Here is a 115,343-nt window from a genome sequence, read left to right as displayed (position 1 = left end):
GATGAAGATGGAAACGCACATCGCGGCGGAGCGTGACTGCGAGATCGCGGCCGTGCACGTGAAGGTCGGCGAGCGGGTCGCGGCGAAGGATCTGCTGATCGAGTTGAAAGACCCGACGCAATGAGTCCTGGCGTGAGCGGTTGTCCGTGCTGACCGTGGCGGGGATCGTGGCGGGAACGCCACCCGCCCGGGCGGCGGGCGAACTGTCCGGGGACGGCTGCCTGCACATCATTACCCGTTGACGCGCAGGCAGCCGGCTTGCCGCCGGGTCGGTACGCCGCGTCGTTCCTCCCCTTGCCGGTGACGATTGCCACCCCCGGGCTCGCGCCGAGCCGCGTCGACATTCCGTGGGATTGGCGGGCAGGGTGGTTGCGGCTTCGGCGAATGCCCGCGCGTGTCATTTCACCGCGGCGCGGAATGAATCGGTCGCTCGAGTGTTGTCGATAGATCGGCCACGACTTCATTCCGGGAACCCAATGCGCTCTTTGACCGAACTGCTGGATGCATCCGTCACCGCGTGGCACGCGTCGATCGACGCGTTCTGTCGCTTGCAGGACGTCGGTTTCGTGGTACGCGGCGCGCATGGAACCCAGGCGATCTACAGTGGTGCGCCCGTGGCCGTGCTGAACGCGGTCATCAGCATGGCGCGCGAGCCGGATGTCGACGAGATCCGGCGTTTTTCCGAATCGTTCAGCGCGTGCGAATTGCCATGGAGCATCCAGACCCGCGATGGGCGCGCGCAAGCCGACGAGATTCGGCGGATCGCAGGCGATCATGGGCTGACGCAGTGTGTCGCGTTGCCGTTCATGACGAAGCGGCTGGAGCGAGTCGACGCGCCGGCCAAGCTCGATGGGCGCGTGGTCGTGCGGCGCGTGACGGCAGCGGACAGCGAACGATACAACGGCGCGCTTGCCGCCGGCTATGAGGCGCCGGAACGCGTATTTCGACGACTGAGCGCGCCAGCGGTCCTGGAGGCCGACGGCATGATGGGTTTCATGGTGGAATTCGACGGAATGCCGGTCGCGACGTCGTTCGGGGTCGTGCGCAACGATCAGGTCGGCGTATTCAATGTGTCGACGCTACCCGCATACCGGCGACGCGGTTACGCGCGGGCCGCGACTCGGGCGGTGCTGGATGCCGCGTCCGCGAAAGGCGCGCATACCGCGTTTCTGCATTGCACGCCGGCAGGGCGCCACGTGTACGAGTCGATGGGTTTCACCACGGGCGAGGCGTGGCAGGTCTACGTCGGTCGCTGAGCGACGCGGGCGCACGAACTGGTGAATCGCTCGCGGTCTCCGGACGGTGCCCGGCAGCGGGCGTTGCATGGCGCTCATTCCATCGCTGACGTTCAAAGCGATTTGGCCTTCGTCTCCGGCAACAGCAGCACCGCCAGCAGCACCACGCCATAGGCCGCGCCGGAAAAGATCGCGATGGCCAGCGCCAGGCCGAGCGAATGGCTCAGCATCCCGACGAGGCTCGGGAACAGCGCGCCGATTCCGCGACCGAAGTTGTAGGTGAAGCTTTGCGCGTTGGCGCGGAAATTCGACGGATACAGCTCCGTCAGGTATGCGCCGACCCCGCTGAAGATGCCGCAGGAAGAAAAACCCAGCGGGAAGCCCAGCCACAGCATCTGTGCGTTCGACAGCGGAAGCGTCAGGTACAGGCATACCGACACGAGGGACAGCACCGAAAACAGCATGAAGTTGCGTCGGCGTCCCCACCAGTCGGAAAGGTACGCGCCGACGACATATCCGCAAAACGACCCGACGATGATCACGAACAGATAAGCGCTGGTGTCGAGCACGGACAGGTGCCGCTCGATCTTGAGGAAGGCCGGCAGCCAGGTGGACATCGCATAGAAGCCGCCCTGGATGCCGGTGCACAGCAGCGCGGCCAGCACCGTGCGTCGCACCTGCGAACGCGAGAAGATGGCCCACACCGACGGCTGGCCCGCGCCTTGTCGTCGGGCGGCGTCCGCCTGCACGAATACGTCCGGTTCCGGCACGTGCTTGCGTATGTACAGCACGAGCAGGGCGGGCGCGATGCCCACCCAGAACAGGCTGCGCCAGGCCAGCGACTCGGGCAGCACGGAAAACGCAATGCTGTAGAGAATCGCCGCGCAGCCCCAACCGATGGCCCAGCCGCTCTGCACCAGGCCGACCACCTTGCCGCGATGGGCGGGCGCGACGATCTCGCCGATCAGCACGGCACCCACGGCCCATTCGCCGCCGAAACCGAGCCCTTGCAGCGCGCGCAGCACGAAGATCTGCTCGAAGTTCTGCGCGAAGCCGATCGCCAGCGTGCAGACCGAGAACCACAGGATGGTCCCTTGCAAGACCTTGACCCGTCCGTACCGATCCGCCAGGATGCCGGCCATCCAGCCGCCCGCCGACGAGAAAATCAGCGTCACGGTGCTCAGCAGGCCGGCCTTGCCGCGATCGAGGCCCCACAAGTCGATCAGCGAAGCCAGCACGAAGCTGAACACCATGAAATCGAACGCATCGGTCGCCCAGCCGGCGAACGACGCCTTGAACGCGCGCTTTCCGGCGGGATCGAGTTCCCCGTACCAGGACGGGCGGGATACGGCGGCTAGCGAGCCTTGCTCGGCGTTTCTGGTTGGCGTCATCGTGTTTTCAGCGGGTGGAAACGGCCTTATCGAGGCCCTGACGGCTGGTTGCGGGTCGCGAGCGCCAGACGGACGACATCCGGCGTGGCGGGGGCTTCGCGGATGCGCGCGCCGGTCGCGTGATGGATCGCGTTCAGGATGGCCGCGGCCGTGGGAACCAGCGCCGGCTCGCCGATGCCTTTCGCTCCGTACGGGCCGATGGCCGTCGGCGCCTCGATGAAGATCGACTGCACGTCGGGCATGTCATGCACCGTCGGAATCACGTAGTCATGCAGATTGTTGTATCGCCCGGGGTGATACTTCTCCATCAGCGCCATGCCGATACCCTGCGCCACTGCGCCTTCGACCTGTCCTTCGAGCAGCGTCGGATTGACCATCCTGCCGACGTCGTGCGCGGCCACGACCTTGAGCACCCGGACACGCCCGCTCTCGCAGTCCACCGCGACTTCGGCCATCTGCGCGCCGAACGCGTAGGTTGCGTAAGGCGTGCCTTGCCCCGACGCATCGAGCGACGTGGTCGGCGGATCGAAGCTTTCTTCGGCCGCGACGACATAGCCGTGTGCATCGACCGGCAGCGTCCGCAGCGCCAGCGGATTGCCGTCGACGGCAATGCCGCGCGCATCGGACGAAATCCGCGCATCGGGCGCCGCGCCTGCGAGTGCGAGCAGCCGGTGGCGCAGCGTCGTTCCGGCCAGGAAGGCCGCTCGACCGGTGATGAACGTCTGGCGCGAAGCCGACGTGCGGCCGCAATCCGGCGACAGCGCGGTGTCCGGAACGACGAATTGCAGTCGATCGACCGGTACGCCCAGCGCATCGGCCGCGATTTGCGGAATGACGGTGTTCGCGCCCTGGCCGGCGTCCACCGCACCCTGGTGCAGGACGATCGACCCGTCGGGCCGGATGCCGAAGCGGACGGTCGACGGGTTCGGCAAGGCGGTGTTGCCGCAACCATAGAAGAACGCTGCCAGGCCGACGCCATGGCGAATGTGGCCCGGCGACGCTGCATTCAGCGTCGCGATCCGGGCATGCGCGTCACGCCACGCGGGGCGCAGCGCATCGAGGCACGCGACGAGGCCCACGCTGTCGTCGAGGACCTGCCCGGTCGGCAGCGTGTCTCCGGGCCGCAGCGCGTTCATCGCGCGGAACTCGAGCGGATCGATGCCGGCCGTGAGCGCCAGCTCGTCGATCAGCTGTTCCTGCGACATCGTCGTCTGCGGTACGCCGAAGCCGCGGAATGCGCCCGCGGACGTGACGTGCGTATGAATCGCCCGTGCCCGCGCCGTGTAGTGCGGGATCACGTACGGGCCGCCGGCATGCACCGGTACCCGATTCGCGACGGCCGTGCCCCAGGACGCGAACGCGCCGGTATTGAAGTCGCCTTCGAACGTCACCGCACGGAGTCGGCCATCGGCATCGGCGGCCATGCTGGACGTCATGCGGCCGGGATGGCGCTTGGTCGACGTGGCCATCGATTCCTCGCGCGACAACGCCATCGCGACGGGCCGGTCGAGATGCCAGGCCGCGATCGCGAGCAGCGGCTGGACCGTCATGTCGAGCTTGCCGCCGAAACCGCCGCCGACCGCGGTCGCCACGACGCGCACCTGCTCCGGCGGGACGGCGAGAATGCGTGCGAGATCGCCGCGATGCGGATGCGGCGCCTGCGTCGACGAATGGATTTCGATGACGTTGCCCACGCGTCGCGCCCAGCCGGCCTCGGGCTCGAGGTACGCATGCTCGACGAAACTGGATTCGAACGTTGCGCTGACGACGTGACGGGCGTCCTGCGTCGCGCGTTCCGGGTCGCCGCGGCGCACCAGGCCCTCGATCAGCAGGTTGCCGGGACGATCGGCGTGCAGTTGCGGACTGTCGTCCAGCACGGCATCGGCGATCGCGAGAACCGGCTTCAGCGGTTCCCACTGCACCGGAAAACGGTCCAGGTCGAGCGCCGCGATGGCGACGCGCTCGCCGACCACCAGCGCGACGGCCTCGAGATGGTGGCGCGTTTCCGTCTCCGGAAGGACGGGCTGGTCGGCGTAAGGCGTCGCGACGCCATGCAGATTCATGCCGGGCACGTCGGTGTGGGTGAGGACGCGGTGCACGCCCGGATGGGCGTCGACAAACGCCGTGAGGTCGCCGAACACGAAGCGCGCGCGGTGATGCGGGCAACGGACCGCGCGCATGAACAGGCTGTCGGCCGGATAGTCGTCGGCGCCGAAGCGCTGGCTGCCGTCGACCTTTTCCGGGCCGTCGAGGCGCGTCAGCGGGACGCCGACGGACGGCCCTTCGGACGGGGCACGCGTCTGGCATCGCGCGGCGGCGCCGCATCCCACCTCGGTCACGGCGTCGACGATCTTCTGGTAACCCGTGCAGCGGCACAGCACGCCGTCGATGGCGGCCCGCGCACTGGCGCGGTCGGTCACCTGGCCGGCGTCGATTGCCGCCGCCGCTGCGGTGAGCATGCCGGGTGTGCAGAAGCCGCATTGCACCGCCTGATGTGCGAGAAGCGCCTGCTGCAGGCGGCTGCCGCATCGGGTGGCCTCGGCGAGGCCTTCGACGGTGACGACACGGCGCCCTGCGACCTGTCCGACCGGAATCAGGCACGCGTAGCGCGCGTCGCCGTCGACGATCACCGTGCAGCTGCCGCAATCGCCCTGGCGGCAGCCTTCCTTGGTGCCGAACTGGCGCAGGTCCGCGCGCAGATGGTCGACGAGCCGCTGCGAATGGTCTGCCGGCAGGCTCCGCCGCGTGCCGTTGAGTTCGAACCAGTCGGGCTCCGGCGAAACCGGGGCGCTGCCGCCCGCGTTCATCTCGCGAACGTCGGCAAGCGGGTCAGCCAGTGGATGCGCCATGGGCGTTCTCCTGGATGCAGCATGTGAAAGCGCGCGTGATCGCCAGCCGCGCGAGATGAATGCGATGCAACGCGGTCGCCCGGCAGTCGTCAACCGGAGACAGCTCCGCAAGAGGTGCCGCTGCGATCACGCCCGCCAGTTCCCCGCACCGCTTGCCCGCCAGTGCCGCCTCGAGCACGCGCATCCGGCGCGCAACGCCGGAGGCGCCGCCGACGGCAACGGCGGCCGCCTCCAGCGTACCGTCCGCGCGCAGGCGCAGCCGCGCGGCGGCCGAAACGACGGCGAGCGCCGCGCCGTCGCGATTCGTGCATTTGACGAACGACGTACGCTCGTGCGCGCGAGGTTGCTCGAACCGCACGGCAACCAGCAGTTCGTCCGGATGCAGCGCGGTCTGGCGGCTGCCCGGCAGGAACTCGGCCAACGGCAGGCGGCGCACGCCCCGCACGCTCGCCAGCTCGACGCACGCGTCGAGCGCCAGCAGCGCGGGGATGCCGTCCGCCACCGGAGAAGCATGGCACACGTTTCCGCCGATCGTACCCTGGACGCGAATCTGCCGGGGGCCGACGGTAGCGGCCGCCGCCGTGAGCGCCGCGGGCAGCCATGCCGTCCGGGCGATGGTTTCCCAGGTGCTCGCCGCACCGATACGGGTGAGCCCGCCGCACTGCTCGATGCAGCGCAACGCATCGACACGGCTGATATCCACCCATGCCGACCGGGCGGGCACGAGCCCGATATCGGCAAAGGCATCGGTGGCCCCGCACACGATGCGCGGCCGCGGCTGCGCCGCAAGCGCGAAGAGCACTTCCTCGATGGTGTTGGCGCGAAGATAGTTCATCGCAAGGGTGTCAGCATCTTCATGGTTGGACGAGTCGACATCGGCACCGGCACACGCTCAATCGTCGGTCGACGCATCCTTGCGGACAACCCGCAGCACGCTGTCGATCACGAACGCCTCCCAACGGCGCACGGCGTCCGGCGCATTCAGCTCCTCGCCGAGGAACGCGGACAACGTGTGGCGGTTCGACGTATAAAAATACGCAGCCGAGATGATCAGCAGGAAAACGTCGCGCGCATTCAGGTTCTTGCGAAACAGCCCTTGCTCGACGCCGTTTTCGAGGATCTTCGCGATGATCTGCACCGCATGCGACGAGTATTCGCCCCGGCGCTCGAGCCTGGACAGGTGCTTGCCCTTGTGCAGGTTCTCCGTGTTGAGCAGCGTGATGAAATCGGGATTGCGCCAATAGTAGTCCAGCTTGAAGCGAATCACGGATTTGAGCGCTTCCACGGGATTCGAGGGATCGGGCGCCATCTTGACTTCCGCCTCGTCCATTCGTCGATAGATGCCTTCGAGCACCGCGACGAACAGGCCCTCCTTGCTCCCGTAGTAGTAGTAGATCATCCGGTCATAGGACTTCGCCAGCCTGGAAATTCTCTCCACGCTGCCGCCGTCGTAGCCGTAGCGCGCGAAGACCTTAGTCGCCGCGCGCAGGATCTTGTCGCGGGTTTCCTGTGCCGCTGCCTCCCGGACACCGGTTCCACGCACAGCCTTGCCTTTTGCTGCTTGAGCCATACCGTTCCTATGGCGGCCGACAACCTGGCCATGCCGCCTGAAAAAACTTGCAAGAGCGGCCTTCCTCGACTTTCGTACAGGGAACGCTACATGAATTTAAGATTCTACGGAACTCTTCACAGGTCCGCAACAAAACAAAAATTATTCGTATATTCAATGGCTTGCATTTGACTTTCTTGGCCGGGTGGTCGGCGGAAAGCACGACTGTCCGATAGCTTCGTATTTTTATTTCGAGAAAGTGCTGCTACCATTCGTTTGTGGAGTACTCACTACATGAAATGTTGATTTCAGGTTGGCGGAAGCCGAGACCCGGTAAGCAGGAGATAGACGAATGAGCAACGAACTCGACGATTCCTGCAGCACTTTCGCTGCGCGAACTACCTGGAAGTCGCTGTCCGACACGAGCGGCCCTGAAATGACCGCGGTCTTCGAGGAACTGATGTCCCAATCGCAGCTCGCACTGGACATGCAGGTGTTGCGCCAGGTTTCCCATGCGATGGCGAACGAGGTGGCGCCCGCGACGCGCGTCCGGAAATTGCTCGAGGCCGCGATACAGGGTACGGCGGCGACGTGGGGCGTGATTGCCGTCATCCGCGCAGACGGCTGGGAGGGGGCCGCCGATGCGGCGGCGGCGAATGCGCCGCACGTGGAGCGGCTGCCGGTCGACCGGTTGCCGGTCCCGATCATTGCCGCCGCCATGCACCTGCGTAACGGACTGGTGCTGCGCGATGCGTGCGCCGCCGACCATTGGCGGACCGACGATTATGTGCGCCGTCGCAAGCCCCGCTCGGTGATGTGCGTGCCGATACGCTGCAATGGCGCATTGATGGGCGCGCTGTATCTGGAACACGGAGACTTGCCAGGTATTTTCACGTCGGCGAATGCCGCGTTGGTCGAGATCATCGCGCTGCATGCAGGGTTCGTTCTGGAGAACCGGCGTCTTCACGACGCGCTTGCCGCTCAGGACGCACGCCTGGGCGGCATCGCGGCAAGGATCGGCGACACGCCTTCCGACGTGGATCGCGCCGATCGGCTGAAGGCCTACGGCGAGCTGGCGGCTTCGATCGTGCATGAAGTCGCTCAACCGATCACGGCAATCGACACTTCCGCGCGCGCGGGGCTGAAGTGGCTCGAGCGCAGCGCGCCGAACATCGACGCCGCGCGCGAGATGTTCGCCCACATCTGCGCGTGCGCCGCGCGCGCGCGGACCATCGTCAGCGCGCTGCGCGCGAACGCACGGCACGAGGCTCACGCCTTCGCGACGTTCGATCTTGCCGATGCGCTTTCCGAGGCGTGCGAGATCATGGCAAGCACGCTGGATGCGATGAAGGTGCGCTTGCGCGTCGACGGACTCCCGTCCCCGATGCCGATGCGCGGCGAACGCGTTCAGCTGCAGCAGGCCGTCATCGGCCTGCTGATGAACGGCGCGGAATCGATGCTGAGCACACCGGAAGAGCGCCGCGTACTCGTGCTGGCGTGCGAATCCGCTCAGGATCTCTTGCGCATCCGGATCGACGATAGTGGCGACGGCATCGATCCGCGGTTCGCGCAACGCATCTTCGAACCGTTGTTCACCACCAAGCCGCATGGCATGGGCATGGGCCTTTCCATCTGCCAGTCCATCGTGGCTGCGCACCATGGTCAACTGGCGCTGACGCCGCGCGCGGAAGGCGGCACTCGCGCGATGGTGACGCTCCCGCGTGGTCCGGTTGACGGCACGCCGGCCGTACATCAGGCGGCATGACGCGCCGCGACGCGTGCCGCCATGGCCGAAGCCTATACGAACGTATGCGGCCATCCATCCTGACGGGTCATGCGGCTAGCTGCAGATGCTATGGATGCCGTTGACGCTGCGCCGTATTCTGGTTCCACCGGTACACGAAGCGCATCGGCAACGACTCGGGCGACAGGTGATCGAGTCGGCTTCGCGATGTCGCAACGATGCGGACGACCGGAACATGCGTGCCAATCGATACCAGAAACCCAAGGAACCCATCATGACATTTCGACAAATCGTCGTAAATGGCGGCCTGGCGGCCGTCCTGATCGCTTGCCTGCAGTTGCAGGCATTTGCCGACGAACCTGCCAATGCGACGGACACGGATGCCGCGGTGGCATCCACCCAGACGAAAAAGGCCACGCGCGCGGCCAATCGCACATTCTCGCGGTCGATTCAGAAAACGCTGTCTCGAACGAAGGGGCTGGAAGGGAAGGCGATTACGGTGTTCGGCAATGCCGCGACAGGACGGGTGACGCTGGCCGGCCAGGTGGAAACCGAAGACGAAGACCACCTGGCAGTCGAGTCGGCCAGGAAGATCCGCGGCGTCAAATCGGTGAGCAGCAAGCTGATGCTGCGTGAGAAGGGCGGAGCCTGAGCGAGGGCGGGCGCATTGCCGGGCCGGATGACAGGGTATCGGCGATTCGTGCGTCCGCTTTCACATGACCGATCCGATTGATTGGGAGAAGAGGTGATGGTGATGCTGCCTGAAGCGGACATCGTGGCTCGCACGTTGATCAATGTCCTCGATCCTTCGCAAGAACAACGCAGCGTTTGTTTGCGAGCGCAGCGGACACGATACAAGGCGCGACGCCTCGGGTTGTGTCAATGGGATGAGGGCGATGCGCATGCGCGGACCGAGCCGCCTTTCAGAATAGCCGTGATGGAACGCCTTTCGTTGTCCATGATCAGTGTTTCATGGAGCGATTCGTGTTCAGGGCGGTATGCCGAGCAAATCTGGTGCAGGAGCCGCGCGCGCGTCCCGTCGACATGTGCGTTGACGGGGCGTGCGATACGACGCGGTGATCCGGTGTTTCGTCCGCGCGCGAGCGATGTCTGTCTGCCCGCGAACCAGCAGCGGATGATTCTTGCCGCGACCGTTCAACCGTGCATCGACGCGGCCGATGCGCTTTAGACCGGGCGTCGAAAGCGGGTGAATCGCGGACGCGCGCCATGGAGCGTCGTCCGCGTGCATCCATGCGTGCCGACGCTAAGCCGATGGGGTCGTGACGACAACGAGCGTCGCACCATGAAGGCGCTCGGTCAGATGGACGTGAACGGGCGGCTCGCGCCACCAGCGAGCGAGCCCGGTGGGCGCACGATATCCGACGACGATCATGTCCGCGCGGATTGTCGTCGCATGCGAGGCGATAGCGTCGACCGCGCGTCCGAACCGCAGGTAGCCGCGTGCGGCGACGCCGTCGTCCGTCAGTTTGCCGACCGCCCGTTGAAGATCGCCATGTGCGAATTCCGCCAGACGCTCATGGGCGAGTTCGCTGAGCAGTCCGGCCGACCGTGCGTTGGCGGTTACGTTGTCGACGATGGCGACGACGTCGACCGTGGCCGACAAGGCGTGAGAAAGCGACGCACACCGTGCGAGTGCGGCGTTTGCTTCGTTGGTCCCGTCATAGACGAGCAGCAATCTGGACAGCGATGACATCTTCGGCGTTGGGTGCGGGAATGAAGTCGCCCGTGACGGGCAACGGTGCAAGCGGTCGGCGGTCGGCCACACGCGCAGAAGCGGATGCGACTGCTTCCACTGAACACGCGACGGCCGTCATTTATTCCGGTGCGATCCCGGTGCGCCAGCGATCGCATCGCGGCCGGTTCGCATCGGCAGGCCCGCGCCGTCGCGCGTCGATGTCAGGTCCGCGCATCGATGCAGGTTCCCGTCTCCGTTCGCGATTCGCCGGAACCGTCGATCACCAGCCGAATCGCTTTGCGAGCACGGGATATCCGGCTCATGATGGTGCCGAGGGGTACGTCGAGCGTATCGGCTGCCTGCCGATAGCTGAGCCCATCGACGCTCACGAGCAGCAAGGCGGTGCGCTGGGATTCCGGCAGTCGCTCGATGGCGTCGATGATTTGCCGGATGGCCAGCCCGGTTTCGGGCGCGGAGCCGGGATCGGAGACCGTTTCCAGCAATGCGTCGCTCAGTTCGAGCACGAGCGGGTTGCGATGATTGCGTTGCCGCAATTCGTTGAGCCATATCGACTGGATGATCGAGAACATCCAGCTCGCCGTCGACGTATCGGCGCGCAACTGATGAGCCCGCTCGAGTGCGCGAATGCATGCTCGCTGGACGAGCTCATCGGCATCGTATCGATTCCCGGAAATTCGCAGCGCAAACGACCGCAGGCGCGGCAGGATATCGGGAAGCCTCGTTGCAAGGTCGGTTCGCTCCATGACGGCTCGAGTCCGGCATGGGATCCCCGCTGTACGTCGCGCGGCGCGTCGATGGCCAGTGCGGTCCTGGGGAATCCCGGGGAAAAGAATGTCCAGATGCGGCGGCCGGAAAGAGGGGGGGCGTGAATCGAGCCGGCCGTGCCGCATCTCCGGAAACGATGGCGCTTCAATGGCCGGAATAGAGTTTCCTGAGCGCGTCGAGCTCGCCGCTCTGCCGCGCGCGGGCGAGTTCCTGTCGCACTTCGGTGCGGGTCTTTCCCATCGGCATCGCCGCGGCCGGCGCCCATTGGGCCGTGGTCGCGGCATCTTGATTCCCCGTCGTCGAATCGACGGGAGCCGCTGCATAGGCGGAGGCCGTTGCAGCAAATGCGACGAGCGCGAAGGTGATCCTTGATGTCTTCATGTCGTAATCCGGAAGGTAGATTGATCGAACGGTCCGCACGGTATCTGGCGAAGGCGGGAGCCGGGGTGTGCCGGCCGCGTCGCGATTGTCGTCAGAATCCGTCGTGTGTGTATTGGGCGCCGCGAAGGTATCCCGCATGTGTCCGGGGCGCGGCATTTTGCAATGTCGTGTATCCATCCGGATGCCGGATACATCCGGATACGAAAGCGCCGGTCATGACGGGACGCGCGTTCGCTTCGGCGCCTCGCATGCCCTCGCGGGCGAGCATCGTCGCGAGCGCATGGCGCGCGTGTCTCGCTGTCGAACCGGCTCGATTCGAACAGCGGCAACGAACGTCGCAAGCGTCGCTCGATCTGCGTGATGCGTGATGCGTGATGCGTGATGCGTGATGCGCGGCGCGGCGCGCGGTGTTGCATTGACGATTTCGTGCTGGAATAATCTGCGGGTTCGCGTGTTATCAGTAGTGCCCGGAACAAGGATGCGGCGACCGGTGAGGTGCGACACCGAACGAGCGAAATCGAGGGAGCCCCGCGACACGCGTCGCGGCCGCGTGTTCGATCGAACGAATACCGCCCGGCATCCCGCTCCGGCACGTTGCACGGGTGCCGCATGTCGCGCTCCACGCCGCCGTGCCAGCGGCGTTCGAGTTGATGACGCCACCGTTTCCTTACTGCATTCGCATGATCGAACTTTCGACACGCCGCTTTATCGAATTGAGCCCCGGCCCGCCACGGCTGCACCGTGCGATCGACGACAACGCGCCGCCCGTCCTGATCGCCGGGCGCGGCGTCGCGGCACCGTCCGCCGTCGCCGCGCTGCAACGCGAATATGGGCTGCGCTCGGCACTGCATGAACGCTGGTCGGCCGTTCCACAAGCCATCGTGTCGCACGATGGCGGTGCCATGCTCGTCCTTGCCGATCCGGGTGGGGTGCCGCTCTCCGTCGGCGATGTGCCACAGCAGCAGCGTGTGTCCGTGTTTCTGCGGCGTGCGATTTCGCTCGCGACCGCGCTGGGCGAGATGCATGCGGCCGGTATCGTGCATCGCGCGCTTGCGCCGCATCGCTTTCTCGTGGATGACGATGATCGCGCGTTTCTGACGGGCTTCGGCTATGCCATTGGCCCCGGCCCGACCGACCCGTTGCGCGACGCCGAACTCGATTGGGACGACACGGATTTCGTCTATGCGGCGCCCGAGCTCGGCACGCGCATGAACCTGCGCGTCGACGCGCGGGCCGATCTTTATTCGCTCGGATGCATTCTCTATGAGCAGTTGACCGGTGTGCCGCCGTTCGATGCGACCGATGCCGCCGGACTCGTGCATGCGCACGCCACGCATTCGGCGCGCCCCCCTCACGAACTCGTCCCGCACGTACCCGAGCAGATTTCGCGGATCGTCGCGAAGCTGCTCGAAAAGGCGCCCGAGCAGCGTTACGGCACGGCCGCGGGGCTCGTCGCCGATCTGCAGCGATGCGAGCAGTGCCTTCGCCGTGACGGTCTCGTTCCGAAGTTCGCGCTCGATGTCCAGGCGGCACTGCAGCGTCTGCAGCAAGCCGATCACGTGGTGGGCCGCGAACAGGAGATCGACGCGTTGCTCGCGCAGTACCGTGCCGTCGCCGCCGCTGGCGAGGCGCGCGTCGCATGGGTTTCCGGCCACTCGGGCATCGGCAAGTCGACGCTGCTTCTGGAGGCCGTCGCGCGAATCCGGCACGACGGGGCGCTGCTCGTGGCCACCAGCAAGGGCGAGGAAGGGCGCCGCGGCACGCCGTATGCGATGCTTGCCCAGGCGCTGGAGCCGTTGCTGCAGTTCGTGCTGGGTTGCGCGGACGACGAATTCGACAGGTGGCGCGCGCGAATCGGAACGGCAGTGGCGCCTGTCGGACGCACGCTCGCGAGATTCCTGCCGGCGCTCTCGGCGGTGCTCGGCCCGCAGGCGGTCGCGCCGGAGCAATCCGAACTGGCGCCCGGGCTGGAGCGCGAGCGCGTGCTGCAGGCGATCGCCCGGCTGATCGCGTGTTTCGCGGCACCGGAGCGCCCGCTCGCGCTGCTGCTCGACGATCTGCAATGGGCCGATGTCGGCACGATACAGGTGCTGGAGCGCCTGGTGCAGCAACACCGCGACACGGCGTTGCTGCTCGTCGGCGCATATCGCCAGAACGAGGTCGATGCGGGCCACCCGTTGCGGGCCGGCCCGCTGGCCGACATGCCCGATGCATTGACGGTGGAACTCGGGCCGCTGAACGAGCGGGCGACGACCGAACTGATTGCCCACGCGCTGCATCAGAATGCCGATGCGCTTCGCCCGTTGTCCGACCTGATCGGACGGAGAACCGGCCGCAATCCGTTCTTCGTGCATCACCTGCTGCGCCTGCTGGCCGACGAAGGCATGCTCGATTACGATGCGGGCGCCGGCCTGTGGCGCTGGAACATGGCGCGCATTGCCGCGCATCGCGGCGGTGATGACGTCGCGATGATGCTGGCGCGGCAGTTCGAGCTGCTGCCGGACGCCGCACGATTCATGTTGCGGCTGCTCGCCTGCATCGGCCAGCGTGCGTCGACGCGCCTGCTCGCCGCGGCGGCCGGGCTGACCGAGCCCGATGCCATCGAGGGGCTGCAGGCGGCGCTCGATGCCGGCAGTCTCCAGCGCGATGGCGACGACTGGACGTTCTGGCACGATCGCATTCGCGAGGCGGCGTATGCGTCGATCCCGGAGAGCGAACGGGCGCCGCTGCATCATGCAATCGCCTGCCGCTTGCTGGCGGCGGACGATGCCTGCGCCGACGCCTTCGTGCTGGCCGCGCAGGCGAACCTCGCAAGCGCGGTCGTCGACGCGCGCGCGCAGCGCCGCGCGTTCGCGCGCGTGAATCTGGATGCCGGGCGGCAAGCCAGGGCTGCCACCGCGCATCATTCCGCGCTCGGCTTTTTTCGCGCAGCGGTCGATTTCCTCGGCGAACGGGACACCAGCGACGACGGGCTCGAGGCGCGCATGCTGTGCGGCGAGGCCGAGTTCATGACCGGTGCGCTCGAAGCCGCCGAAGCGCGCCTGGCCGAGCTGGAGCGCGTGGCCGGCGACGGCACGTTCGGCGCGGACCTCACGCGCCTGCGCGCGGCGTTGTACACGGCGCTCGGGCGCTTCGATCTGGCTCTCGGTGCCGGCCTTGCGTTCCTGAAGCGATCAGGCATCGATATTCCGCCCCATCCGGACAGCGCGGACGTGCATCGCGAATACCTTCGCCTGCGCAGCTGGCTGGATCGCAACGGGATCGACGCGCTGCGTGACCTGCCGATCATCGCCGATCCGCTGCAGCGCGCGATTGTCGACATCTTCGCGGACCTGATCCCGCCGGCCCTCTATTCCGATCAGGATCTGGTCGACATGATTCTGCTGCGCGCGGTGAATCTGGCGATCGAGCACGGCCATTCCGATGCATCGGCCGACGTCTACGTCTGCATGAACCAGATCTTCGGCGCACGTTACGGTGATTACGCCGCGTCGCTGGCATTTGGCGAGCTCGCGCTGCATCTGGTCGACGAGCGTGGACTCGACCGGTATCGCGGCCGCGTATACATGGCGCACGGCACGATCGTGGTGCCGTGGGTGTTGCCGGCGCGCTCGGCCCGCGGGTATATCTCGCGGGCATTCGAGATCACGGTCGAGTGCTGCGATCATACTTTCGCGCTCTATTGCAAGCGCAACGAGGCTACCGGCATGCTGTTCGCCGGCGAATTTCTCGGTGACGTACGCGACACGGTGGCGCACGGGCTTGCGATCGCGCGCGATGCGAATTTCCAGCTCGTGATCGATGCACTGCTCGCGCAGCAGATGCTGCTGAGGCGTTTACAGGAAGGCGAGACCGACGAGCGCGACGCGTTGCCGCCGACGGAGGGCAGGCCGGCGAACCTGGTCGATCTCGCCTACTGGGTCTACAGGCTGCAGGCGGCACTGTTGTTCGGCGATCTGCCGGATGCGCTTGACGCGCGTCAGCGCGCCGAATCATGCGAGCACGCGGCTCGCTCGTTCGCCGAGCGGGCCGACTTGCCGTTCTACGGCGCGCTCGCACTGCTTGCGCTGCCCCGCCGCGATTCGTCCCAGGAGGCCGCGCTGCAGCGCCATGTCGAGCAACTCGACGTCTGGGCGCGGGCCTGCCCGGCGAACTTCGTCGCGCGACGCGAGCTGGTGCGCGCCGAGCAAGCGTGCGCGAACGGCCGGCCGCAGGATGCAGCGGACGCTTATGCGCGTGCCGTGACGCACGCGGGTACGCATGGCTTTACGCAGGTCGAGGCGCTGGCAGCCGAGTGCGCGGCGCGATTCCATGCAGGTCGCGACAATATTGCAGCGCATGCGTATTTGCGCCATGCGCAGAGCGCATGGCAGCGTTGGGGGGCGCTGGCGAAGGTGCGGCAGTTGCAGGCCGCGCATCCCGATGTATTCGATGCCGGAGCCGGCAATCACGCCGGTAGTCGTATGCACGCACTGGACGTCAACGCGGTGCTGCGCGTGTCGAACGCGCTGGCGACCGACATCGTGCCGGCGCGTCTGGTGGAAACGCTGTTGCGCACGACGCTGGAAAGCGCCGGGGCCGAGCATGGCGCGCTCGCGGTGCTGCGCGAAGGCGTCTGGCATGTACCGGCGCGCGCGGACGTGATCGACGGTACGATCGTCGTCACGCAAGAGGCCGTGTCGTTGACGGCAGGCGTGCTTCCCGTCTCTGTCGTGCAGGCGGTCGCCCGGACGCAGGAAGGGGTGGTGATCGACGATGCGTCGGAGTCGCCGGTTCACGTGCAGGATGCTTATGTTCGCCGCCGGCGCCCGCGTTCGGTGATGTGCGTACCGCTGATGCGTTATGCGACGCTCGTCGGCGTGCTGTATATGGAAAACAATCTGGCGGCGCGGATGTTTACCGCGGCCAAGGCGGCCCTGGTGGAGGTGATCGCGTCACAGGCCGCATTCGCGCTCGAGAATGCGCGGCTCTATGAGGAGCTGGTCGAGCAGAACCGTCAGCGCGCGCATGCCGAGGAACAGTTGCGTGCCGCACTGGCCGGCCTCGAGCGCGCCAGCCGCCTGACAGCGATGGGCGAGCTCGTCGCGTCGATCGTCCATGAGATCGGACAGCCGATTGCCGCCGTCGACACGTCGGCCAGCGCCGCGTTGCGTTGGCTGAGCCGGGAACCGCCGGACGTCGGCGAAGCGCGGGCGATGCTCGCGCACATCAACCGCAGCGCGGCGCGGGCCAAGAGCATCATCCAGGCGCTGCGCGCGAAGGCACGCAAGGCCGCGCCGCAGTTCGCGACGATCGATCTCACCGAGGCCGTTCGCGAGGCCGCGGCGCTCGTCGCGCGGCAGCTCGACACGCTGGACGTGGTGCTGGAGCTGCGCAGTGAGGATGATGCCGTCTACGTATACGGCGACCGGATCCAGCTCCAGCAGGTCGTGATCAACCTGTTGACGAACGGGGCCGAATCGATGGCCGGGCTCGAGACGGCGCGTCGTCTTTCGCTTGCCTGCGAAGTGCATGGCGTTGACAGTGTCCGCGTGACCGTGGAGGATGCGGGCAGCGGCATTGCACCCGACATCGCGGACCGGCTGCTCGAACCGCTTTTTACGACCAAGGAGAACGGGATGGGCATGGGCCTCGCCATCTCGCATTCGATCGTGGACGCGCACGGCGGCACGTTGACGCTGTCGCCGCGCGAGGGTGCCGGTACGCGAGCAACCGTCATGCTGCCGCGCGTCGATCCATGATGCGTCGTCCGTCGGCGCGACGCGCGGCGCGCGGCGAGGGCACGGACAGGTTCCTCGAGTTGTGTTTGAGCCGCTATGCGGCCGCTCCTGAAAATTCATCAGCGAATATTGATGCCGGAAACCAGAATGCCCCACGCAACGCCTGCATCCGCGGATCGGAACAGCCGCGTCGTCTACGTCGTCGATGACGACGAATTCGTTCGTGCCGCGCTGATCAGCCTGCTGCGATCGATTGACCTGGACGTTCGTGCCTTTGCGTCGACGGATGAGTTTCTCGCGGCGCCGAAGGGCGCGGGACCGTCGTGTCTCGTCCTGGACGTCAGGCTGCGCGGACAGAGCGGAATCGCGTTTCAGACGTCGCTGGCGGAGAGCGGCGGTCCGCAGATGCCGATCATCTTCATCACGGCGCACGGCGATATCGCGATGACGGTGAAGGCGATGAAAGCCGGCGCGATGGATTTCCTGACGAAACCGTTCCGCGACCAGGACATGATCGATGCGGTGATTGCGGCGCTCGACCGCGATGCGAAACGGCTGCGGGACGATCACTTGCTGCTCGATCTGCGCGCGTGCTGGGAATCGCTCACGCCGCGCGAATGCGAGGTGCTGCAACACGTCGCGACAGGCCTGATGAACAAGCAAGTCGCGAGCAACATGGGAATCGCGGAGATCACGGCCAAGATTCATCGCAGCCAGGCGATGCGAAAAATGAACTGCCGGTCGGTCGCTGAACTGGTGCGCAAGATGACTGCGCTCGGCATCACGGTGCCGTCGCGCTAGCGGCGGCCCGGGCGCGGACAACCCTCCGCGCTGATGCATCGCGCGCCGAGCCGGATACCCTGCATCGATGCGGCGAGCGTCATCCCGACCTGCGGCATCGCGCGCCCGGGGCACGGACCGCCGCGCCCGCTTCGGAAAGCGCGAGCGCCGCTCGTTTACCCGGATCTTTCGTCAAACGGCTCATGCACGAATGCCGACGCCACCCATACGTAGGTATGATGACGATGCCGCGGCGTGACGGTATGCTGGCAACTTGGGTAACAGTGCTCGGGACGGGCCGGTCCGTCCCCCTCGCCATAAGCAGGGATGCCTTTTTCACTCTCAGCCTCCGATCTTGTCTCCATTGTCGACGACGATCCGTTCGTACGCGCCGCCGCGGGAAGTTTCGTGCGTTCGTTGGGCGGGGAGGCGCATGAATTCGCGTCCGGGCCGGCATTCCTGGCTTCGGACGTGGTGCCGCGAACGGGTTGCCTGATCTGCGACATCCAGATGCCCGAGATGGATGGCCTCGAAGTACTGGCCCGGATAGAAGCACGCGGCCTGCGCATTCCTACCGTACTGGTCACGGCGTTCGTCACCACCCGCGCGTCCGAGCGAGCGCGATCCAGCACCGCGCTTTGTCTTCTCGAGAAGCCGATCGACGCACAGGAGCTCGAAGGCTGGCTTGCACGTGCGCTCGGATACGGCTGATCGCCGGTCTGCGCCGCAACGGCAACCTAAACCTTCGTAGGGGGTGGATGGCCGCTCGTTTGATGGTGCGAACCCCCGCACACATGTTTTCATCTTCCCTGTACCGTCCGCCGCGACGGCCACAGGAGAACGAAGATGGCCAACATCCCTACCTTGTCGTGCGAAGCCTGGTTCGAGTCCCGGCTTACGCGCCATATACGCAACCTCGGCCGCGCCTGCCGCGCACATGTGCGCGAACTCGTCGCGTGTCCGGCCCGGCTTTTCGTCGTGGCGGGCGTGCTGTTCGTCGCGGCGGCGTTGTACGACGCTCGCGACCTGCTCGCCAGTGCGTTGCTTCCCGCCGTCGGTGGCGATCGGCTGATTGCCGGCGTGGCGGGCGCGGCGCTTGCGCTGGTGGCGGCGGTACTGTGGCTGCGTGTGCTGCGATTGAACGCGGCAATCCGGCAACTCGCCGCGGCAGTCGAGGACCATGGGCTGGAAGCGCTGCCCCGTTCACTGGTCGAGCGCGGCGCGCCGCCGATCGCGAGACTGGCAGGCGCGATCAACGACGCGCATCACCAGCACGCGGAACGCGTCACGGAACTGCTGCACGTGCTCGCGGCTTATGCGCATGATCTGCGCACGCCGCTGACGCGCGTGATGCTGCGTAGCGGAATGCTGGAAGATCGCACGTTGCGCGACGCGATGGAGCGCGACCTTGTCGAGATGGGAGAACTGATCGAGGCAAGCCTTGCCTGCGCACGGCTTCAATGCAGCGTGGCGGAGCCGCCGCGTTGCGTCGACGTGGACGAGTTGCTCGGCTCGCTGGTCGACAACTATCGCGATGCAGGTCTTGCCGTCGCGCTGGACGGGCGAGTGGACTGCCCGCTCGTGACATTTCCGCATGCACTGCGGCGCGTGCTCGTCAACCTGATCGACAATGCACTGCGTTACGGGCGCGATGTCCGCCTGTGCGTTCGCGTCGATGCCAGGCGCGTGATGCTTGCCGTGGTGGATTCAGGGCCGGGTATCGTGCCGGCGGAGATGGAAGCGGTATTCACGCCGTGGTATCGGGCACCACAGACATCGGCGCGTGCGCCGGGATCCGGATTGGGGCTGGCGATCGCGCGGCGGCTGACGCAGGCGATGCAGGGGGAACTGCAGTTGAACAATCGCAGCACCGGAGGCCTCGAAGCGCGCGTGACATTGCCGCTCGCTGCCGCATGACGTCACGGAGGCGATGTCGGCGACGCGGCGTAACGACATTGCCTCGCATTCCGTGTTCCGAACCGTGCTGGCGGCCGGTTCGTTGGGCCGCGTTTCGCTAGACGCGCTCGTCGGTGAGTTCGTCGGCGAACTCCTGCCGGCATTCACTCACATGGAGCCGATAGCCTTTTGCGTAGACCGACTGGATCGACCATTCCATGCCGATCGATCGCAGGCTCGCACGCAGTCGACTGACATACATGTCGACCGACCGGCTCGTGGCCCCGCCGTCCCAGCCCCACACCACGGAATGCAGATCCTGCCGTTGGACGACGGTTCCCAGATGCGATGCAAGGTGCCACAGGAGTTCGAACTCCTTGGTTCCGAGCGCGTGCGCAATGCCGTCCGCGACGACGCTGAGGTTCGTGCGGTCGAGCAAATGGCGCCCGACGATCATCTGCCTGCTTTCATTTGCCGAAGCGCGAGAACGGCGCAAGAGCGCGCGGATCCGCGCGAGCAGCACCCTGCGGTCGAATGGCTTGACGAGGAAATCGTCAGCGCCGGTGTCGAGAATCCGGACGATGTCCTCCTCATTCGAATGGATCGTCTGGAAAATGACCGGCACCGACGGGCTCGCGCGTCCACGGACCCACGCCAATAACCTGTCGCCGCCGATGCCGGGCAGATCCCAGTCGAAGATCATCAGGTCGGCCCAGTGATCCGACAGGTAATTGCGCGCGTCGAGACCGTTGCCGAAGGCGCTCACATGGTAGCCCTCCGTCTTCAGCCACGACGCCAGCAGCGACCGCTGGATCACGTCGTCTTCCACGAGAACGATTCTGACTTGCTTGCCCATCATGACTCTCTCTTGACTAGCGCAGCCGCTGGCGGCCGCGCTTCCTCCATTCCAGGCTGCGCGAAAGCAGCCTGGTCAGCTGTGTGGGGGCACACGTGCCGCCAATCGCCGGGCTCAAGCTCCGTCGCCTCGAAACCGGCGCCTCGACACCCGTCTCGCTCGCGCACATAAGGGAGAACAATCGTCCTGATGCAAAAATTCCATTGCTCGCGTGTCGCTCGCCGAGAATCCCGGTCGATACGCGTGATGTCGTCCAGGAATCCTACAACAGGATCCCGTTACGAAAATTTGCCCATGTCGCCGCCAATGTATCCGGTTCTTTCTGAAACTCGAGGGGATACAGTGCGATACAAAAATGTGCGCTGGATCGCAAGCGGCCATTCAATTCCGGCGCCGACGCGCACGGAAATGAAATTGCTTGATGCGTGGGTGGCCGGTCGATAAATATTCAAAAGAAAATACAATGCCGCGCTTTATCTTTATCGAAATTGCGCTTCCGGCCCATATGCACGGTCGATCAGGCATTGCGCTGCGTCCGCCGGGTGCCGGTAGCCGCAAACGATGTGCATCCGCGACTCAATGATCGGGTAACGGAAGTGCGCCGTTGGGCAGTGCCGGGTTCCTGGGCAGCCTGGTGACATCGCCCGCCTGCGGATCGAAGCCGGCGGGCATCACGGTGCGATCGGGCGGCGTCGCGGCGTGCGTCGACGGGACGGGCATCGCGGTCGGCCGCGGGGATGGCGACCGATACATCAGGTACGTGGCACGGTAGGGGACGTTCAAGGTCGAGCGCTCGAGAATGCATGGCCGGTCGGGCGGCAAGCCGCCTTGGGTGTCCACCCGCAGGATCAGCCCGGTGCGCGCGAACCGGGTTTCGAAAACCTCGTCGCCCGCGTTGAACCGCGTGATGAGGCGGGCCCATGGCAAGCTGTCCGGGCTCACCGTCGTCAGCGCGTCCGGACGGCTCACGACGTAGCTGCCGTCGTAACCCGAAAAATATCCGCCCGGCAACGCGGTGCCGACGCTTGCTCCGGTCGAATCGACGAGCGTCGACTGAACGCCGCGATACGTCCAGCGCAATCCGTTGTCGTTGCGATCGCATCGATACAGTACGTCGCCGGTGGTCGTCAGGATGTCTTCCAGCACTTCTTGTGGCGGCACCCTCAGTGCGTCGGGCAGGTCGTCGTTCGCCGGGGGAAGCGGCGGGGCGGCACACGCGCCGATCATGACAATCACGGCCGACAGTCCACCCCATCCGAGCATTCGCAACATCGGGCAGCGCGGCGCCACGTCGCTTTCCGGAAACAGCGGACGTAACGGGCGCATGACTTCCGTTTGCCGAATGGTCGCTCTATTACGAACCATGACGATTGCCTCGCGACAGGGTGGATGAAGAGCGTAAATCATATTCGACGGGAAATTCGCGGCACGCCCGGACATGCCGAATAACCGTGGACGGTTCGCTTGCCGGCAATGGGCTTCGGATTCCATGCAAGCGTCGTCGCGATATTCGCCGCACCGGCTTCCGGCTTCCGGATTCGCTGCTCGATACGTCCTGGAAATCAGCGTGCGTCGGCAAAGCATCCAGCCTGCCGACCAACGCTCGAGCCTTCACCATGAGCAAGACAGGTGACGATTACCGCGCCGCGCCGTTTCCGAACACGACCTGGTTCCCTTGCTGCCGGTCGTAACGAAGCACGTCCTCGAAGGCTTTGTCAGATGCGTGGTAGAGCATGTCGCGAGTCCCGCTGGAGAACGACTCGATAAAGTCCAGGTAGCGCCCGACGAATCGGTTCGGATCGACCGTGGATCCGTGAATCCCCATGTCGATGCGCGTGTTCCCCGGTCTGGACTTCAGCAAGTTCATCTCCCACATGACCTCGTTCAAGGAGTGACCGCCGTCATAGGCGACGAACATGAATGCACCCAGCACGGCGGCCGGCCTGTCGATTCTCGCCCCCTTTTCACGATTGACATAGTCGACGAATTTGCAGGCAAACCCGGCGGATCCCGACGGGCCGGAGCCATAGGGTGCGCCTGCGGCGAGCTGGGTCTGGATCGCAGCTGACGGGGCACCCAGGTTCGGCCGGTTCTTCAACGCGGGGCGAGAACTGAAGGTGTTGATATAGGGCGCGCTGGTCAGGCCCGGCTGGTGCGCCAGGTGCAAGCCCGTGCCGAGTCCGTAAACGTCACGCCGCTTCAGAATGGCACGCGCGGCGTCCCGCGTGGCGAAGTCCTGATCGTCCTGCGGGGAGTTGTCCCACTTGACGTAGTGATTCGCATGCTTGCGCAGGGCACGAGAAAGCTTGACGGTCGTGTAGTACACGCTCACGCAGCCTTCGCCGGTATTGATCTCTTGCGACAGGTAATTGAGCAATGCCTCGCCGCGCTTGCGACTGCCTTCGGCATTGCACAACGCTTCGATCGCCGGTACGTTAGGCATCCAAAAGCGCCTGTCGTCTCTCATCAACCTGCGGAGATGGTCAACGGAATCGTCGAAGTTCGGGCTCGCCTCTCTCTTTAGCTTCCGCATGATCGAGGCCATTTGATGCCGCACGCCGTTGGCCGCCTTCACCGCATCCGCAGGCGGATTTTGAACCAGCCTGTTGACAAACGAAGTCTCCCATTGGCGCATCATGTCGTTCTCGTAGAGCAACGCGAGAGGCACCGGGCCTTTGCGGGCGAGTGCGTCCAGTTCGAAGCTCAAGTGGTTCGCGAGAGGAGACAATTCCGGCAATTTCTTGCGTCTGCACTCCGTTGCTTTCCGAGCGAAATAGGCACTCGCGCGATCGGGCGAGAAATGATGATCGAGCCAGTTGCGGCGCACCTCGCATTCGAGCGATTTCAGCCTTCGCAGGCGATTGGATCCCTCCGGAAACTGTTTCATTGTCTGGCGCAGGGCGACCATCCAGTCGACGACAAAGTCGACCGGCGCGCGCGGTGCGTCGCGCCGACCTCGCGTCGTCGGCACCGCCGCCATGGCGACACGATGCATGCGCTCCGACAATCCTCGCAGCACACGCTTCACACCGGCGGGACCGAAGTCGCGGATTCCATCCACTTCCTTGATGCTGAGTTCGATGGCCTCGTGAGCGCTGGTGATGGCGGTGGCGGGGCGATTGCCGACTTGGTTGCCGTGCCATTCGAGGAAAGGACGAAGAACCGGATCTCCAGCGGGGATCTGCCGTATCAGGTGCTTGATCGCGGCCCGCGCGTTTTCGCTCGTCATGCCTCGCTGAAAGACACGAACCCGCACCCAATCCATCGTTATCGTGCCATCGCCGGGATTGAACGAAGCAACCAGATTCGTCCCGGGGCCGCCGTCATGGGTCAGGAACGGCATGGCATCGCTGAGAGAGGCCGACGGCCCGAAAACAACGCTACCGTTCAGGTTTCGCCGCACGGCCGGGATGTCGACGCGGTCTTTTCGCAGCAGGCCGGGGACGCGCGGCACCTCGACCGGCTGTCGACGGTTATCGGCTCGCGACATCGAGGCCGAGCGACGTCGGCCCGTTCCTTCCACGCCGCCGAAACCGTTGGCTGTCGCAAACGGCTGGGCTGGATAGGGGTAGCGCGCGCCCTGCATCATCAATGGAGGATAGGGGGCCTGGAACGCAGGCGGGAATGCGCGTGGAGGCGGCGGGGCGACAAAATGTGCTCCGTAGGGAGACGATGGTGCCCCTGGCGGCATTCGCGTTGGATTCGACACGCTGTGGGACCGTCCTCGCGCAGGCAAGTTGGCAAGCGGCGCGGGCACTGTGCCGACGTAGTGCGCCCCCGACGCCAAAGGCCGCGGATCCGAGGGAATGGGCTGTGTAGTCTGCCAGGGCGCACGAGACCAGGCGCGAACGGGATCCATGGTGGCGGTACCTCGAGTTTGTTGGTCATCCTGATGTTTACCGGCCGGGCACGCGTTGGTCGCTGGCGCTCGCGAACGGATGAAGCGCCTTGCGAAGCGGCGATGTACGACCCGTGTTCGACGGAGGCAGTTTCGCCATTGCCGCGTTCTCGAGCAGCTGCCGCAGGATGGCTGCAAGAAGCGTCTCGGGCCAGTCCGGCAATCGTCTGCCGGATTTCATTCCCCGACGCTCGGGAGCGGCGCAGGAGCGCACGGATCCATGCAGGCAGCACCCGTCGATCGAATGGCTTGACGAGACGATGGCCGGCACCGATGTCCGGAATCCGGACGATGTCCTCGTCGTTCGAACGGATCGTCTGGAAGATGACCGGTACCGACGGGCTCGCCTGTCCACGGACCCGCGTCAACGTGGGCGTGGACGATTCGTTTGCCGGCAATGCGCGTCGGATTCGCTCGCCGGTGCGTCGCTTCGGAAAGCCGCAGATTGCTTTGTCATGCAGGACGGACGATGCGATTCCAGGGCGATCGAAGCCGAATGAGAAAGACCGCCGGTTTCAGGGATCGCATCTCACTCGTCGATGGTTTTACGTTAGACACCCATGAAAGTATCGAATATCAGGCTGCGTTGTCTCGTGCTGGTTTGCAGTGCAGGCACGGTGCAGGTCGCGCACGCCGACTGCTTCGACGATGCCGCTGCGTACCAGCACGTCAATCCGCTCATCCTGCGCGCGATCGCCTGGCAGGAGTCGCGCAACCGCGCCAATGCGACGCACGTGAACGCAAACGGGTCGGTCGACTACGGGCTGATGCAGATCAATTCGATTCATCTTTCGCCGCTTGCGCGCTTCGGGATCGGGCGAGAGGCACTCATGTCCCCGTGCAAGAGCGTGCATGTCGCGGCCTGGCTGTTGCGCCGCCAGGTGGACAAGTACGGCAACACCTGGGCCGCGGTCGGTGCGTACCATTCGGCGACGCCGTCCCTGCGCGACGGATATGCGCGGCAGATAAGCGGCATCCTGAGGCGCTGGAAGATGCTCCCCGATGATCGGTCGGGTGTTCGCGTCTCCCGGCAACCCTCGGCCCCTCCGATCGACGCGGCGATCCCCGAGCCGCAGCAACCGGCGACCGCGTCACGTCGCCAGAACGATCCACCTCGACGCGTTGCCGATGCGCGCTCGGAACTCGAACTGCTTGCCATGCAGGCGGATCTCGAACTGGGCCAGACGCGCAGATAGCGGAGCGCGCGGGGCGAGGGCATCGCGCGCCGGGCAGGAATGCTCGCCCGGATGATGCCTTCCTTCAGGCTGCCGGCATCGGCTGCCGGCCGGAATGCGCTCGCGGCCGGTGCTGCTTACCGGCGAATCGTGGCCCGCTCGATCGAGGCCGGCACGATCGCGCCGAGTGCAGTGATGCCGAGCCCCAGATAGTGATTCCAGTTCGCCTGTTCGCCCAGCGCCAACGCCGTGAAGGCAAGACTGAAAACGGCGCGAAAGGCTTCCTGGACGTTCCTGATCGTATAGGCCGACGGCGTACCGTGTGCCGGCGCCTGCGGAGACTGGCCGGCTTCCCCGTTTGCCATTTCGGAGAAGGTGGTCGACAGCTGAAGCAGCGGAAATTCGCCGAGCAGAAACCGGACGGCGCGCAGCCAGTTCTTGGCCCATGCCCGATACGGGTTGTTGTCGTTTTCCAGTCCAATCTTCAGGAAACGCACGAGACGTCCGTCGCCCGGTTTGGCGCCGCCGAGGAACTGGCCGAGATTGGCAAACGCCTGCAGCACGGAAGACGTGACACCGAAGATCGCGGCGCGGTGCCGGATGTCCGAGAGCCACGCATTGTGTACGGACGGGCCGATCGCGCCAAGCACGGATCCGATCGTGCTCAACAGCGCCATGGAGGCAAAAAACGCCGTTCTTTTCGGCGTGGATCCTGCACGCATGTCACCGAGTGTGCGTTCGATCTCCCCGGCATGCGCGAGCGCCGCGTCGATCCTCTGCAGACGTGCGTCATCGTCGGAGAGCTCACCGCGGAACCGCCGAACGGCGGTCCCGATTGCCGCGAGGTCATGTTCGAACCGGGCGACCTGCGTGTCGTGGTCGACGGCGGCCGGCGCGGGAGCGCTGCCGGCCGGCAGCGGATCATCGTCATGACGGAAGATCGCATCGTGCAGTTTCGCGACGGACACGCATGCATGTTGCAGGTCGGCTCTCATCGAGTCGACAATCCGGGCCGGTACCGTGTCAAGCCATGCATTCAGAGACGAATCGGGTGCGCCGCTGGCTGGCACGGAAGAGATGCCCTGCTCCGGATCAGCCGCGGATCGTTCGACTCGACGGATTTCTCCCTGGTCTGCTTGTTCCGGATTCGATCGCAACATGCCGATAGCGATCGGGACAAACGTTTCTTCGAGCGGCTGCGCCGACTTGGCCCGCTGTCTTTCGAAAACGGGACGCATCATGCGGATGATCAGGCCGTTCAATGCGCCTGCCTGAAAAGCCGCGCCGACCGCGGTCAGCGCGAATCCGGCAACCTGATGGGCAGGAGGGGCTTCCTGCCCGGTGGCCTTGCCCGTGACGAAGAGGACGAGGAGTGCGAGCACCTGATCGAGCGATTGGGCAAACGCCTGCAATGAGTTGATTCGACCGCCGGCGTCCTTGAATCGCCGTTGCGCATCCGTGGCAAGCGGATATTCCGTCATCGCGGCGACGAGCAGCGCGATCACCGATCGTTGCGCCACCAGTGCGGTCATTTTTCCGACGTCGTCGAACGCAACGTGGTTGTGCGGAATGATCCCGGGCAGCAAATACCATGCGGCATTCTTGGCCGCAATCGCGCCGGCCATTTCCGCGAGCGCGATACGGCGTTGCTTCGCGCCGGATCGTGATGGAGCACCGGTGTCGGTCCTCGTCGAGTCGATCCCGGGATCCGGCCGCAGGTCGCCCACCAGGGATTCGAGCAATGCGTTCACCGGCCTGGCGGTCACGATGAAGCGCTCGACGTCGTCGATCTTTCGAATGTTCTCGTCCGTCACGCAGGGATGGTCCGATCCGGCCAGTGCATCGCGGACCTTGCGGTGGAAATCGAGGGCATTACTCAGCGATGTCGCGAGTTGACGATTCAGCTTTTGCAGTCCGTTGAGCATTACCCGCGCTTCCTGCACGCTGATTGACGCAGGAGAGCGGGGCCGAACCGCTCGAAGCTCAATGCCGTCCGCTGCGGCGCTGGTTGCTCCGTGAGCGGTGGCGCTCGACGACGTTCTGCTGCGGGACGGCTGCGCCCGGCTTCTCGGGCGACTCGCCAACGGCTCGGCTGCCGCGACGTCGCGGGCTCGTCCCGGGGCGCGTAGCGCAAGCAGCTGGGACGGAATTTCCGTTGCCGGCCGGGCTGTTTCCGCCGACGGCCGGGGCGCGCCGGCATCCGCCGAACGCGTGGAATCCGTTGCCGGGATCGATTCGCCGGTATCGGCCAGGCTCGTGGTTCGCATGAATGTCTGATGGGTTTGGCGGCGTTGAATGCACCGCGAGCGCGCAATATCGTTGGCGCGATGACGCACCGTCAAAGTGGAGCGTCGAACTTTCTCACGGCGCCGAATCTCGCCCTGCCTGCCAGGCGAAATATCGAAGCGTCTTGCGAACAGGGAAAGTCCGTCGGGTGACGCATCAGGTCAAAGCGCGAATGCGATGTGCCGCCGATCGTTTCGCGATCCCGATCCCGGGTTCGCAACGGCGACTGCGCGCGGGACGTGTCGAGCACCACAATCGGCCGATGTTTTTCTTGTATCGGTCAAAGGTAATCCATGAGCAACGTCTCGCCGGTGGGCTATCCGGATCTCACTCCTGCGCGATCGAGTGACGACGCACCGACCGTGTCGCCTACGCCCGCTCGGTCTCCCAGACCGTCGTCCTTCGAGGGGCTTGCGCCGGCGCCGGCTCGTGCGTCTGCGTCCGCATCGCGACGCGTCGCCATTCATGGGGGCTTGACGGCAGGGGAGCTCGAAGCACCGAAAGTCGATAAAGTCACGGATAGCGAGTTCGAGTTCATTCAGATGTACATCAACAGTTGCCGCGCTGCGCTGGGCAAGTACTTGACCGCGGATCGGAGCGGCAACCGTCTTGTCGATCATGCCGGGCCGGTGCTCGTGTCGTTGGGCAGGGCGAGGAACGCGGTGCAGATCGTGAGGGGGGGAGGATCCCGGCTCGGCAAGCGGATACTCGCCGAGTCGAAACAGGCCAGGGTCGATGCGTCGAACCAAGCCACGGACAGCCCTGGCAGGCCGGGGTTATCTACCTCGCGCGAGCATAGTCTGCTGAGACGGTTCAACCACGAACTGGGGGTCTTCCGCGACGGCTGCGGGAGTGTGCTCGAAGCCGTCGGGAAGATGATGGACGTGCATCGCTCGCTGGCGCTCCATATCGAAGCGCGCGACGGCACGGCGACTTTTCGCGCAACCCGGTCCGATCTGAATCGCCTTGCAAGCATCGCGACCGGCCTCGACGAGAACATGGCAAGCATACGTGCCGCATTCGACAGGCTGTTCGAATACATGGGCCGAGACATGCCGGCGTTGCGTAACGCGACGATCGGCGGGCGCGCCGTCAACCTTGAAGCGAGCTGGAAGGCGACGCTCCGGGACGCGGTGGCGGCCCATGTGTCCGATCTGTTGGTCACTCAGGGGTTCGTGAATGCGGTACACGAAGTGCCACTGCAGGCGTCATTCGTGGAGCTCGAAGGCAATTTCGGCGGGCTTTGGGATGAGATGCGCGATGCGGCCGGGCCCGGCGAGCGGTATCGGATGATGAATGAAGAGGAAGTGAGGAAACAGGAAGCGTTGCTGTCGCGCCTGAAGCATGTCGGCGGCCAGTACGACAACTTCTCCCGGCGCATGGATGACGGGCTTCGATGGATCGACGCGCTGCGCGGCAAGCCGGGCGTCAACGATATTTTCGTGCTTGTTGAACGCTGCCGCCTGCTCGACATGAGCATACGCGTCGATATCCTGGCGATAGGCTCCTTCGAGCACGCCCGCAACCTCCGCAGTTCATTCGATCTGAACTCCGGCACGCATGATCCAGCGGCGCTCGACGCGTTCAACGAAGTGTCGCGGAACATGGGAAAGCGCGTTGCCGAATTGCATTACAACGTAACCCATTGCATCGCCAAGTTTCCGAATGGAGAGAAGAAGGTCTATCTCGACCCTGAGGATGCACTACGCCAGCCGGTGCTCGACGCCGTTGCGCATCACTGCGACGACATTGAAACGGATCTGGCGTGGCTGCGCAACGGCGCACAGGACCCGAAAACGGGGCTCGTCAATGTTGCCGGCGTCGAGGGCGCGTTTGATCGGCTGCAGGGAGCGGTGTCGCGAATACGACGCGATTTGCAATGGAATATCGCCATCGCCGCAGAGATGAAGGCGCTGATCGATACGCCGGCATCCGGCCGCTCACCGATGTGCGTTGCTCCTTTGGACCCTGCCCATGAGAAGGTGAGCCAGTACGTGAACAAGCACCTGAAGGGGCTGGAGATGCCGGCCGCCGAGAAGATGGCGGTTCCGGACATCGACTGGGGCGACGCGCCGAAGCCGCAACTTGCCACCACAACCGTCCGCTCCGGATTGACGCGTCGGCAACGCATGGCGCGCGCCGAGATGGCGCAAAACCAGCGGACCAGGCAGGAGGCAGATGAACGCAGGATCGAGGAGCAGCGTCGCAAAGCGACGGAGTCACTCGCCGCGGCGTGCGCTGAGCCGTTTCACGTGGATGACGTGCGTCAACATGCCGACGCGCTGGCGGCGCAAGCGCGAACGGAAGAGCAGGCGAACGGCCTGCATCTGCTGAGCGGTAGCGGCGTTTACGGCAAATTCATGCGTGCGGTAAATGCACTCGACGCCGGACGTCGGCATGCGCTGGGTCGGATCGCGACGATCGACCGGTTGGTCGCTGAGCTCATCGATCTGGAACCCGGCAAGCAGGCGATCGACAATGCGAAGAACAGTGCGTTACCCGCGCGCGAGGCGCTGAGCGAGCACGCAGGACGACTGTCGAAAGAGATGGAAGCGCTGCGTCACGAGGCCGCCGTCCAGCAGAAGCGCCGTGTCCTGAAACAGTTCGCGCAGAACCCGACGCGCGAAAGTTTCCTCTGGCTCCAGAAGCACGACGGTCTCAGCCTCGTCTCGGCGCGCAAGACGGTCGACAGGCTGAAACTGTCAAGTATCGCGCCGAACGGCGTGAGCCGTTCGCATGACGACTTCTTCGATGAGTACGTCATCGAGTTGAGGGACCAACAGGCAATCACTTATCTCGTTCCAGGGACGGGCGAGCAGCGCACCGAGAACGTCACGACCGTGCCGCTTCACGTGCACTATCGCTCGGCCGATGCAACACGTCCGGAAGCATGCCATTTCAAGAACGCGGCGCAGCGCACGTTTGGCGGTTCTGGCGTGTACCGGTCCGACGACAGTGTTGCGCTCATGGCGGGAATCCTGGCGTCCGTCAGCGCCATGGCGCGCGGCCTGTAAGGCCCGCGAGCCGAGCGCCGGCGTTTCGCCGGATACATTTCGATACGTCGGCGACATACGCCAGATACATGGCGGAAGTCCAATGAAGCACCCGGGCAAGACATCCCGCCGACGCGTCCGAGCGTGTTCGAACCCTGTCCATCCACGCTGCAGGAGACCGATCGATGACCGCACTGTCCGAAGACAATATCGTGGTTCGGGTCCTGCTGAACGTTCTCGACCCGTCCGCCGAGCAGCTCGAGGCGTGCGCGAAGAAGCCTTCCGTGAAGCACGCAAGGCGTCGCGCGAGCGCGGCGTCGCGCGCGGCCGGTGATCATCGCCGACCGGCAAGGCGGCCCGCCAACCTCGTGATCGTGAGGCGGATTTCATCGAGCGCAATCAGCATCTCGTGGAGCGACCCGTGCCTGGGCAGGTCCACCGAGCAGATCTGGTGCAGAGCCTTGGCCAACGGTGCGGCAGTCTGCGCGCTGACGGGGCGTCACATCAACCGCGGCGATCCGGTGTTCCGTCCTCATGCCAGCGAGTCATATGTTCCGCCGAGTCGGGACCTGATGATTCTGGCGGCGACGATAGGGCAGCGTCAGGAGTTGTAATTCCCAGGGCCCCCGAGCGTCTTCCGCATGACGGGCAAATCAGGGCGACGATACGAATGGAGTCGACATGAGCGTGAAAATTCTGGCAATCAACGGCAGCAGCCGGCGTGATTCCTTGAATCAGAAGCTGCTGAAGATCGCCGCGCGCGGTGCAGCGGAAGCAGGCGGGGAGGTCACCTTTGTCCGCCTCGCGGACTTCGGACTGCCGTTGTACGATGGCGATCTGGAGGCCGACGAAGGCATCCCCGGCGGCGCGCGCGACCTGCAGAACCTGCTTGCCGGCCATCAGGCGCTGCTGGTCGCGACGCCGGAATACAACGGCGGCTACACGGCGCTGCTGAAGAATGCGATCGACTGGATCAGCCGGCCGCGTGACGATGGTTCGTCGGGTGTGGCGCTGTTCGCCGGAAAGGCGGCGGCACTGATCTCCGCGTCGCCCGGCCAACTGGGCGGCCTTCGGTCCCAGACCGGAATGCGGGCCGTGCTGGATAAGCTGGGGATGATCGTCGTCCCGCAGACCTTTTCGCTGGGATCCGCACACGAGGCGTTCGACGGGGACGATCAACTGAAAGACCGCCAGGCCGCACGGCTCGTCGCCGAGGTCGGCGCGTCGCTGTTCAGGTCTGCATCGCGCTTGTCCTAGTCGAGAAAAGCCGCACGTTCGAGGTGTGAGGCTGCGGCATTGCGTCCGCGGTCGTCCATCGCGCCCGTCCTTTTCGGGGCGGCGCGGTGCCGCCGGGGCCGCGCGCAACCCTGCGCGTGCGGCCCGCTGCCGCGCGTATACGAACGTATGCGGCGCGTCATCGGAACGGTTCGTTTCGTTGCCGGCCGATTGCAGCGATCATGTCGCGACTGGCCCCTGACCTTTTCGCGCCGGGCCTTGATCCGACCAGCATTCAGAAACAACGGGAGGCATGATGGCCTATTCACGCACGATGTCTCCGCGCGTCGCGTCGTTCGTGCTGCTCGGCGCGCTGCTGACTGCATGCGGATACGGCGCGACGTTCCTGCTGTCGATGCATTTTCGTTCGGCAGGGGGCGACGACGTCGATACCGGCGTCGCGCTGGCCGAAGCCATGGTCGGTGCGCTGATTGGCCTGCCGCTGGTCGCCTGGCTTGCCCGCTGGATCGGGACTGCGCGTACCACCGCGCTGGCCGCGCTCGTGGTCGGCGCGGGCGTCGCAGGCTTCGCGCTGATCGGGCGCACCGGCTCGTTGAGCATCGTGCCCGGGTTGCTGGTTGGCGTCGGTTGGGGCGGGTTCTACCTCGCGGCGCCGATGATGCTCGCCGAGCGGACGACCGATACCGAACGCGAGCGCTGGTTCTTGCGGTTCGGATCGTTCCAGATGGCCGGCGTCGGCGGCGGGCCGGCATTCGCGGCGCTCGCGATACGCAACTGGCACTGGACGACCGGTACGGTGTTCTGCACCGTCGGCGGGCTGTGCGCGATGGCCGCGGTGATGCTGGAATGCTTCGGCCGCCTGTCGCCGGCGTCCGCGCCCGTCGCGCCGCCGGCACGGGAACGGTGGATCCGCGAAATGAGGGCGATCGCGCGCACGCACGCGATCTATCCGATCGCCATCATCGCGCTCGGCTCGAGCGTGTTCTCGGGGCTGATGACGTTCCAGATGTCGATGGCACAGGAAACGGGCGTGAAGGCCGGGACGTTTTTCGGTCTTTATTCGGCCACGGTGGTCGTCATACGCTGGCTGCTCAGTGCGCTCGTGATCCGGATGCGCGTCAATGCCACCACGCAGATCCTGCTCGGCTTCATGATACTGAGCGTCGCGGTGACGTTCGCGGTGCCGCACAACGCGATGCTTCATTCGGCCAGTGCCGTGCTGCTCGGCACCGGGTATGGCCTCATCTATCCGATTGTCCAGGCGCAAGCCGTCAACAGCGCCGATACGCGGCACCGGCGCGCGGTGCTCACGTGGTTCGTCGCATCGTATTTCGTCGGCGTGTTCGGTTTCCCCGCACTCGGCGGCCTGGTGCTGGTCAGCATGGGCAGGACGATGCTGCTGACGCTCATCGCCGCATGCGGGCTGGCGGCGCTGCTTCTCTCCGTCGTCGAGAACCGGAAGCGGGTGTCGCTGGCGGTGTCCTGAATGCACGACAGCGGCCCGGCGTCACGCGAACGCGCGCCGGGCCGCCGCTGCTCAGCCGACGGCTTCCTCGAGAATCACGCGCACTTCGCCAAGCAGTCCCGGTATTGCGCAATGGCTCGTATGCGCGAGACGCAGGATGCCGTCGATCGTGCATACGCCGATGACCTGATCGTCGGCGAAGCCCGACGTCACGAAGGGGCCCCATAGCGCGTCGAGCGACACGCCGTCGTATGTGGCGGAGATGGGCTGATTGCCGAGATTCGACAGCAGGACGTCGAATGCCAGCACGTTCGACAGGAATCCGGCCGCGTGGTCAACGCTCGGCCGAGCCGACATCGCGGTATCGAGCGCCTTCAGCTCCGCTGCCACGCTCTCACGCGTTTGCGACGGCGCGAGATCCTGTTTGATCTTGCGGGCGGCAGTCCATAAGTCGATACCGCGCGGGTGATCGTCGATCGTGATGGTCTGGGTGATGTACACGCCGTTGGCGACGCCGGCCTCGCCGGCAAGATCGCGTATGTCGATCGGTGTCACGGTTCTCAACGCGCGCGTGGCCCACTCGCTCGACAGGCGACGTCCCGCCTCATGAACGGCCGCGGCGATGGCGCCGTGCACGGTGGTTTGCTCTTGCCGGGCGCGAGCGACGAGCCGGCGCGTGGATTCGGCGGAAAGCGCAACGGCATCGATACGCGGCAGGTCCGCCGTGTCCGCACGAAACTGCTTGGGCGCCGGTGCAGGACGTGGAGCCGGCAAGACGGCCGCGTCGTTCAGGTCGGCATCGAGCAGCGTCTCCAGCGACTGCACCAACGGCAACGGCGCCGCCGAGTGGCCCGCCAGGATGCGCAACAGCTCGTCGATCAGGTACGCGGAGCCCATGCCGTCGAGCACGGAATGATGCGCGGCCAGAATCAGCGTCGATGCGCATTCGCGTTGCAATAGCGTCGCGCGCAACAGCGGTGCGGTCGACCAGTCGAAGCGCGTCGCGATTTCGCGGGCCGTTTCGGCCTGCCACGACGTTGCGCCGTGCTCGATCACGCGCAGCGGCACCACGGCGTCGGGCACGGATTGGAAGGCTGAATTCCTCTGCGCGTCGGTGGCGATACAGGTCGACAGCAGCGGATGGCGCCGCTGGAGTGCCTGAAAAGCCGCGTGCCATGCGTCCGGCGTAAAACGCCGGTCGATCTCCGCGACCATCGCGAAATGCGTCGGCCGATTCTGGTCCAGCAACCAGAACAGATGTTCCGTGCTGCCGAGCGCCCGCACGTGCGTCCGTGCGGACACCTGAAGATCCTCGATTTCCTGCTGGTCGTTTTGCACCGTGTCACTCCGGAAGGGTTGTCTGCATCGACAGAACACCCGAGCACGGAGCGTTATTCCACCGCGTTCGGATGTCCCGGCATGTCGGACGGCTGCTTCCCGTCCTCGGGGCTGTAGGTCACGTAGAGCTTGGTATAGCCGGGCGTATCGAAATGTCCGGTCCATCCCTTCGGAAGCGTGACGGCTTCGCCGGTTCCCACGACCATCACCGAACCGTCGGACGACGTCAGCTTCACGCTGCCCGACAGGAAGTACAGGAACTCGTTGTACGGCAACCCTTGCGGACCCGCGATTTCCTCGCGAGAAGGACCGGATCGATAGACGCCGGTCTGGTAGGCCGTGTCGGTGGAGGTGAACGTCACGACGTCCGCGCTGCGCTCGCCGTGCGCCTCTTTCTTCACCGCGTCGGCGCGCGCGAATATCGCACCGGCCAGGTCGGACTTCGACGCCTTGATCGGCTTGATCGTCTCCGCGCACGCGGCGCTCGAGATCGCGACGCCGGTGAACACCAGCGTGGCGAGTGCGTATCTGTACATCGGCTTTCTCTCCTTGGGTTTGACGCGGCGCCGACGCAAAAGGGCGGGCCTGCCGCTGCAGCGTCATTCTGTCGGAAAAACGCGCGCCATTTCAGGAATTGTCCGAGACGGAGCGGCGGATTTGTTTCTCAATGTGTACGAGGCCGGAATGGATACATGGCATTGCAATAGCCCGGTGTCGAGACACATGCCAGATACGTGGTGTCGATCTAATGCATCTCGACGACGGCATCCGTTCTCCATTCGTTCAACACCGTTCAATCCGATACCGATCATGAGCCAGGAAACCAAAGTTCTGTATACCGGCAAGACCCGCACCACCGGCGGGCGCGATGGCGCTGCCCGCAGCGCCGATGGCCGCCTCGACGTGAATCTCTCCGGTCCCGGCTCGGCCGCGCCCGGCACGAATCCCGAGCAGTTGCTGGCCGCGGGCTGGTCGGCATGCTTCATCGGCGCGATGGGCCTGGCCGCGCAACGGCTGAAGGTTGCGCTGCCGCGCGACACGCATGTCGATGCGGAAATCGATCTGGCCGTGGCCGACGGCGCGTACTTCCTGCAGGCGCGACTGAACGTCAGCGTGCCGGGCGTCGACGCCGACGTCGCGCAAGCGCTGGTCGACGCGGCACACCAGACGTGCCCGTATTCGAAGGCGACGCGCGGCAACATCGACGTGGTCGTCACCCTGATCTGACGCACCCGGCGCGCGACGCCGCTCGCATGCCCGGCATGGCCGGCGTCGCGCGTCTTTTTCAGCGAGCACGCCCGGGCCAGGACAATCATGCGTCAATCCACTGATGCCGGAAAGGCAGTCGCAGCCGTCGCGCTGTTGATACTCTCGATTGCATTGCGGCCGCCCATCGTTTCGATCGGGCCGGTGCTCGACTCGATCCAGCGGAGCTTCGGCCTGAGCTACACCCAGGCGTCCCTGCTGACCGCGATTCCGGACATCTGCATGGGCGTTTTCGCGCTCGCCGCACCGGGCGTGGCGCGCAGGCTGGGGACGGACAACGCGGTCGTGGCCGCGCTGGCGCTGCTGTGCGTCGCGTTGATCGCTCGCGCGCTGGCCGGCTCGGCAGGCGTGCTGCTGTCGTGCACCGTGCTGACCGGGATCGGCATCGCAATCTCGGGCTCGCTGATCGGCGGCTGGGTGAAGCAGCATTTTGCGCGCGACGCGACGTTCTTCATGGGCATATACAGCGCGGGGCTCAGCGTCGGCGCCACGGTTGCGGCGAGCGCGTCGGGCTACATCGCGCAGCATGTCGGCGGCTGGCGCGTGGCCGTCGCGTCGTGGAGCGTGCTGTGCGTCACGGCGATCCTGAGCTGGCGCGGTCTGGCCCGGCGCTTCCAGGAGGCGAAGGCCGTCGAAGCGCAACCTCCGCGGGCGGTCGGCCTTCCGTGGCGCAACCTTCACGCGTGGCGGGTCGCGGCTTACTTCGGCGCCAGCCAGTTCATCGTGTACGCATGCTTTGCGTGGCTCGCGTCGTCGGTCGCGGAACTGCATGTCGACACGCTCTCGCCCGGTCTCGTATTGGGGCTCTTCACCTGCGTGTTCGCGCTCAGCAGTTTCGGAATGGGCATGAAGGCCGGCCGCGCTACCGATCGGCGCGGCTGGCTCGGCCTCGCGTCGGCCATCACGGCAGCGGGCCTCGGCGGACTGGCGTTAGCGCCGACGGCCTGGCCGGTGTCGTGCATCGTCCTGATCGCGATCGGCCAGGGCATGGGCTTCACGCTCGCGATGACCTTGCCGCTCGACAACACGCCCACGCCGGCCGCGGCCAACGCGTGGAGCGTATTCATGCTTTTCATCGGCTATCTGATCGCCGCGCTGGGACCACTCGCGTTCGGCTACCTGCGCGACCGGACCGATGGTTACTTCGCGTCCTATTTCATGCTGTTTCTGGTTGCCGTCGGCATCACGCTGATGGTGCCGCTGCTGCGACCTGCTTCCGCGGCGCAAGACGAACCCGTTGCGGCGGCATCCGAAGCGCCGTGACGTCACGCGGTCATCGCGAGCCCGCCTGATACGCCCCCGGCGTTCGACGCCATCGACAACCCTGTAGCGACTCTCCGGAAGGTGCAATGACCGCATTGACGTGGTGTGCGATTTTTCTTGCCGCGCTGACGGCGATCTCGAGGATGCCTCGCCGGCTGACGCTGATCCTGATCGCATTCGGCTATGCACTCGCGTTCGCGTCGCGGCAGTTGCAGCCGATCGTGCTCGTGCCGATCGCGCTTCTGGTCGGCACCGGCGTGCTGCTGCAGCGGAATCCGCCGTTCGTCGGCAAGGTCCTGTGCAACGTCGTCTTCTGCGTCATTGCGATCGGTCTGTTTCAGCATTGGCTGCCGGGCTTCGACAACCTCAGGGTGATTCACGCGGTGCGCCTGACGCCGGACGCGGCACCCTACACGATGTATCTCAACCTCGACAAGCCGCTGGTCGCGTTCTGGCTGGTGCTTGCATACCCGTGGGTTCAGTCGCGCAAGTCGATGTCGACGCTGGCGATTTCGGCGGTCATCGCGTGCGCGGCGATATCGGCGATCTGTTTCTCGATCGCCTGGTGGGGTGGGGCGATTGCGTGGGCGCCGAAGTGGCCGCATTTCGCATGGCTGTGGGTGCTCGACAACTTCCTGCTGGTCGCGTTCGCGGAAGAAGCGTTTTTCCGCGGCTATATCCAGGCAGGCGCGGCGCGGTTGATGAGCGCGCAACCGAATGACGGCTGGCTGGCGCTTCTGGCAGGCGCCGTGCTGTTCGGCCTTGCTCATTATCAGGGCGGCGCGCTGCTGGTTCTTCTGGCCGGCCTGTCCGGCATCGGATACGGGCTCGCCTATCGCGCCGGCGGACTGCAATCGGCAATGCTCGCGCACTTCGGCGTCAATCTGGTGCAGTTCGGCCTGCTGACCTATCCATTCATCGCCCGGGCCTGAACGAACGCGCTCCCTGGCCGAGAGAACGCGTTATCAGGCAGTTCGGCTGACACGCGACGACAGATGGAATATCTGCGCCGTCCAGCTGTTTACGTGGACTGGAGCGGTGTTGCTTGCTTAATTTCGCCTAAACCCATGGATACACGTCAGATACTGCAGTTCGTCAACGTCGGCTTGATTGCATCACGGGGGGATCGACGTAGATGACCGCAGCCGAACTGTCCGCGATGCTTCCCGCGATGCTTCCGCGTCTGTGGGCATTCGCGCTACGAATTTCGGGCGATCGGCATGACGCCGAGGATCTCGTGCAGTGCGCGTGCCTTCGTGCGCTCGAACGCGCGCATCAATTGCGTCCGGGCACCGCGCCGCTCAGCTGGATGTTCTCGATCGTGCAATCCACCTGGCTCAACGAACTCCGCGCACGCAGCGTGCGGCGGCGCTCGGGCATGGACTGGGACGACGACCTGCTCGAAACCGTCTCCGATCCCTCCGCGCCGACACTGGAACAGCAGGCGCTGGATGCACAGATCGTCAGGGCGGTGCAGCAGTTGCCCGAGGCGCAGCGCGTGGTCATGTTGCTGGTCGGCGTGGAGGGCTTCAGCTACAGCGAAGCGGCCGAGGCGCTCGACGTACCCATCGGTACGATCATGAGCCGGCTTTCGCGTGCCCGCCAGGCGATCGGTGCCCTGTTCAGCGATCGAAAGGAGCGACCGGTGAAAAGCGTAGCGAACAGTGAGGATCAGGGGGCATGAAAATGGACGACATCCTGCTCATGGCATACGTGGATGGAGAACTCACGTCGCACCAGCGCGAGGAAGTCGACCGGGCGATCGGAACGTCGGCCGAGATCGCCAGGCGGGTCGCCCTGTTCGAAGCATCGGCGTTGCCCTATCAGCAGGCGTTCCAGCGTCAGGAATGGCCGCCGGTGCCGCCGGGCCTGGCACGCAGGATCACCGAAATCGCGCAGGCGTACGCCGCGCCTTCGGCGCTGTCCGCGGTCGGCGACAGTCGTCGCGCGAATGCGCCGGCGTCGCGGCCCGACGTGCGCGGGCCGTCGTCCGCGCCGGTTCGCTCGCGCGTTCGCACGATGGTGCCGTGGCTCGCGGTCGCGTTCGTCGCGGGGGCGTTTTGCAGCGGCGTGATACTGCGCTTCGCGCCGGGCGCGGCTCAACGCGATTCCGCGCCGCAGGGCGCAGCGGTGACCGCGCAGACGCAGATGTCCCCGTGGATCATGGCAGCCGTGAACTATCAGCGGCTCTATACGCGCGACACCGTTGCGTCCGATGCGTCGAATCTCGCCGCCGCCGCGCACACGGTGGAGAACATTCGCCGGGACGACGGGCTGCGGATACGGATTCCGGACCTGCGCTCGGTCGGGCTGACGTTCAAGCGCATCCAGCGCCTGAATTTCAACCAGAAACCGCTGGTGCAGATCGTCTACCTGCCCGAGAAGGGATTGCCCGTTGCGCTGTGCGTGATGAAGGACGAAAGGCCCGACACCGTGCCGACCCGGCAGCAGGGCGGCAACATGGAGGTCGTGACCTGGCGCCGTGCCAGGATGACCTATGCGCTGATCGCCGCGCCCGGGGACACAGACCTCGGCGCGATCGGCAAGCGGATCGCCGAAAATGGCATGGAGGAAGTGCTCGGTCAGCTGCAGCAGGCCGGCCAGGCGATCGCGAGCTGAAGGTTCCCGGCGGCATGGCCGCCGGGCCGCGACGCCACACGGGCGTCGCAGCCGGCAGGCAGGCGCGCTATGCGTCGCGGCGTTCACCAGGCGTCGGTGCGATCAACCGTTCCAGGCTCGCGCCCATTTGTGCCGCCTGTTCCTGAAGCTCCGCGATGGCGATGCTTGCATCCTTGATTCCACGCCGACTCGCGATGGCATTGCGGGCCCATTCGAGCGGCGCGCCCACGCCCCGGATCGTCTGCTCGCCGAAACGCATCGCGCCATCGTCGGGATTGGCATCGCGTCGTTGATTCTTGATGTTGGTCACCATCCCCTGGGTCGATGCCGCGACGAGCCCGATGATCGCGCTCGCCAGCACAAGGACGAACTGAACGGGGAGCGCGAGATGATCGCCTCCCTTCAGTGCCGCGGAGACGACGCGCCCGCCCGCCAGCGCGCCCGCGCTTCCCAGCACGCCGAGCGTAAAGGTCTGGCCGATGCGTTGAGAGACTTGCGACGTGAACTCGAGCGGTTTCGTGAGCTTGGCGACCGCTTGTTCCCATGCAAACCCGTGGGCGCCGTTCAGCGCATCCCGGAGCAGGGCCAGCGTGTCGTCGTGCAGGTTGTCCGTCACGGTCAGGCGGCGCAGATTGGCGACATCACGTTCGTAGGCGGCGATCGTTTCGTCGAGTTCACGTGTGCGGGGGGAGCGCCCCTCCTCCAGTTCTTCGGGGGTGGCCCGGCGCGCCGGAGGTTCACTCCCGCGTGCGTGCCTCAGCGTCGAGAGTCGTGTCTCGAGGCTGTCGGCCACGCGCTGTACGATGTTTGCCTCCGCCGACACGACCAGGTTCCGGCATTTCTCGATGCTGAGATCGGCCGCCACGATGGTCCCGTTTCGATGCAGGACATCCGCTTTTCCGTCTGCGAAGAAATCGGCGTGCAGCATGTCGAGTTTGTGCTCGAACCGCAGTCCGTTGACCTCGTCCTGGGCGGCGGCGAAGTGCTGCCCGATCAGCGCGAGCACGGCGACGAGCACCGAGACGCCCGTTACGCCGTACGGTGAAAGCTTGTGCGAAGCGACGGTGCCGTTGACGGATTCGGAAGTCGTGGACGCGTATTTTCTGAGGAACGGCGCGAGAAAGCCGCTGCCGGAGCGGATGGTTCGGGGAAGAATCTGCCGGATGGTCGATTCGATCTGGCGTGCATGCGCACCGTCCAGCGCATGCATCTGGCCGGCGAGCGTGCAGAGTGTGATCAGCCGCTCCAGGTGCGCCTGGCACTGCGTCGTGAGTTCGCGCTTCTCGTCGTTCGACAGCGTGCACGTGTCGATCCTGGCGGGATCGATCAGTCCGCTCGCGCTGACGAGGTTGTGGCGCCGGAAGAGTGCGACGACGGCGGCTTCGCTGTCCCGCACCGCGGCGATGCTGTCATCGATCCTGCGCTTGATCTGCGGCTGCGTCGTGCTGGCGTTGACGGTGGTCTTGTCCAGCTTGATTTCAGGATGCTTCAGGCGCCTGTGATAGTCCACCGAGCCGATCACGAGCGATTGCAATGGCGCGGTGATGAGCGGCTGGAAAGCGACCAGCAGAAGACTGGCGATCACCGAATTCCATGGGCTGCTCTCGTGCGTGAACGCCAGCGGCATCGCGACGTAGCTGACGATGTTGAAGATCGTACTGCTGGAAGGGATCTTCAATCCGGCATGGTATGCGGCGTTTCTCATTCCAAGAACCTCGTTCGGGTCGAGGCCCAATGCCTGGTGAAATTTCTGGAGCGTTGCGTCGGAAATGTGGCGGACGAGGTCCCGGTGACTGGGTGACGCGCCATGCGCACCCTGATGCTGCGCAGAGAATCGAACCGTCCGCAGGATCTCCGCGAGCGCGTCCAGATTGATCGGTCGATTTTTCTGCAGGTCGAGCGCCTTTTGCAACTGCGGCAGATCGACCGGCATCGTCTCGCGAGCATGCGCGGTTTCGGGGCCGGCTGTCTCGTCGATGCCGTCGTTGCCGATGCGCGACGTCGACGCGACCTCGCCCGATGTGCGCGCCGCATGGGCATGGCCGGATGCATGGTGCGCGTCGGGCACGGGCGAAGCGGGCACGCTCGTTCGCCGGCCCGACCTTTGCGATGGCGTCGGCGAGGACGCGCGGTTCGACAGCCCCGCGAGGGGCGTGGCGACCCGCGAGCCTGTCGGTGAACCGTTGGCGGACCGGGCGCCTGGGTCGGCGTGTGCCTCCGGGGGCGATGCTCGATGATCGAGCTCGATTGAAGAATGGGCGGGCGATATGGCGGTCATGGTCAGGTTGAATCACTTCGGTTTGCGAATCGACTGTGCGAGAAAGTCGAGCCGATCGTATTGAGCGAATGTGACACCAGAGAAAAACCGTGCAGAAGTCGTGTTCGACGATCCGAACTGCGTGTGCGTGGCGATTGCGCGGGCGGTATCGATCCGGATGCGGAGTATCTGCCCGGCGACCCGGACATCGAGGCGCTTCGCATGTGGGCCGCGTTTTTCGCAACCCTGTGTGCGCCGTTCGTCGAGATGGGCAACGATACGGCATGCGTTGCGCAGGGCCGGCGATCCGCTCGCGGCAGGGGCGCCGACCGGGCTTCGCAGCGGCCGGCGATCCGCGTGAGCTGCCGTCATTTGCAGGCTCGCTGGAGCCGTTTCCCTTTCCTCGCATCCGCCATTCGCAAAGATGACTTCGATCCCTTCGACTCCCCCTCACGTCGCCGATCCGGATACACCACGCCCGAGTGCGCCTGCGGGATCGGAGGTCGGGCGGCCTCGGTCCCGTTCGCTTGAGATCGGACCGACGGTGCTTGGCGAGCTTTCGCCTGTCAGGCGCACGCAGCGCGAGCCGACTCCCGCGAGTCGACCGTCAATCGAGCATGACCGGCAAGATCGTCCTGCCGCGGATGTCCCGCCGCGCGACGACCGGGGCGACAGTACGTCGACCATGGACGCCGGCGCTTCCGTTCGAAGCGGCTCGCCCGCAGACATCTGGCGGAAGCTGGATTTCGCGTCCCTGTTGAAGCTTCCCGGCACGCACGACGACAACGGCTTTCTCGGCCGGGTCCGCAATCCGGAGACGGGCGCCGGCAGTCTTCCCGATCTCCTGTCCCGGTTGCGGGGCATCGAGGATACGATCAACGGCGCCGGATTCCCGGCCGCATTGAGCCGCACGCTGAAGGCGCAGGTGGAGTTGACGCGACGGTCGCTGCAGGAAATCGAAACCGACAAGCACCCGGCCAAACGCGCGGCGATGGCGCTCTTGCCGAATCTGATCCTGGGCGCCGCGGCGCTCGCGATTCCACTGAAGTCGAATCCGCGGCAGCAATTGTTCGCGTCGGAGCTGGTGGCGCTCACGTCCAAGGCCGTGCTCGAAGGGATCGGCATGGCGCGCACGCCGACCACCGGCATCGGTCTCGTGAAGGAGCGCGTGATGGCGCGCAACTACGCGAATACGCTTCAGGCGCTGGAGTTCGTGTTGCCGACATTCGTCAAGCCGTCCGAGCATCTGAACCGGAAGACGTGGGTCGACCTGCTCGCGACCGTGGTGAGTACCACGGGGCTGTTCGCGGGATTCATGGGAACGGACATCAAGAATCAGATCGACAAGCACTTCAGAGGGGGCGTCGATCCCGCGTTGACGAAACTCGGCGCGACGCTCGGCACCGGACAACACCGCACGCTTGCCGGCATGAATGACGACGCGAAGGCGCTCCATCGAGCGGCGCTCGACATGCGCGACGCGTCTGTCGTCGGGGGCGCAAGTCAGGTGAGTCCGCACCTCGGCAAGCAGATCCAGCTCGTGTTGCGCGCGTGCGGCAGGTTGGCGGAGATGACGTCGCATACGCTGGGCGAAGGCGGCCGAACCGCCGGGGCCGGAGGCGAACCACACGATACGCGCGCGAATCCGGACCGCAATGCCAAGATCGCGTTGGCGCTCTTCACGGCTGCCGTGACGGCGACCACCGCGCTCCTCACCTTTCCCGATACGATCGGCGTGGTCGATCTCGCATCGGATGCGTTGTTTACGTCGATCCTGATGACGGTACTCGCAAAGAATCCCGACGTGAGCCGCCACGACGCGCTGGAGGAGTTCAAGACGTTCGCCGGACTGAGCGTGGTGCTGCTCGTGGTGCTGGCCGGGAACAAGCTGGGGCACGACTTCATCGATCACGGGGATCGCGGTCTGGCGGTGGGCGCGTCGGTACTCGCGTTGCTGAACGCCACCGTGCCGGGACTCGTCGGCGAGCAGGCCGCGAAAGCCGTGGAACTCGCGCTTGCCCGATCGTCATCGATGCATGTCGCGGACCTGGTTGCACCGCTGCGCGGAATCGGAGCGCTGCTGCATCGGACCGTGTCTGTCAATGCCGGCCGCGCGATGCCGGCGGGCGAAGGCAGCACCGACACGCACCATGAGATGACGCCGCACACGCGGCTCACCCGCGCGCCGTCGGGGCGCGAGACGGGTGCCGGCCCGGAGGACGCGAGGACGGCCCCGCTTCAGGGCGATCGCGAGCTCAGCTAGCATCGCGCCCCGGCGCGACCGTCGTGCATCGGGCCGGAATGTAACAGATTGTCAAACAATAAATCCCCGCCGTGCGCGAGAGGTGAGAATCGGGTCACCGATTCACGGACGACTGCAATTGCTCGTGCAGCTCGATACGCTGATATGCCACGCGGAGCGCGTCGCGAGCCGAGATCGCATTTTTCGCGACGAGCTGCGCGAGGTGATCGTTGAGCGAGCGCGACATGTTGTCTTCCTTGCGTCGGAGGAAGTCCGCGAGCAATCCCATCTTCGCCGGATCGACGAGCAATGCGCTGATCTGCTGATTGTGGTTGAACAGGAGTTCGCTCGCCAGCACGAACTGACTGCCGTCTTCGGTCGGAATCAGGCATTGGCAGATCACGCCGATCAGCGAGCCGGCGAGCGATGCGGCGTAGCGTTCGCGTTGCTCCGGCGGGAAGAAGGACAGCAGGCGCGTCAGCGTATTGAGCGCGCTGCTGGTATGCATCGTCGCGAACACGAGGTGACCGGATTCGCCGGCTTGCAGGACGGCTTCGGCCGTCTCGCTATCGCGGATCTCGCCGACCATGATCACGTCGGGCCGCTGCCGCATCGCTTCGCGCATGCCGGTCGAGAAGCTCGGTGTGTCGGTGGGAACTTCGCGCTGCGAAATGATGGCCTGATTGCTTTCGAGTCCGTATTCGATCGGCTGCTCGATCGTGACGATATGACAGCTGCGCGTGCGGTTCAGATGGTCGAGCAGCGACGCGATGGTCGTGGTCTTGCCCGAGCCGGTGGGGCCCGTGATCAACACGATTCCCCTGGTGCTGTCGAGCATGGTGCGGATATAGGCCGGCAGGCCGAGCCTGTCGAGCGGCAGCGGTTCGAGCGGCAGGCGGCGGATCGAAATGACGGTCTTGCGACCGGACGACGTGCGAAACACGTGGCAACGAAGCCGGCAGCGTGTGAGCACGAACGGCCGGTCGAGCGCGCCGTGCGCAAGACGCGTGTCCCATTGTTCGTCGATCGACGCGAGCAGCGGCGCCATCTCGTCGATCAGCACCGGGCCGCCGGGCGCCTCTTCCCAGCCGCGCGGCGTCTTGATCATGATCGGACGATCCTGTTCGATGTGGAGGTCCGTGAATACGTGGTCCTCGTCCACGAGACGAAGAATTTCGGCAATCAGGTCGCGCAGCTCGTTGGGAAGCGATGTCATGGGAGCGTTGGGTCGGCAAGTAACGAGGGTGTCATCGTGTCAGCCCGCCGGCCGGATGTCCAGTGTCATGCCGATTGCGGGCGCAGGGTCAGGCAAGCGGCGGCGCATGCGTATGCGCGTCGCCATCGTGATGAGGTCAGGAACGGAATGCGCACGATCGTTGCTCGTACGGTGTTGCTGTCGGCGCTCGGCGCCGCGTGGTCGTCTTGTGCATGCGCGGCGAACGTCGCGGGGCCCGACGCAGGCGACGCGCCATGGCCGGCCGCGTCCGCGTCGGCCGGGACGGCGCCGGACGCACGGGCGGACCTGTCGCCGCCGCCGGCGACCGGCCCGGATGCCGCGCACGCACGGCAACCCGAATGGGCGACGCGGCGAACGTGGCGGATCGAACTGTCGGATCGCACGATGCGTTCCGCACTCGCGCGGTGGGCGCAGACGGTCGGCTGGCAGCTCGTCTGGGAAGCGCCGGGGGATTTCGGCATCGACGCGGAGGCGAGCGTGACGGGCACGTTCGACGATGCGCTGCGATCGGTCGTTGGTGCGCTCGCGCACTCCAACGCGCCGATCCAGGCCATTCTCTATCGCGGCAACAAGGTTCTCAGGATCGTTTCCAAAGGAGCGGGTTGATGCGGGGTTCGGTGCCCGCATGCGCGTTCGTCACGGTCCTTCTGGCCGGCTGTACGGGGCTTTCGCAACATCCCGCGAACGCGATCGATCGCGATCATGCCCGGACGCAGCGCGTGCTGGCCGAGACGCGCGATGGTCGTGCGCAGGTCGCGGAGTCGTCGGACGGCGTGATCGTCAGCGGCGGGATCTGGCTGTCCGGGTCGCCGATGCGACTGGCGCGCGAAGGCGCGTTGCCGGCCGTGTTCTCGCAACCGGCGACCTTCGATCGCGAGGTCGGCTCGTTGCGCGAATTCGCGGAGCACGTGTCGCGCCTTTCGCACATCGCGACCCGGGTCGCGCCCGACGCGGCGGCCGGTACGGGCGCGGGTGTGGGCACGAGCAACGGGACGGCGACCGTCACCTCGAGTGACACGGCGAACACTGCCGTCAACTCGCAGCTGTCCGTGTTCAACAGCCTGCGTGCGTCGATCCAGGCGATGCTGTCGCACTACGGCCAAGTCGTGTCGTCGCCGGCGACGGGCTCGATCACCGTCGCGGATACGCCGGACGTGTTGCGGAAAACGGTAGTACAGCCACACCGCGTAGCGGATGATGTCCGGCGGAAGCCGGCAGCCCTTGAACGAAACTGGCGTTTCGGCCAATGGCAGAACGGTGACGGAAGATTTCTTCACGCCTCATGATATCCGCCTACCTCTGCAACAACCTGACAGTACCGGAAAGGCTCACCGCGCAACCAGTTGTGGCAATGCTGGATTCAGCGCTGCACATTCGCGACGAACCATGCCTGTCCTCGACGGACCTCCTGCACATTAGATTCGGGCGAGCGTCCGTCCGTGGAGTTAGGGTCGCGCAATTCCGTGAAGCCTTCGTCGACCGAGGCCAGCAGGAAATTCAGTAGGTACTTGCCGAAGACACGGAAATTCCCGTCGCTGAAGGGATGCAGATGCTCGCACCGATGGTAGAGGGTGGTGATAGCCAAGATACGTTCATCCGCGGTGCGTGCTTCCACGATATTCCGCTGGTAATGCTGGACGAACGCACTCAACGCTGACTGCAGGTGATTGAGTTCCGTTTTGTGGCGGGTGAACAGGAGTTCGCCGATTCCCGAGGGCGACGATACCAACCTGTGCAAGACAGCCAATTCCTGCTCTCGAGGCACGGGTACGGGAGTCGAGTCCTCGTCGCAACGGAAGATAGTGTTTCCTGGATTCCCCGGAACCATGACCAGCTGACTTGCCCCGCTGCTGATGGTCGAGCCGATATGGAACCGATCGCGCAGCATGCGCGCGGTGTCTAGCATCGCGGCTCGTCCGTCGGCATCATAGTTCGCTCCGAATCGGACTCTTTCGGGCGTCATCGGGCCTGCCCGGCCAGCAGCCGCCATCTTCAATATCAGCTCGGGCGAGAAGGCCGCGCGTTGATCGATCATCCGACCCGTGAATAGCCAGCCTTGCGCCACTTGATGTGCGTATCCCGGGTTATGGTCGAACATGAACGCCAGCAAGGGGTGGGGCCGAATGCCATGGCGTTCGATCATCTCGACTTTCAGTGGGTCGATGATCAGGCGCCACCGCTGTTCCGGTTTGGTCGCGCGCAGGCATTGGCTACCTTCGAATTCATTGAAGAGCGTCGTCATGGTCGCCTTGGTATTTAGCCTGGACGTGCCTCCTGCCATGTCAGTGACTTCACCGAACCTGCGCAGTGGGCCCAGCGAATTCCGGAAGAGCGATTCCAGGACCTCGTCACCTGGTACGGTCGCGATGGACGATCCATCGAATCGTCCGCCGAAGCTGTCCTTGTAAATCTGATCAAAGAACAGGGCGAGGGACAGGTGGGTCTCGTGAAGATCATCAGTATCTCGCGCGAGCTTGTCACATACAGTGGGATCGAGCTCGTCGAGCTTGTCTCGGAGGGATTCGCTGAAGTCATGCGCGTCAGGATGGCGAAACAATCCAGGCGTCCGGTTCGCTTCGCCTGCAGGATGAGCGGTGCGACCCGGCGCGGCGAATACCGAGCAATCCACGACAGGGACGTTGTTCCGTCTGTGGCTTGCCGCAGCGCGGGTTCCTTGTTGTGATGCGGCCGTCTGCTCCGGGTTCCGCTGGGGCAGGCCTTGCAAGACAGATGGTGCGCGATCCTTATGGAATTGCTGAATGTCTTCCAATTGGTAAGAGGCCCGGCCGGGACGTCTCTGGTTCACCTGGATAATCGTTGACGCTGCATCGTACTGGCAATCAAGAAAATAGCCGGCAATACTCGCCGCGTTAGGCGATAGGGGGCGGGGAGGCATGGTTGCTCCTGTAAACCAACTGGTTGCGGGTTTTGAGTAAATCTCGATGGTTGTTGCCTATCGAAGGTGACGATGCTGCATGAAGTGCTGGACGAGGCAAGAGGTGCGGTGCGAAGCGAGGGTTTGCAACGCGAAGTGATTCGTGTCGATCTGCTGTAGAAATCCTCGACAGAAGTGAGTGTTAGTGTTTCGCAGCGAGTTTCCCAATATGAACGGGAGGTTGGCGATGAAACGCAAACAGTGCTCGGTGGAACAGATCGTGGCGGCGCTCAAGCAGGCTGAGCTGGGCATGCAGGTGGCGGACTTGATCCGACAGTTGGGGATTTCCGAGCAGACGTATTACCGCTGGAAGAAGCAGTACACGGGCCTGGAATCGAACCAGGTCATCTTCGGCAGCTACGCAACCTTTGACTCCTGACCACCGGCCAGCATGATTGGTGTGGTCAACTTCGCATGGCGCCACACAATTGCGGACCCGGCACGATGATGACTCGCCTCGTCGCATAGCGTAGGAGCAGTTCCCCTACTCTCAAATTTCCGCCGCGCCATGGACAATTCATCGATATTGCCGACCAATTGCATGCACGACTCTCGCTTGTCCGCTGATCCGGCAGATGAGGGCAGTTCGTCAATGTCGGCCAAACGCTCGACGTCACTTGCCCGGATTCCCGGTCTGGAATCGTTCTCGAATCGTACGGCACCCAACTTACGCGGCAGTGGGAACCCCACTGCCACCTCGCGACAGGCATCACCCAATGACACTCCGGCCGTCGACGACGTAACCGCAGAAGACCGCGAAGCTCGCAAACAGGGCATTCGGCAACTGCTCGAAGGTTATTTCGAGCCTCATATTACGACGGGCGAAGAGACGAACCGCGGGGACTTCGAGAGGTTGATCAATGACCGCGCGTCGCAGTTGGTGGACATGGGCGAGTCAAGGGAGTCGATTGAGGCGACGTTCTCGAAGGCCGCGAAGCTCGATATCGCGTCCGAAGCCGGACGCGGCTTCATCGGCTCGCTTCCGTTTGGTGTGATGTCGCGCGTGCTGGATACCCAACCGTCGCTTGGCAATACGATCGTGGCGGGGCTCAATATGTTGCCAGGCATCAGGAACAGCCCCGATGTTTTCAAGGGTGGCGTCGCCGCAGGTCTCGCATCGGGTGTCGCGGATCACATCGGCTCGCAGGCGCTCGGACCGGCGATGGCCGATAATCAGTGGCTCTCCTCATCCTCGGACGCGCTTGAAGACCCGATGAAGAAGGCGAAGGAGGCGGCGCAGCCAGGCATCGCGCGCACGGTTGCGGAGAACGCGGTCGCGATCCAGACATTCTCGGTGCGCAACGTGCTGCGCGGCATCGTCGGCCCGACGATTACGGCAGCACATCGCACAGCGGCCGCGGTACAGACGGACTCGTGGATGGCAGCCGTCGGCTCGCCGTTCGCCGGCGCGGGCTTCAACCTGGCCAACCGGTACTTCGCGGAGCAGGGCCATCGCATCGGCCCGGAATATCTACTGGGACGTACCGACTGGAAAGAGCAGTACATCGCGCTCAAGGCGGCGACTTGGAAAGGTGCGGTGGCCAACGGTGCCGGCCGGGTGGCGAAGGCCGGCGTCAATCTCGTGAACGCTACCCTCAGCGCGCCGCGCTCGCTGCTGACGGCGACCAGTCTAACGACAAACGTCGGCGCGCTCGGCGCCGGCCTGGGTGCCGTCAGTATGGCCACGACAAGTGCGGGTGCGCTCGCGAAGAAGACAGGCGCGAACGAAGCGGGAGTGATTGCCGCCGAACACGCTGCACGTACGCTATCGTCGGCTGCAGTGTTCCCGTTGTGGACCACGGCGGCGATCGTCACCGACCCGGTTGTGCATGCCGCACGCAGCAACGCAGACGCGGTGGGTGATCTCGTGCAGGAGCGCGTGTCGAAGGGGGGGCTTAAGGGTCTTGAAGTGGCCGGACAGGGCGTGCGGACGGGCATGGATTACGCGGCGCCGAGACTCAGGAATGCGGGCGATGCCGTCATCCGGACCGGTCTCGAGAGGATCGAACGCGCGAGCGCCGCGGTGAGTTCCGGGGTGAGCAGGGCCGCGGACGGTGTGACGAATGCGCTGGGTCAGGCGGTGACCGACATGCGCAGACGAGCCGGCAATCCAAGCGCACAGAGCGGCGGCCAGGACGTGCCCGGCACGAATCCGCAGGACGTCCCGCTGCGCGGATCAACGTCTTGAATCTCAGGTCACTTTGATCGAGTATCGCGTCGGAATGTAACAGATTGTCAAACAATAAATTCCGAATGCCCGTCAAAGGCGAGAATCGCGTCACCAATATCACGGATGACTGCAATTGCTCATGTAGCTTGAGACGCTGAAATGCGGCGCGTAGCGCGTCACGAACGGAGATGGCGCCCTTCGCGACGCGCGGCTGGATTCACCGGCCTGCAAAACGGCTTCGGCCGTTGCGCCATCGCGGCGTCAGCACGAACGGCCGGTCACGCGCGCCATGTGGAAGACGTTCATCCCATTGTTCGTCGATCCGTTGCGTGGTCGTCTTGCGCATTCCTGAGGCAAACGGACCGCAATCGCTGACTGTGCCCACGTCACGCATGACGGAGTCGGGCGCGGTCGAAGCGAGCCGCGCAACGCATGTCGACGATGCATCCGAACGGCAGGCGAACACGAAGCGGGCGGTACGACCGAATACAGCATCGGACGGACAAGCCGAAGGGCTGTCGTCGTGGGCAACTGAAGCGAGTGCGCCGCACGGCCCGCCACCTGAACCGGCGGAACAGCGGAACAGCAGATCTGGCGGACCACACGATGCGTTCCGCACTCGCGCGGTGGGCGCAGGCGGTCGGCTGGCAACTCGTCTGGGAAGCGCCGGGGGATTTCGGCATCGACGCGGAGGCGAGCGTGACGGGCACGTTCGACGATGCGCTGCGGTCGGTCGTTGGCGCGCTCGCGCACTCCAACGCACCGATCCAGGCCATTCTCTATCGCGGCAACAAGGTTCTTCGGATCGTTTCAAAAGGAGCGGGTTGATGCGGGGTTCGGTGCTCACATGCGCGTTCGTCGCGGTTCTTCTGGCCGGCTGTACGGGTCTTTCGCAACATCTCGCGAACGCGATCGATCGCGATCATGCCCGGACGCAGCGCGTGCTGGCCGATACGCGCGATGGTCGTGCGCAGGTCGCGGAGTCGTCGGACGGCGTGATCGTCAGCGACGGGATCTGGCTGTCCGGGTCGCCGATGCGACTGGCACGCGAAGGCGCGTTGCCGGCCGTGTTCTCGCAACCGGCGACCTTCGATCGCGAGGTCGGCTCGTTGCGCGAATTCGCGGAGCACGTGTCGCGCCTTTCGCACATCGCGACCCGGGTCGCGCCCGACGCGGCGGCCGGCACGCATGCCGCACCCGCGGCCGCGCCGTCCGTGCCGGTGATCGGCGCCGCGCCGCCGCCGCTGCCGACCGTGCCGGGCCTGTCGGGCCTGTCGGGCGAAATGGGCGCGCGCCCGGCGGCGGTATCGCAGCGCACGCGCATCGTGTATCGCGATGGCGATCTGCGCGGCTTGCTCGATACGGCGGCGGCGCGCTTCGGTATCTCGTGGAAATACGCGGGCGGCGCGATCGAGTTTTTCTTCACCGACACCCGGACGTTCCAGGTCAGCGCGATTCCGGGCGACGCCACCGTCAATGCGAACGTCGTGAGCGGTGCAAGCAGCGACGGGTCGGGTGGGCAGGCGGGCGGTTATGGGCCGGCGGGAACGGCCGCGGCCGGCACGGGAGCGGGGGCGGGCACGGGCAACGGGACGGCGACCGTCACATCGAACAACACCGCGAACACGGTCGTCAACTCGCAGCTGTCCGTATTCAACAGCCTGCGTGCGTCGATCCAGGCGATGCTGTCGCAGTACGGCCACGTCGTGTCGTCGCCGGCGACGGGCTCGATCACCGTCACCGATACGCCGGACGTGCTGGATCGCGTCGCCGCCTTCATGGAAGCCCAGAATGCGGCGCTGTCGAAGCAGGTGCTGATCAACGTCACGGTGCTGTCCGTCGCGCAGTCCGCGCAGGACAGCTACGGGATCAACTGGACGGCGGTCTACCAGGCGCTCGGGACGGCCTTCACGATCACCAGCGTCTTCCCCACCACGGCCACCAACCCGGTGTCGCTCGCCGCGCAGGTGATCACGCCGAACAGCCGCGCGGCAGGCACGCAGGCGATCATCTCGGCGCTCTCGAGCCAGGGCAGGGTGCGTCGCAAGACGTCCGCGTCGATCACGACGCTGAACAATCAGCCGGTGCCGTTGCAGGTGGCCACGCAGCAGGGCTATCTCGCCTCGGTGTCGACGACCAACACCGCGAATGTCGGCTCGTCCACGGCACTGGTGCCCGGCACCGTCACGACCGGATTCAACATGACGCTGTTGCCGCACATCCTCGAGAACAGCACGGTGCTGCTGCAGTTCTACACGAACATCTCGTCGCTGATCCAGATCAGGACGGTGCCGGCGGGCAACGGCCAGTCGATTCAGGTGCCCGAGGTCGACACGCGCAATTTCCTGCAACGCGTGTCGATGAAATCGGGCGAGACGCTGATCCTGAGCGGCTATGAAGGCGTCAACGACGACCTCGCGCAACGGGGCGTCGGCGCGCCGCAGAACTATCTGCTGGGCGGCGGCTTCGACGGCTCGCGGCAGCGCGAAGCGATCGTGATCCTGATCACGCCGGTCGCGATGAACGGATCCTGAGCGGTGTCGCGCACACGGGAACGGGCAATGGCTACGCAAATCGTCCAGATCGGCCGGCAGCGCTTCGTATGCGGGCTGTTCTGGCAGTCGCTGTCGCGCCGCAGCGAACTGCGCAAGGAGGGCCTCGAGCTCGCGAGGAAGCTCAACTTCGAGTTGATGGTGCTGCGCATCGATCGCGGCGTGGCGGCCGCCGGATTCGCGAATGCGCACGAAGGCGTGCAGGCCGGCGTCGCGTCGCTCGGCGTCATCGTGTCGAGAACGATCGCGCTGCAGGGCGCGTTCTATGACGGGCGCCAGCAAAGCGCACCCAACTGGCTCGGCGCATTTCGTTTGCCGGATGGTCGCTGGGCATACTTCGCGGTGCGTGACGGCTCGTTTCTTCCGAACGGCGACTGGGTCGGCAGCCGCGACGAGGTCGTCGAGCGCCTGACGTCCGACTATTCGCTCGGCGGATGGAACGTCGTGATCGGCGACGACGAAATCGACGCGATGGGGTTTCACAACGTCTACCCGCGCCGCATCGAGGATCTCCTCGGCAAGCGTCGCGGCGAGCGCGTGCATGTGCCAGGCTGGGCCCGCCTGCGGCCCGTTGCGCATCGCGTGTCGCTGCGCGCACTGGGCCTCGCGGCGGCCGTGCTTGCGTGCGCCGGCGCCGCCGTATACGGCTGGCTCGTGCACCGGCAACACGTACTCGAAACGGAGCGTGCGCGCGCGTTCGCGGCCGAGCGCGCCCGTCTCGAGCGGGCTCGCGCGCAGGCGACCGACGCGGCCGCGCCGGCTCGTCCGTGGGCCGCCGTGCCGGCGCCGTCGCAATTCGCGCGCACCTGTCTCGATCACTTCACCGAACTGGCGCCGGGCGGTTGGGATCTCGAGCGCTTCGTGTGCCAGGCCGGCAGCGTCACCTACCTGTGGTCGCGCAACGGCTCGACGGTCGCGCTGTTGCTGGCCGCCGAACCGCTGGCCCATATCGACGGCACGGGCGAACACGCGTCGCTCGTGCAGACCGTGCCGATGCCCGCCGTGGCAGGCGACGACACGTTGCTGACCCGCCCGGAGATCGACGCGCGGCTGATCGCGCGGTTTCAGCAATTCGACCTGCCGGTCTCGCTCGCGGCGCTTCCCGACGAGTCGCCGGGCACGCTTTCGACGTTCGCGAAGCCCGACTGGCCGCGGCGTTCGTGGCATGCGTCGCGGTTGCAGGTGAACCTCGGTGTGATGCCGCCCGTCGTGCTCGCCCGCTATCTCGACGAACCCGGCGTTCGGCTCGACAAATTGACTTATCAGGCGGGCGCTTGGTCCGCGCAAGGAACCCTCTATGCCCGGTGACTTCAGGATCCTGCTCGGTGCCGCGGCATTTGCCGGGTGCCTCGCGCATGCGGCCGGCTGTCGCGCGGCCGCGAATGCGCCGCCACCGGTGCAGCCGCCGGGGCCGCCGGTGCACGAGGTGCCCGCGTCCGACCGGCGCACCGCCGACGAACTGATCCGCCTGCAGGAGCAGACCATGCTGCTGAAAGCCGAACTCCGGAAGCTCGAAGCGCAGGCCCAGGTCGCCGAGCGTGTCGCGGCGTTGTCCCGCATCGGCAGCAACGGCCGGTTCCGGACGGGCGACGACGGCGGCGCCGACGTGCCGCGCGTGATCGCGATCGAAGGGCTGGGACGAAATCTGTCGGCCACGCTGCAAGGCGCGGACGGCCAGCAGTTCGATGCCCGCGCCGGCGACATCCTGTCCGACGGGCTGCAGATCGTGTCCGTCAATGCCGGCGAAGTGGTCGGCCGCAGGCGCGGCCACGTGCTGCATTTGCGGACCGGCACGGCAGCGGGACCGTCGGCCGGCCCGTTGCCGCCGGTAATCGGCGCGTCGGGTGCGCCGGGCGTGCCGGGCCTGCCGCCCGGCAATCCGGCACTGTCGAGGGAGTGACGCGATGCCAGCCACGCACATCGGAGCCGCGGCCGGCGCGGGTGACGCGCCGGTCCCTCGCCACGTCCGCGCCGCCTGTCCGTTGTCCGACGACGGGCCGTGGGCGGCGAGCGTCGAGGAGCGCAAGCTGCTGTGCCTGCTGGACGACGGACGCCTCCTCGTCGCCGAGGGCCACGAGATGAGTCCGTTCGTGCTGTCGTACCGCGCGCGTCTCGACCGCCTGAACTTCGCATATCGCCCTCACGCGGTCGGTCTCGACGAAGTGCGCCGTGCGTACGAAGGCATGCGCCGCGACGGCACGGCCGAACGTCTGGACCATACCGCGATGCAGGTGGTCGCGAAGGAGCTGATCGCGCACGCCTGTCGCGAACGTGCTTCGGACATTCATATTCGCGTCAAGCAGTTCAGCACCGAGATCCTGTTTCGCATTCACAACGAACTGGTGCGCGTCAGCGAACAGACCCGCGAGCACGGCACGCGGCTGCTCGCGACGTTGTATTCGGCGATGGCGAGCGTGTCGGACAACACGTACAAGCCCGGCGAGCGACAGGACGCGAGCATCGGCGAGCGCGACAAGCTGCCGGAGCAGCTGTTCGGCGTGCGGATCGCGACGGCGCCGACCAGCACCGGCAGCATCATGGTGCTGCGCCTGCTGTACAACGATGCCGGCGAATCGGCCGACCTCGAGCGGCTCGGCTTTACCGCGCTGCAAGCCGGACAGATCCTCGCACTGAGCCGCCTGCCGCACGGCCTGACCGTCTTCAGCGGACCGACCGGATCCGGCAAATCGACGACGCTGCAGCGCGTGCTCGCCGGCCTGATCGGCGAGAACAACGGCAGCACGCACGTGATCACGGTGGAGGATCCGGTCGAATACCCGATCAGCGGCGCGGTGCAGACGCCCGTCGTGAACGCGCCGACCGAGGAGTCGCGCGCGCTCGCGTTTGCCGCCGCGATCGCCAATGCGATGCGTCTCGATCCGGACACGATCATGATCGGCGAGGTCCGCGATCGCGCGTCGGCGCAAGGCATGCTGCGCGCGTCGATGACCGGTCATCAGGTATGGACCACGGTGCATGCGAGCGGTGCGCTCGCGATCGTCGATCGTCTCGTCGATCTCGGCCTGCCGCTGCGCATGGTGACCGACGAAACGCTGGTGACCGGGCTGGTCAGCCAGCGCCTCGTCAAGGTCACGTGTCCGCATTGCCGCGTGCGGTTTCGCGACAGCGAGGCCGCGCGCGATGCGGCGCTTGCCGCGCGCGTGCTGCGTGCGACAGGGAGCGCATACGACCAGGTCTGCGTCCAGGGCGCCGGCTGCGTGCAGTGCGCGGGGCGCGGCACCGTCGGCCGCACCGTGGTTGCCGAGGTGGTCTGGACCGACGCGCATTTCTTCGCGCTGCTGCGCGATGGCGACAAGTCCGGCGCAACCGATTACTGGCTGAGACAGCTGGGCGGTCAGACGCTCGTCGACCATGCGCTGACCAAGGTCGCGGCGGGCGTGGTCGATCCGCGGGTGGCCGAGCGCGTGGTCGGTCCGCTCGTGCCGCGCCTGGAACCGGCACGGCTGCATGCGGCGGCCGTCGGAGGGAACCATGCGCGTTGACCTGAATCGTCATTGGGCGCGCCTGCAGGCGGGACCGGACGCGCGCCTCAGGGTGTACCGGAAGATCGAGAAGATGTTGTCGAACGGGCTGCCGCTGCTCAAGGTTCTGGAGGAGCTCGAACTGCGTGCCGCGCACGAAGGGCGCAAGCCGAACGAACCGGGCGCGATCATGCTCGGCGAATGGCGCAAGGCGGTGCAGAACGGCGGCACGCTGGCGGAAGGCATGGAGGGCTGGGTGCCGCAGGCGGAGCAGCTGGTCGTGATGGCCGGCGAGCAGTCCGGCCGCGTCGAAGCCGCGCTGCGTTCGCTCGTCGCGATCGTCGTGTCGCAGCGCCGCATCCGCGCCGCGATTGCGGGCGGCATCGCGTATCCCGTCGCACTGTTCGGCATCACGCTCGTCTATCTGTACCTGTTCGGCGCTCACGTGATTCCGCAATTCGCCGCGATCGTTCCGCCGCAGCGATGGCATGGTCCCGCGCACCTGTTGTATCTGCTGTCGAGTTTCACCACGCAGTGGCTGGGCTACGGTATCGCGGGCCTCATGGCCTGCATCGCATTGCTGATCCATTCGATGCCGCGCTGGTCGGGCCGGCTGCGTACCGCGCTCGACCGCTATCCGCCTTATTCCGTCTATCGGCTGATGGTCGGCATCAGCTTCCTGACGGCGTTCGCCTCGTTGCAGGCGGCGGGCCTCACCGTCGAGAAATCCCTGACGCGCCTCGCGTCGCTTGCGAAACCGTGGCTGCGCGAACGCATCGACGACACGCTGTTCGGCGTCAAATCCGGCCTGAACGTCGGCGAGGCGATGAAGCACACCGGCTATCGCTTTCCGTCCGCCGAGATCGTCGACGACCTGTGCGTCTATGCGGAGTACAAGGGCTTCGCCGAAGCATTGAAGACGATCGCGGACGAATGGATGGAAGCCGGTGTGGAGCGGATCGCCGCGCAGATGCGGGTGTTGAACGGCGCCGCGATCGTGTTGCTGGCGCTGTTGCTGGGTGTGCTGATCACCGGCTTTTTCGGCATTCAGCAGGAGATCGCCGCGATGACGAGATCGCTGCACTGAAGCTTGTTTCACTACGATGCGAGGACGATATGAACACATTCACGGGCTTGAACACGACGGTCGCGCCGCGCGCGCGCGCCGGGCGCTCGCGCGCATCGCAGCGCGGCGCGTCGCTGCTGGAGGCGATTTCGTACCTCGGGGTCGCGGCGATCGTGGTGATCGGTGCGATCGCGCTGCTGAACGGCGCATTCAACAGCGCCAGCACCAATGCGGTGAACGAGCAGGTGAGCGCGATCCAGAGCGGCGTCAAGAAGCTCTACATGGGGCAACCCGGCGGATATGGCAATCTCGGCAACGCGGTGCTGGCGAGCGCGGGCGTCTTTCCGTCGACGCTGACGCCGTCCGGCGACCAGAACACCGTGACGAATACCTGGAACGGCGCGGTGGCCGTCAGCGGCGCGGGCAGTACCTTCACGATCACCTACGACAACGTGCCGCGCAGCGTCTGCGTGAATGCCGTCACCGCGGGCGGCAACTGGGTATCGATCGCCATCAACGGCAAGACCGAAAGCGCGATGCCCGTGTCGCCCGATCTCGCGGCCACGGATTGCAACTCGGATACCGCCAATACGATCGTCTGGACGTCGACCTGACCGATGGCCGGCACATGTTCACGCAGCGCCGATGGTGGCCCGACGTCCTGGATGGATCGCTCGGGCGCGGCTCGCGGTCACCCCGTGGACGCGGCCGGTTCGCCCGGTTCGAGGCGCGGTGGCATCGGGCTGGTGACGCTTGCATGCGCAACAGGAGGACGACGAACGTGATGGCGATCTGGGTCGCGCTCGTTTGCGGCGTGCTCGGCGGCATGTACGCGCTGATCGATGCCGAGTACCAGCCGACGACGATGTCGGTATCCGGCTTCGCGCTGGCGCAGAGCATGAGCGCGTACCGCGACGCGGTGATGCGCTACGCGCTCGACCATCCGGGATTCGAAGGCAGCGTGACCGACGCGGCGTTGCGGCCGCTGCTGGCGCCGCAGACCATCGATCCGTTGTGGCGCAACTACGTGGCGCCGAATGCGGACGCGCCGGGCAGCCTCGTCGTGGTCTACGCGACGGCGGCGAGCGCGACCGCCGCGGTGACCGCGATCGAGCGCTTGTCGCGCGGTTCCGCGCTGGCCGGCGTCACGCTCGACGGGATGGTGATGTCGCGCGGCAACCCGGCGGTGCCGCTGCCTGCCGCGTTGTCCCGGGCCGTGCCCAACGGCATGCCGGTGTGGATGGCGCAGGCCTGGTGACCATGACTTCGTACGACATGAAGCACGCGGCGAATCGACAACGCGGGTTCACGATCATCGAATTGCTGGCGACGCTCGCGATCGTGTCGGCGGTCACCGCCGGCATCGTCGCGATGATCGGAACGTCGCTGGAGGATGCGCGCGGCCAGCAGACGGCGCACTATCAGTCGCAGCTTGCGCAGGCCGCCGCGCAGCTCATCGAGCAGAATGCGGTCGCGCTGGCGGCTGCCGCGACGCCCGGAAAGCCCGTGGTGATCAAGCTGCGCGGCGCCCCCTATCAGCTGGCGACCTTTCTGCCCGACGGGGTGGGGGAGCAGAACGCATACGGACAAACGCCGTGCCTGATGGTCTATGCATCGGCCGGCGGAAAGCTGCAGGGCCTGCTCGTCACCGAAGGCGGCACGCCGGTTCCCGATGCGCAACTGGGCTATATCGCGGCGAACGCGGGGCCGGGCGGCGGGTCCATTCCGGCCGCCAACAACGGCGCGGGCGCGGCAATCGGCGCGTATGGTAGCTGGCGCATCGCCGTGCCGAATCCCGCCAACGCGGCGTGTTCGCCGACGAAGACCGGCACCGGCCATCTCGCCAGCGAGATCTTTCCCGACACCGGAAGCGGACAGACGGCGGACTTTCTTTATCGCGTCGGCGTGCCCGGCAATCCCGCGGCGAATGCGATGCAGGTGCCGATCGTGCTCGCGCAACAGATCGATTACGGGCCGTGCACGGCCGCCGCGGGTGCGATCGCCGCCGACGCCGGCAGCAACGTCGTGACCTGTCGCAACGGGCAATGGGTGCCCGTCGGTTCACGGCACTGGCGCGATCCCGTCGCGTCCGCGAGCGACCTCGGCGATACGTCGAAGGTGCCCGATCCGCAGATCGGCGACGTCGCGATGACGACCAACACGGGGCGTGCGTACACGTTCAACGGCACCGCATGGCAGGCGCTGGCGGTCGACGAGCAGGGCAATCTCGATCTCGGCAACCAGCAGGCCCAGGGCAATGCCTGTACGCCGAATACGGCGAATACGACACCCGTCACCACGGACGCCCAGGGGCGCGTGCTCTCCTGTCAGAACGGCATCTGGCAAACGCAATCCGAAATCCTGCCGGGCACCACCGTGACGGAATGCCAGATCATGATGGCATCGCCCGGTGCGACCGACTATGCGAACTGCGCCGGCACGCCGTCGGCCAATTATTACGCGCCGCCGTTCTCGTTCAATGCCGCCAACGGCACGTTCACCTACACGCGGATCATTCCGGTCCGGTTGACGAAATCCGGAATCGTTTCGGTATCCTCATGGGCGCATCTGAACGACGGCCTGTGCGGCAACCCGCGCGGCGCACGCGCGCAGGTATCGCAGGACGTCGACGTGCTCGATGCGTCGAATCGTTCCGTCGCGCATACCGAAGCGCAGGGGCCGACGCTGGTGGACGATTCGGGCGGCATCAGCACGACGCTGAACCAGGCGTTGCCGGCCGGCGATTACCAGGTTGCGATCCTGACCAACTGGGCAACCTACAACGCGCTGTCGACGCCATGGACGAGTTCCTACTGCGGCGAACAGAACCAGACGATTCCGAACACGCCGGTCGTCGGAGGATGGACCGTGAACACCTATTACTGAATACGTGTGCCGCGAATTTCCATCCATGGATCGGAACATGAGCGGCGACGATGCCGATCGCGCGTTGACGCTGTCCAGCCCGCCGCCAATCATATCGTCAGAGTGATGCCACCCCTTACGACGCCGACCATGAAACGATTTCTCCACGTCATGCTGTTCGCCCTTTCGACGCTGGCCGCCTTTGCGGCATCGGCCGCGCCGGTACATTGGCAGACCGCGCAGATCGACTACTCCGCCGACGCGAAGGACATCAAGGAGGTCCTGCGCGATTTCTCCGCGAGCCAGAACATTCCCGCCGATATCTCGAAGGACATCACGGGCAGCGTGACCGGCAAGTTCCACATGACGCCGCAGCGCTTCCTCGACACGCTGGCGTCGTCGTTCGGCTTCGTCTGGTATTTCGACGGCCAGGTGCTCGACATCGTGTTGCCGGAGGAGATGAAGAGCACGCTCGTCAAGCTCGATCACGCGGGCACGGCCGAGCTGCGCGACACGCTCGCGGCGATGCAGGTCGCGGACGCGCGCTTCAGGATCACCTACGACGACGCGCACGGCGCGGCGATCGTCAACGGTCCGCCGAACTACGTGAAGCTCGTGTCCGACGTCGCGGCACGGCTGGATTCGCGCACCTCGCATCGCGCCGGCACCGTCGTGCGCGTGTTCCGTCTCAAGCATGCATGGTCGATGGACCGCTCGTTCAATGCGGACGGCGCGTCCTACACGTTGCCGGGCGTGTCGACGGTCCTGAACAACATCTATCATCCGAACCAGGGCGCGGTGACGTCGCCCGCGGATCCGACCCGCAACGCCACGAACGTGTCGAACGTGCAACGCCCGAACGCGCTGAACGACGTGTCGGGCGGCGGCGCCGGGCAGGCGTTGATGCCGCCGCTGCCGGGCGGCGTGCAGGCGGGTGCCTACAACGGCGCGGCCGGCGGCAACGGCAACGCGGCGGGGTTGCTGGCGGGCCTGACCGGCCGGCCGTCGCCGCAGCTCGCCGGTGCTGCCGGCAAGGGCGCATTGCCCGCGATCGGCGGGATCGGCCAGAAGGACGAGGAGCTGCCGGTGATCCAGGCGGATCAGCGCACCAATTCCGTGCTGATCCGCGATACGCCCGATCGCATGTATCAGTATCCCGACCTGATTTCGCTGCTCGACGTGAAGCCGCGGCTGGTCGAGATCGAGGCGCACATCTTCGAGGTCGACGAAGGCGCGCTCGCGCAACTCGGCGTGAACTGGACCGCGCACAACAGCCATGTCGATCTCCAGACCGGCAACGGGCTCGGCACGCAGAACACCTACAACGGCACGCTCGCGCCGAACTTCGGCAATACGACGCTGGCCGGCGGCGTGTCGGCGGCGGCCGCGCCTGCCGGCGCGGTGCTGACGACCGTGATCGGCAACGCGGGCCGCTATCTGCTGGCCAACGTCTCGGCGCTCGAAGCCGACAAGAAGGCCAGGATCGAGGCGAGCCCGAAAGTCGCGACGCTCGACAACATCGAGGCCGACATGAACAACGAGACGCAGTTCTTCGTGCGCGTGTCCGGATACACGTCGGCCAGCCTGTTCAGCGTGTCGACCGGCGTGTCGCTGCGCGTGCTGCCGATGGTGGTCGAGGAGAACGGCCGCCGGCAGATCAAGCTCGATGTCGCGATCCAGGACGGCCAGCTGAGCGGTCAGTCGGTCGACAACATTCCGGTGATCACCAGCAGCAACATCAACACGTCCGCGTTCGTCAACGAAGGCGAGGCGCTGCTCGTGGCCGGCTACAAGACCGACAGTCGCACGCGCGGTCGCACCGGCGTGCCGCTGCTGTCGAAGATCCCGCTCATCGGCGGCCTGTTCCGCTATACCGATCGCGACGACAGTCACATGGAACGACTGTTCCTGCTGACGCCGCGGATCATCGACCTGTGAAGCGGGCGCGGCGCATGAACCCGACGAGCACGACATGACGGCACCTTCGCATCCTCGCGCGGCGGTTGACACGGACCAGCGCGGCATCGCCGGCGACGAACTCGCGGCGCTGCTGGACAGCCAGCCGTGGGGAACGATCGCCGTCGATGACGAGCGCCGCGTGCTGTTCGCGAGCACCGGCGCGGCGCGCCTGCTGCAACGGGAGATCGTTGTCGGCGCGTCGCTCGATGCGCTGCTGCGGGCATGCGGGATCGCCGACGTCGCGGAGCCGGCGCAGACCGAGGACGCGAACCCGTCGGAGGACGCGGGCGGCCAGGGTGTGGAATTCCAGGTCGGCGACACCTGGATCTGGCTGGCGCGCAATCAGGCCAGCGGCGGCGGACGGATTGCGACGACCTTCGTCCTGGTGGACGTCACCGGGATGCGCCGCACGCTCGACCAGCGCATGGAGTCGCTGCGCTTCATGTCGCACGATCTGCGTTCGCCGCAGAACTCGATTCTCGCGATGACCCAGCTCCACGAGACCGATCCCGCCGCGTTCGACGCGTGCGGCGGGATGGCGCGGATCGGCGAGCTGGCCCGCTATGCGTTGTCGCTGGGCGATCAATTCATCTTCACGTCGGTGGAAAGCGGATTGCAGCGGCGCGACCTCGCGCGCTTCGACTTGTGCGAAACCGTTCGCAGCGTGATCGCGCAACAGGATGTCGCGGCCGTCTATCGCGGCGTGCCGTTGCAGCTGTGGATGGTGGAAGACGCGCGTATCTGGATGACCGGCGTGCGCACCTTCGTCGCGCGCGCGCTGCAAAACCTCGTGGACAACGCGATCCGGGCTTCCACGCCGGGCAATTCCGTGACCGTGTCGGTGAATGCGGAGGACGGTTTCGCGGTCGTCACGGTCAGCGACGCGGCGGGCGGCTTGCCGGGAATCGCCGCGCGGCGCGTGATGAGCGACTTCGACGCGCTGGCGGATCGCTCGTCGTCGGGCTCGGGGCTGGGTCTGAAGCTGACCTCCAGGATCGTGAAGCTGCATGGCGGCACGCTGCTGGCCCGCGCCAACCCGCGCGCCGGGACGGATTTCGTCATGCGTCTGCCGTGCCTGTCCGCGCGACGCAATAGCGGCCCGCTTCCCGGCGGGTTGTCGACCGGCAGCGGCCCGACCGCGCTCGAGCGCGCGGACGCGCTCGCATACGCCGCGGCGCAGGCCGGCTCGCGAGAGGACCGTCGCGCTCAGGAGCCGCCCGCGCGCCTCGAGCATGGCGATGTTGACTGACATGGTCCGCTTGCGGGAATGCGTGCGTCGATGGCGTGGCGAGTTTCGACCGTCATGGACCGCGTTCCTTCTGCGTGTCGCGCGAGCGGGCGCGGTCGCGGCGACCGGCGCGCTGCTCTGCGTGTCGCTGCCCGGCACGCCGGCCTACGCGGGAAGCGGGGCGGCCGGCCCGTCTCGATCGGGATGTGCACGCCAGCCGCGACCCGCATGGCATCTCGCCCGGTTTCACTACGAGACGCCGGGGGCGAGCGTCGCCGATGCGCTGAGCGCGCTGTCCGACGCGACCGGCGTGCCGATTGTCGTCGACGGCGGCGTGTCGGGCCGCCTGGACGGGCGTTTCGATGCGTCGCCGCAGGACTTCGTCGAACGGCTCGCGCGCAACCATGAACTGGACACGTACTTCGACGGCACCGTGCTGTACGTCAGCCCGCTGGGCGCGCGGCGCACGCTGACGCTGCGCCTGAACTTCGCGAGGCCCGCCGTGCTGCGCGCGTTGCTCGCGAAGAGCGGGGCGGCCAGCCCGTGCTTTCCGCTCGTCAACGGGGCGAGCGGCACGATCCTGACGGTCACGGGCCCGCCCCCGTACCTCGAGCGCGTCGAGCGCGCCGCGCGGCAGGTCGACGGCAGCGCGAGACGGCGCGTGACGACGGCGGTGCGTGCCGTCGCGCTGCGGGTCGGCACGGCCGCCGATCGTGTCACCGTGGTCGATGGCCGGCAAATCACGGTGGAAGGGGTGGCGGCGCGCGCGCGATCGCAACTGGCGCCGGCCGATGCCGCCGCGCTTGGCGCGGTCGAATACGAGGCACCGCTGCCCGTGGTGAGCGCCGATGCACGCACGAACACCGTGCTCGTGCGCGATCGACCCGAGCGGCTCGCGCGTGACCTGCGTGTGCTCGCCAGGCTGGACGTGCGTCCGAAGCCGATTGTCGTCGACACGTTGATGGCCGATGTCGCGGCGCTCGATCTGGCGCGTCTGCCGCTCGGGAAATCGCTCAGTGCGATCGGCATCGCGTCGAACAGTACCGCCATGCTCGTGGCCGACGGCGACGCGCTGCGGCGCGGCATCGGCCAGTTGAGCGCCGGGCAGCGCGCGCGCATCGAACTGGATCAGGCGCTCGCGACCTACGACGGCGCGGCCGTTGCGTTCCGCGAGCGCGCCGGTACGCCGTTCGTGGCGGCAAACGCGGCGCCCACGCACGATGATTCGTTGCGCGCCGCGCGAGCGGCGGCGGATCTGTTGCTCGTCGTCGTGCCGTCGTCGGGCGTGAATGCCGCGCGCCGTGAAACGACGCTTGCCGTCGAATGGCGGGTGCGCGACGACGTTCAGGCAGCCCGGGTGACGCTGGCCCCCACGCAAGGCATCGTCATGCTCGAGCCGACGGACGCGCAGCGCACACGGATCGTGCTGCTGGTGCCGCGGCAGGTCGATCCGCATTAGGCCGTCGACGACACAGACGCGTGGGTCGAACGGCAGATCCAGCATCCGGCGCGCACGGGCTACCGACGCACCGCGCATCGGTGGACCGGCTGTTCGGCGCCGTATCGGCTTCGCCGCGTTCGTTCGATGCATGTCCGAAGCGCGGTGCTTCGATGACCGTCGCATCGACAGCATGTCTTCCGTCGTGCGCAATCCGGGCTTGCAAAGCGGGATGTCAACCTCGCCGCACAGCCTATGCGTCGGTCATCTTCGAGAAGCAGGCGCGGGGCTTCGGCGGCATGGCCGCGTCCGCCTCGTTGGCGTCAAACGCACGATTTCGCGTATTGAGCCGCGGCATCGCGTCGAACGTACCGTCCATTCACCACATTCTCCATCATTGCAGCCATTACGCATTCTGCGTTGCGATCGATCTACAACCCGCATCCAGTCGAGGATATCGTCAAGTGAACACTCATCCGACCAACACCACCTCCTACACGCTGGAAAATTGGAATGGCGATGTGCCCGAGCAAAGGCAAGGCCAGCCGGTCGTTCGCAGTCGCCCATCCCAGCATGCCGATTTCGATAATTTGTCGGCGAGGCCGCCAGCCACGAAGGGCAGCGAGCGTTCAGCAGACCAGCCGAAGGTCAATCCCGCTGCAATGTATGTATCGCATCCCGAAGGATACCGCGACCCTGGCCCGTCTACCCGAAACACGCTTCATCTGACGTTGCCACCCGAGGAAATTGCTCGTCTGAGCGCCGGAAATTCGCTCTACAAAGCGACGAGATCAAATGGTGCTGCAATGCATATACAGTATCCGGAGGGATACCGCGACCCTGGCCCGTCTACTCGAAACACACTTCATCTGACGTTGCCGCCTGAGGAAATTGCACGCCTGAGGACCCGAAATTCGTAAACGCGAATTTATCCGCACGTAACGAGTCCGATTTTGAAAAGCGTCGTGTCGGCGTCCCGATCTGATGCTTGCGGACGCAACCACGGTCGCACTGCGCGAAACCTGCGCCGATCGGACTCGCGCCGCCGGCGACCGAATGCCGGCATGATCTCGTCCGATTGATCCGATGTTCATTGGAAGTCGTTATGCCTATCACCCCGTACGACGCCTCATCCGTCAACGCTTCGCCTTCGCTTTCGCCGCTCGAGCCACTGCTTCCAGGTCCATCTGCCGCCCATGCGGGGATATTGCAAGGTTCGCGACGGACAGGCGGCGATAGTCACGGCCCGCTGTCGGGACTGACCTCGCGTGACAGCGCTTCGAGACTCCAGGAGGCGCGCCTGGCACCCCTTCTCGAGCGGATCGTCGCCCCCCGGCCGGGGATGTCAGCTCCGTACGTGCCAGTCTCACACCCAACGCCGTCGCGCAGGGCAGTCGAGCTCTTTCAAGAGAAATTTCAGGCAACGGTGCTCGAGCAGCCCGGAAGCGTCAAGGCAAGCCGGGAAGATCTGGGTATTGCCTGGCATCAGCTCGCGATCGTCGACATCGGCGGAGAAGGACAGAAGACGGAGCAAGGTTCCAAATCGTTGAAGAGCGGCAACATGCATGCGATCAACGTCAACGCGCAATCGGTCGCGTCTCCCGGCAAATTTTTTTTGCAGACCGACCCATCAGCGCCACCGGTGGCGCAAAGAGAATACGCGATTCCGAATCTCGTCAGACCTGCGAATCATTGGCCCGGGCCGAATGACGAGGCTGACGGGTTTTTGCCATTCGAAGACGGTTTCTCGAGTCTGACGATGACAGAAGGTGCGCCGGTATTCGATTACCACGTCAGGGAATTTGCACGGGTAACTGCCCCGAACGGCTGGATGATATTAGCGGTCGACGATAGCTTCGCTGGCCGGATCGATCGTCTGGCGCAAGCCCACAACGGAGGGACCGTATGGAAGTTTCCTCCCAGAGACGGCGCGATGCACCGTTACGTCATTCCGCCGCGCACGGCGCTTGATCACCGCGAAGTGGCGAGCCAGTACAAGGCAATGTGGCGGGACGCGAACGCGCACGATGTATTCGATGTGGCGCAGACGATCGTGTTGCATCGAGTGAGCGGCCTCTCGCTCGACGAAGCGAGGAAGGCGGCCCCCGGCCTGCGCGACATCAATGGCGTAATCGATCTCTCGTTGGCGTCGCGGCCTTCCTGGCGGCACGACGAGCTTTGATGTGTAGACGTACTCATGGGTCGGCATGAGTGACCGGACGCGGCACGGCCGTAAGGAGCGTGAGTCCGGACGCGACGGGCTGCCGGCTCGATCCACCTGCGAGCGGGACCGATTGCATCATGCGCGTGCCGCACCTGCCGCGCGTGTTGTCTTGCCAGTCAGCTTCGCGGTGCGGCGGCTTCGCGCTCGAGCCGCAAGCCAGCCTCGATACGCGGTGCATATCTCATCACGACCGACCAGTTGGTTCGAAGGCTGCCGAACATCTTATCGAAGCAAGCCGTTGGATGACGTGATGTCGCGCGGATGCCGGTTCATTTCAAGGGCCGACGGGGCTCATCCGCGCTGCCGATGTCAAACGGTTCGTCGGTCATCGGTGTCGGCTCGGGCGTGCCCCCCGGTTCGGCAACGATCGGCCCCAGCCAACTGCGCGGCAGGGCGGAAGGGCGACGGCTTTCCTGAGGAGATGAATCGGACACGTTACCGTGCGCAGGGAGCGGGATTGAACCGCGCCGGACTGGAGGAAACACAAACGCGCTGTCGGGAAGCGGGGTGAGTGACGGGTGGCGAAACATGGACGGATTGCCGCTGGCGGGTGCAAGCGAGGGACGGCCAGACGTGGACGGCATGCCTCCGTTAGGCGCTAGCGAGGAACGGCGAGACATAGCCGGATTGCTGCCGTTAAGTGCCAGCGAGGAGCGGCGAGACATGGGCGGACTGCTGGCAAGGCTCGAAATTGACGGACGTCGAGAGTCGCCGTCGGCCGAAGCCCAGTCGCTTTTGGGCGTGATACCCCGATCTTTGTAAAACCTGGCCAGTTGCTCTTCGGAATCGATGATCTGCCACGTGCCCCGATCACACATCGCGACCGGAAGCGATGACGTTGCCACGCGATCGTTGATTGGCTGGTCTCGCTCGCGGTTTTTCATGTGGGCCACGTAGTTGTATTGTGAACCGTGCTGCACGACGTGTCGCGCCTGATCGTCATAAGGACGCTCGCGATCGATCGCCCCGATTGCACAATTGAGCGCCTGCAGGACTGACGTGTCTTGTCCCTCGCCATGGGGGCCACGGTGGCCGCCCAGATTCAGCGAATCGTGGATGTCGTAGTCGCCGGTGTAGAGGGCTACCTGATATTTTGGCAGCTGAAAAAGCGGCTCGAGACTCTCACCCAGTTTGTCGTCGTTCAAGGGGAAGACCGTCCGCCCATTGTCTAAAGACTGCAGACTCACGTCCGACGCACCCAGCCTCGACAGATCCACGTAAAGACCGTTCAGCCGACGCGGCTCGGTCCCGTAATGGCCGACGAGTCCGGCTATGCCATGCGCCTGCATCTCGGAGAAACGGCGCTTGCCTTCTTCGTCTCCATATACGTCCATCATTGACCGCTCCTTGATGGATTTTTCCAGGATGCCATGTGGCTTCGGGAGCGCGCCGGCTTTCAACCACTTCAACGTCTCGGGCCCCGCGGGCCTGAAGCTGACGGCGATATTCATGATGCGTGCCGCCTCGGTAATCGCGCGCAGATGATCGGGAAGCACGTAAGTTTTCGTGATCTCCGTTTCTACGTCCATCAGCTTGCGGTCCTTTCTGGCTAGCACAGCCGTTTGAATCGTTTGCGCTTTCGATTCCGTCAGTGTGGCGGACTGTCGCCGCCCGATGGATGTGGTCGAAGCCCGTCGATTGGGGGTAACAGCCGAGTGGACCGCGCTCCCTTCCCGCGGGCGCAAGGCCGACAGAGGACCTGCCTGCAAGGGGCTGACCGCCGGGTTGTCGCGATTCACCGGGTCGGTCGGAGCATTCGCCGGGGCAAACGGGTTGGAAAAAAAAATAGGTTCGATATTCGTATTCGACATGGTGTGAAACGCGAACGTGAGTGAACAGGCTTCGATAATGGGTCGTCCGCGGTGTTGAAGATGACCAGCAAACTAAGGTTTCGCGCGAAATGCGAAGCGCGTTGGGTTCGCGACGACCGTCCTCGGCGAATATGCGCGAGAAGCCGTGATGCGAGCGACAGGCTCCCCGCCGATACGATACAAACCGATACACGCCAGACAAACGCCCGATACATCGTCACTTTCTAATTTCCCCAAGGACGGCCGACGGCCGTCCGCACGACGCGCGCTCCCCGAACCCGAGGCGGGAACGCGCGACCGACGAATCGAAGGTACACAAGGTGTGGGGGAAATCGGACATGTCAGAGAAATCGGTTCCGCGTGAAATTGCTCACGCGAACGGTGCACCGGTCAGCGACAACGTCAACATCCAGACGGCCGGCCCGCGTGGCCCCGCGCTGCTGCAGGACGTCTGGCTGCTTGAAAAGCTCGCGCACTTCGATCGCGAGGTCATCCCGGAGCGCCGCATGCACGCGAAGGGCGCCGGCGCATACGGAACCTTCACCGCGACGCACGACATTTCGCGCTACACGAAGGCGAAACTCTTCTCCGAAATCGGCAAGCAGACCCCGATGTTCGTGCGCTTCTCGACGGTGGCGGGCGAGCGCGGCGCGGCCGATGCGGAGCGCGACATCCGCGGCTTCGCGCTGAAGTTCTACACCGAGGAAGGGAACTGGGATCTGGTCGGCAACAATACGCCGGTGTTCTTCTTCCGCGATCCGCTGCGTTTTCCCGATCTCAATCATGCCGTCAAGCGCGACCCGCGCACGGGGATGCGCAGCGCGGAAAACAACTGGGATTTCTGGTCGCTGCTGCCCGAGGCGCTGCACCAGGTGACGATCGTCATGAGCGAGCGCGGCATTCCGCGCTCGTACCGTCACATGCACGGCTTCGGCAGTCACACCTACAGCATGATCAACGCGGCGAACGAACGGACCTGGGTGAAGTTCCACTACCGCTCGCAACAGGGCATCGAGAACCTGACCGACGCGCAGGCCGAGGCACTGATCGCCCGGGATCGCGAAACCCATCAACGCGACCTGTTCGACAGCATCGAGGGCGGCAATTTCCCGCGCTGGACGCTGTATATCCAGGTGATGACCGACGCGCAGGCGAAAGCATGCCGGTTCAACCCGTTCGATCTGACCAAGGTATGGCCGAAGGCCGAGTTTCCGCTGATCGAAGTCGGCGAATTCGAGCTTGATCGCAATCCCGACAATTTCTTCGCCGAGACGGAGCAGGCCGCGTTCTCGCCCGCCAACGTCGTGCCGGGCATCGGCTATTCGCCGGACCGGATGTTGCAGGCGCGCCTGTTTTCCTATGGCGATGCGCAGCGATATCGGCTCGGCGTCAACTTCGGTCACATCCCGGTGAATGCGCCGAAGTGCCCGTTTCACAGCTATCACCGCGACGGGGCGATGCGCACCGACGGCAATCTCGGCGGCGCGCCTTCGTACTGGCCCAACAGCAAGGGTGACTGGTCGGACCGGCCGCAGCACAATGAACCGCCGCTCGAACTCGAAGGGGCGGCGGCGCATTGGGATCATCGCGCCGATGACGACCATTACCAGCAGCCGGGCGATCTGTTCCGGCTGATGGATGCACGGCAGCGCCAGAGCCTGTTCGATACCACCGCGCGGCAGATTGCCGGCGTGTCGGAGGAGATTCGGCAGCGTCATATCGACAACTGCTCGCGGGCCGATCCCGCCTATGGCGCGGGGATCGCCGCGGCGCTCGCGCGGCTCGCCGCCGAACGGGAATAGCGGACGGCGGCGGCCTGCGGGACGGCGCTCGCGTGAGCCCGCGATCGAGCAGGACGATTGCCTGCCGCGTCGAGCGCGTGGCCGCCGCATACCGCGACGTCCTCCAGCGTCGTCATCGGACCGGGCGCTCGACGCCGAGCTGCGCATAGCCGTGAAAGGCGCCCAGTTGAATGCGTCGCGCGTCGTCTTTCACCAGCTGCATGTCGGGTACGTGCCGCAGCAGGCCGCGCAGGATCGACTCGAGCTGCATGCGTGCGAGCGCGACACCCATGCAGCCGTGCGGCCCCGCGCCGAAGGTGAGGCTGCGCCCGGTGGTGCGATGAAGGTCGACCGTGTCGGGATCGACGAACTCGGCCGGATCGCGGTTGGCGGAACCGACCAGCAGGATGACCTGGTCGCCACGCCGGATCCGGCAGCCGCCGAGTTCGGTATCGGCCTGCGCGTAGCGGAACAGTGCCTGCACCGCGGGATCGTAGCGCAGGAGTTCGCGAACCGCGCGCGGCACCATGCCGGCATCGTCCCGCAGCGATTGCCACTGCGCGCGCGACTGGAGCACGGCGGCGACGCTGTTGCCGATCGACAGAAGCGTCGTACCGTATCCGGCGATGAACAGAAACAGGACGTTCATCGCGATCTCGCGCCGGCTGACTGCGCCGCGCCGTTCGAGCGCGAGGAAGGCGGCAAGCGGGTGTGTCGCGTCGCGGCTGTCGTGGCACGCGTCGATACAGGTGTCGATGTCGCGCAGGAAGCTTTCCGTGCTCGCCATGGCTTGCCGGTGCTCCGCTTCGCTCAGCCGCATGAAGCTGATCAGTTGCCAGGCGCCCTGGGACGCGCGGCGGTAGGCGTCGGCGGCCGCTTCCGGAAAACCGAGCAGAAAGCAGACCGTTCGCACGGGCAGCTCGCGTGCGACTTCCGCGACCAGATCGAAGCGTGCCCGGCGACGCAGCGGTGCCAGCAGGCCGTCCACCTGCGCGTCGATATAGTGCTGCACGGCGGTCAGGCGCGCCTTCGAGAACATCGGCGCCAGCAGGCGTCTGAGGCGCTCGTGATCGCTGCCGTCGGCGAACACGACCGTTTCGGCGAACCCGAGCGGGTCGGCGTGCGGGTTTGCCGACTCGGGCGGGCGGCATGCGAACGCACGCTCGCCGAGCACGTCGAGCACGTGCCGGTGCGACGAGACGAGCCAGACGCCGCTCGCATCCCGATACACGGGCGCGGTTTGCCGCAGCCGCGCATAGGCGGGATACGGATCGCCGTCGCCGGTGCCCAGAATCGAAGGCAGTAGGCTGGCTGCGTCGCGATGCGGGCGCGCGATCAGGTCGGTCATGGGCGTGCCGGTCGAGGATGCGTTCATTCGTCGGCAAACGCCGCGCGCAACACGTCGACCGCGTCGCGATGGGCTTCGAGTGCTTCCGGAACGAGCGTTCCCATCGAGAAGAAGCCGTGGATCATGCCCGGGTACACGCGCAGCACCGCCGTGTTGCCGTGGGACGCCAGCCGGTCGGCGTAACTGTCGTGCTCGTCGCGCAGCGGGTCGAACTCCGCCGAGGCGATCCAGGCCGGCGCAAGGCCGCGCCAGTCCGCGGGCGCGTTGCGCACGCCGTCGAGCGGCGCGAAACGCCAGTCGTCGCGGTCATCGGGCGAGCCGAGATACTGGTCGCGAAGCCAGCGTATGAGATCGAGCGACAGAAAATACCCGTCGCCGTAGCGTCGATGGGCATCCGTGTCCATCGCGGCCGCCAGCGCGGGATAGATCAGCAGCTGCTGCGCGAGTGCGATGCCCGCATCGCGGGCCTCGACGGCGCAGATCGCCGCCAGCGTGCCGCCGGCGCTTTCTCCGCCGACCGCGAGCCGCGCCGGATCGATCGCGAAGGTGATCGCGGCGCGCTTCAGCCAGTGAAGCGCATCCACCGCGTCTTCGACCGCGCAGGGAAACTTGTGCTCGGGTGCGAGCCGGTATCCGGCGGACACGACGACGCACCGCGCTTCGTCGGCGAGCATGCGGCATACGGCGTCCGCCGTATCCGGCCCGCCGACGACGTAGCCGCCCGAGTGGAAATAGAGCAACGCGGGCAGGAGCGCGCCAAGGCTGGGCTCGGCCGGATAGTAGATCCGCGCGGGAAGCTGCCGGTTGCCGCGCGCGTCGAACCGGACGTCTTCCACACGATGAACCGGACGCGGCCGGATGTCGCCGAGCCGCGTGTAGTAGTCGAACCACTGGCGCGCGGTCGGCACGTCGAAATCGCTGAGACGCCGGGTGCCCGTCGCGCTGCGGCGTGCCAGAAATTGCCGGATGCTCGCGGGTGCGCACGCGAGGGCGGCGGCGTCGGGCTCGATGATGGTCATGACAGAACCTCGCAAGAACTCGTCAGTGGGGTTGACGCGCGGCGCCGCTCGAACCGCGGCGTTGCGCGCGCTGCGTGCCGTGTCGCCGGCGACCTTGCCCGCGCGGGCGCGACAGGACGGGCGGACATTCAGGCGCGCAGCCAGAAGTAGTCTCCGGCGACGATGCCTTCGAACATCTCGTCGCTGGATTCGATGATGTTGCTGCGCCAGTAGCGCCCGTGTTCCGCGTAGTGCGACAACAGATCGGCGACGACCTGGCCGTCGACGTCGTGTTCCAGCGGCAGACGCACGATCAGGACGATGCCGCCCGTGTCGGTGTCGATGCCGAGCTGCGCCTGGTCCTGCGCGTAGATCACGAGGTTCGCTTCCAGCATCAGCCGGAACACGACGAGCGTGCGTCCCGCGGTGACGGTGCCGTAGTGGAAGTTGACGTACATCGCCTGCGGATCGTTTTCGAAATGATCCAGCTGCACCTCGAATCCCTCGACCTCGATCGTGCGGGTATGCAGCACGTGATCGGCGTCGGGCAGGCCGACGACACTGCACACGTCGCGAACGACCTCGGCGTAAAGTTCGATGCTCATGCCGGATATTCGATGTCAGGCCGATCGCCCAGACGGGAATCGATGACGCTGAAGCGGCCAGCGCCGCGCCGGCGGCGCTGGCCGAGTCGGTCGTCAGCCCTTCTTCGCCGCGTTTTCAACGTCGTCCGCGGCGGATTTGGCGATGTTCAAGACCGACATGACGAGTGACATCATCACCTGCGTCATGGCCATCTGAATCATCGCCGGAATCAGCGCACCCGCGGCGCCGGATGCCGCACCGGTTGCAGCGCCGGCCATCGGTCCAAAAGACATGGTAGAACTCCTTTCTATCGAGAAACGATCAAGATTGTGCGGACAGTGCCGATTTGCCTTCCGCTTCGTTGCCGGCATGCACCGGCGGCTTCCTGCCTGCTGCTTTCCTGCTCCCTGCTTGCTACATTCTTTCCGGGGCCGGCCCCGGACCGTTGCGGTCGCGACGCGTCGTTCAGTGGAGCGACGCCTGACCGTCGTCCGGAAGCTCGCGCAATTGCTGCACGATGCCGCGCGCGGCGACCATGCCGCGATAGACTTTCTGGAGGGCGGCGCGATCCCGCGCGTCGTCGCACGCCCGGGTCGCTTCGCTGACGTGTTCCGCGCAGGCCTTGAACGCGTTCTCGATGCGCGCGGCGCCGTCGGGCGATTCGAGGGTGCGCTGCAGTTGCTTGAGATCGTCGCGTACGGCTTCGAGGTCCTGATACATGGTGTGACTCCTGTGATGTGACTGACGTGGGCGAGACGGGGGGCGAAATCAGCGGTTCGCTGCGCGTATCGGCGTGACCGACTCGCGCAGGACGTTCGCGCTCGCGTCGAGATCGGGCGGCGCGCCCGGAAACACGTGCTTGACGCCATCCGGGGTTTGAACGTAACGGGTGTCGCCGACGGCCAGCATCGACGTGTAGACCATCGACGGAATCGCCGGAGGCGCTTCCGTCACGTCGATATCGATGCGTCTGACGTTGCCGTCGAGATCGGCACGCAGGCGGTTCAGGCCGTCGCGGAACTGCGTGAGCGACGGCACCGCACCGTTGATCGAGAAGATGCCGCCGCCGGCGTACGACACGCGCAACCCGTCGATGCCGAGCGAATCCTGGATGCTCGCGACATCGGACTGTGCGACGTCGTACGCACGTGCCACGTCGCCGCCGAGACGGGCCAGCAGCGTGCGCACGGCGACGTCGTCGGCCGAGGTCGGCACGACGCCGTCGACGACGACCGTGGCGCCATGGTCCTGCGCATGCAGGTCGGCCATCTTCGCGTCGCGCAGCGCGGCGTTGATCTGCTGGGCGAGCGCGGCGGCGGAGCGCGGCCCCGTTGCGCCGGGCGACGGCGGCCACAGGCGTGCGTAGACGAGCGTCGCGCCCGCCGTCAGGAACGCGACGAGCATCGCGCCCGCACTGATCACGCGTACCGCTCGGCGCGCGGGATTCGGCACGACCGGTCCGGACGCCGTCCGCCGCGACGCGGCCGTGGCTGCGTCGCCGTTGTACATGCTCGCAAGCAGCTGGATGTCGGGCGGCCACGCGGCATCTTCGTTGCCGAAGCACAGCACCGTCACGCCGAACGGAAACGGCACGAAGTCCGGAATCAGCACCACGACCGGGCCGGCATCCGGCGCATCGGCATCGTTCGCGGAAGCCGGCGTTTCCGGCATGCGTTGCGAGCGGACGATACCTGCGTCGTCGATGTCGATGACGATTTCCGCGTCGTCCCAATCGGTAATGCAGATGTCGGTGTCGTCGTCCTTGCCGATCCGGTATCGGCCCGGCGTGAGCCGTGCCTGGATGCCTGCATGCGTGCCGGTCAGGATGCGCAGGATTTTCATGCCGATGGGGTCCGGTTCGTTGAGCGTTGAAATCGAATGGCGTGGTGTCGAGCAAGCCTGACGTCAGTCTAGACATGCCGCCGGGCGCCGGCGGCGTGCGCGCGAAGTCATTGCGGCGGGCCCGAAGTGCTGCCGGGAACGCGGGGCGCCGGCGTGCGCAGCATCACCTCCACGTGACGCATCGAGCGATCCGCGAGCGTGCCGCTGAGCGGGCGCCGCGCGCTCAGCACCATGAGCGGCAGCAAGGCATTGAAGCTCGCCTGCCGATCGCCCGGTCGCGCGGCGGACCGGGCGTCGCGCAAGCGCGCCTGCGAGTCGATCAGGTCCTGGCGCACGCTCGCGAGGTTGTCGTCGAACGAACCGCCGAGAAAGTTCGCGTCGCGTCGCGTGCGCAACAGATCGAGCGTGGTCGAAAGCGCCATCCGTGAAGGCTGCGCGGTCTTGCCCTGACGCAGCGCTTCGCCGATCGAGAAGAAGCGGTCGGTCCAGGCGACCCGCATCGCGTCGTCGCGCAACAGCGGCAGATCGAGTGCCGCGGCATCCGGCGCGTGCACGGCCGTTTGCGTGGCGTCCGACACGGGGTCGGTGCCGCCCGACGCATGCGCATCGCTCACGGCACCCCGACGCCGGACGGTAAACGTGTCGAGCGTCTTCGCCGCGCGCGGTGGCGGGCCCGAGCGCCCGTCGCGCTGTCGCTGACGTCGCTGCTGCTGCTGTTGCTGCTGTTGCTGTTCACGGTTTTGCTGTTGCCGGCGCTCCTTCTCACGACCTTGCTGTTGCTTTCCTTGCTGATGGCCGTTGCCGTCCCGGCCGCGCTTGCCGTCCGAATCCCGGTGCAACGCGGCGACCCGCCGGTGCGTGACGCCCGACGCGCTCATGCGCGCCAGCAGGTGCCGGGCCTTGGCGGCGTCGTGCACGCTCGTCGTGCGCGTGCCGTGACGAAAGGTGCTGTGCCGGTACTGCCGTGCCTTGCGACGCGCGTGATGGACGTGCAGCGCATGCTGCGCGTCGTCGATGCGCGTCTGCTCGTCGAGCGCGGCCGGATTCGGGCGCGACGGGATCCGGGAGACACTCACGACGGCACCGCCGTGGTCATCAGCTGCGTGGCGAAACGCAGGATCGCGGCGCCGCCCCATGCACCGGTCAGCGCCAGCACGGCCAGCACCGCCACCAGCTTGAAGCAGTGGGAAATCGACTGATCCTGCAGCGACGTGATCGCCTGCACGAACGAGATCAGCAAGCCTGCCAGCGCCGACACGGCGATCGTCGGCAACGACACGTAGAGGCAGAGCAACATGCCCTGGGTGGTCAGGCCAATCAGGTCGTCGGTATTCATCGGCGCCGCCTTATCGGTAGGTGAGGATCAAGCCGTGGATCAGCGTCGACCATCCGCTCATCGCGACGAACAGCAGCAGCTTGAAAGGGATGGCGATATTGGTCGGCTGAAGCTGGTTCATGCCCATCGCGAGCAGGATGTTGGCAATGACCAGGTCGACCACGATGAAGGCGATGTACAGCAGGAAGCCGATCTTGAATGCGTCGGCCAGCTCGGACAGCGTGAACGCCGGCGCGAGCACGATCAGGTCGTCCTCGCGCAGCTGGTTGGCCATTGCCTGCGGCCAGACGACATGCGCGGAACGCAGGAAGAACAGCTTCTCGCGCTCGCGTGCATGTTGCTTGAGGAACGCGCGAAACGGTTCGCGTGCGGCACCGAACGCCTGAATCATCGCCTGGGACGGTTCGGGCGAAACCTGTTCATGGCTGAGCGTCTGCATCGCGCTCATGCCGATCGGGGCCATCACGTAGAGCGACACCAGGATCGCGATGCCGTTCAAGACCATGTTGGGCGGCACCTGCTGCACGCCGAGCGCGTTGCGCAACAGACCGAGCACCACGACGATCTTCGCGTACGAAGTCACGACCATCGCGACGAAGGGCACCAGGCTGATCGCCAGCACGGCGATCAGCAAGCCGGTGAAATCACTGAACTGAGTCATGACCGTTCGCCATGTGAACGATGCGCACGCCGAGATGTTCGCCGACGGTCACGAGCTCGCCGATGCCGATCACCTGGCCGTAGGCGAGCAGCCGCACGCGCGCGTCGCGCACCGTGCCGGGGAGCTCCAGCACGTACCCGGCGCGCAGGGCCGACAGCTGAACGAGCGGCAGCGTGATGGTCTCGATTTCGAAGCGAACGGGTAGCTCCAGATCGTCGATCGACGCGGCGACGGGCAGATCGCCTCCGTCGAGCGAGGTTTCGGTGCGGGAATTTTCCTGGGTCATTTGAGGGTCCGTGTTGATGACAAGTCGTGAGCCGTCGAGCGTCGCGCGAACGTGAAACCTGCGCGCGCCGGGGGCGCCGAGATACACGTCCACGTGGTCCGCCTGCTGCGGCATGTCGAGCAGCGTGTGCAGCGACGCAGGCGCGATGCGCAGGACGACGTCGCCGGGGCGCAGTCCGTTTAACGTTTGCACGTTCAGCGTCCGCTCGCCGATGCCGAGCGATGCCGGTATCCCGATCCGGCTGATGCAGCTGGCGAACGGCACGCGCTGCGGCGCGATGCGCCGTTCCATCGTGTCGATCCATGCGGGGGCGATCCGGTCGAGCACGCATTCGAAACGGTGGCCGTCGAGCGTGAAGCGCAGCGCGAGCGCCGCGCGGACGGCGGGGGCCGTGCGCAGCTCCGTCACGTGCGCATCGGCGAGACCGACCGTTTTCAATGCATCGAGCAACGGCTCGGAGACGATCGCGGCGACGGCATTCCTGAGCGACGCGGCGAGCGTGGCGTCCTCGGACATCATCGAGCCGGTCGCGATGCTCGCGAGTGCCGGATAACAGGCGAGATCGATCGCGATCGCGGCGGCGGTGCCGTTGGACTGCAGCTCGAGCGAGCCGGGCATCTGCCAGTTCGAGGGCGCGGCTTCGGTGATGTCCCAATCCTGCAGGTCGAACTCATGTGCGAGCAGCGCGGCGATCCGGGCATCGCACAACAGCCGGCGCAGGCGGGCCGTGTGCGGATCGAATTGCGGCAACACGCCAACCGAATCGGCGAGGCTTTTGACCATTGAATCTGGCTGAGGCATTTTGTTTCCGGTTCTGTTGTTTCGCGGCGCGGGATTTCCGTTGCGATGCGCTTCGGTCTTCCACGTCGCGCAGCGGATCATCGGGTTTCGATCGCGACTTCCCGCGGCATCCTCAAATGCCCGAGGAGCGATACAAGGCGCTGCTTCAATGTCTCTTCGTGGCGGCAGATTAACGCCCGGACCGGCTCGGACGACGTGTCGAAACGAAGCACGAGGTCGAAATGCGAAAGCGTCAGACGCAACGTGCATTCCGGCAGCAGCGACGGGTCGATGCGCATGTGGATCGACCAGTTGCCGTGCGCGGCCACGGCCTCGTCGGTGCAGAAGTCCGCGACCCTGTCGGCGAGGAAATGCATCAGTCCGGCGACGCGCGCCTGTTGCCGGGACAGCGCCGTGAGGAACGGCGCCGTCAGTTCGCCGAGACGACGCTCGCGCAGGGCGTCGGCGTGCGCGTCGCCCGGTGACGGCGGCGCGCCGTCGTGCCGCGCGGCGTCGTCGACGTCGCGCGCTTGCGGATCGTCCGGCGTGTCGCGGGTCGGCTGCGCCGGCAGGTCGCGCGGCGTGCGCGCGGTCCGGCCCGCCCGGCATTCGCTGCGCAGCCGCGCCCGGCGAACCAGCGCGGCATAGTCGATGCCGGCGCGCTGCCCGCTCGATGCGGGCCGGCGCGCCGGCGTCTCGTCGGCGTCGAGCACGGGAATGATGCGCGGGTTGACGATCGGATGGGTCACCGCGCCTCCGTCACAGCGTGACCCGTCCGAGCGGGCGCAGTTCGATGTGTTCGGCCAGTTCCTGATAGGAGTAGACCGGCAGCCACGCGAGGCGTGTGCTGATCATGCGGCGCACGTAGCGGCGGATGTCCATCGACGTGACGAGCGCGATGCCGTCGCGTGGCAGCTCGCCCGCGTATTCGGCGATGCGCGTGCAGAGCTGCTGGACCTGGTCGGGCGAGAGCGCGAGGAAGTTCCCGGTCGGCGTCTGCTTGATCGACTGGCGGATGAACTGTTCGACGTCGTTGCCGAACAGCACCGCGTCGAGCGCCGGCGCGCCGCGACTCGCGCGGTACGCGATGTAGCGGGAGAGGTCGCCGCGGACGTATTCGACCAGCATCAGCATGTCCTTTTCCTTCGGTCCCCACACGACCAGGCTTTCCATGATGCCGCGCGCGTTGCGGATCGACAGCTGCTCTTCGAGCAGGCGGCGCAGGACGTCGGCGATGCGTTGCAGCGGCAGCGCCTTCTGGACTTCGGCGACGAGGCCCGGATAGTCGACGCCGAGCTGGTCCAGCACCCATTGGGTTTCCTGGATGCCGACGAAGAGATGCGCGTGCGTGCGCAGCAAATCGATGGTCTCGTTGGCCACGATTTCCTCGGTGCGCCAGATCGCCGTGTTCGACGGCACGTCGCGTTCGGCGATCCAGTGGCTTTCCGCTCGCCCGCCGGCCGGCCCCGCCGTTTCGCAGCGCGACGCGAGCGCGGGATCCGCGGGCGCCTGCGCGAGCATGACCTTGCCGGCCGGCATCTGCACGCGAGCGTAGGGCACGTCCTGCAACAGGATTTCATACGCATGCGAGGCAAGCGCGTCGCTGGTCCACATCGTGATGCCGGGGAACGGCAGGCCGATTTCCTCCTGCAGGCGCGCGCGCCGCGCTTCGAATGCGAGGTTGAGTGCGGCCGGCGACAACTGGGCGACCAGGTCGGGCGCGAGCCGCACGCCGATCGCGCTTGCGAATTGGGGGGCGCGCGTCAGAATGGTCGGCGCATCGCCTTTTGCTCCCGCGCGCTGCAGCGCGGCGACTTTCTCGCCCTTCTGTTCGTGGTGCGCGCCGTTGCGATGGATCCGGTAACCGCTGAACGCGAGGATGGCCGACAGCAGCAGGAAGAGCGCCCACGGGAATCCGGGCACCGCCGCGAAGCCGAGCAGGAGCACGCTGGCGAACCACATCGCATGGGCGTTGCCGGCCATCTGGCGAATCAGTTCGTCGCCGAGCGAGCGGCCGCCGCCCTCCGAGGTTTCGTCGGACACCCGCGTGATCATGATGCCGGCCGCGACCGAGATCAGCAGCGATGCGATCTGCGACACCATCGCATCGCCGACGGACAGGATCGAAAAGCGGTTGGCGGCGTCGGCGGCGGTCATCGAGTGATAGGCCACGCCCACCGCGATGCCGGCGACCATGTTGACGAGCGTGATGATGAGGCCCGCGATCGCGTCGCCCTTCACGAACTTCATCGCGCCATCCATGCCGCCGTAGAGCTGGCTTTCGACCGCGAGTCGCGCGCGTTTGCGGCGCGCCTCCTCGGGCGTCAGCAGGTTCGCCCGCAGATCCGCGTCGATGCTCATCTGTTTGCCGGGCAACGCGTCGAGCGTGAAGCGCGCCCCGACTTCGGCCACGCGCTCGGAGCCCTTCGCGATGACGATGAACTGAACCGTCGTGATGATCACGAACACGACCAGCCCCACGATGAGGTTGCCGCCGACGACCAGTTCGCCGAAGCTGTCGATGATGTGCCCGGCGTCGGCATGCAGCAGGATCGACTTGGTCGACGCGATGTTGAGCGACAGCCGGAACAGCGTCGTGAACAGCAACGCCGACGGAAACGACGAGAGCGACGTGATGGTCGGCACGTACATCGTCACCATCAACAGCGTCACGCTCAGGCAGATGTTGATGGAGAGCAGCACGTCGATGATGTCGGGGGGCAGCGGCAGGATCATCAGCGAGATGATCGCGACGATCAGCGCGGCGATGCCGATTTCGCCGCTGGCGGGAAGTTTGAGCGACTTCAGCATGAAGGACCTCCGTGGCAGGATCAGGAACGGGTGCCGGACGATGTGCCGGCATCCGGCGGGTGCGTGGCGCCCACGGAGCCGATCCAGCGAAGAATGGCCGCGACCACCTCGAACAGCTCCTCGGGAATCGCGTGATTCACGCCGACGCGATGCAGCGTGCGCGCGAGCGGCGGATTCGCGACGATCGGCACGCCGTACATGCTGGCGAGCCGGCGCAGTTCGCCGGCCTCGGCGTCGACGCCGCTCGCGACGATGACGGGCAGCGGATGTTCGGCGGGCGCGTAACGCAGCGCGACCGCATAGTGGGTCGGATTGACGACCATCACGTTCGCGCTCGCGACGGCGGCCGGGCGCGGGTCGCCGTTGATCATCTGCTTCGCGAGCTTGCGGCGCTCGTGCTTGATCTTCGGATCGCCGTCCTGGTTCTTGTGCTCGCGCTTGACCTCGTCCTTGGTCATGCGCTGCGAGAGCAGGAACAGGATGTGCTGAAGCTTCCAGTCCGCGATACCGATCACGAGATAGGTCACGCACGCGACCGACAGCACGGTCAGGAGCGCCGACCACAACACGGCCGACAGCCGGTAGAGCGGCTCGTAGAAGGCCGCGGCGGCGAGCGGCAGGAGGCCGGCGATGGTCTTCCACAGAATCGCGACGAGCACGACGGCCTTGAGCGTCATCTTCATCAGGTCGATCAGCGAACGCTTCGAGAAGATCCGCTTGATGCCGGCCGCCGGGCTGATCGAATCGAGCTTCGGCATCACCGGCTCCAGCGACACCTTGAGACCCACCTGCATCGCGGAAGCCAGCGCGGTGGCCAGCATGCCGAGCGCGGCAAGCGGTACGCAGATCGACACGCAGAGGCCGAACACGTGAAACAGCGTGGAGTCGAGCGCTTGCGGCGAGCGATCGGTCGCGGTGAAGTCGAGCGCCGCGTGAATGGCCTCGCGCAGCGAATCGAACAGCCAGAAGCCCGCGGTGTGAAACGCGACGAGCATGGCCAGCAGCAACGCGGCGCCGACCAGATCGGTGCTTTTCGACACCGTCCCCTTGGCGCGCGCGTCTTTCAGGCGCTTGGCGGTCGGCTTTTCCGTCTTGTTGCTCATCGTCGCTCGGATTCGTGCTGCCCGTTCAGGCAATGGCACGCACGATAGTCGCCGCCGCGCGGTGAGCGACCCGCGAAAGCGAAGCCGCGCCGGCTGCCGCGAAGCGGGGCGCCGAATGCATGACGCGACGAGGCATGCGCGGCTTCATCCGCGCACGCGCGGCAGCAGCGCCGGCATGCATGCCGGCGACACCCCGCTTCGCATGCGCTCCGATCACTTCGCCTCGGGCACCGGGCACGCCCCGACACGTTTGCTACTTTTGTCTCCATCGGCCGCGGCCGCGATCCAGACCGCTCACTCACCGGAACACCAACATGAACCAGATACATGAATACCAGACATGCACGCACGAGCTGTTCGGTGCGCTCGTCGAGATCGTCAGGATGTCGGTCGTCGACCAGTTCCCGACCACGCGCGTCGACGTCGACGACGTCGAGCATCTGCTCGAGGCGCTGCACGTGATGCGCCCGAATCTGCCGGAACTCCACCTGTTCGATGGCTTCGTGCACGTCGTGCGCGGCAACTGGCGGGAGGCGGCCGATATCTTCCGCGCGCTCGTCGACCAGTCGGTGGGTTTGCCCGGCAGCAAGGCGATGCTGATCTACTGCCTCAGTTCGAGCGGCGACGACGACTGGCGCATCGTCGCGAACCAGCTGCTCGACGACGACGGCGTGACGCCGCAAGCGCGCATGCTCGTCCACGCGGTCATGGCACGCAACGATGTCGAGCTGGCGGGCGAGCACGCGCTCGCCACCGGCGAATTCGTCGAACCCGAATCGCTGAAGCAGCTGCGCGCGGAATCGGTGGCGGGTGACGCGGGAAACGGCGCAACCGATACGGCCCGGAGCGAGCCGCCGATGTTCGACGGCCAGTATCTGCGTCTTTGATGAACCGGACGGGAGAATGCGATGAATCAGGCTTTATCGTCGTTGTCGATCGACATGATGCGGATGCAACCGACTTCGGTCGCGCAGCAGCCGGACGTTCACGTTGCGCCGGTTCCGGCGCATGTTGCAGACAGCTTCGAGGCGATGATGCAGCGGGGCGTGATGGGGCCGTCGTCGGGCACCGGCGACAGCGCCGGCACGATGATCTCGGAACTCGTGCGCGGCGAGGACGCGGCGTTCCAGTACGTGTCGAACGACATGCTGTACATGATCCACAACGTCGATGCGATGTCGCCCGGGGAACTGACGGCATCGGCGATCCAGCTGCAGATCGAGGCCGCGAGCCTGCAGGTCGACATGCAGATGAAGATGAGTGTGGTCACGTCCTCGAAGGACGCGATCGAAACCTTGATGAAGAATCAATGACATGAACCTGGGTGCCGAACCGAAACGCCGGTCGATGCGTGGCGCCGCGCTGTGCGCGATGCTGGTCCTGTCGATGTCACTTGCCGGATGCGAGAAGGAGTTGTACGGCAATCTTTCCGAACGCGATTGCAACGAGATCGTCGCGACGCTCATGCAGGCCGGAATCGGGGCGCGCAAGGTGAGCTCGGACGGCGGCAAGACCTGGAGCGCAAAGGTGGAAGAGAGCGACATCGTGCACGCGATGGACGTGCTGCGCGAGCATGGCCTGCCGTCGCGGCGTTACGACGATCTCGGCGCGCTGTTCAAGAAGGACGGCCTCGTGTCGACACCGATCGAGGAGCGCGTGCGATTCATTTACGGGGTGTCGCAGGAGTTGTCCGACACGCTGTCGCGGATCGATGGCGTCGTGATCGCGCGCGTGCATATCGTGCTGCCGGACAACGATCCGCTGTCGAGCAAGGTCAAGCCGTCGTCCGCGTCGGTCTTCATCAAGTATCGGCCGGACGCCAACCTCGCGACGCTCACGCCGCAGATCAAGAACCTGGTCGTGCACAGCGTCGAGGGATTGTCATACGAGCAGGTGAGCGTCACGTCGGTGCCCGCCGATCCGATGGAGGCGGTCGCCGTCGACAAGACGTCGGGCAACCTGGCGGTGATCGCGCTCGCCGCAGGCCTGTTCGTGACGGGCGGGGCGGTGCTCGTCGTGACGAAGCGGCGCAGCGGGTCGGCTGCCGAGGCCGGGCAGGGCGCGACCGGCGCGACCGACGCGGGCCGCGAGGCGCCTGCGAAGGCGGGGCCGCTCTCCGCGATCGGCGCGCTGCTCAGGCAAGCCATGCCGGGCAGGACGTCGCGTTGATGCGGCGGGCGCCATGCCACTTTCCCCGCGGGATCAGACCATGCGCGACATCGAACGTTACGGCAGCGTCGCGGCGACGCTCGCGGCGCGGCTGACTGGTTACGAGCGCAATCGCGACACTGTGTTTGCCTGGATGGACCAGGGCTGGCTGCACGATGCGCTGGCGGTGCTGGGCGACGCCAGCGGCGTATCGAGTCCGCACACGTCACGGATCGCGCATGCATGGCTCGCGGCGGCCGGGTGCCCGCCGCCACCGCTCGCTGCGTTTCGCTGCGAGACCGCCGCGATCGCGGCGTTGCCGATCGAGGACGCGCTGTGCGCGATGTGCTTGCGCGCGTTGCATTTTCGCCGCGCGGAATTGCGCTACTGGGTCGATCGGGACAGCCGCGAGCAGATCGCCGGCTGGCTTGGGCGCGGCGGGTTCGCCGCATTGCGATGGTTGATCGAAGTCGGCAATCCGCCCGTCATCGATCGACTGATGCGCGATCACGGCATGGTGCCGCTCGACGCGCTCGACATGCCGATGCTGGCGTGGGAAGGGTTCAGCCTGTTCGCGCACGCCGGCTTGTGCGATGCATCGTCGCCGCTTGCGTTGCTGCGCTTTGCGTGGCGCAGGGATGCGCAGCCGCCGGCCTGGCTGAGCGCATGCGACGCAGCCGGGAACCGCGACGACGCGATGCAGGTTGTTGCCCGCCTTCCGGACTTCTATCAGGAGCAGACATGGTCATCTGGTTGAGAAATGCACATGACGAAGGCGCTGCCGAGCCGGCGCTGCAGGCGGTCGGCCTGGACGGCGACATCGTGCGGCGCGAAGCATTCGCGCAGCTGGTCGAGCTCGACGACGGTCATGCCATGCTGCGCGACCGGCGGCGCGACGTGCTGGCGATCGCGCGTGACGAGGCCGCGCGGATCGTCGCGGCGGCGCGGGCCGAGGCGGACACGATCCGCGCCGGCGCGCAGGACGAATTCGATACCGGCCAGCGGCGCGGTTATGAAGCCGGTCGTCAGGACGCGCTCGCGCACTGGTACCGGGAGACGGCCGAATCGCTCGCGCGGCGGCGCGATCTCGAGATGTCGCTGCGCCGTCGCATGGCTGACATCGTCGTACTGGCCGTCGAGAATATCGTCGCGAGCGAGCGGCCGGAGGCGCTCTTCGCGCGTGCGGCCGACTCCGTCGATCGCATCGTCGACGCAAGCTGCCACTTGCGCGTGCGCGTCCATCCGGACCAGCACGCGCTCGCGGCCGCCGCATTCGAACGGGCGGCGGCCGGATGGCAAGAGCGCGGCCGGCCCGTGCCCATCACCGTGATCGCCGATCGCGCGCTGACGCCCGGCGCCTGCGTATGCGAAACCGACATCGGCCTGATCGACGCGAGCCTCGGCGCGCAGATCGATGCGGTGCGTCTCGCGGTGACGCGCGCGTTGCAGCGCACGGAGGACGCCGGCGACCGGCCGCACGAGGCCGCCGCCGCGGAGCATACCGATGCCGATGCCGAGGCCGGGTCCGACGTCGTTGCCGGCGACCGGATGCGCGACGATTCGTCGTTCGACCTGCGCGAACTGCAGCCAGATACCGAACGGGAGTTCGCATGAAGCCGGACGGCGCGTACGCGGCGTTCGCGCAAGACGCCGCCGAATGCGCGCGGCTGCATACGTTCGCCGATTCGCTCGCGCAGGAACTGGGCCAGGGCGCGGCGCGGCCGAGCGGCAAGGTGCTCGAGGCGATCGGCACGCTGATCCGGGTCGGCGGCATCGACGTGCGGCTCGGCGAGCTGTGCGAGTTGCGGACCCCGCGCGGCACGTTGATGCAGCTTGCGGAAGTGGTGGGCTTCGCACGCGATACGGTGCTGCTGTCGCCGTTCGGGCAGCTTGCGGACCTGTCGCGCGAGACGCGGGTCGTCGCGCTGCGCCGCCCGCTCGAGGTGCCGGTGGGCGACGCGCTGCTCGGTCGCGTGATCGACAGCCTCGGGGCGCCGCTCGATCACCGCGGGCCGATCGATGCGAAGGCGTTCCGGCCGATCTACGCGCCCCCGCCCAATGCGATGAGCCGGCCGCTGATCGAGCGTCCGCTTGCCACCGGCGTGCGCGCGGTCGACGGCATGATGACGCTCGGGGAAGGGCAGCGCATGGGCATTTTCGCGCCGGCCGGCGTCGGCAAGAGCACGCTGATGGGGATGTTCGCGCGCGGCACCGACTGCGACGTGAACGTGATCGCATTGATCGGCGAGCGCGGGCGCGAGGTGCGCGAGTTCGTCGAGCAGATTCTCGGCACGGCCGGCATGGCCCGTTCGATCGTCGTCTGCGCGACGTCGGACCGATCGTCGATAGAACGCGTCAAGGCCGCCTACGCGGCCACTGCGATAGCGGAGCATTTCCGCGACGCGGGCAAGCGCGTGCTGCTGATGATGGACTCGCTGACCCGGTTCGCACGCGCGCAGCGCGAGATCGGCCTGGCCGCCGGCGAACCGCCGGCACGTCGCGGCTTCCCGCCGTCGATCTTCGCCGAATTGCCGCGTCTGCTGGAGCGCGCGGGCCTGTCGGAGCGCGGCTCGATCACGGCGCTTTACACGGTGCTGGCCGAAGACGAATCGGCCAGCGACCCGATCGCCGAGGAGGTGCGCGGCATTCTGGATGGACACATGGTGCTGTCGCGGGACATCGCCGCGCGCAACCAGTATCCGGCGATCGACGTCGGTGCCAGCCTGTCGCGCGTGATGCCGCAGGTGACCGAGCCGGCGCATCGCGAGGCGGCGGGGCACGTGCGCAGCCTGATGGCGAAATACCGGGACATCGAAACGCTGCTGCAACTCGGCGAGTATCGCGAAGGCGGCGATCCGCTGGCCGACGAGGCCGTGCGCAAGCGCGATGCGATCCACGCGTTCCTGTGCCAGCGGACCGACGAACCGAGTCGCCAGGCGGACACGCTGGCGGCGCTCCGGACACTGTATCTGGACTGATGCGGCCGACGGCCGGCAATCGAAGGGAGCACGGACCATGCAGGATCGGAGCAGCAGGGCCTTTCGCGTCGTGGTGCGGCGTCTCGAGCGCGTCGACGCGAGCCTGCGCGAAACACTGGGCGAACGGATCGACCTGCTCGACGACGCCCGGGCGCGCCTGGACGAGCATCAAGATGCCATGGCGCGCGCGCGCGGCGAACTGGCGCGTCAGGACGAACGGATCGAGGGCCTGGTCGGCGGCGGCCGGCCCGTGCGCATCGACGACTTGCTCGGATGGCAGGCGCAGCGTTCGCGTCATGCCGCGGAGCTTGATTCGATGCGGACGGTACTGAACGCGTTGCACGACGAGATTGCGGGAATCGACGACGAGATCGCGCGAACGCGCGGCGAGATCGTCCGGAACGACGCCCGCATCGCACTGTGCAGGAAACGTCTTGCCGCGCTGCAGGCACAAGCCCAGCTGTACCTGGACGACATGGCGGACGAAGAAACCGAAGAGGGCGTGGTGGCGCGCATGCTGGCGCGGCGCCGCGCGCAACCCGATGCGCCCACCCGGAGATCGCGATGAACGTATTCGAGAGCGGCATTCCGCAGTTCGGCGGCGTGCTGATGCAGTTCTTCACGCTGGTCGGGCTGTGCGGCGTCCGCCTGCTGGTCATCATGATCGTCTTTCCGCCGACGTCCGACCAGGTTCTGCAAGGGACCACACGCAATGCGATCGTGATGCTCTGGGGCGCGTACATCGCCTTCGGCCAGCAGGCGCTGATGCCCGCGCTGAGCGGCTGGCATCTCGTGCTGCTCGGCGCGAAGGAAGCGCTGATCGGGCTCGTGATGGCGTTCGTCGCATCGCCCGTGTTCTGGGTCGCGGAATCGGTCGGCACCTACATCGACGACCTGACCGGCTACAACAACGTGCAGATGTCGAACCCGAGCCAGGGACAGCAAAGCTCGTTGATGGCGACGCTGATGAGCCAGTGCGCGTCCGTCGCGTTCTGGACGCTCGGCGGGATGACCTTGCTGCTCGGCGCGCTGTTCGAGTCGTACCGGCTGTGGCCGCTCGACAGCATGACGCCCGTGCCCGCCGCGCTGGTGCAGCTGTTCGTGATGCAGCAGACGGATTCGCTGATGGAAACGGTCGCGAAGGTCGCGGCGCCGGCGTTGCTGCTGTTGCTGCTCGTCGACGTGGGCCTCAATCTCGTCAGCAAGACCGCGCAGAAGCTCGATCTCGTGTCGCTCGCGCAGCCGGTCAAGGGCGGGCTCGCGGTGCTCGCGATCGCGCTGCTGATCGGCACGTTCATCGGCGAGGTGCGCGATCAGGTGGCGCTCGTGCACATCGGCGAGCAGATTCGGGCGCTGGCGACGTCTGACGGGCGGCATTGACGGAAGCGGGAGCGTTCCGGCCGGCCAGGGCCGGCACGCGTCGGGCGCTTCGGCCGGCCGACCGCTAGAACGCGCCGGCGACGCGCGCGGCGCCCAGGCCCGTTCCCACGAGTACCGACGCGATCCGCACGGCGGAGTCGATCTGATGCCGGATGATCGCCTTCTTCCGGCTGCGATCGCTTTCCACCGCGTTCGCGATGCGGATGTGGAGATCCGCCATGTTGCGGACAAACAGCGGTTTGCTGTGACGCCCCTGAACGAACAGGCGAATGTATTCTTCCGCCATGTGTTCGAATTGCGGCACCACGTTCTGCATGTAACCGCTGCCTTTCCCGCTGTAGGGCAGCCGGGTCATGGTCAGCTCATTGTCGCGGGATTCGACCATTTTCTCGATCTCGCTGAGGGCCGCGGCCGTGGTCGCCTTGAGGTCGATCGACCGTTGCTCGAACGACTGCCATTTGCCGGTCACGCCGTTGTACGCGACAACGGCCTTCGCGCGTGCCGCGGTGTCGTCGGCGGACGCGCCGTGCGGTTTGATCGTGACCTCGCCGTAGAGCTGGTTGGTATTGGAAGACCATTCGAAGTTCGTCCAGTAGTCTCCTTGTTTCCCGGCCACCTCGATGATGTAGGTGGTGGCGCCCGTTCCGGATGCCGAGTGCAACCCCAAATCGCGGATTTCCTTGATCCTGGCGTGCTTCCATTCGTCGACGGCCGTCGCCTGGTCCGGAGCGTGTGTCGTCTTGACAGCCTCGTAGTGCGCAGGGAATGCAGGCAGTCCGGCAGAAGGTGCGGGTCGCGTCGAGGGCGCCTCGATCACGCGGTAGAGCGCTGCGTTGCGGGACGGATCGGCCGACGGAAGCGGCTTGACTTGCGTGACGCCGTTGCCCGTCAGCAAGGCTGCCGTGCCGACATCGGCGGCATGCTCATCCAGGAAGGCAGCGGCGGCGCTCGCCGCCAGTGTCCAGGCAGATCGTGTGCCGGCGGCGGGGATGCCCGCGCTCGCAACTTGCGCATAGGCGAGCTGTCGTGCCCGGGTGATGGCCGGTTCGCCGGGTTCGGTACCCCAACCGTCCGTCAGCAGATGCGCTGCAACCAGTGAATCCTGATCGCTGGCGCCGGCCAGCGCGGCAAGATGCGCGGTCGTGGCCGAGTGGCGGGCCATGGCCTGATTGCCGTCCGCGCGGAACGTCTCGCATGCCGCTTGCGCCGCGATCATGGCGGCGCCCTGCCGGGTCGGCGCGGCGTTGCGCGCATCGGTCAGGGCCCGCAGGATGACGTCGCGACGCCGCCACTGCTGGTCGTCGTCGTCGACGAGCGAGACCTGGCGGGTGGCGTTGAGATGGCTTTTCAGGACTTTGTCGTAGGCTTCCTGCACCTTCTGAAGATCGATACGCTCCCGGACGAGACGCTTCTCGTACGCGACACGCAGACGATCCTGGTCCTCCCCCGAAGCAGCGGACGTGTGCCGGCCCGCAAGCGAAAACGGCATCCAGGTCGGGCGGGACGTGCGATGTTCCGGCGGTTGCTCGGCCAGCACGGTTGCAACGCTTTCCTGCGCGCGAGCGAGGGCGGCCTCCGCTTGTCGGAGGGCTGCTTCGGTTCGGCTCGCGTCCTCTCGCAGCGACCGGATCGCGCGTTGTGCTGCGTCATCCGCGGCCGCGACGATGTGTGCGGCCGACGTCTTTTCGATGAACAGTCCCCGAGCGGCCGTGTTGATGGCCGTGAGGTCCGGCCCCAGTGCGCGTCGGTCGATGGCCTCGACGGTCTCACGCATGCCCGCGAGATTCCGGGTTGCGTCGTCGTACGCCTGCGTGATCGCACGAAGTCGTCGGACCGTCGCATGATCCTGGCCGGGGGAGTGCATCGATTCGGCGGTGCGCACGACGGCCTGCGCGACGCGCGCTGCCGTGGCCGGGTCGTACCCGGCCCTGCGTATCAAGCCGGCGCTTGCACCGGCCGCGGCGTAGCCGGCCGGGCCGTCCGCGCCCAGGTCGGTCCGGGCATGCAACGCGAGCTGCTCGGCGAGCGCGATCGCTTCTTGCGCGGGCATGCCGGCGCGGAACGCGTGAATCGCGGCGGCCTTCACGGGCTCGAGGCCGGTCGAGCCGCCCCATCGGTGTTCGAGCTGCGCGACGATCGCCGTTTCGAACGGATCGGCGCAGACGGCAGGGCTGGCAAGCTGAATCGTCTCGCCCGCGCTCAGATCGGCGGTCAGCAGGCAATGCCGATCTTCGGCCGGATTGGCGCCGACGACCCGCTCGATCACGACCGGCGCGGATGGGCCGTCGATGGCGGGTGCGGTCATCAGCCTGGCCCGGCAGAACTCGCGTGTCCCGATCCGCACGATGCCGGATGACGATGGCGGATGATTCAGTGCGTCGAAGGCGTCCGCGGCGAGCCAGTTGGCCGAAGCCTTGGCGGGCTCCTGGCCGGACACGACCCATTCGCCGTTGGACATCGTGAAGAGCTCGATCGTCGTATCGAGCGAGAGATCCGTGGAGACAGGATGAAACCCGCTAAATGTTCCGGACTTACTGGTTTCGCCGGCACGCTCGGCGATCACCCGGACGCGATCCGTGTTTCCTTCGGCAGACCGAAGCGTCATCGTCCGAATGACAAAATGTCGGTTGCCGACGGTGATCGTCGGCGCTTCGTCGTTCCCCTGACCGTTCCTGATCTTCGGTCGCAACATGGTGAAGTCGACGCAATCGGCCACGGCACGCTTCACCGATGACAGGCCAACCCGTTCGGCGATTCGGCTCGACAGTCCGGCGATCGTGCGCATCGCATTGGGAGATCGATCGACCTTGGCGGGCTGCCTGAGTTCGGAAGCCGTACCCGAGCGCGGTGCCGACGCGATATGCGCGCCATCGGCAGGCGGAACGGGCGACGAAGCCTCGCGGTGGTTTGGCCGCAGACCTGCCAGGCACACGGAGAACCCGACGCGTGCCGGGCTGGACGCGGATCCGGACGCGCGCGGCGCTGCGTCGGCGGCCGGGTCGTCGATCGCGGTATACGGATCGGCTTGTATGGGCGAGAGCGTTCTCATGTGCGATCGGATGTTCGACGAACGGGCTGGCGGGCATGGCGCGCGTGAGGCGTGCGGGATACCGGATGATGTTCATGATTCGGTGCGCTCCTGACCGGCCGGGACCGGTGCATGCCGCAACGCAAGCCGATGCGCGATGCGCGGCGCGGTATCGTGCGCGCCGCGGGTGATGGCGAACAGCAGCGCGTCGCCTGCGACGAGGTTGCGATTGGGGCGGGGCTCCCAGTTCGTCAGCCGGCCCTCGAGGGTAAATCCGAGCCGGGACATCGTGCTGGCCGCGTTGCCTTCGGGTGCGCAATAGGCATGGATGCGGCATAGCTGCGGCTGCGCCAGCAGCCAGTCGACCAGCCGCAACAACGCGGCCAGTCCGGCACGCCGTCGACGATGGCCGTCGCGGCGGCTCGTGACGACGCCGATCTCGGCGCGCGGCGGCGTGGGCGCGAGATCGATCGCGGCGACGAGGCGGCCGCTGCGCCGGTCCTCCAGCGCCCAGGTGAAGCGCGTCCTGCTGGCCCAGCCGAGGCGGCAATGCCGGATGAACGTGCGCGTCTGCGCGACGCTGCGATGTGTTGGAAACGGCAGCCATTCCGTCACGACAGGGTCGCCGAGCAACGCTTCGAACAGTGCGTCGGCATCGTCGTCGACGAACGGCCGTAGCCGCAATTCGTCGGTTTCGATGATCGTCGGCGGACAAAAGGCAGGCATCGGCGCTCCCTCCTTCAGCGGGCGAGTGTCTCGGACGGCGTTTCCTTGAACATCTTCCGATAGCCGTTCAGGAGTGTGGAGCGATGTTGCACGCCCCAGCGGTTGGCCACCTGCAGCACGCTCGGGGCGTGCGTGTCGTCCGCCATCAGTTCGTCGCGAATGTGTTCCATCCGCCGGCGGCGAATCAGCTCGCTCGGCGTGATGCCGAGATGGGCCTTGAACGCGAGTTGCAGCGCGCGTTCGGTGACGCCGATGTGCGTGGCGACCTCGCGCACGGACAGGTCCGGGCGGTCGAGGCATTCGATCAGGTAGCGGTACGCGCGGCGATACTTTCCCGGCAACCGCGCGCTGATGTCGTCAGCGACAGGTTGTGCGCGCTCGGCGGACACGGACGACAGCAGCGAACCGTCCTCGCGCACGTGCTTGATCGAGAGCAGCGCATACCGGCCATACAGCTGCGAATAGTCCTGCAGACGCCCCTGCTGCTGACGAACCTTCGATTGGCAATAGAGGTACTCGAGATACCAGCGCGCATGCTGGTTGCCGGGCATCGATGCGTCGTTGAACATGCGCAGCATCGTTTCGGCGATCCGGGTCGCCTTGCCCGCCAGCGCGGCGAGCGCGACTTCCAGGCGCAGCGCGCGATGGTAGTCGTGCAGGCCGGCCCCGACGCTCCAGCGCAGATACACGTCGATCCGCTCCAGAACCGCCTCGCTACCGCGCGAGAGCGCCTGCAACTGCTGAAGATAGTCGGCGCGCTGCGCGAGCACGGCGATCATCGGCGTCTGTTCGTCGGACAACGCGGGCATGCCGCCGACATCGTTCACCGCCGGCTCGAGGATGACCGAGTGCCAGTAGATGTGGTCGGCGATCGGCTCGCAGGCGCGCAGGTGGTATTGCGCGAGCAGATCCCGGCGCAATGCATCCACCAGTCGGCGCCAACGCTTGTCTGTCGCGGCGACGGCAAGCTCCGACATCATGTCGAGGCGCGCGCGCGCGCCGTCGAGGCGGCCGAGATGGAACAGCACGAGCGTCGCGCCGACGTGGCTTTCGAGACGTTGCGCCGGCGACGCTTCGTCGTCGTCGGCAATGCGCTTGAAGCACATCAATGCGGTGCCGAACCGGTTCCGGAACAGCGCCTGCCAGGCTGCATTGCGGCTCAGTACCGCCCGGATCGCGATGCGCTCGCCATTCAGCGCCTTCTGCACGCGACGATAGGTTTCTTCCGCGTCTTCATGGCGCCCCAGAACGAGCTGGACGTCCGCATACGCCTGCAATGCTTCGAAGTCCGGTGCGCCCGAGGGCCGTTCCGCGTCGGCGCGATTGGCGGCGATGTTCGCCGCGTCGAGGAACTGGCCTGCGAACATCTTGGTACAGAACGCCGACGACGTATCTGCCGACGACAAGGCCGATGCGATAGCGAAATAGAGAGTGGACGGCATGGCGTGCTCCTGTCGGATAAGCGGTTGAGGTGCGATCGGGTGACAGTCGTTTGTCGAGTACATCGTTGCACCCGGGGTCCGGGTGTTCGGCGATCTTTGACGTTCTGTTACCGTTGGCACGCCGCTTCGGCGCCGCGAACGCGCACGGCAGGCGGCCGTGGCGCCGCGGAGCGACGCGCGAACCGTTACGCATCCGGGATGCCTGGTGCAGGCTTACTTCCTCGAAAGCTCCTCGAGCTTGTGTGCGGCCTTAACCATGATTTGCAGGACGGCGTTGACCGTCGACAGGATGAAGTCGGCGAACTGGCCTGCCATATTCGTGAATTGCGGTGCCCGCCGCAGCATCTGATGCCGATCCGCCGGTCGCCGGGTCGGCGCGACCTCGGAGGGGGGAGACGTCGTCTGCAGCAGGGGCTCGAATGGCGCATTCGGATAATGCGCATGAAACCCGGGCGGCGGGCCCGGCGGTGGATCGTAGCGATGAGCGCCATTGGATTCGGACCACTGCGGCGGTGGTCCCGGCGGCGGATCGTAGCGCTGCTGCGGCGGTTGCCCCGACGGATTTGCGTGGAGCTGATGCGGGGGTGGGCCAGGCGGCGGGGCGTACCGCTTTACGGTTTCCCCGGTCGGTTCGTTCGTTCCCGCCGGATCGGGCGTGGTCGGTGCCGATTTCGCTTGGCTGTCGATATGAGCCGACGTCGGGCGGGAACCCGGGGGCGAGGACAAACGAAAAGCGCCGAGCTCGGACGGGTGCGCCAACCTGGGTTGCGGCTGGGCGATCGGACGCGGGTCGTCGGTTGGCGTCGATGAGCCGGACGAACCCGCTCTGGTTGCCTGCAACCGGCGTACGGATACCGAGCTCGGTGAACGGGAGCTAGCCGTTCGTGTACGTTGAAGTCCCGTCAGCATCGGCGAAGACGACAACGATCGCGACGACGGGCGCGACGATGCGCTGTCGGCATGGCCCGCGGAATCCGGTCCGACATGGTCTCCGACGGGTAGGACGTCGCGTGTCGAAGGCGACGGGCTATGGATTTGTGCCACGTGATTCTCCCTGCACAGGAATGGGACGGCGTGAGCCGGTGTCGCGGTTATAACCCCGTGTGGCCGCTCGTCGCGCGGGCGGGACGAAGTCTCGCGGTGTCACGCGAACGGCACGCCATCGAATCGCGCCGAGGGCACGTCGCGTCTTCGTGCCCGCGAAGCGACAGGCGTCGATCCGAAACGCGCGGCACGTTGCGGCAATGGCGCGATGGACCTCGATCATGGCCGTGGGTACTTTTCATCCGGCACGGCGGCCGTGCACGGTGCGCGTCTTGCCCGTGCTCGCCGCCGGGGCGTGGATCGGGCTGCGCGAACGTTGTGCGGCCCATGCCGACCATTCGACCCATGGGATCCGACATGACTCGTCGACATTTCCAGCCGCCGCGGCGACGGACACGCGGCGGCCGTTGCGGCGTCGCGCGCGGTATGGCTGTCGCCGCCGTGCTGCTCTGTTGCCTGAACCCGTGCGCGTTCGCGGATTGCTTCGATGCGGCGGCGAACTATCAGGGCGTCAGTGCCTACGTGTTGCGTGCGATCGCATGGGTCGAATCGCACGGCAACCCGGCGGCCGAACATCGCAACGCAAACGGCTCGATCGATATCGGGGAACTGCAGATCAACTCGATTCATCTGCGCGAGCTGGCCGGCTTCGGCATCGATGCGCAGTCGCTGCGCGACGAGTGCGTGAACATCTACGTGGCCGCCTGGCATCTGAAGAAGCAGATGCTGAAGCATGGCAACACCTGGGAAGCCGTCGGCGCCTACCACTCCGAGACGCCGAAGCTGCGCGATGCCTATGTTCGCCGGATTCGACAGACGCTGACGCGATGGGGTACCGGGCCGGCGCAGTTCGAACCGTGAGCCGGCGACGGCGCGCGGACGCTTGCGGCGGCATGCGCCGCGCTTCGCTTCACGACAAGAGGACCGAAATCATGACATTCATTCGAAATGCCTGGCATATCGCGGCATGGCGTCACGAGCTGTCGACGGGGAAGGGGCTCGGGCGCACGCTGCTGGGTGAACCCGTGATGCTGTTCCGCGACGCGCAGCACGGTGCGCGCGCACTGTCGGACCGTTGCCCGCACCGCTTCGCGCCGCTTCACAAGGGCGACGTCCGCGACGGGACGGTGGGCTGCCCCTATCATGGCCTGCGCTTCGACGGCACGGGCCGGTGCACGCACAATCCGCACGGCGACGGCCGCATTCCGGCTGCCGCGCACGTGCGCAGCTTTCCGGTGATCGAACGCCATGGCGCGGTCTGGATCTGGATGGGCGACGCGGCGCTGGCCGACGCGGGCGCCTCGTTGCCGGACTTCTCGTTCATCGATCCCGAGGACAACGAGGTGAGCACCGGTTATCTAACCACGCGCGCGCACTATCAATTGAGCGCGGACAACCTGCTCGACCTCAGCCATTTCCAATACCTGCATCCGGGCACGCTCGGCAGCGATGCGATCGCGCGCGATCCCGGCCGCGTCGAGCAGAGCGGCGACACCGTGCGCGCGTCGCGGCGAACGCAAGCGGAACGGCTGCCGGCATTCGTGGCGCGTGCCTTCGGCGTGCCCGACGGCGTGCGCGCGGATCGCCATCTGGAAGTACGGTGGGATCCACCCGGGCTGCTCGCGATCGACGTCGGGGTTTGCCTGACCGGCGCGAAGCACGGGCGCGTGTCGCGCTCCGCCCATCTGCTGACGCCCGAGACGGACGCGAGCACGCATTATTTCTTTGCGTTCGGGTTGCCGAAGGCGCTCGGCCCCGCGGCGCGCGCGCTGGTCGATTACGCGGTCGCGGGGCTGATGGTGCCGTTTCGCGACGAAGATCTCCCGATGCTGGAGGCACAGCAGGCCGCGTTGGCCGGAACGGATTTCTGGGCACGGCGGCCGGTGTTGCTGCCGACCGACGCGGGGGCGATTCGCGCCCGGCGGATCGTCGAGCGCCGAATCGCCGAAGAGGCGCGTCGCGACGGTGAATGAGAGGTCGGCCCTTGCGGGCGCGCGGCCGGCGTGGTGACGATCCGGCCTGAAACGCGCCGGTTCCACGGTGCCCGATTGCCCCGAAGACACGCTCGCGCGCACTGCACGCGAGCGCCATGCATCGTCAGTTGAACTGGCCCAGCCATTGCCCGCCGATGCTCATCGGGCTGATCCACGGGCTCATGATGTTCTGGGCCGAATGACTCTCGGTCGGATCGAGCGCGACGCTGAGCGGATTCTTGAACGCGCCGCCGAACGAGAAGACCTGCGATGCGATATATTCGCGGCCGGCCTTCTTCGGATCGGAGGAATCGCCGTCGAGTGCGCCGCCCGTCTGGTTCGCGATCGCGTAAGCGCCTGCCGATGTGCCGTTGTGGCCTTTCGACGTGAAATCGTACTCGTGCGCGGCGGGCCCTTTCGTCAGCAGGGCAGAGGCCTGTTCCTTCGTGATGTCGCCCCGGTTGATCGCCATCTGCAGCTGATTGATGACCTGCTTCTTCTGCTTCGGATCGTTCGCGCTCTTGTCGAATTGCTTGGCGGCATCCGGGTTCTTCTTTTCCCAGTCCTTGAGCGCAGACTGGTACTGCGGGTTGTTTTCACCCGGCGTCATCGCGTTCTTCATGTCCTCGGTGAATTGCTTGGTGTATTTCTTGACGTTGTCGTCAATGAACTTCCGCGCGTCGTCTCCGTACGTGTTGGCGTTGTTCGTGATGGATTTGTTCCAGTCCCCGACGTTCGGAGGATTGGTGGCATTGGGCATTTCGACGGACATGGCATTCTCACTGGAGTTGAAAAGGTGCGAACCTGCCTTGTTTCAGGCGGATGTACGCATCGACAATCTAGCCAAGATCGCCGTGATTCGATAAACCGTTGCGAAGCGGGTGAGTTCCATGCGAACACCGGGCAGCTTCCGATTCGGGCGCGGTTTCGCCGTGGCGCAGGCGGTTCGTAACAGAATGTGGAATTCGCAATCCTGCGCACCGCGCGTCGTTAGACTGGCGGCAAGCTTTGGGAGACGACGATGAACACCTGGGTGGTTGGCGCGGTCGCGATTTGCATGCTGGGCTTTTGCGCATTGGCCCGGTCGATGATGATCCATTGGCGTGAGACCCGGATGCTTTCGCGTCTCTATCCGGATGAACAGGCCACGAGATCTCGGCGTATTCCGGCGGTGCGCTCCCCGCGCTGACCGTCGTTCCACCGGCGTGGTGGCGGCATCGGCTGGATGCCTGTCCGCCTGCCGCGTTTTCCAGGTTCGCGTCTCCGGACGTTCGCGCATCGATATCCCGTTTCGTCTCTCCGACGCGAGGCCGACGGCAGTGCACGTAGCATCCGCACCATCCATTCGGTTCTTCCATCAAGGGACATTCGCCATGTCATCGTCGGTTCATTCTGCCTCGTCAATCCCCGCCGCGAGTTTCGTTCGGGAAGAGGCCGTGTCGTCCGGACCGTCGTCCGCGCCTCATGCACAGCACTCCATGGAAAGAAGCTCGGACATTGCATCATCGCCGCTGTCCAGGCTGCCGTCGCGCAGCGCGCGGACGTCCATGCCGACCGCCTCAGGAGGCCAAAACACGTCGCGCGTAACGAGTCGCTCGAGGTCGACGCGACGGCTTGGTCCTTCCGATGCCACGAGCGTGCGCAGTGTCGAACGGTCGATCGAAATGACCAGCCTCTCTCGCACGACCTCTCTCGCTCGTTCTCATTCGAGCACCGAATCGAGCGACGACGAGATCACGCTCAAGATGCCACCGCCTTGCGGCGGCCCGCTGACGCTCGGTGAAGACGGAAACCTGCGCTGCGATCACGACCAGGGCGTGCAGGCCATGCTCGAGTTCATCGACAGCCTGGATTCCTCTGCCGTCAGGGGCGCGGAGCTCTCGCACGACGCGCGGATCCACGTCGAATGGGACGGGAACCTGATGGAGAAGATGGACGCATTCATGAAACTCGCAGGCGGCAACTTGCTGTTGGCCACCGATCTGTTGCGCGATGCCATTGCGAAAGGGGAGCACGCATTCACGCCAGAGGCTCGCGTGCCGGGGACGACCCAGCATCCGACCGAATTCCTGCGCGACATCGGCCTGCGCATTCATGTGACGCCGGATACCACCGGCGTCGCCTCGCGCCTGCAAGCGGTGCTGACGGAGCAGTCCGACGATCCGGTCAGGAAGGCGCGGATCGCCAAATTCCGCGGTGATTTCGGTGCCATGTCGCTGCTGTCGCTTGCGACCAACAAGGATTTCAAGAAGGAATTGCTATATGGCCTCGCCGCCAGCCTGGCCGGAACCGGTGCGATCGGCGCGGCCTTCGATTACGGCATCTGGAACAGCGTCAAGAATGCCATGGGGCCCGATAACGCAGCCAAATACGGCCCCTACATCGATTCGGTGACGCCGCTGTTCGCCGAAACGTTCGATTCGGCGGTCATCGCGCGGTTGCTGGTGGCGATGAAGGGCGGCGAATTCATGCCGAAGAACTTCAACGAGTTGCTGGACAACCTCAAGGACGCGGGCTATTCCGGCTCGGTCGCGGCGATCGGTTCGATTCCTAACAATGTCGTACGCGACATGGCCAAAGCGGCGAGAGACAGCGGCTGGCATGGTTTGGCCGTCAGTCTGCTGGTGGTGAAACAGCTTACCAACCTTCTCGCGACGTGGACGTCCGGCGCGATGGTTCCGCTGGATGCAATGAAGGACCACGCGAAACTGGTCGACGCCAAGATCGGCTTGATGCGTGACGGGACGATTCCGCAGCCGACCGCGGGCGATGTAAGCAAGCACGTTCGCGATGAGGCGTTCAACACCTTGCGCGCGGCCCGTGGAACCGGATCGTCGATCCGTTCGATGGCGATCGGCGGCGAAATTGCGGCAACGCTTGGTCTGACGTTGTCCGTGCTCGAGCACTACGGCGTCATCCCGAGCTCGGTGGAGCAGCTGATTACGCTGATATACTCGACGCCGACCGAAGTCATCAGCATGCTGTCCACGATGGCGATCGAAAAGTGGGTGGGCGCCGAGGCGGACCAGACGGCCGCCCGGATCACCACCGACAGCGCCAAGCAAAGCGGCATGCTCGGCCAGATTGCACGATCGGACAGCACGTCCCTTGCCGATCTCGACCGGATCGCGCGGCCCGATGGCGAGCGCAATGCGCAACTGGGTTATGTCGTGACGTTGGGGCTCGGCGGCGTGATGGGGTTGGTGGAAAAGGGAGCCGGCGTTGGCGGGCAATATATGCGCATGCTCGCAAGCGGCATGCAGGCATTGTCGGGCGCGGCACACGAGGGGGCGCGCAGGCCGATCGAGCGAGGCGCCGCATGGACAGCCGAGATGATTGCCGGAACATTTGCCCCGGTTCTAACCCCGCTCGGGGAGGCCATGCGCGCGGGGACCGTCGCAGCCGGAACCTACGCGCTCAGGCCGGCTGCCAACGGCGTCGCGATGGCCTTCGATGGGCTTGCACGCGGACCCGAAGCGGTCGCCAACCTCACGCGCTTGAGGAATCGACATCCAGACGCGCGGCCTGGCGACGATATGGTTTGACGCATTTCGAGCCGGTCGCGGGCGCGGTGTACACGTTGCGGCTGCGCTGTTGGCGAAGGCGACGATATATGCGATCTCTCGCGATATGCTGAATGTGTTTGTTCATCTCGGCGACAAACGGGACGCAGGAAAGACCGCGCTGAACCGAAACGCCGCGCTGGTGACGAACACGTTGGCTGCGCTCGCCATCAGGTTCATGCTCCCGGCTTTCGTCGGTACGGCGAGTGCGTCGCCGCGGCGGCAAATGCCACACACGATATCGAGGCCGGGGGCCCGGATCGGCCGTCTGACGCGAAGCGACGTGACGCGCGCAAGCGCTTGCCTGTCCCGGTTGACGGCAGGCGCGCGCCGATTGCGACGCGCGGCGATCGCGGCACGTCACGATCTCGCCGCAGCCTTCGCTTCCAGCATCTTCACGAGCAGATGGAGCGTCTGATTGACCGGCGTGTCGATGCGTGCGGCCACACCGCGCTGCACGATCGCGCCGTTCAGATGGTCGATTTCGCCGGGTTTGCCGCGTGCCAGATCCTGCGCCGTCGACGAATACTGGCCCGGCGGAATCGTCGCTTCGATCTGCGCGACGATTTCCGCCGGCTGGTCGGCGAAACGGACGCCTTCGGCCGCGGCGACGGCGATGCATTCGGCGACGACCGCGCACATCGTTGCGCGCAATGCATCGCGATGCGACATCTCGCCCAGCGGCAGATGCACGATCGCGGAAATCGCGTTGTATGCGCAGTTGAGAATGAGCTTGCGCCAGAGTGCCGCGCGCACATCGTCGGCTATCCGCGTGGGAACGTTCGCCGCGCGCAGCACCTGCGCGAGCCGTTCGCTGGACGGCGACGCTTCGATCGCGAGATCGCCGCGGCCATGATGCAGCAGATGCCCGGGGCCGGCCATCTCGCTCGCCACATAGACGGCCGCGCAAATGACCGGCCGGGATAGCTCGGCACGCAACAGGGCCACGTTGTCGACGCCATTTTGCAGACTGACCACGATGGCTTCCGGCGCCAGTACATCGCGCAACCCGCGCGCGGCTTCGGCGGTATCGCCCGATTTCACGCATACGAAGACCACGTCGGCCGACCCGGCCGCGTCGATAGCGGTCGAAGCATTGGCGCGCACGCGCTTGTCGAACGCGCGCGTCTGAATGCGCAATCCGTGGTCGCGGATCGCGTCGACATGCGACGGACGGCCAATGAACACGACATCGTGGCCGTGCAGGGCGAGCATGCCGCCGAAGTAGCAGCCGACCGCGCCGGCGCCCAGGACTGCAAACCGCATGATATCTCCGAGGGAATCGATGAACCCGTCACGTGCGAACGAGCTGCAACGGGGAGACAGGCACGCCGGCCCGTCTACCTGCGTCCAACACGCGAGCCCGCTGGTTTATTCCCGCCATCACCGTGATGCCGACAAACCGATGCGTGATGGAATGATCCGAATCCGTCGCGTGTTGTGGGAGGTGGCACGTCGTCGGATCGGCATGCCGTCCCGAAACCCAACCTCTTCCAGGAATGAATTCATTGAACGCGTCTCCGATTCCGCTTGCGCCGCACCGTCCGCTGACAGGCGGCGACCACCGGACGCTGGTGCTCGCCGCGCTGGGTGGCGCACTCGAGTTTTACGACTTCGTGATTTACGTGTTCTTCGCGACGGTCATCGGGCAACTGTTCTTCCCGCAATCGATTCCAGACTGGTTGCGCCAGGTGCAGACCTTCGGCGTTTTTGCGGCAGGCTATCTCGCGCGGCCTCTCGGCGGCGTGATCATGGCGCATTTCGGCGATCTCGTCGGCCGCAAGCGCATGTTCACGATGAGCGTCATGCTGATGGCCCTGCCCACGCTGACGATGGGGCTGTTGCCGACCTACGAGTCCCTTGGCGTCGCCGCACCCGTGCTGCTCCTGCTGTGCCGCGTGCTGCAAGGTGCAGCCGTGGGCGGCGAGGTGCCCGGCGCGTGGGTGTTCGTGTCCGAGCATGTGCCGCCGCGGCATGTCGGCTACGCCTGCGGTCTGCTGACGGGCGGCCTCACCCTTGGCATCCTGCTCGGCTCGCTGATCGCGGCAGCGATCAATCAACACTACTCGCATGCTGCCATCAGCGCTTATGCGTGGCGGATTCCCTTCGTGGTCGGCGGCCTGTTCGGGATCCTCTCCGCAGTGCTGCGACGCTGGCTCGATGAAACGCCCGTGTTCGTCGAAATGAAGTGCAGCCGGGCGCTGGCCGGCGAGGTGCCGTTGAAGGCGGTGTTGCGCGATCACGGCAGGGCAGTGCTGGTTTCCATGATGCTCACGTGGACGCTGACCGCCGCGATCGTCGTCGTGATCCTGATGACGCCGACGCTCGTCGCCAAGCGTTTTCATCTCGAACCCGCACTCGCGCTGCAGGCCAATTCGGCTGCCACGCTCTGCCTGACCATCGGATGTATCGTTGCCGGATCGGTGGCCGGACGCATCGGCACCGCCCGCACGATCTTCGGTGGCTGCCTGCTGCTCGGCGCATCGTATTTTTTCATGATGACGCAGCTCGCCGTCGATCCGTCGTTGCTGCTGCCGCTCTACGCGGTATCCGGTTTCTTCGTCGGGGCGGTGGCGGCGATCCCGGTCGCCATGGTCAAGGCGTTTCCGCCGATCGTGCGTTTCTCGGGGATCTCATTCTCGTATAACGTCGCGTATGCGCTGTTCGGCGGCATGACGCCGGTGTTCGTCTCCGTGATGCTCAAATCGAACCCGCAGGCGGCCGAGATTTATGTGGGCGCACTGTGCATCGCGGGTGCACTGGCGGGTTTCGCGTTGCGCCCCGCGCGCTAGCCAGCGGCCGATACGGATGGCGATCCGGCCGCGGGTCATGCGCCTCTGTAGCTGGGCCGCACGTGTGCGCGAGCCGCGTCGCTGGTGCCGGCGTCCGCGCGGCGCGGTTTCGATCGAACGCGGATCGGGACGCTCGCCGTGCAGATGGCAACCTCGGCGAAGCAATGTTTCGTGATGCGAACCACGTAGATCCGGCGCCGCGGTTTGTGTTGTATCGGCAGGCGTGCGTGCTTACCTTTCGTATGGACCGATTCAATACCCTTTCATGGACGGGGCGCGGTCGGCGTGAAAATCTTCACTTCGGGGGCGTCGATGTCAAGGATCTGCAGGGCATTGTTGCCGGTCTGGGAGGCCGTGCACGAGGCGCAAGCCCTCGTGCGTACCGGCAAGGCCCCCCATGCGATGCAGCGCGCGGTCGGTGTGCTCGCCGGTCTCGCTGAACAACCGCTTCGCATGGCCACCGGTTCCATTCCGCGGCAGCGCAGCCCATTGTCCGCGCCAATTCGGCGCCCGCAGGGTTCGGGTACGGCGGTATCCGCGATCGCCGCGGTTCCGATTCGACGGCATCAGGCCGAAGCCGCCGCCGCGAGTCCGATGCTTGCGACCGCAGGACCGGCGTCGCCACCTGCCCTGATGCCGCCATCCCGCGATTCCGTCCTCGCACAGCTGCACACCGACCAGTCGCGGCCGCCGGTTCGCGCGCAGCGGCCGTTGTCGGCCGCGTTATCGCACGCAGTGCCTTCGCGAACCTTTACCGATTTGCGGCCACCCGCCACGCGCGCGGAAGAGCAGGCACAACTGCGCGCCGCGCTGGAGCAAAGCCGCACGGAAGCCTTTCTCAAGGACCTGCCTGCCGCCGACGCGCATTTCGACGCCGGCGCGGCGGCCGACGGCGCGCGCATCACCCGTTGGGACGATTTGCCCGCCGACATGCGGCGACTCTATTCGGGCGAGCTCGAGTACTACCAGGAGGCAGTCTCGACACGCATGACCTCACCTCACATCGAACGGGCGCTGAGGCGGGCAGGGATGCACGCCGTACCGAATGACGGCATCACGGACGGCGGCATCAACAACTGCTTTCTGATTTCGGTGCTGCAGCATGCGACCGGCAACTTCGAATCGTCGCATCCGGCGCGGGTCGATCAGTATCGCGATATCCTCGTGACGGCTCCGCATGCGCGTCTCGCCGCCAACGAAAAGGTCTCCGCCGGCAGCACAGCCGCACGGATGCTGGTCGATCTGATCAACGGTGATCCCGACGTGCAGCCGAAGCTGAAGGTCGAAGTGATATCGGAACTGAACGGCGTCGTCCACCGGGACCGCCTCGGGTCCGACGCGCGGGACGCGCGTACGGTCGTGATCTGGGATCGAGGCGGCCATTTCGAAGCCGTGACCGGACCGCACGACGGTCGGGACTGGCGTTGACGTAAAGCGGAGCGCGTCGCGACGCAGCCGGGGCTGCAGTTCTACACGTCCTACGGGTTGAACGGCAGTGTCGCGGGCAAGGGCGGGCCGGCTTACCGGCAGACCGACGCGTTCGCGCTGGAAGCCGAGCATTTTCCCGATTCGCCGAACCATCCGCCGTTCCCGATGACCGGGCTGAAGCCGGGGGAGACGCTGCATGAAGTGATGGTGTGGAAGGTCGGCGCGCGATGACGGCGTACAGGCGGAGTGCGACGCGGTACGTCAATGCGACGACACGAACACCGCATCCTCGAACGCCGCCGGAATCGCGAACTGCGCGCGCATGCGCTTCGTCTCCTGCGCGGGCGTCAGCCCGAACAGCCGCTTGAATTCCCGGCTGAACTGCGACGCGCTCGCATAGCCGACCGCATGGCCGGCCGCCTCCGCCGTCAGGTCCTGGCGCACCATCAACAGGCGTGCCTGATGCAGCCGCGTCGACTTCAGGTACTGCATTGGCGACACCTGCGTGATCGCCTTGAAGTGGCTGTGGAAGCTCGGCACGCTCATGCCGGCTTCCCCGGCCAGTTGCGTCACGTCGAGCGCTTGCGCGTAGCCGGCGTGGATCAGGCGCAGCGAACGGCCGATCCGGCCGAACTGGCCGCGCATCGCCAGCGCGTTCCTCATCGCGCTGCCCTGCGCGCCGGTGAGCACGCGGAAATACAGTTCGCGCAGCAATCCGGGGCCGAGCACCGCCGCTTCGAGCGGCCGATGCATTGCCTCGACGAAACGCAGCACGCTCGCCTGCATTGCGTCGTCCATCGGCGTCGACATCATGCTCCTCGGCGTCTGCACGGGTTCGGCGATGCCTTCGCGATCGATCCGCTCGGCCAGTTCGGCCGCCATCGGGAAATCGAGGTGCAGATACAGCGCGAGCAGCGGGTGCTCCGCCGTTGCGTCGGTTTCCATGCTGAACGGCACGGGCACCGACACGGCCAGATAGTGGGCCTCGTCGTACAGATAGCGCTCGCCGCCGAAATAGCCGCGCTTGCGGCCCTGGCACACGATCACGATGCCCGGGTCGTACAGGACCGGCGTGCGCGACAGCGCACGGTTCGAACGCAGGATACGCACGCTCGGCAGTGCGGCCAGGTTGTAGCCTTCGTCCGGCGCCAACGCGAGCAGCAACGCGATCAGGCGTTGGCGGCCGCGCGCGGGCAGCGACGGCGATCGAGCCGGGGAGGGCATGGCGCTCATAGTTTTGTGCAAGAAAATCAGCGGAATCGGGCTTATTCGGCGTAGTCCGTCAGACTAGTATGCACGCTTCGATCGACATTCGGGAGAAGCTCACATGGCATCCGGCAACATCATGCTCATCACCGGCGTCAGCAGCGGCTTCGGCCGCGCGCTCGCACAGGAGGCGCTGGCCGCGGGTCACACGGTGGTCGGCACCGTGAGAAGTGAAGCGGCCAGGCGGGCGTTCGAAGCGCTGTCCCCGCATGCGGCCATCGGGCGCGTGCTCGACGTGACCGACTTCGAACGCATCGACGGTGTCGTCGCGAACGTCGAGGCGAGCGTCGGCCCCGTCGGCGTGCTGGTGAACAATGCCGGCTACGGGCACGAAGGCATCATGGAGGAGTCGCCGCTGTCGGAGATGCGCCGGCAGTTCGACGTGAACATATTCGGCGCCGTCGCGATGATGAAGGCCGTCGTGCCGTTCATGCGCGAACGCCGGCGCGGCCGCATTCTGAACATCACGTCGATGGGCGGCCACATCACGATGCCCGGCATCGCGTATTACTGCGGCAGCAAGTTCGCGCTGGAAGGGATTTCCGGCACGCTCGGCCAGGAACTCGCGCCGTTCGGCATCGCGGTGACGGCCGTCGCGCCGGGCTCGTTCCGCACCGACTGGGCCGGCCGCTCGATGACGCGCACGCCGCGCTCGATCGCCGATTACGACGCGATCTTCGATCCGATCCGCCAGGCGCGCGAGGAGAAGAGCGGCCGGCAATTGGGCGATCCTGCCAAGGCCGCGCGCGCGATGCTCTCGGTCATGGCGGCGGACCATCCGCCGGCCCATCTGTTGCTCGGCAGCGACGCGCTTCGGCTCGTGCGCGCCAGATGGGCGGCGCTGGAAGAAGACCTGCGCGCGTGGGAGGCGGTGACCGTGTCGACGGACGGCTGACGCGCGGTCGCTTGCGCGCGGCAAGCTACGGTTCGTCGAGTTGCACGCGAGCGCGGTGAATCGTTGTTCGATCGAACGATCATGCCTCGGGACGCGAGCAAACCGCCTCGAGGTTGTGCCCGTCCGGACCGATGACGAAAGCGGCATAGTAGTTCGCGTGATACTGCGGGCGCAGGCCGGGTGCGCCGTTGTCCTGGCCGCCGGCTGCCAGCGCCGCACGGTGGAACGCGTCGACTTGCGCGCGCGTGTCGGCCGCGAAGGCGAGGTGAAGATGGGCCGGCTGCTCGTCGGTCTGGAACAGGCACAGCGTCGGCTTGCCCGGCGCGCCGAGTTCGACGCCGTAGGTCGGCACACCTTCGTCGAGGACCGCTACGCCGAGCGGTTCGAGTGCGCGGAGAAAGAACGCCTTGCTCGCGGCATAGTCGCTGACGCCGAATTTGACGTGGTCGAACATGAGGGTCCCTGGAGTGAGTGGGGCTGCACGACGGATCCGACGCGATATTGCCACACGTCGTCGTGGCCCGCCGGGCGCGATGCAGGTCGGCATGTAATCGGCGTCATGACACGGTCGCCGTTTTCCGCTACAACGGGAGGTGCTGCGTCGACCGACGCGGTGTGCCACCGCGCCGCAGTTCGTCACCGACACCCGCCCGGGCGATCGGCCGGCACGCGATGTTCACTGACCCAAAAGGAGCTTGCAGCCATGCCGTACATCACCACGAAAGACAACGTCGACATCTTCTACAAGGACTGGGGCCCGAAGGATGCACAGCCGATCATGTTCCACCATGGCTGGCCGCTGTCCTCCGACGACTGGGATGCCCAGATGCTGTTCTTCGTTCAGAAGGGCTACCGCGTGATCGCGCACGATCGCCGCGGTCACGGCCGGTCGACGCAGGTTTCCGACGGCCATGACATGGACCACTATGCGGCGGACGCGTTCGCGGTGGCCGAAGCGCTCGACCTGCGCAACGCGGTCCATGTCGGCCACTCGACCGGCGGCGGCGAAGTCGCGCGCTACGTGGCGCGGCACGGCGAGCCGGCCGGCCGCGTCGCGAAGGCGGTGCTGGTCAGCGCGGTGCCGCCGCTGATGCTGAAGACGGACGCGAACCCGGAAGGCCTGCCGCTCGACGTGTTTGATGGTTTCCGCAAGGCGCTCGCCGACAATCGCGGGCAGTTCTTCCTGGACGTGCCGTCGGGCCCGTTCTACGGCTTCAACCGGCCCGGCGCGGTGGTGCACCCGGGCGTGATCCAGAACTGGTGGCGCCAGGGCATGATCGGCAGCGCGAAGGCGCACTACGAAGGCATCAAGGCCTTCTCGGAAACGGACCAGACCGAAGACCTGCGGTCGATCTCGGTGCCGACGCTCGTGCTGCACGGCGAGGACGACCAGATCGTGCCGATCGCGGATTCCGCGCTGAAGTCGGTCAAGCTGCTGAAAAACGGCACGCTGAAGACGTATCCGGGTTATTCGCACGGGATGCTGACGATCAACGCGGACGTGCTGAACGCCGACCTGCTGGCTTTCGTGCAGGCGTAACGGTGCAACGGTAGCGGCGCATGCCCGCTTCGGCGGGCTGCGCCGCCATTGCGCGGGCGGGATTGCGGCCGCCGCGTTGCCGCCCGCTAGTCGTTGCGCAGGAACACGACGTAGCCGCGGAACCAAGGATTCGCCGCGAGGTACGGCGGTGCGTCCCACTCGCCGCCCTGGATCACGCCGATGCGAAACGGCAGTCGCAGCCGCGCGACGCGCGGCAGGTAGGCCGCATAGTCGGGGATCGTGCTGCGCCCCTGATAGGTCTGCACGACCACTTCGTCGACGATCCCCCGGAGCTGGTTGACCTGGTCGGTATCGATGCGGCTGCTCCAGTCGAGCAGCCCCGTGATGCTCAGCCGGCAATCGGCGGGCAGGGTCTCGCGCAGGGTGCGCAGGAATTCGAGGTAATCCTGCAGGTGGCGCGTGCGCGCGTCGAAGTCGATCTGGATGCCGGTGATCGTGCGGCCGGACGCGCGCCAGCGCTCGAGCTGCGCGAGCATGATCTGCGTGACGCGCGGCGTCCAGTGCAGCGTATGCGCACGATAGACGAGCCACACGCGAGCGTGCGGCGCGGGCGGCAGCGCGACGCCCTGCGCGATGACGCGCACCTGCGACTCGTCCCGCGGCGCGGCTTCGATCTGCCCCTGCAGCACGTAGACGGCGCGCGCGCCGCTGACGACCGGCTGCGGCTTCACGCCGGCCCACAGCCAGAACGCGTCGTATTGCGCGGGATCGACGGTGCCGGCCAGCGCGACGCGGCCGGCCAGCAGCAGCGCGAGACACGCGATGCGCTTCACGCGGCGCTCACCAGTAGTAGCGAAGCTTCTGCGCCCACGGGCTGCCCGGATAGGCGGTCTTCAGCGTGTCGAACCAGCGCTTGCGCGTGTTCTTCGGCACGTCCTTGCCGCCGCATTCGTTATAGCCGGCCGGCGCATGGCACTTGATCGCACGGTAGAGCGCGTACGCGCGGTCGTTCGGGTCTGCCTGCGCATCGGCGATCACGGTCACGTAGCTCGACATCCGCTCGTACGGCTTGCCCCCGAACTGCGACGGCGCGCCGCCGAGCGTCGGCGGCACGCGCGTGGCGGCCGCCGCCGACGCGTTGCGCACCCACGGCGGTACCGTGTCGTTTTCGAGGCCGGACGCGGGCGGATGAAGGCGCACGAAATCGGCGAGGCAGTTCAGCCCTTTCGGATCGCCGGGATGCTGCTGCAGCGCTGCGGCGAGGTCGCGCGCGGACGGGCACACGTAGCCGTCCTCGTTCCTGGCGCCGGATGCGACGAACGGTTTCAACGGATCGGCGGGCGCGCCGGACACCAGCGCGGTATCGGCGATGAACTCGGCGTAGTGCGAGCGCGTGAGTTCCTTGTACAGCAGCGTGTACAGCGCGGTGTCGCGCAGCGCGCCGCCGGTCGCCTGGTTTTGCGCCTGCGTGCGCAGCAGGTCCGCATCGGCCGTGCGCTGCAGCAGGACGGCCCGGATCGCGGCGTTCTGCACCAGCGAATCGTCGGCGAACACGTCGTTGACGCGCCCGGCCTGCTCCAGATTGATCGCGAGCGCGAGTTCCAGCGCCTCGCGCTGGAAGCGGAATTTCGCGAGCGGGATCAGGTCGCGCCACAGCTGGCGGGCCTTGTCGCCCTGGCCGCTATCCTCCAGCGCGAACGCGCGCAGCGCCTGCTGGCTCAGGCCGAAGTAGTCGAGCGGCACGGCGGGCGTCTGCGGCAGCAACGCGAGCGCGGCGTCCGGCTGGTGCCCGATCTGGACATGCCAGGTCGCGAGCAGGTAGTCGTGCAGCGCAGGCGCGTTCGCGAAGCGCGGTTTCTGCGCCTGCAGATCGTCCAGCGTCAGCGGCTTGCCGCGGCTCGAGTCGCTGCTGTCCGACGTGCGCATGCGCAGCAGGTCGACGGTCGCGAGCACGGTCGGCGACTGGATCTGGCGCGCGTCGAGTTCCGACCCGAACAGCAGCTTGCTGTCGAGTTCGTTCGCCAGTTGCATCAGCGGCACGTTCGACGTCGCCGGCGACCAGCGCGCGAGCGCGTGGCCGTAGAGGTCGGCCTGCTGCGCGATGTTCCCGCCGAGCCACGCGACCCGCCGCAACAGCCCCGTTGCGGAAACCGCATAGCGCCCCTGCGGATACACCTTCAGGTAGGTGCGAAACACGGTGTTCGCGGCGTCGAGCGACACCTTCGTCACGCGCGCGCGCGACGGCGTCGGGCTGTCGTTGTTGAATGCATTGGCCTGCGCGGCGTTCAGTTGCGCGCGCCCGGCCATATAGAGGCCGGTTTCCTTCAGCCACGGGTTCGTGCTGTGCGATGCGCTCGCGAAGGCCCGGGTCGCGGTGAGGAAGTCGGCGCGGTAGAACGCATTCGTGCCGTCGAGGTACGCGGCGAACTGCTGGCCGAGCGGCGACTTGACCGGCGGCTTCGTCCATGCGGCGCTCGCGCCGCCCGCGGCACAGGTCTTCTGCGCGATGTCGGTGCGCGCCGCGCGCAGGCGTACGGCTTCGTCGGCGGGAAGGCCGCCGGCGCCGCCCAGTGCGTCGTTGAATGCGTCCGCGCCCGAGTCCATGCTGCGGCAGATGCTGCCTTCGCCGTCGGCATACCGGTTCGACGGCGCGTCGGCATCCGATGCGCCGCCGGTCTTGTCGGGCTCCTTCTGGCCGATATGGATCCACCCGGAAAAATCCATCGGGAACGGCACGATGATCTGGTTGATCCGGTCTTTCGCCGGGATGGTCTTCGGGTCCGGAAACACCTGCGCGACCTTGCCGCTGTCGACCATCATCAGCATCGCGTTGATGCGCGTGTCGTTGGCGGGGCTCAGCATCGGCACGTTGCCGCACGAGTACGTGCTTTGCCGGAGCGTGGGCGGCACGTTGCAGCTGTCGTCCGAGCTGGCGCGGGCGGCGGGTTGGCAAAGCAGGCTGGCCGCCAGTGCGGCGAGCAGGTTTCGGTGCAGCGTCGGGTTTCTCGGCATTTTTTCTTGTGCTGGGGTGGGGCCGCGACGGCCGGGTCTCTCAGGGGGCATTTCGTCCCGGCGCGTATCGTACCTCACGAGCCGCGTCGGTAGCCGGCGCACGCAGGCCGGCCCGTCGCGCCGCTCGCCGGTCCGGCGAAACGGAAGTCCACTCAGTGCAGACGCAATGCCACCTTGAATCCGGCGTGCATGAATTAAGATGCAGCCGGCAGTGACGGACACCCGGCGATAGACGACATGCCGTCGTCTTCGCCGTCCGACGGGGGAGGTCTGCAGAAGGCGGCGTTCGCGTCGATCCGCCCGACGGAATCGATCGTGACGGGGGCGTGAAACGGCGCCGCTTTCCATGCCTGTTCAATAGTATTGCTAATCAATCGGCCGATCGACGTCATGCGTCGTTTCGGCGAACGGCAGACGAGCGCATGCCGGAAAAAGAAAACGAGAGGATTCCGATGAAACCCATTACATGGATGATCATGTCAGCCGCTCTCGCGCTGACCGCATGCGGCGGCGATGACGTCGCCACGACCGGCGGCGGGTCGTTGTCGACGCCGGGCAATCCCGGTGCGCCGTCCGGTACGACATCGCCCGGCGGCGGTTCGAGCGGCGGCCCGACGGGCGGCGGAACCGCGCAGCCGCAGGTCGGCTGGTCGACGGCCGTCGCGGTGGACGGCAAGGGACCGGAAGGCGACCCCAGCGTGACGATCGACGCGAGCGGCAATGCGCTCGCAACCTGGATGACCTACGGCCCGGCCGGCGCGAACGGCAACGAAATGTGGGGCGCGCGCCATGTCCCGGGCGCGGGCTGGGGAAGCGCGACGCGGCTCGACACGAGCGACGGTTCGCATTCGATGAACGGGCTGACCGGGGTTCAGCCGCAACTGGTCGGCAACGCGAGCGGACAGGCGGTCGCGTTCTGGACCGAATGGATGCCGGGCCCCAACACGTATGCGCTGTGGGCGCGCCCGTACAGCCCGGGTAGCGGATGGGGCGCGGCGTTCGAGCTGGCGCCGGACATGAGCGGGTCGTCCTATACAGCCGGGATCGACAGCCAGGGCAACGCGCTCGTCGCATGGACGCAGTCGATCAGCCTGCTCGATACGCGCATCGCATGGACGCGCTATACGCAGGCGGGGCAGTGGTCGCCGACGGCGCTGATCCAGATGCCGGTGCAGACCGGGCCGGGTGCGGTGACCGGCGATACCGACAACGTGAGGCCGATGATTTCGGTCCTGTCATCCGGCCGCGCGGTGCTCGCGTGGCGGCAGACCAACCACACGCAGTCGGCGCTGTGGACGGCCACGTACGACGCGACCAACGGCTGGACCGACGTCAACCAGGCCGTATCGAACACGAGCCTGTTCACGACGATCATCTCGCCGGTGGCCGGCATGGACGCGAAGGGCAACATCACGCTGGTCTGGGGGCAAATGGACGTGACGGGCGGGCAGATCCTCACGACCACGATGTCGCAACGCTACGTATCCGGCACCGGGTGGCAGCCCACGCAGCCCGTGGCGCCGGCGATCGCGGAGCCTACGGGATTCATCGCGACGCCGATGCTGACCGTCAACGAAAACGGCGTGGCCGCCGCGATGTGGGCGCAAGGCGGCGCCGTCCTGCAGGCGAGCGTGTCCGACGCCAGCGGCAACTGGGGGCCGCTGCAGCGGCTGACGGAACACCTGAACGGGGCGGCCGCGCAGTACCCGCCGCTGGTGATCGACGCGGCCGGCAATGTGACGGCCGCATGGCAGGACACGGGTTTGCCGGGCGGGTCGGCCGTCATCGCGGCCCGCTACCGGAACGGTGCGTGGAGCGCGTCGACGGTGGCGCCACAGAGCGCGTCGTGGCCGGCGCTGGCCGTCAACGCGGCGGGGTCGATGGCGCTCGTCTGGCAATCGTATGTCGCGAGTATCGGCAGCCAGCTGCAGTCCAGTTTTTACACCCCGGGCTCGTAATCGCGTGGCGCGGCAAACCGAAGGAGAATCGATGAAGAAGACCTTGCATTGCACCGTACGGACCGCGCTGGGCGCCGCGGTCGCCGGCCTCGTGCTGTCCGCGTGCGGCACGACGCAGATGAACATGGTCGACGTGCAGACGTCGACCGCGAAGACGCTCGGGCTTGCGTCGTCCGACGAGATCACCATCGCCAACGTGCAGTACGGCAGGAAGGACGGGCTGGGCGGCCAGAAGGTGAGTTACGACGCGACGACGGGCAAGGGACGGCGTTTCGGCTGTACGGTGTTCATGATTCCGGGGCTCACGCCGATCGATCGGCCGACGTACAACAACTGGGAATGCCATCCGCAACGCTGATGGCCGCGATCGCGACGACGCCCGCCGCAGGGCGCCGGTCGACCGCTTGTTGCGGACGATTTGCCGCGCCGGCCTTGTGCCGGCGCAATTTGGTCCGATAATCGACGAACCGATTCATCCCTTCCCGTCGGCTCGATAAAAAAACTGTCATGGATCATGCGGCATTCGTCCCTGTTTTCAAGTTTCGCACGACCGATTACCCCGAGCCGGACCGGTTCCACGTCTGGGTCAAGGACATGCTGTGCGACTACCGGCTGGACGACGCCGGCGGCCACGGCCCGTTCGACGCGGAAGCGACCGGTGCGGCGCTCGGCCCGCTGATCTTTTCGGGGCGGCGCTGGCAGTCGCGCGCGCCGACTTAGAAGCGCTAACACAATGAATTTTGGAGCTGTCGCCAGCAGATGATGCAGCAGGCGATTTTCATGAATGCCT

Annotated in this window: 97 protein-coding genes and 4 pseudogenes (1 of these 101 running past the window's edge); 59 read left to right on the top strand and 42 right to left on the bottom strand. The window is 66.0% G+C overall.

The annotated features are described in order from the left end of the window. Both DIE21_RS20165 and DIE21_RS20160 read left to right on the top strand, forming a co-directional pair. Positions 1 to 124, top strand: partial view of a pyruvate carboxylase gene (locus DIE21_RS20165; RefSeq protein WP_124499370.1) — the end only. Its footprint begins 3,398 nt before the window's first position; 124 of the gene's 3,522 nt are visible here — the last part of the coding sequence; its start codon lies beyond the left edge, outside the window; it ends in the stop codon at positions 122 to 124. A 241-nt stretch (positions 125 to 365) separates the two neighbouring features. Further along, complete coding sequence (locus DIE21_RS20160; protein WP_260432533.1) at positions 366 to 1,256, top strand: GNAT family N-acetyltransferase; 891 nt, start codon at positions 366 to 368, stop codon at positions 1,254 to 1,256. A gap of 92 nt (positions 1,257 to 1,348) precedes the next feature. Here DIE21_RS20160 and DIE21_RS20155 read toward each other — a convergent pair whose 3' ends face one another. The 4 genes from DIE21_RS20155 to DIE21_RS20140 are packed head-to-tail and all read right to left on the bottom strand — an operon-like array spanning position 1,349 to position 7,045. Beyond that, the gene (locus DIE21_RS20155; protein ID WP_124499369.1) at positions 1,349 to 2,626 is read right to left on the bottom strand and encodes an MFS transporter; all 1,278 of its coding nucleotides are present in this window, start codon (positions 2,624 to 2,626) and stop codon (positions 1,349 to 1,351) included. 26 nt (positions 2,627 to 2,652) lie between these two features. Continuing rightward, positions 2,653 to 5,475: a molybdopterin cofactor-binding domain-containing protein gene (locus DIE21_RS20150; protein WP_124499368.1), complete on the bottom strand. Its 2,823-nt coding sequence runs from the start codon at positions 5,473 to 5,475 to the stop codon at positions 2,653 to 2,655. Further along, positions 5,456 to 6,310, bottom strand: coding sequence for a xanthine dehydrogenase family protein subunit M (locus DIE21_RS20145; RefSeq protein ID WP_124499367.1), 855 nt, complete (start codon positions 6,308 to 6,310; stop codon positions 5,456 to 5,458). The genes DIE21_RS20150 and DIE21_RS20145 overlap by 20 nt, the downstream gene beginning before the upstream one ends. 57 nt (positions 6,311 to 6,367) lie before the next feature. Continuing rightward, complete coding sequence (locus DIE21_RS20140; protein WP_124499366.1) at positions 6,368 to 7,045, bottom strand: TetR family transcriptional regulator; 678 nt, start codon at positions 7,043 to 7,045, stop codon at positions 6,368 to 6,370. Between the two features lie 331 nt (positions 7,046 to 7,376). Between DIE21_RS20140 and DIE21_RS20135 the strand changes: the two genes are divergently transcribed. From DIE21_RS20135 to DIE21_RS20125, 3 genes are all read left to right on the top strand, one after another. Beyond that, entirely contained in the window at positions 7,377 to 8,789 is a 1,413-nt protein-coding gene (locus DIE21_RS20135) for a sensor histidine kinase (RefSeq protein ID WP_124499365.1), read from the top strand. Between the two features lie 253 nt (positions 8,790 to 9,042). Beyond that, complete coding sequence (locus DIE21_RS20130) at positions 9,043 to 9,420, top strand: BON domain-containing protein (RefSeq protein ID WP_124499388.1); 378 nt, start codon at positions 9,043 to 9,045, stop codon at positions 9,418 to 9,420. A 96-nt stretch (positions 9,421 to 9,516) separates the two neighbouring features. Further along, a complete protein-coding gene (locus tag DIE21_RS20125; RefSeq protein WP_124499364.1) occupies positions 9,517 to 9,957 on the top strand; it encodes a DUF3331 domain-containing protein in 441 nt (146 codons plus the stop codon). A gap of 75 nt (positions 9,958 to 10,032) precedes the next feature. Here DIE21_RS20125 and DIE21_RS20120 read toward each other — a convergent pair whose 3' ends face one another. The 3 genes from DIE21_RS20120 to DIE21_RS37550 form a co-directional block, all read right to left on the bottom strand. Further along, the gene (locus tag DIE21_RS20120; RefSeq protein WP_260432531.1) at positions 10,033 to 10,482 is read right to left on the bottom strand and encodes a universal stress protein; all 450 of its coding nucleotides are present in this window, start codon (positions 10,480 to 10,482) and stop codon (positions 10,033 to 10,035) included. A gap of 203 nt (positions 10,483 to 10,685) precedes the next feature. After that, positions 10,686 to 11,228 carry an RNA polymerase sigma factor gene (locus DIE21_RS20115; protein ID WP_124499363.1) on the bottom strand — a complete coding sequence of 181 codons (543 nt, stop codon included), beginning with the start codon at positions 11,226 to 11,228 and terminating at the stop codon, positions 10,686 to 10,688. A 166-nt stretch (positions 11,229 to 11,394) separates the two neighbouring features. Further along, on the bottom strand, positions 11,395 to 11,808 hold the full coding sequence (locus tag DIE21_RS37550; protein WP_221622393.1) for a DUF4148 domain-containing protein: 414 nt from the start codon (positions 11,806 to 11,808) through the stop codon (positions 11,395 to 11,397). Between the two features lie 503 nt (positions 11,809 to 12,311). Here DIE21_RS37550 and DIE21_RS20105 point away from each other — a divergent pair. The 4 genes from DIE21_RS20105 to DIE21_RS20090 all read left to right on the top strand — a co-directional run bounded on the left by DIE21_RS20105 (position 12,312) and on the right by DIE21_RS20090 (position 20,048). After that, complete coding sequence (locus DIE21_RS20105) at positions 12,312 to 17,372, top strand: trifunctional serine/threonine-protein kinase/ATP-binding protein/sensor histidine kinase (RefSeq protein WP_124499362.1); 5,061 nt, start codon at positions 12,312 to 12,314, stop codon at positions 17,370 to 17,372. A gap of 126 nt (positions 17,373 to 17,498) precedes the next feature. Beyond that, entirely contained in the window at positions 17,499 to 18,152 is a 654-nt protein-coding gene (locus tag DIE21_RS20100; RefSeq protein WP_124499361.1) for a response regulator transcription factor, read from the top strand. Positions 18,153 to 18,458: 306 nt separating this feature from the next. Then, positions 18,459 to 18,842, top strand: coding sequence for a response regulator transcription factor (locus DIE21_RS20095; RefSeq protein WP_124499360.1), 384 nt, complete (start codon positions 18,459 to 18,461; stop codon positions 18,840 to 18,842). A gap of 135 nt (positions 18,843 to 18,977) precedes the next feature. Further along, positions 18,978 to 20,048: a HAMP domain-containing sensor histidine kinase gene (locus DIE21_RS20090; protein ID WP_124499359.1), complete on the top strand. Its 1,071-nt coding sequence runs from the start codon at positions 18,978 to 18,980 to the stop codon at positions 20,046 to 20,048. A 97-nt stretch (positions 20,049 to 20,145) separates the two neighbouring features. Here DIE21_RS20090 and DIE21_RS20085 read toward each other — a convergent pair whose 3' ends face one another. From DIE21_RS20085 to DIE21_RS20075, 3 genes are all read right to left on the bottom strand, one after another. Continuing rightward, positions 20,146 to 20,883, bottom strand: a complete 738-nt coding sequence (locus tag DIE21_RS20085) for a response regulator transcription factor (protein ID WP_124499385.1) — start codon at positions 20,881 to 20,883, stop codon at positions 20,146 to 20,148. Positions 20,884 to 21,459: 576 nt separating this feature from the next. Next, positions 21,460 to 22,374, bottom strand: a complete 915-nt coding sequence (locus DIE21_RS20080; RefSeq protein ID WP_124499358.1) for a DUF3455 domain-containing protein — start codon at positions 22,372 to 22,374, stop codon at positions 21,460 to 21,462. A gap of 145 nt (positions 22,375 to 22,519) precedes the next feature. Then, entirely contained in the window at positions 22,520 to 24,472 is a 1,953-nt protein-coding gene (locus tag DIE21_RS20075; protein ID WP_124499357.1) for a hypothetical protein, read from the bottom strand. A gap of 869 nt (positions 24,473 to 25,341) precedes the next feature. Between DIE21_RS20075 and DIE21_RS20070 the strand changes: the two are divergent. Beyond that, positions 25,342 to 25,782 (top strand): annotated as a pseudogene (locus DIE21_RS20070) (lytic transglycosylase domain-containing protein); the annotation flags it as partial. 311 nt (positions 25,783 to 26,093) lie between these two features. Here DIE21_RS20070 and DIE21_RS20065 read toward each other — a convergent pair. After that, entirely contained in the window at positions 26,094 to 27,881 is a 1,788-nt protein-coding gene (locus DIE21_RS20065) for a hypothetical protein (protein ID WP_124499355.1), read from the bottom strand. 903 nt (positions 27,882 to 28,784) lie between these two features. Here DIE21_RS20065 and DIE21_RS20060 point away from each other — a divergent pair. The 4 genes from DIE21_RS20060 to DIE21_RS20045 all read left to right on the top strand — a co-directional run bounded on the left by DIE21_RS20060 (position 28,785) and on the right by DIE21_RS20045 (position 33,957). Beyond that, positions 28,785 to 31,256 (top strand): hypothetical protein, encoded by a 2,472-nt coding sequence (locus DIE21_RS20060; RefSeq protein WP_124499354.1) that lies wholly within the window; start codon positions 28,785 to 28,787, stop codon positions 31,254 to 31,256. A 164-nt stretch (positions 31,257 to 31,420) separates the two neighbouring features. Further along, positions 31,421 to 31,849, top strand: coding sequence for a DUF3331 domain-containing protein (locus DIE21_RS20055; protein WP_124499353.1), 429 nt, complete (start codon positions 31,421 to 31,423; stop codon positions 31,847 to 31,849). A gap of 67 nt (positions 31,850 to 31,916) precedes the next feature. Then, positions 31,917 to 32,492 (top strand): NADPH-dependent FMN reductase, encoded by a 576-nt coding sequence (locus tag DIE21_RS20050; protein WP_124499352.1) that lies wholly within the window; start codon positions 31,917 to 31,919, stop codon positions 32,490 to 32,492. A gap of 271 nt (positions 32,493 to 32,763) precedes the next feature. Continuing rightward, a complete protein-coding gene (locus DIE21_RS20045) occupies positions 32,764 to 33,957 on the top strand; it encodes an MFS transporter (RefSeq protein WP_124499351.1) in 1,194 nt (397 codons plus the stop codon). Positions 33,958 to 34,008: 51 nt separating this feature from the next. Here DIE21_RS20045 and DIE21_RS20040 read toward each other — a convergent pair whose 3' ends face one another. Both DIE21_RS20040 and DIE21_RS20035 read right to left on the bottom strand, forming a co-directional pair. Further along, entirely contained in the window at positions 34,009 to 35,439 is a 1,431-nt protein-coding gene (locus DIE21_RS20040; protein WP_260432530.1) for a condensation domain-containing protein, read from the bottom strand. After that, positions 35,328 to 35,810, bottom strand: coding sequence for a cupin domain-containing protein (locus DIE21_RS20035; protein WP_124499350.1), 483 nt, complete (start codon positions 35,808 to 35,810; stop codon positions 35,328 to 35,330). Before DIE21_RS20035 ends, DIE21_RS20040 begins: the two co-directional genes overlap by 112 nt. Before the next feature lie 274 nt (positions 35,811 to 36,084). Between DIE21_RS20035 and DIE21_RS20030 the strand changes: the two genes are divergently transcribed. The 5 genes from DIE21_RS20030 (at position 36,085) to DIE21_RS20010 (ending at position 40,422) form a co-directional block, all read left to right on the top strand. Beyond that, positions 36,085 to 36,501 (top strand): organic hydroperoxide resistance protein, encoded by a 417-nt coding sequence (locus DIE21_RS20030; RefSeq protein WP_124499349.1) that lies wholly within the window; start codon positions 36,085 to 36,087, stop codon positions 36,499 to 36,501. Positions 36,502 to 36,588: 87 nt separating this feature from the next. Beyond that, positions 36,589 to 37,803, top strand: coding sequence for a CynX/NimT family MFS transporter (locus DIE21_RS20025; RefSeq protein ID WP_124499348.1), 1,215 nt, complete (start codon positions 36,589 to 36,591; stop codon positions 37,801 to 37,803). Positions 37,804 to 37,889: 86 nt separating this feature from the next. Continuing rightward, positions 37,890 to 38,735 carry a CPBP family intramembrane glutamic endopeptidase gene (locus DIE21_RS20020; RefSeq protein WP_124499347.1) on the top strand — a complete coding sequence of 282 codons (846 nt, stop codon included), beginning with the start codon at positions 37,890 to 37,892 and terminating at the stop codon, positions 38,733 to 38,735. A 203-nt stretch (positions 38,736 to 38,938) separates the two neighbouring features. Next, on the top strand, positions 38,939 to 39,487 hold the full coding sequence (locus tag DIE21_RS20015) for an RNA polymerase sigma factor (protein WP_124499346.1): 549 nt from the start codon (positions 38,939 to 38,941) through the stop codon (positions 39,485 to 39,487). Next, on the top strand, positions 39,484 to 40,422 hold the full coding sequence (locus tag DIE21_RS20010) for an anti-sigma factor (protein WP_124499345.1): 939 nt from the start codon (positions 39,484 to 39,486) through the stop codon (positions 40,420 to 40,422). Before DIE21_RS20015 ends, DIE21_RS20010 begins: the two co-directional genes overlap by 4 nt. A 67-nt stretch (positions 40,423 to 40,489) precedes the next feature. Here the strand turns inward: DIE21_RS20010 and DIE21_RS20005 are convergent, their stop codons facing one another. Beyond that, positions 40,490 to 42,505, bottom strand: a complete 2,016-nt coding sequence (locus DIE21_RS20005; RefSeq protein ID WP_124499344.1) for a hypothetical protein — start codon at positions 42,503 to 42,505, stop codon at positions 40,490 to 40,492. 207 nt (positions 42,506 to 42,712) lie between these two features. After that, positions 42,713 to 43,051, bottom strand: coding sequence for a hypothetical protein (locus tag DIE21_RS20000; protein WP_124499343.1), 339 nt, complete (start codon positions 43,049 to 43,051; stop codon positions 42,713 to 42,715). A 52-nt stretch (positions 43,052 to 43,103) separates the two neighbouring features. On the opposite strand from DIE21_RS20000, the gene DIE21_RS19995 reads away from it, so the two are divergent. After that, positions 43,104 to 44,942, top strand: a complete 1,839-nt coding sequence (locus DIE21_RS19995; RefSeq protein ID WP_124499342.1) for a hypothetical protein — start codon at positions 43,104 to 43,106, stop codon at positions 44,940 to 44,942. 94 nt (positions 44,943 to 45,036) lie between these two features. On the opposite strand, the gene DIE21_RS19990 is transcribed toward DIE21_RS19995, so the two are convergent. Continuing rightward, a complete protein-coding gene (locus DIE21_RS19990) occupies positions 45,037 to 46,137 on the bottom strand; it encodes a type IV pilus twitching motility protein PilT (RefSeq protein WP_124499341.1) in 1,101 nt (366 codons plus the stop codon). A 147-nt stretch (positions 46,138 to 46,284) separates the two neighbouring features. Here DIE21_RS19990 and DIE21_RS19985 point away from each other — a divergent pair, with 147 nt between their 5' ends. Continuing rightward, a complete protein-coding gene (locus DIE21_RS19985) occupies positions 46,285 to 46,764 on the top strand; it encodes a toxin co-regulated pilus biosynthesis Q family protein (protein WP_124499340.1) in 480 nt (159 codons plus the stop codon). Then, the gene (locus DIE21_RS37295; protein WP_185642813.1) at positions 46,764 to 47,444 is read left to right on the top strand and encodes a hypothetical protein; all 681 of its coding nucleotides are present in this window, start codon (positions 46,764 to 46,766) and stop codon (positions 47,442 to 47,444) included. Before DIE21_RS19985 ends, DIE21_RS37295 begins: the two co-directional genes overlap by 1 nt. Before the next feature lie 74 nt (positions 47,445 to 47,518). On the opposite strand, the gene DIE21_RS19975 is transcribed toward DIE21_RS37295, so the two are convergent. Next, the gene (locus tag DIE21_RS19975; protein WP_124499339.1) at positions 47,519 to 49,054 is read right to left on the bottom strand and encodes a Fic family protein; all 1,536 of its coding nucleotides are present in this window, start codon (positions 49,052 to 49,054) and stop codon (positions 47,519 to 47,521) included. A gap of 226 nt (positions 49,055 to 49,280) precedes the next feature. On the opposite strand from DIE21_RS19975, the pseudogene DIE21_RS19970 reads away from it, so the two are divergent. The 14 genes and pseudogenes from DIE21_RS19970 to DIE21_RS19905 all read left to right on the top strand — a co-directional run. Beyond that, a pseudogene (locus DIE21_RS19970) lies at positions 49,281 to 49,439 on the top strand (transposase); the annotation flags it as partial. A 210-nt stretch (positions 49,440 to 49,649) separates the two neighbouring features. After that, positions 49,650 to 51,281, top strand: coding sequence for a hypothetical protein (locus tag DIE21_RS19965; RefSeq protein ID WP_148092759.1), 1,632 nt, complete (start codon positions 49,650 to 49,652; stop codon positions 51,279 to 51,281). Positions 51,282 to 51,695: 414 nt separating this feature from the next. Beyond that, positions 51,696 to 52,091: a toxin co-regulated pilus biosynthesis Q family protein gene (locus DIE21_RS37855; protein WP_124499337.1), complete on the top strand. Its 396-nt coding sequence runs from the start codon at positions 51,696 to 51,698 to the stop codon at positions 52,089 to 52,091. Continuing rightward, on the top strand, positions 52,091 to 53,797 hold the full coding sequence (locus tag DIE21_RS19955) for a PilN family type IVB pilus formation outer membrane protein (protein ID WP_124499336.1): 1,707 nt from the start codon (positions 52,091 to 52,093) through the stop codon (positions 53,795 to 53,797). The genes DIE21_RS37855 and DIE21_RS19955 overlap by 1 nt, the downstream gene beginning before the upstream one ends. Positions 53,798 to 53,824: 27 nt before the next feature. Next, complete coding sequence (pilO2, locus tag DIE21_RS19950; RefSeq protein ID WP_124499335.1) at positions 53,825 to 55,123, top strand: type 4b pilus protein PilO2; 1,299 nt, start codon at positions 53,825 to 53,827, stop codon at positions 55,121 to 55,123. Then, positions 55,113 to 55,715 (top strand): type IV pilus biogenesis protein PilP, encoded by a 603-nt coding sequence (pilP, locus tag DIE21_RS19945; RefSeq protein WP_124499334.1) that lies wholly within the window; start codon positions 55,113 to 55,115, stop codon positions 55,713 to 55,715. Before pilO2 ends, pilP begins: the two co-directional genes overlap by 11 nt. 4 nt (positions 55,716 to 55,719) lie before the next feature. Beyond that, entirely contained in the window at positions 55,720 to 57,318 is a 1,599-nt protein-coding gene (locus DIE21_RS19940) for a GspE/PulE family protein (RefSeq protein ID WP_124499333.1), read from the top strand. Then, positions 57,308 to 58,384 (top strand): type II secretion system F family protein, encoded by a 1,077-nt coding sequence (locus DIE21_RS19935; protein WP_124499332.1) that lies wholly within the window; start codon positions 57,308 to 57,310, stop codon positions 58,382 to 58,384. The genes DIE21_RS19940 and DIE21_RS19935 overlap by 11 nt, the downstream gene beginning before the upstream one ends. 29 nt (positions 58,385 to 58,413) lie before the next feature. After that, on the top strand, positions 58,414 to 58,977 hold the full coding sequence (locus DIE21_RS19930; protein ID WP_124499331.1) for a type 4 pilus major pilin: 564 nt from the start codon (positions 58,414 to 58,416) through the stop codon (positions 58,975 to 58,977). A gap of 143 nt (positions 58,978 to 59,120) precedes the next feature. Beyond that, positions 59,121 to 59,621 (top strand): type IV pilus biogenesis protein PilM, encoded by a 501-nt coding sequence (gene pilM / locus DIE21_RS19925; protein ID WP_260432529.1) that lies wholly within the window; start codon positions 59,121 to 59,123, stop codon positions 59,619 to 59,621. A gap of 2 nt (positions 59,622 to 59,623) precedes the next feature. Further along, entirely contained in the window at positions 59,624 to 61,249 is a 1,626-nt protein-coding gene (locus DIE21_RS19920) for a prepilin-type N-terminal cleavage/methylation domain-containing protein (RefSeq protein ID WP_260432528.1), read from the top strand. Positions 61,250 to 61,378: 129 nt separating this feature from the next. After that, positions 61,379 to 63,166: a type III secretion system outer membrane ring subunit SctC gene (gene sctC / locus DIE21_RS19915; protein WP_124499330.1), complete on the top strand. Its 1,788-nt coding sequence runs from the start codon at positions 61,379 to 61,381 to the stop codon at positions 63,164 to 63,166. A gap of 34 nt (positions 63,167 to 63,200) precedes the next feature. Then, on the top strand, positions 63,201 to 64,436 hold the full coding sequence (locus DIE21_RS19910; protein ID WP_124499329.1) for a HAMP domain-containing sensor histidine kinase: 1,236 nt from the start codon (positions 63,201 to 63,203) through the stop codon (positions 64,434 to 64,436). After that, on the top strand, positions 64,426 to 65,874 hold the full coding sequence (locus tag DIE21_RS19905; protein ID WP_185642811.1) for a secretin N-terminal domain-containing protein: 1,449 nt from the start codon (positions 64,426 to 64,428) through the stop codon (positions 65,872 to 65,874). The genes DIE21_RS19910 and DIE21_RS19905 overlap by 11 nt, the downstream gene beginning before the upstream one ends. Positions 65,875 to 66,106: 232 nt before the next feature. Here DIE21_RS19905 and DIE21_RS37850 read toward each other — a convergent pair whose 3' ends face one another. Next, positions 66,107 to 66,232 (bottom strand): hypothetical protein, encoded by a 126-nt coding sequence (locus tag DIE21_RS37850; RefSeq protein ID WP_260432527.1) that lies wholly within the window; start codon positions 66,230 to 66,232, stop codon positions 66,107 to 66,109. 85 nt (positions 66,233 to 66,317) lie between these two features. Here DIE21_RS37850 and DIE21_RS19900 point away from each other — a divergent pair, with 85 nt between their 5' ends. Together DIE21_RS19900 and DIE21_RS19895 are read left to right on the top strand one after the other, a co-directional pair. Next, the gene (locus DIE21_RS19900; RefSeq protein ID WP_124499327.1) at positions 66,318 to 66,773 is read left to right on the top strand and encodes a hypothetical protein; all 456 of its coding nucleotides are present in this window, start codon (positions 66,318 to 66,320) and stop codon (positions 66,771 to 66,773) included. A gap of 185 nt (positions 66,774 to 66,958) precedes the next feature. Further along, positions 66,959 to 68,035, top strand: coding sequence for a hypothetical protein (locus DIE21_RS19895; protein ID WP_124499326.1), 1,077 nt, complete (start codon positions 66,959 to 66,961; stop codon positions 68,033 to 68,035). Positions 68,036 to 68,346: 311 nt separating this feature from the next. Here the strand turns inward: DIE21_RS19895 and DIE21_RS19890 are convergent, their stop codons facing one another. Then, positions 68,347 to 69,888 carry a hypothetical protein gene (locus DIE21_RS19890; RefSeq protein ID WP_124499325.1) on the bottom strand — a complete coding sequence of 514 codons (1,542 nt, stop codon included), beginning with the start codon at positions 69,886 to 69,888 and terminating at the stop codon, positions 68,347 to 68,349. Positions 69,889 to 70,226: 338 nt separating this feature from the next. On the opposite strand from DIE21_RS19890, the gene DIE21_RS19885 reads away from it, so the two are divergent. Then, entirely contained in the window at positions 70,227 to 71,690 is a 1,464-nt protein-coding gene (locus tag DIE21_RS19885; protein WP_124499324.1) for a catalase, read from the top strand. A gap of 112 nt (positions 71,691 to 71,802) precedes the next feature. Here the strand turns inward: DIE21_RS19885 and DIE21_RS19880 are convergent, their stop codons facing one another. From DIE21_RS19880 to sctU, 13 genes and pseudogenes are all read right to left on the bottom strand, one after another. Further along, positions 71,803 to 73,044, bottom strand: coding sequence for a cytochrome P450 (locus DIE21_RS19880; RefSeq protein WP_260432526.1), 1,242 nt, complete (start codon positions 73,042 to 73,044; stop codon positions 71,803 to 71,805). After that, positions 73,041 to 74,036, bottom strand: a complete 996-nt coding sequence (locus tag DIE21_RS19875) for an alpha/beta hydrolase (protein WP_124499323.1) — start codon at positions 74,034 to 74,036, stop codon at positions 73,041 to 73,043. The genes DIE21_RS19880 and DIE21_RS19875 overlap by 4 nt, the downstream gene beginning before the upstream one ends. Positions 74,037 to 74,164: 128 nt before the next feature. Beyond that, the gene (locus DIE21_RS19870; RefSeq protein ID WP_124499322.1) at positions 74,165 to 74,620 is read right to left on the bottom strand and encodes a molecular chaperone Tir; all 456 of its coding nucleotides are present in this window, start codon (positions 74,618 to 74,620) and stop codon (positions 74,165 to 74,167) included. Positions 74,621 to 74,713: 93 nt separating this feature from the next. After that, positions 74,714 to 74,893, bottom strand: a complete 180-nt coding sequence (locus DIE21_RS19865; RefSeq protein WP_124499321.1) for a hypothetical protein — start codon at positions 74,891 to 74,893, stop codon at positions 74,714 to 74,716. A gap of 172 nt (positions 74,894 to 75,065) precedes the next feature. After that, the gene (locus DIE21_RS19860) at positions 75,066 to 75,320 is read right to left on the bottom strand and encodes a type III secretion system protein (protein WP_124499320.1); all 255 of its coding nucleotides are present in this window, start codon (positions 75,318 to 75,320) and stop codon (positions 75,066 to 75,068) included. Between the two features lie 48 nt (positions 75,321 to 75,368). Beyond that, positions 75,369 to 76,442 (bottom strand): HrpD5 family protein, encoded by a 1,074-nt coding sequence (gene hrpD5 / locus DIE21_RS19855; protein WP_124499319.1) that lies wholly within the window; start codon positions 76,440 to 76,442, stop codon positions 75,369 to 75,371. A gap of 107 nt (positions 76,443 to 76,549) precedes the next feature. Further along, positions 76,550 to 77,359 carry a hypothetical protein gene (locus tag DIE21_RS19850; RefSeq protein ID WP_124499318.1) on the bottom strand — a complete coding sequence of 270 codons (810 nt, stop codon included), beginning with the start codon at positions 77,357 to 77,359 and terminating at the stop codon, positions 76,550 to 76,552. A gap of 155 nt (positions 77,360 to 77,514) precedes the next feature. Then, positions 77,515 to 77,778, bottom strand: coding sequence for a type III secretion system export apparatus subunit SctS (gene sctS, locus DIE21_RS19845; RefSeq protein WP_043188506.1), 264 nt, complete (start codon positions 77,776 to 77,778; stop codon positions 77,515 to 77,517). 10 nt (positions 77,779 to 77,788) lie between these two features. Further along, entirely contained in the window at positions 77,789 to 78,439 is a 651-nt protein-coding gene (gene sctR / locus DIE21_RS19840; protein ID WP_124499317.1) for a type III secretion system export apparatus subunit SctR, read from the bottom strand. Next, a complete protein-coding gene (gene sctQ, locus DIE21_RS19835; protein ID WP_185642810.1) occupies positions 78,423 to 79,775 on the bottom strand; it encodes a type III secretion system cytoplasmic ring protein SctQ in 1,353 nt (450 codons plus the stop codon). The genes sctR and sctQ overlap by 17 nt, the downstream gene beginning before the upstream one ends. Continuing rightward, a pseudogene (sctP, locus tag DIE21_RS37845) lies at positions 79,673 to 80,218 on the bottom strand (type III secretion system protein SctP); the annotation flags it as partial. The gene sctQ and the pseudogene sctP, both read right to left, overlap by 103 nt. Before the next feature lie 46 nt (positions 80,219 to 80,264). After that, on the bottom strand, positions 80,265 to 82,316 hold the full coding sequence (sctV, locus tag DIE21_RS19825) for a type III secretion system export apparatus subunit SctV (RefSeq protein ID WP_124499314.1): 2,052 nt from the start codon (positions 82,314 to 82,316) through the stop codon (positions 80,265 to 80,267). A 20-nt stretch (positions 82,317 to 82,336) separates the two neighbouring features. After that, positions 82,337 to 83,419 (bottom strand): type III secretion system export apparatus subunit SctU, encoded by a 1,083-nt coding sequence (sctU, locus tag DIE21_RS19820; RefSeq protein ID WP_124499313.1) that lies wholly within the window; start codon positions 83,417 to 83,419, stop codon positions 82,337 to 82,339. Between the two features lie 314 nt (positions 83,420 to 83,733). Here sctU and DIE21_RS19815 point away from each other — a divergent pair, with 314 nt between their 5' ends. The 8 genes from DIE21_RS19815 to sctT are packed head-to-tail and all read left to right on the top strand — an operon-like array spanning position 83,734 to position 89,925. Then, the gene (locus DIE21_RS19815; protein ID WP_185642809.1) at positions 83,734 to 84,306 is read left to right on the top strand and encodes an HrpB1 family type III secretion system apparatus protein; all 573 of its coding nucleotides are present in this window, start codon (positions 83,734 to 83,736) and stop codon (positions 84,304 to 84,306) included. Positions 84,307 to 84,327: 21 nt separating this feature from the next. After that, the gene (locus tag DIE21_RS19810; RefSeq protein ID WP_124499311.1) at positions 84,328 to 84,732 is read left to right on the top strand and encodes a type III secretion protein HrpB2; all 405 of its coding nucleotides are present in this window, start codon (positions 84,328 to 84,330) and stop codon (positions 84,730 to 84,732) included. A 1-nt stretch (position 84,733) separates the two neighbouring features. Continuing rightward, entirely contained in the window at positions 84,734 to 85,588 is an 855-nt protein-coding gene (sctJ, locus tag DIE21_RS19805) for a type III secretion system inner membrane ring lipoprotein SctJ (protein ID WP_124499310.1), read from the top strand. Positions 85,589 to 85,628: 40 nt separating this feature from the next. Then, positions 85,629 to 86,324, top strand: a complete 696-nt coding sequence (locus DIE21_RS19800; protein ID WP_185642808.1) for a type III secretion protein HrpB4 — start codon at positions 85,629 to 85,631, stop codon at positions 86,322 to 86,324. After that, on the top strand, positions 86,234 to 87,181 hold the full coding sequence (gene sctL / locus DIE21_RS19795) for a type III secretion system stator protein SctL (protein WP_124499308.1): 948 nt from the start codon (positions 86,234 to 86,236) through the stop codon (positions 87,179 to 87,181). Before DIE21_RS19800 ends, sctL begins: the two co-directional genes overlap by 91 nt. Continuing rightward, complete coding sequence (sctN, locus tag DIE21_RS19790; protein WP_124499307.1) at positions 87,178 to 88,545, top strand: type III secretion system ATPase SctN; 1,368 nt, start codon at positions 87,178 to 87,180, stop codon at positions 88,543 to 88,545. Before sctL ends, sctN begins: the two co-directional genes overlap by 4 nt. A 37-nt stretch (positions 88,546 to 88,582) precedes the next feature. Further along, on the top strand, positions 88,583 to 89,113 hold the full coding sequence (locus DIE21_RS19785) for a hypothetical protein (protein WP_185642807.1): 531 nt from the start codon (positions 88,583 to 88,585) through the stop codon (positions 89,111 to 89,113). Beyond that, entirely contained in the window at positions 89,110 to 89,925 is an 816-nt protein-coding gene (gene sctT, locus DIE21_RS19780; RefSeq protein WP_124499305.1) for a type III secretion system export apparatus subunit SctT, read from the top strand. The genes DIE21_RS19785 and sctT overlap by 4 nt, the downstream gene beginning before the upstream one ends. Before the next feature lie 64 nt (positions 89,926 to 89,989). Here sctT and DIE21_RS19775 read toward each other — a convergent pair whose 3' ends face one another. The 4 genes from DIE21_RS19775 to DIE21_RS19760 all read right to left on the bottom strand — a co-directional run bounded on the left by DIE21_RS19775 (position 89,990) and on the right by DIE21_RS19760 (position 95,880). Further along, positions 89,990 to 92,974, bottom strand: a complete 2,985-nt coding sequence (locus tag DIE21_RS19775; protein WP_124499304.1) for a hypothetical protein — start codon at positions 92,972 to 92,974, stop codon at positions 89,990 to 89,992. 72 nt (positions 92,975 to 93,046) lie between these two features. Then, on the bottom strand, positions 93,047 to 93,679 hold the full coding sequence (locus tag DIE21_RS19770) for a GNAT family N-acetyltransferase (protein WP_124499303.1): 633 nt from the start codon (positions 93,677 to 93,679) through the stop codon (positions 93,047 to 93,049). A gap of 14 nt (positions 93,680 to 93,693) precedes the next feature. Beyond that, positions 93,694 to 95,121 carry a helix-turn-helix transcriptional regulator gene (locus DIE21_RS19765; RefSeq protein WP_124499302.1) on the bottom strand — a complete coding sequence of 476 codons (1,428 nt, stop codon included), beginning with the start codon at positions 95,119 to 95,121 and terminating at the stop codon, positions 93,694 to 93,696. A 213-nt stretch (positions 95,122 to 95,334) separates the two neighbouring features. Further along, on the bottom strand, positions 95,335 to 95,880 hold the full coding sequence (locus tag DIE21_RS19760) for a hypothetical protein (RefSeq protein WP_124499301.1): 546 nt from the start codon (positions 95,878 to 95,880) through the stop codon (positions 95,335 to 95,337). A 711-nt stretch (positions 95,881 to 96,591) separates the two neighbouring features. Between DIE21_RS19760 and DIE21_RS19755 the strand changes: the two genes are divergently transcribed. After that, positions 96,592 to 97,026 carry a lytic transglycosylase domain-containing protein gene (locus tag DIE21_RS19755; RefSeq protein ID WP_260432524.1) on the top strand — a complete coding sequence of 145 codons (435 nt, stop codon included), beginning with the start codon at positions 96,592 to 96,594 and terminating at the stop codon, positions 97,024 to 97,026. A 71-nt stretch (positions 97,027 to 97,097) separates the two neighbouring features. Further along, on the top strand, positions 97,098 to 98,138 hold the full coding sequence (locus DIE21_RS19750) for an aromatic ring-hydroxylating dioxygenase subunit alpha (RefSeq protein WP_124499299.1): 1,041 nt from the start codon (positions 97,098 to 97,100) through the stop codon (positions 98,136 to 98,138). 124 nt (positions 98,139 to 98,262) lie between these two features. Here the strand turns inward: DIE21_RS19750 and DIE21_RS19745 are convergent, their stop codons facing one another. After that, positions 98,263 to 98,910 (bottom strand): hypothetical protein, encoded by a 648-nt coding sequence (locus DIE21_RS19745; protein ID WP_124499298.1) that lies wholly within the window; start codon positions 98,908 to 98,910, stop codon positions 98,263 to 98,265. Positions 98,911 to 99,159: 249 nt separating this feature from the next. Here DIE21_RS19745 and DIE21_RS37285 point away from each other — a divergent pair, with 249 nt between their 5' ends. Both DIE21_RS37285 and DIE21_RS19740 read left to right on the top strand, forming a co-directional pair. Next, positions 99,160 to 99,327 carry a hypothetical protein gene (locus tag DIE21_RS37285; RefSeq protein ID WP_185642806.1) on the top strand — a complete coding sequence of 56 codons (168 nt, stop codon included), beginning with the start codon at positions 99,160 to 99,162 and terminating at the stop codon, positions 99,325 to 99,327. A gap of 475 nt (positions 99,328 to 99,802) precedes the next feature. Beyond that, positions 99,803 to 101,683 carry a hypothetical protein gene (locus DIE21_RS19740; protein ID WP_124499297.1) on the top strand — a complete coding sequence of 627 codons (1,881 nt, stop codon included), beginning with the start codon at positions 99,803 to 99,805 and terminating at the stop codon, positions 101,681 to 101,683. Positions 101,684 to 102,061: 378 nt separating this feature from the next. Here DIE21_RS19740 and DIE21_RS19735 read toward each other — a convergent pair whose 3' ends face one another. After that, on the bottom strand, positions 102,062 to 102,967 hold the full coding sequence (locus tag DIE21_RS19735; protein WP_124499296.1) for a ketopantoate reductase family protein: 906 nt from the start codon (positions 102,965 to 102,967) through the stop codon (positions 102,062 to 102,064). A 233-nt stretch (positions 102,968 to 103,200) separates the two neighbouring features. Between DIE21_RS19735 and DIE21_RS19730 the strand changes: the two genes are divergently transcribed. From DIE21_RS19730 to DIE21_RS19720, 3 genes and pseudogenes are all read left to right on the top strand, one after another. Next, the gene (locus tag DIE21_RS19730; RefSeq protein WP_124499295.1) at positions 103,201 to 104,493 is read left to right on the top strand and encodes an MFS transporter; all 1,293 of its coding nucleotides are present in this window, start codon (positions 103,201 to 103,203) and stop codon (positions 104,491 to 104,493) included. 285 nt (positions 104,494 to 104,778) lie between these two features. Continuing rightward, the gene (locus tag DIE21_RS19725; protein WP_124499294.1) at positions 104,779 to 105,921 is read left to right on the top strand and encodes a hypothetical protein; all 1,143 of its coding nucleotides are present in this window, start codon (positions 104,779 to 104,781) and stop codon (positions 105,919 to 105,921) included. A gap of 15 nt (positions 105,922 to 105,936) precedes the next feature. After that, positions 105,937 to 106,152, top strand: a pseudogene (locus tag DIE21_RS19720) (galactose-1-epimerase); the annotation flags it as partial. A 30-nt stretch (positions 106,153 to 106,182) separates the two neighbouring features. Here the strand turns inward: DIE21_RS19720 and DIE21_RS19715 are convergent. Further along, positions 106,183 to 107,154: an AraC family transcriptional regulator gene (locus tag DIE21_RS19715; RefSeq protein ID WP_124499293.1), complete on the bottom strand. Its 972-nt coding sequence runs from the start codon at positions 107,152 to 107,154 to the stop codon at positions 106,183 to 106,185. Between the two features lie 94 nt (positions 107,155 to 107,248). On the opposite strand from DIE21_RS19715, the gene DIE21_RS19710 reads away from it, so the two are divergent. Continuing rightward, positions 107,249 to 108,082, top strand: a complete 834-nt coding sequence (locus DIE21_RS19710; protein WP_124499292.1) for an oxidoreductase — start codon at positions 107,249 to 107,251, stop codon at positions 108,080 to 108,082. Between the two features lie 79 nt (positions 108,083 to 108,161). On the opposite strand, the gene DIE21_RS19705 is transcribed toward DIE21_RS19710, so the two are convergent. Continuing rightward, complete coding sequence (locus tag DIE21_RS19705; RefSeq protein WP_124499291.1) at positions 108,162 to 108,536, bottom strand: VOC family protein; 375 nt, start codon at positions 108,534 to 108,536, stop codon at positions 108,162 to 108,164. A 249-nt stretch (positions 108,537 to 108,785) separates the two neighbouring features. On the opposite strand from DIE21_RS19705, the gene DIE21_RS19700 reads away from it, so the two are divergent. Then, the gene (locus DIE21_RS19700; RefSeq protein ID WP_124499290.1) at positions 108,786 to 109,622 is read left to right on the top strand and encodes an alpha/beta fold hydrolase; all 837 of its coding nucleotides are present in this window, start codon (positions 108,786 to 108,788) and stop codon (positions 109,620 to 109,622) included. An 86-nt stretch (positions 109,623 to 109,708) separates the two neighbouring features. Here DIE21_RS19700 and DIE21_RS19695 read toward each other — a convergent pair whose 3' ends face one another. Next, positions 109,709 to 110,416, bottom strand: coding sequence for a DUF3142 domain-containing protein (locus tag DIE21_RS19695; RefSeq protein WP_124499289.1), 708 nt, complete (start codon positions 110,414 to 110,416; stop codon positions 109,709 to 109,711). Between the two features lie 7 nt (positions 110,417 to 110,423). Continuing rightward, entirely contained in the window at positions 110,424 to 112,595 is a 2,172-nt protein-coding gene (locus DIE21_RS19690; RefSeq protein WP_124499288.1) for a hypothetical protein, read from the bottom strand. Between the two features lie 452 nt (positions 112,596 to 113,047). Between DIE21_RS19690 and DIE21_RS19685 the strand changes: the two genes are divergently transcribed. The 3 genes from DIE21_RS19685 to DIE21_RS19675 all read left to right on the top strand — a co-directional run bounded on the left by DIE21_RS19685 (position 113,048) and on the right by DIE21_RS19675 (position 115,273). Then, entirely contained in the window at positions 113,048 to 114,553 is a 1,506-nt protein-coding gene (locus tag DIE21_RS19685) for a hypothetical protein (RefSeq protein ID WP_124499287.1), read from the top strand. A 31-nt stretch (positions 114,554 to 114,584) separates the two neighbouring features. Beyond that, on the top strand, positions 114,585 to 114,911 hold the full coding sequence (locus DIE21_RS19680) for a hypothetical protein (protein WP_124499286.1): 327 nt from the start codon (positions 114,585 to 114,587) through the stop codon (positions 114,909 to 114,911). Positions 114,912 to 115,060: 149 nt separating this feature from the next. Beyond that, on the top strand, positions 115,061 to 115,273 hold the full coding sequence (locus tag DIE21_RS19675) for a hypothetical protein (protein WP_260432523.1): 213 nt from the start codon (positions 115,061 to 115,063) through the stop codon (positions 115,271 to 115,273). Positions 115,274 to 115,343: the final 70 nt, after the last annotated feature.

The organism is Burkholderia sp. Bp9140, from assembly GCF_003853425.1.
GTDB lineage: Bacteria > Pseudomonadota > Gammaproteobacteria > Burkholderiales > Burkholderiaceae > Burkholderia.
The sequence above is the reverse complement of the archived record's forward strand: the minus strand, read 5'-3'. Positions and strand labels throughout refer to the sequence as shown.

Bases quoted from the DNA above. Each gene is read 5' to 3' on its own strand.
- DIE21_RS19775 (WP_124499304.1), bottom strand. From the start codon at position 92,974: ATGAGAACGCTCTCGCCCATACAAGCCGATCCGTATACCGCGATCGAC.
- DIE21_RS19995 (WP_124499342.1), top strand. From the start codon at position 43,104: ATGACTTCGATCCCTTCGACTCCCCCTCACGTCGCCGATCCGGATACA.
- DIE21_RS37550 (WP_221622393.1), bottom strand. From the start codon at position 11,808: ATGGATACACGACATTGCAAAATGCCGCGCCCCGGACACATGCGGGAT.
- DIE21_RS19765 (WP_124499302.1), bottom strand. From the start codon at position 95,121: ATGCCGTCCACTCTCTATTTCGCTATCGCATCGGCCTTGTCGTCGGCA.
- DIE21_RS19935 (WP_124499332.1), top strand. From the start codon at position 57,308: ATGCGCGTTGACCTGAATCGTCATTGGGCGCGCCTGCAGGCGGGACCG.
- sctS (WP_043188506.1), bottom strand. From the start codon at position 77,778: ATGAATACCGACGACCTGATTGGCCTGACCACCCAGGGCATGTTGCTC.
- DIE21_RS19810 (WP_124499311.1), top strand. From the start codon at position 84,328: ATGAATCAGGCTTTATCGTCGTTGTCGATCGACATGATGCGGATGCAA.
- DIE21_RS37285 (WP_185642806.1), top strand. From the start codon at position 99,160: ATGAACACCTGGGTGGTTGGCGCGGTCGCGATTTGCATGCTGGGCTTT.
- DIE21_RS20100 (WP_124499361.1), top strand. From the start codon at position 17,499: ATGCCCCACGCAACGCCTGCATCCGCGGATCGGAACAGCCGCGTCGTC.
- DIE21_RS19975 (WP_124499339.1), bottom strand. From the start codon at position 49,054: ATGCCTCCCCGCCCCCTATCGCCTAACGCGGCGAGTATTGCCGGCTAT.
- DIE21_RS19885 (WP_124499324.1), top strand. From the start codon at position 70,227: ATGTCAGAGAAATCGGTTCCGCGTGAAATTGCTCACGCGAACGGTGCA.
- DIE21_RS19875 (WP_124499323.1), bottom strand. From the start codon at position 74,036: ATGACCATCATCGAGCCCGACGCCGCCGCCCTCGCGTGCGCACCCGCG.
- DIE21_RS20105 (WP_124499362.1), top strand. From the start codon at position 12,312: ATGATCGAACTTTCGACACGCCGCTTTATCGAATTGAGCCCCGGCCCG.
- DIE21_RS19700 (WP_124499290.1), top strand. From the start codon at position 108,786: ATGCCGTACATCACCACGAAAGACAACGTCGACATCTTCTACAAGGAC.
- DIE21_RS20115 (WP_124499363.1), bottom strand. From the start codon at position 11,228: ATGGAGCGAACCGACCTTGCAACGAGGCTTCCCGATATCCTGCCGCGC.
- sctR (WP_124499317.1), bottom strand. From the start codon at position 78,439: ATGACTCAGTTCAGTGATTTCACCGGCTTGCTGATCGCCGTGCTGGCG.
- DIE21_RS19905 (WP_185642811.1), top strand. From the start codon at position 64,426: ATGTTGACTGACATGGTCCGCTTGCGGGAATGCGTGCGTCGATGGCGT.
- DIE21_RS20050 (WP_124499352.1), top strand. From the start codon at position 31,917: ATGAGCGTGAAAATTCTGGCAATCAACGGCAGCAGCCGGCGTGATTCC.
- DIE21_RS19680 (WP_124499286.1), top strand. From the start codon at position 114,585: ATGAAGAAGACCTTGCATTGCACCGTACGGACCGCGCTGGGCGCCGCG.
- pilM (WP_260432529.1), top strand. From the start codon at position 59,121: ATGCGCAACAGGAGGACGACGAACGTGATGGCGATCTGGGTCGCGCTC.
- DIE21_RS20140 (WP_124499366.1), bottom strand. From the start codon at position 7,045: ATGGCTCAAGCAGCAAAAGGCAAGGCTGTGCGTGGAACCGGTGTCCGG.
- DIE21_RS20060 (WP_124499354.1), top strand. From the start codon at position 28,785: ATGTACATCAACAGTTGCCGCGCTGCGCTGGGCAAGTACTTGACCGCG.
- DIE21_RS19930 (WP_124499331.1), top strand. From the start codon at position 58,414: ATGAACACATTCACGGGCTTGAACACGACGGTCGCGCCGCGCGCGCGC.
- DIE21_RS19675 (WP_260432523.1), top strand. From the start codon at position 115,061: ATGGATCATGCGGCATTCGTCCCTGTTTTCAAGTTTCGCACGACCGAT.
- DIE21_RS19940 (WP_124499333.1), top strand. From the start codon at position 55,720: ATGCCAGCCACGCACATCGGAGCCGCGGCCGGCGCGGGTGACGCGCCG.
- DIE21_RS20045 (WP_124499351.1), top strand. From the start codon at position 32,764: ATGATGGCCTATTCACGCACGATGTCTCCGCGCGTCGCGTCGTTCGTG.
- sctT (WP_124499305.1), top strand. From the start codon at position 89,110: ATGAACGTATTCGAGAGCGGCATTCCGCAGTTCGGCGGCGTGCTGATG.
- DIE21_RS19800 (WP_185642808.1), top strand. From the start codon at position 85,629: ATGCGCGACATCGAACGTTACGGCAGCGTCGCGGCGACGCTCGCGGCG.
- DIE21_RS19785 (WP_185642807.1), top strand. From the start codon at position 88,583: ATGCAGGATCGGAGCAGCAGGGCCTTTCGCGTCGTGGTGCGGCGTCTC.
- sctU (WP_124499313.1), bottom strand. From the start codon at position 83,419: ATGAGCAACAAGACGGAAAAGCCGACCGCCAAGCGCCTGAAAGACGCG.
- DIE21_RS19920 (WP_260432528.1), top strand. From the start codon at position 59,624: ATGACTTCGTACGACATGAAGCACGCGGCGAATCGACAACGCGGGTTC.
- DIE21_RS19860 (WP_124499320.1), bottom strand. From the start codon at position 75,320: ATGTATCAGGACCTCGAAGCCGTACGCGACGATCTCAAGCAACTGCAG.
- DIE21_RS20130 (WP_124499388.1), top strand. From the start codon at position 9,043: ATGACATTTCGACAAATCGTCGTAAATGGCGGCCTGGCGGCCGTCCTG.
- DIE21_RS19990 (WP_124499341.1), bottom strand. From the start codon at position 46,137: ATGACATCGCTTCCCAACGAGCTGCGCGACCTGATTGCCGAAATTCTT.
- sctQ (WP_185642810.1), bottom strand. From the start codon at position 79,775: ATGCACGTTGCGTCTGACGCTTTCGCATTTCGACCTCGTGCTTCGTTT.
- DIE21_RS19730 (WP_124499295.1), top strand. From the start codon at position 103,201: ATGAATTCATTGAACGCGTCTCCGATTCCGCTTGCGCCGCACCGTCCG.
- DIE21_RS19985 (WP_124499340.1), top strand. From the start codon at position 46,285: ATGCGCACGATCGTTGCTCGTACGGTGTTGCTGTCGGCGCTCGGCGCC.
- DIE21_RS19890 (WP_124499325.1), bottom strand. From the start codon at position 69,888: ATGTCGAATACGAATATCGAACCTATTTTTTTTTCCAACCCGTTTGCC.
- DIE21_RS19685 (WP_124499287.1), top strand. From the start codon at position 113,048: ATGAAACCCATTACATGGATGATCATGTCAGCCGCTCTCGCGCTGACC.
- DIE21_RS20120 (WP_260432531.1), bottom strand. From the start codon at position 10,482: ATGTCATCGCTGTCCAGATTGCTGCTCGTCTATGACGGGACCAACGAA.
- DIE21_RS19955 (WP_124499336.1), top strand. From the start codon at position 52,091: ATGCGGGGTTCGGTGCTCACATGCGCGTTCGTCGCGGTTCTTCTGGCC.
- DIE21_RS20010 (WP_124499345.1), top strand. From the start codon at position 39,484: ATGAAAATGGACGACATCCTGCTCATGGCATACGTGGATGGAGAACTC.
- DIE21_RS19865 (WP_124499321.1), bottom strand. From the start codon at position 74,893: ATGTCTTTTGGACCGATGGCCGGCGCTGCAACCGGTGCGGCATCCGGC.
- DIE21_RS19870 (WP_124499322.1), bottom strand. From the start codon at position 74,620: ATGAGCATCGAACTTTACGCCGAGGTCGTTCGCGACGTGTGCAGTGTC.
- DIE21_RS37850 (WP_260432527.1), bottom strand. From the start codon at position 66,232: ATGGACGGTACGTTCGACGCGATGCCGCGGCTCAATACGCGAAATCGT.
- DIE21_RS20055 (WP_124499353.1), top strand. From the start codon at position 31,421: ATGACCGCACTGTCCGAAGACAATATCGTGGTTCGGGTCCTGCTGAAC.
- DIE21_RS19755 (WP_260432524.1), top strand. From the start codon at position 96,592: ATGGCTGTCGCCGCCGTGCTGCTCTGTTGCCTGAACCCGTGCGCGTTC.
- DIE21_RS20080 (WP_124499358.1), bottom strand. From the start codon at position 22,374: ATGGAATCCGAAGCCCATTGCCGGCAAGCGAACCGTCCACGGTTATTC.
- DIE21_RS19745 (WP_124499298.1), bottom strand. From the start codon at position 98,910: ATGTCCGTCGAAATGCCCAATGCCACCAATCCTCCGAACGTCGGGGAC.
- DIE21_RS20000 (WP_124499343.1), bottom strand. From the start codon at position 43,051: ATGACGGCAGCTCACGCGGATCGCCGGCCGCTGCGAAGCCCGGTCGGC.
- DIE21_RS20085 (WP_124499385.1), bottom strand. From the start codon at position 20,883: ATGGGCAAGCAAGTCAGAATCGTTCTCGTGGAAGACGACGTGATCCAG.
- sctC (WP_124499330.1), top strand. From the start codon at position 61,379: ATGAAACGATTTCTCCACGTCATGCTGTTCGCCCTTTCGACGCTGGCC.
- hrpD5 (WP_124499319.1), bottom strand. From the start codon at position 76,442: ATGAAAATCCTGCGCATCCTGACCGGCACGCATGCAGGCATCCAGGCA.
- DIE21_RS19750 (WP_124499299.1), top strand. From the start codon at position 97,098: ATGACATTCATTCGAAATGCCTGGCATATCGCGGCATGGCGTCACGAG.
- DIE21_RS20035 (WP_124499350.1), bottom strand. From the start codon at position 35,810: ATGTACAGATACGCACTCGCCACGCTGGTGTTCACCGGCGTCGCGATC.
- DIE21_RS19715 (WP_124499293.1), bottom strand. From the start codon at position 107,154: ATGAGCGCCATGCCCTCCCCGGCTCGATCGCCGTCGCTGCCCGCGCGC.
- DIE21_RS19815 (WP_185642809.1), top strand. From the start codon at position 83,734: ATGAACCAGATACATGAATACCAGACATGCACGCACGAGCTGTTCGGT.
- DIE21_RS20015 (WP_124499346.1), top strand. From the start codon at position 38,939: ATGACCGCAGCCGAACTGTCCGCGATGCTTCCCGCGATGCTTCCGCGT.
- DIE21_RS20095 (WP_124499360.1), top strand. From the start codon at position 18,459: ATGCCTTTTTCACTCTCAGCCTCCGATCTTGTCTCCATTGTCGACGAC.
- DIE21_RS19690 (WP_124499288.1), bottom strand. From the start codon at position 112,595: ATGCCGAGAAACCCGACGCTGCACCGAAACCTGCTCGCCGCACTGGCG.
- DIE21_RS19770 (WP_124499303.1), bottom strand. From the start codon at position 93,679: ATGCCTGCCTTTTGTCCGCCGACGATCATCGAAACCGACGAATTGCGG.
- DIE21_RS20135 (WP_124499365.1), top strand. From the start codon at position 7,377: ATGAGCAACGAACTCGACGATTCCTGCAGCACTTTCGCTGCGCGAACT.
- DIE21_RS37855 (WP_124499337.1), top strand. From the start codon at position 51,696: ATGTCGACGATGCATCCGAACGGCAGGCGAACACGAAGCGGGCGGTAC.
- DIE21_RS20065 (WP_124499355.1), bottom strand. From the start codon at position 27,881: ATGCTCAACGGACTGCAAAAGCTGAATCGTCAACTCGCGACATCGCTG.
- DIE21_RS19895 (WP_124499326.1), top strand. From the start codon at position 66,959: ATGCCTATCACCCCGTACGACGCCTCATCCGTCAACGCTTCGCCTTCG.
- DIE21_RS19910 (WP_124499329.1), top strand. From the start codon at position 63,201: ATGACGGCACCTTCGCATCCTCGCGCGGCGGTTGACACGGACCAGCGC.
- DIE21_RS20075 (WP_124499357.1), bottom strand. From the start codon at position 24,472: ATGATGCAGGGCGCGCGCTACCCCTATCCAGCCCAGCCGTTTGCGACA.
- sctV (WP_124499314.1), bottom strand. From the start codon at position 82,316: ATGCTGAAGTCGCTCAAACTTCCCGCCAGCGGCGAAATCGGCATCGCC.
- DIE21_RS20150 (WP_124499368.1), bottom strand. From the start codon at position 5,475: ATGGCGCATCCACTGGCTGACCCGCTTGCCGACGTTCGCGAGATGAAC.
- pilO2 (WP_124499335.1), top strand. From the start codon at position 53,825: ATGGCTACGCAAATCGTCCAGATCGGCCGGCAGCGCTTCGTATGCGGG.
- DIE21_RS20125 (WP_124499364.1), top strand. From the start codon at position 9,517: ATGGTGATGCTGCCTGAAGCGGACATCGTGGCTCGCACGTTGATCAAT.
- DIE21_RS20040 (WP_260432530.1), bottom strand. From the start codon at position 35,439: ATGGACCGGACATTTCGATACGCCCGGCTATACCAAGCTCTACGTGAC.
- DIE21_RS19710 (WP_124499292.1), top strand. From the start codon at position 107,249: ATGGCATCCGGCAACATCATGCTCATCACCGGCGTCAGCAGCGGCTTC.
- sctJ (WP_124499310.1), top strand. From the start codon at position 84,734: ATGAACCTGGGTGCCGAACCGAAACGCCGGTCGATGCGTGGCGCCGCG.
- DIE21_RS37295 (WP_185642813.1), top strand. From the start codon at position 46,764: ATGCGGGGTTCGGTGCCCGCATGCGCGTTCGTCACGGTCCTTCTGGCC.
- DIE21_RS19740 (WP_124499297.1), top strand. From the start codon at position 99,803: ATGACCAGCCTCTCTCGCACGACCTCTCTCGCTCGTTCTCATTCGAGC.
- DIE21_RS20025 (WP_124499348.1), top strand. From the start codon at position 36,589: ATGCGTCAATCCACTGATGCCGGAAAGGCAGTCGCAGCCGTCGCGCTG.
- DIE21_RS19705 (WP_124499291.1), bottom strand. From the start codon at position 108,536: ATGTTCGACCACGTCAAATTCGGCGTCAGCGACTATGCCGCGAGCAAG.
- DIE21_RS19880 (WP_260432526.1), bottom strand. From the start codon at position 73,044: ATGAACGCATCCTCGACCGGCACGCCCATGACCGACCTGATCGCGCGC.
- DIE21_RS20090 (WP_124499359.1), top strand. From the start codon at position 18,978: ATGGCCAACATCCCTACCTTGTCGTGCGAAGCCTGGTTCGAGTCCCGG.
- DIE21_RS19735 (WP_124499296.1), bottom strand. From the start codon at position 102,967: ATGCGGTTTGCAGTCCTGGGCGCCGGCGCGGTCGGCTGCTACTTCGGC.
- sctL (WP_124499308.1), top strand. From the start codon at position 86,234: ATGCGACGCAGCCGGGAACCGCGACGACGCGATGCAGGTTGTTGCCCG.
- DIE21_RS20155 (WP_124499369.1), bottom strand. From the start codon at position 2,626: ATGACGCCAACCAGAAACGCCGAGCAAGGCTCGCTAGCCGCCGTATCC.
- pilP (WP_124499334.1), top strand. From the start codon at position 55,113: ATGCCCGGTGACTTCAGGATCCTGCTCGGTGCCGCGGCATTTGCCGGG.
- DIE21_RS20145 (WP_124499367.1), bottom strand. From the start codon at position 6,310: ATGAACTATCTTCGCGCCAACACCATCGAGGAAGTGCTCTTCGCGCTT.
- DIE21_RS20020 (WP_124499347.1), top strand. From the start codon at position 37,890: ATGACCGCATTGACGTGGTGTGCGATTTTTCTTGCCGCGCTGACGGCG.
- DIE21_RS20030 (WP_124499349.1), top strand. From the start codon at position 36,085: ATGAGCCAGGAAACCAAAGTTCTGTATACCGGCAAGACCCGCACCACC.
- sctN (WP_124499307.1), top strand. From the start codon at position 87,178: ATGAAGCCGGACGGCGCGTACGCGGCGTTCGCGCAAGACGCCGCCGAA.